Raw genomic sequence first — 115,343 nt, 5'->3', positions numbered from 1 at the left:
GCCGGTTCTCAACTCGCCGTTCGTGGTCAATACGGACAACATCAGTCAGGCCGAGATGGACAAGCTTATTGAAGCTTTTACTTCTGACAAGGTCACGAACAATGAGAAGATCTTCGTGCCAAAAAATTCTGAATTTTCCGGAATTTTCACTAAGAGCGGCGACGAAAAGCTGCTTAAAGTGGAGGACGAGTGGTTTAACCCTATTAGAGAATTATCCAAGTAAAGGAGCAAACCTATGAAAACTTTACTGGAATTAAGACAGGTATCGAAGCATTACGGTCAAGAGACTGCAGCCTTGTCCGACGTCAGCTTTAACGTCAAGGAAGGCGAATTTGTTTCGATTATCGGTCCATCGGGGGCGGGGAAATCCACCCTCCTCCGGTGCATCAACCGGATCGTCGACGCCAGCGGCGGGGAAATCTTCTTTAACGATGAGAATGTCCTTAAGCTGGATAAGGCTCAATTGAAGAGGGTCAGAAGAACAATCGGCATGATCTTCCAGCACTACAACCTGGTCAACAGGCTGAGCGTCATCGAGAATGTGCTCCACGGCAGACTCGGCTACAAATCGACTCTTGCCGGGATGCTGGGGCTTTATAGCGAAGAAGAGAAGCAGCAAGCTGTCAAAATGTTGAACATTCTCGGTTTGCAGGAGCATACGTACAGAAGGGCCGATCAGCTCAGCGGCGGGCAGAAGCAGCGCGTAGGCATCGCCCGGGCGCTCGTGCAAAAACCGAAAATGCTGCTTTGCGACGAACCGATTGCCTCTCTCGACCCCAATGCGGCGAAAACCATCATGGATTATCTTAAAACGATCTCGGCCACGATGGGGATCACCGTACTCGTTAATCTGCATCAGGTGGATGTCGCTTTGAGATATTCCGACAGAATCATTGGCGTGAACAAGGGAAAGGTGGTCTATGACGGGTCGCCGAAGGAAATGTCTTCGAGCATGATTCATAAGATTTACGGCTCCGAAGCGGGAGAACTTATTTTCGACCATGGAGGCCAAAATGCGGGGTGATATCTTTGCAAGAAAAAAGATGAATGCCTTTGTATTCCTGGGAGTATTGATTCTTGTTACGCTCGTGGCCATCGTCATGACGGAATATAATGTGGCAAAGGGATTCACCTCGATTCCAAAGGCGGTACACTGGGGTTTTTCCAACTTTTATCCGAATGGGGAATCGTTCAGGAAGCTGCCCGATATTATGATGAAATTGAAGGAAACCGTGCTCGTTTCGATTGCGGCGACGTCGGCCGGGGCTGTCTTTGCGTTGGTGTTCGCTATATTCGGAGCCCATACCACCCGGTTTAACGCGGTTCTCGGCGGCATCAGCAGAGGGATTGCCACTGTCTTCCGGAACATTGATGTCGCGGCATGGGCGTTAATATTGTTGTTCTCGTTCGGCCAGAACGTGATGACCGGCTATTTTGCCTTGTTTTTCGGATCGTTCGGCTATTTGACAAGAGCTTTCATTGAGACGATCGATGAAGTGAGCGGAGGCTCCGTCGAAGCGTTGAGGGCGACGGGCGCCGGATATTTTCATATCGTGTTCCAATCCGTCATTCCCTCCAGCATCCCTCAGATGATTAGCTGGATTTTGTTTATGATTGAAACCAACATCCGCCAAGCTACGCTAGTCGGTATTTTGACCGGAACGGGTATCGGTTTTGCATTTAATCTTTATTACAAAAGCATGAACTATCATACGGCCAGTCTCGTGGTTGTCGCCATCGTCATCGCGATCTTGTTCATCGAGTATATTTCCAACTATGTCAGGAGGGCGATTCTATAATGACTGCGCAGACCGGTACGAAAATTAAAGTGAAAACGTTGAATAAGGCGTCAGTGATCATTCGGGCAACGCTCCTTACGCTGACAATCATAACGATATATAGTTTTATAACTTTCGATTATAAAGGACTAAATCTGTTAGACTCTGTCATCAAGACGGCAAAGATGCTTCCGACGATGCTGTTCGAGCCGCACTTTAAACATTTTACATTCCTTGAGGCGTTATATAAGGTGCTTGTAACGATGGGGCTGGCCTTTTTAACCACTTTATTCGGGGCTGTCATCGCTCTATTCATGGGCTTGTTTGCTGCCCGGAACTTGACGAATAACACAACTTCCAATGTGATCAGAGGTTTCGTCGCGGTGATAAGAGCCGTTCCTACGGTATTATGGGTATTGATTTTCGCTGTGGGGGCCGGGCTCGGAAGCGTTGCGGCAGTGGTTGGCATGAGCTTTCACTCGATCGGATATTTGGTCAAAGCGTATTCCGAGTCATTCGAAGAGATGGATAACGGCGTCATTGAAGCGTTGAAGGCAAGCGGCGCCAATTGGTGGCAGATTGTGTTCCAAGCAGTCATTCCCTCCACGATCACCTTCCTTCTTTCCTGGACGTTCCTGCGGTTTGAAATAAACTTTGCGGTAGCGGTAGCTATGGGCGCCGCCGCCGGAGCGGGCGGTATCGGATTCGACATGTTTATGGCAAGCATGTTTTATTCCGATCTGAGAGAAATCGGCGTCATTACCTATTTCATTCTTGCGTTTGCTATCATGCTGGAGGTCTTCGCTTCCCGCTTGAAGCGAAGACTCAAGTTAAATGCGTAACGAAGCGCTTTGGCAAGACGATTATGGATGTGCCCGCGAATTCTGTTTTCTTGTTCGACCGTTGGCAACAATGGAGGAATAAGAAAAAGGCCGCCAACCACAGGATAACGGAGGGAAGCGAAAAGTGGAAACGCGCGCACAACCTGATAGGATTTTAGAAGACAACGATATAAGTTTTTATTACAAAATCCCCAAAATCCAGGGCTTTGCCAATAACCTGACACCGGCACGCTCTTGCCGGTGTTCTTTTGTTTCCAGAAAAAAGTAATGATGAAAATAGAAATGATTGACATCCTTAATAGACACTATTACTATTTAGCGCAGTAAATCGTATTTAGGGGTCCCGCCACATGCCCATCAAGCTAAGAACAAAGAAAAAGGAACGGATGCTACTGTCCGTCACTTGATCCGAGCAATTAGCTAGAACTGGATTTTGTACAGACTTAAATTAGCCTTGGTGGCTTAGTTTTTATAATTTTCATATTTCTAGGCAGCAGATCGATATTTCTGTCTACACTCATAGACTACACTTAGAATGTCAAATACGGTTTTCTTCTCATACCGATGTGACTTACGTCCATTCTTTTCAATTATCCGAAAAAATTGGAGTAGCACTCGCTGGACATCATCCGCTTGTCTTTTAATGGCATCATGTAGAGAAAGAAAATATTCTTTTAAGATACAGATTACTTTGAATTCACTGGCTTCTTTCTTTTTCTTCATTAGCAAAAGTCTGCGCATCTGAAACATGAGAGAAGAACTAAGCAAAATGGCGATTAACTGCCCGTACACATGACATTCAAAGCGTTCAGTTTTGATCGACTTGCACCGGTCGATATGGAAGATGGATTTCCACGTCTTAAATAAAATCTCGATTTTCCAGCGTAGGGAATACAGGTCATGGACATGCTCTTTTTTTAAATTGATGTCAGGGGCATTGGTCATGTAGATATTGATGGCACTTAAACGTTTTGTTCGTTCTTTAAATGAGAAGCCGTGTGCGAAATTTATTATAGAGACCCAGATACACTTCGGGAAGTTCTACCATTTCTCCGGATTGAAGACGATCCATAATGGCTTCCAAATCGATTTCTTTGTACAACGATTGCTTTTTTACCTTGCCATCTTTGAATTGTTCAACTTCCTTATTTTGTTCATATACGCGGACATTCAATTTTAACCGCGAAACATAAAAAGCTCCACGCTGCTCCATTTCTTCGAAGTCTTCTAAACAAAAGTAGCCCAAATCTCGAATACAAAGATCGTTCATTCCTACCGTTTTCGCTCGTTTTAAACCATATAAACCGTCGTTGTTTCTTCCGGGGCCAACATCCACTTGTAAGAATTCTCCGGTTTTTAGCTCGTATTCAAGTTGAATTTTCATACCAGCAGTATGAGAACTTCCTCCGGAACCCTGGTAACGGTCGGCATAGGGATCTGGAAGTTGAAAAACAGTCGAATCCAGAATACGGATTCGATGAAAATAGGAGTTACATTCACAAGGCAGCGAGAAGGAAGTCGAGATTTTTTCTTGGAGAAGCATTGAAAATAGGGATTGAAGGAAGGCAACTGCAGAAGGATTGAACCGCTGGTTCAATCCTTCTGCGCTCATCGAAAGATGATTGGAGGCATCAAGTTGGCTATCGTGCGAGGGGAGTCATCGATACAAAAGACACATAAGGAAACCAAATCCTGCGCAGTATATTTGCTTTTTCGTTGGACGAATCCAGCTTTTCTTGCGAGCTCCTCAAGTTGGGTAGGAGAAAAATGATGTTGAAGCCGTTGAGCTAGTAAATGCATTTCTTCACTGATAGAAAGTGGAATAGAATTCATGGAAAACCATCCTTTCTATGGAATTATGCTTGATATAGAAGGTATGGATTATTTTTCCATTTCGGGGTATAGATTCATCTTAGCTTGATGGGCATGGGGTTCAGCCAACATTTGAACGAAAATATACGCTAAGACAGAATATCATAAATAAAGCCGGTTTCCTTTACTCTGGAAAACTCTGCTCATTTGAAATTCATTTGATGGTTCAACGTAAATTTGTCTGTATTACACCGATTCGCGACATCGACACAATCTTATCATCATGATTAGCCCTATTGAGTCATACTCAAAGCCCGAATCTTGTAGTAGAGTTTAAAAAGTATCATTACCCTATCCCCTTGGGTTCGGGGATTTAGGAATATATTTATTTGGAATAAGTATTGTTAAAATAGCAACTTCGGAATATAATCGTAATTATTACGATTTACTTGTAATTTGAAGGCAGATTTAGCTTGGTGATGTGATGATACAATGTGAGGCGAACGAAGGAAGAGAACGAGTCAGCATTCATAACAGACGAGGGTAACAAAGAAGCGTCGAAACAACTGGAACAACAAACATCCAGCGAGCTTCCCCAACTTGCGGCGGAATTAAGGAAAACGTCTACGTTTTGTGTTGCGATTATGGAAAAATACCGTGCATTGAAGCTGCTGAATGTTGTATTGAAAAAGAATTTGGAAGATTTCAAGTCACTTCTGATTCAAAAGTACTATGGGTTGGCTCGGGTTCATTCTCAATGACACCATTGTACATAGCAAAGAGAACAGGCGCAGAAGTAGTTGGCATCGATATTGATGAGGAGGCGATAGAGCTTGGACGAAAGGGAAGGGTATTGGGATATCCCGTGAATGCCTAAGGAGGATTACTACCGGCTAAAAATCATACAAGGCATTGCGAAATATTTGGATTCGAGCTGTCCAACGATCGATAATTTCATTGCAACCTACGAGCTTAAATTGGAGGAAGCTGATCAAGCGCTTCATGGCGAATTATTGTCGAATGCCTTCGTTGTACAAAGTTTTGAAGAAGATTTGAAGATGATATGCAGTGAAATAGGAATAAGTAGACAGTCGAAGTCGAAAAACTAATTCGTTCCATATAGAGGAGAATACTACATGTCAAGAAAAATGGTTGTTATATTATTCGCTTTTATCGTTTCCATTGTACTGCTGGCAGGCTGCAGCGGCGGCAATGCTGCGAAAACGGGGGCCACGGATCAAGGTAAAGAGCTGGTATACGCCACAGCAAAAGATATTAACGATATGAACCCCCATTTGTATCCAGGTTCCCTGCCGGCGCAAGGGATGATTTACGAATCATTAGTTGAGAATACGGAAGACGGCATCAAGCCGCTGCTGGCTGAATCTTGGAACATCTCGGATGATGGCAAAGTATACACCTTCCAACTAAGAAAAGATGTGAACTTCCATGATGGGGAACCATTTAACGCAGAAGCAGTAAAGAAAAATATTGAAGCCGTGCAAAGCAATGCAAGCAAGCATTCCTGGATCAAGCTGTCAACGAAAATCATGAGCTGCACGGTACGCGATGAGTTTACGATTGAATTGGTTCTCTCGGAGCCGTACTACCCGACTTTGCTTGAATTGTCGATGACCAGACCCTATGTATTCATCTCGCCCAAAAGTTTCATTAACGGGGAAACAAAAGATGGCGTAAGTGGTTACAACGGCACAGGCCCCTATAAGCTCACGGAACATAAGACCGATCAGTATGCCACTTTTGAAGCAAATGAAAACTACTGGGGCGGCGCTCCAAATGTAAAGAAAATTACGGCGAAGGTGCTTCCGGCAGGGGAAACGACTTTTTTGGCGCTGCAAAAAGGAGAAGTTAACTTCGTCTTTACGGATGACCGGGGCGCAGACAGCATTGATGTGGAAGCTATGAATCAGCTGGCTGATTCGGGAGATTACCAGATTATTAGAAGTGAGCCGATGAATACGAAAATGATCGTGGCCAATAGCAGCAAAACGGGTCACCCTGTACATGATACGGCTGTTCGTGAAGCGATCTGGTATTCGATTGATAGAGAAACAATCAGCAAGAAAATTTTTAACGGCACGGAAACAGCAGCGGACGCCTTATTCTCATCTAACGTCAATTATGCCAATGTAGAGTTGAAGAAACGAGGCTATGATTTAGAAACAGCGAAAAAGATCTTGGAAGAAGCGGGCTGGATTTTGGAGAGCGGCAGCGAAGTCAGAACGAAAGCCGGAAACAAATTAGCCATGAAGCTTTACTATGACGCCAATTCTTCCACTCAAAAAACGCAGGCTGAATTCATTCAAAACACATTAAAAAAGATAGGGGCTCAGCTTGAGCTTACCGGTGAAGAATCTTCATCCATCGCGAACAGAAGATCAACGGGAGACTATGATTTGCTGTTCAATCAAACGTGGGGACTCGCATATGACCCGCAAAGCACAATCTCTGCATTTACTTCCGAATCTTCTTATTACCATACGACTAGCGGCATAGCGAAAGCAACTGAGCTGTACAAGAAAATTGATGAAGTGTTGGTGTCCGCGGATGAGAAGACACGGAAGTCGTTATATGCGGATATATTAACCATTGTCCATGACGAAGCCGTCTTTATTCCGATTACGAACGGCAGCGTGACGGTCGTGGCTCCCAAAAGCTTGCAAGGCATCTCATTCAAGCAAACGCAATATGAGCTGCCGTTTGAGCGGATGCACTTTGAATAGATAAATAAATAAAAAGGGGATAACCCCTTTTTATTTATTTAGACCAATAAAGGAGATTGCTATGGGCAGTTATATCATCAAAAGATCATTGATATCGATTCCTTTGCTGTTGATCATATCCTTTTTAACGTTTGTTCTAAACAATCTGTCTCCTTTAGATCCGGCTGAAGTGGTATTGTATGCGCAAGGCGTACCGAAAATTACGGATGAATTAATAACAGAAACGAAAGCGGCGTTAGGGATGGACCAACCATTTCTAATCCGTTACCTTAAATGGTTCGTTTCATGTTTGCAGCTGGATTTCGGGAATTCGTACGTCACGGGAAAACCGGTGTGGTCTTTGCTGGGCCCGGCTTTTCTCAATACGCTAAAACTAACGTTGCTTTCAGTTATTGCCATTATTGCGTTTTCTATTGGATTAGGCGTAATCTGCGCATTGAGAGAAGGGAAATGGATGGACAAATCGGTCAGAGGCGTCTCCTTTTTTCTGACATCCATGCCGTCCTACTGGCTTGCGGCGCTAATGGTCTGGTATTTTTCTGTGAAGCTGGATCTGTTGCCGACTAGCGGGATGGACTCGTACAAAAGTTACGTTTTACCTGTTATTGTGATCACGATCAGTTTTGCAGGCGTGTACTTTAGGATCATTCGAAGTGCAATGATAAGCAATTTAAATGAAGACTATGTTCTGTACGGCAGGGCGTGCGGCTTGCCGGAGAAGAAAATAACGATGCATATTTTAAGAAATTCATTGCAGGTAGCCATTTCTGTGTTTTGCATGGCCATCCCCATTATTTTGGGAAGCACGGTCGTCGTGGAAAACATATTTGCGTGGCCCGGTTTAGGAACTCTTAGCGTTAATTCTATTCTTAGCAGGGATTTCCCGATCATCCAGGCGTATGTCCTTGTACTGGCAGCGGCCTTTGTTCTGTTCAATACCGTTTCTGATATTATCAATGCGGCGATGAACCCTAAATTAAGGAAGGATCTCTAAATGAAACTATTCAAGCTTATATGGAAAGATAAGTTAGCCGCTATCTCTTTATCCATTATCGCTGTAACTATAATTGCAGGGATTTTTGCCCCTTTATTTGCTCCGCATGACCCCGCAGAAGTAAACATGGAGCTTCGATTTGCCCCGTCGTCGTGGGAATACCTGCTAGGCAACGATCATCTGGGGCGATGCATTTTATCCAGATTAATATATGGAATCCGTCCCAGCGTGCTTTGGGTGTTTGTTGCGTTGGCCATATCGGTAGGAATCGGGGCGATTCTCGGCTTTGTTGCGGGCTACTTTAGAGGGAAAACGGATGCCTTTGTGATGAGGGTTTGCGATGTGATGCTCTCTTTCCCGGGATATGTCATGATATTGGCTGTAATTGGCATCTTGGGGGTGGGTCTTGAAAATATTTTGATTGCGTTTGTAATCATGAAATGGGCATGGTTTGCTCGAATCATCAGAACGTCAGTCATGCAATATGCCGAAGCTGACTATGTGAAGTTCTCCAAAGCGCTCGGTGTCAGCAACATCAAAATTATAATGAAGCATATTGTTCCAGTTGCGCTTCCGGACGTAGCGGTCATTTCAAGCAGTTCTTTCGGTTCGATGATTTTGCAATTATCAGGCTTTTCATTCCTCGGTTTAGGCATTCAAGCTCCGAATGCGGAGTGGGGCATGATGTTAAATGAGGCAAGGGAAGTCATGTTCTCGAGGCCGGAAATCATGTTGGCGCCAGGTTTAACCATCATTATTGTCGTATCGGCCATCAACTTTTTGTCTGATTCGCTTCAAGTGGCTTTAGATCCTAAATTAATGACCTCCAAACATAAGCTTCAAGGGCAGACAGTCGCTTCTAGCGCAAAGCTTCAAGGAAAAGAGGTGGCGTAATCCATTTATGAATATTCTAGAAGCGGCAAATTTGAAAATTTGGGATAACCGAACGGGTAAAGTGATCGTTCCGAATAGTTCATTTCATGTCAAGCAGGGAAGCTGTCTAGCCATCGTTGGGGAAAGCGGAAGCGGCAAGTCTCTGACCTGCAGGGCTATTATGAGATTGAATAAAGCCGGTATCAGCCAATCCGGAGACATTTTGTTCAACGGAATGAACCTAACCGAGCTTTCTGAAAAAGAAATGAGAAGAAAAAGAGGGAAGCAGCTCTGCATGATATTGCAAAACGGTATGCGTGCCTTCGATCCCTCTTGTGTGATTGGGGTTCACTTAAAGGAAACGCTTGCCTGGCATTTCGGCTGGAGCCGTGAAGAAATAACAGCCAAGATGAAACATGCCATGGCTAGTGTCATGCTGAAAGACCCGGTCTCGGTGATGAATATGTATCCGCACCAGTTGTCGGGCGGTATGCTGCAGCGGGTTATGATTGCGCTGGCCATCGTGTTGGAACCCGACATTGTAATCGCCGACGAGCCGACGACAGCGCTCGATACGATCTCGCAATTCGAGGTCGTTGAACAGTTCATACGGTTGCGGGAGAAAATGGGCTGCTCGATGATTTTTGTTTCGCATGATTTGGGCATTGTTCAAAAAATGGCGGATGAGGTTCAGGTTATGAAAGACGGAGAAATTGTGGAAAGAGGGACAACCCGGGCCATTTTCTCTGATGCTCAGCACGAGTACACCCGGTATTTAGTTTCTACAAAGCTGGCGCTCAATCATCATTTTAAGAAAATCATGGGGGGCGTTAGCGTTGCTGAGCGTTAATCAGGTTGAGAAATCCTATAAAAAAGGCGGATTGTTTTCCGGGGAAAGACAGAAGGTTTTGTCAAACATTAGCTTCGAATGCAAGCAAGGGGAATGTTTGGGTATTATCGGAGAAAGCGGAAGCGGCAAATCTACATTAGGGCGATTGCTATTAGGGATTGAGAAACCTGATCACGGAACCATTTTGTTTGAGGGAAAGAGCGTAGATGACCGAAAAGCGAGATTGGGAAATATCAGCGCCGTATTTCAAGACTATACCTCCTCCATCAATCCGTTTTATACCGTGGAACAGGCCATGATGGAACCCTTAAAGCTGCAAGGAATGGTTCGACAGGAGGCTCAAATCAAGATTGATCTGCTATTGTATCAAGTGGGGTTGAACCCGTCCTATCGAACAAAATATCCTCATGAGTTATCGGGCGGGGAGGCTCAGAGGGTGTGCATTGCAAGAGCCGTTTCTACAGAACCGAAATGTATTGTATTAGATGAAGCCATCAGCTCTTTGGATGGATCTGTTCAAATCCAGGTGCTTGAATTGTTAAAAAGCTTGAGGGAAATTTACAATATAGGATATATCTTCATCACCCATGATATTCAAGCCGCGTCCTATATTTGCGACAGAGTCATGATCATTAGAAATGGCCAAATCGAGGAAATGGTCAAAATTGAGCAATTAAAAGACGTTCAGTCCGCGTATGCAAGGAAATTGCTGCAAATGATCATTACGTAATGATAGATGGCAATGCGAGCTATCAAAAAGATTAGGGAGAGGAGTAAAGGTTTGTGAGAGGAGCACTGTCTTGGCCTTTTCTGCGGTTATATATGTTGACGCTTTTCTATTTCAGCGCTAACTCTATATTGAATGTCATTATTCCTTTGAAGGGCGAGTCGTTGGGGGCCACTAATACGACGATCGGGATCATCATGGGGGCTTATTTGTTTACGACCATGCTTTTCCGGCCGTGGGCAGGCCAAATAATTCACAAGCATGGACCAATTAAAGTGTTACGCACGATTCTTGTTATCAATGGCTTGGCTCTCATCCTATACTCGATTACCGGATTGGGGGGGTATTTCGTTGCCCGCATGCTGCAAGGGGTATGCACCGCTTTTTTCTCCATGGCCTTACAGATGGGCATTATCGATGCGCTGCCGGACAAGGATCGTTCGCAAGGAATCTCGATGTATTCCTTATGCGCTTACATGCCCGGTATTATCGGTCCTCTGCTAGCTTTAGGCATGTGGCAAGCTGGTAATATGAATTATTTTACAGCGGCTATGATCGCCATTGCCATCCTTACAGGGGTGGTGGGTTATAGTGCTAAAATGGATAAAATAGAGGCCGATCCTGTTTCGGGGCAGACGGGGCAGGGCGCCACGATGCTTCAGTCCTTCGGCCAGCTCGTCAAAAACCCGCATTTATTTAAATGCAGCGTCCTTATGCTGACCGCTTCCCTTGTATCTGGAGCGGTGACAACCTTTATTCCGCTATACGCTGCGCAAATCGAAGGCGGCAATGCGGCCGTTTATCTCATGCTGCAGGCAGGGGCCGTGGTCGTGGCCCGGTTCGTCTTGAGGAAGAAAATCCCATCGGACGGGAAATGGCATACGTCTTTTATGATGGGAACTATGCTCATTCTCGCAATAGCGGCGCAAAGCGTAAGCTTCTCTATAGCAGGTGGAGCCGCCTATTTCTATGCGGGTGCTCTATTAATGGGAGTTGCTCAGGCACTTCTGTATCCAACGTTAACGACATATTTGTCTTTTGTATTGCCGCAGGTAAACCGCAATGTGTTAATTGGGTTATTTATTGCTATGGCTGATTTGGGTGTTTCGCTTGGCGGTGTCGTTATGGGCCCGATTGCAGACCTTTCCTCTTATTCCATTATGTATATGATTTGCGCGATATTAGGCGTGTCGATGATCTTTTTTGCCTATGAACGACGTAAGATTTTTGTGGGGTCAAGATAAAGAAGTGCAGCAATTCCCCCGTCAGGGAATCGGGTACCTGTGAGGTTTACTTGCATTTGTAAACCGAAGATATTAAATGATAGGAGCAGAAGCAGGTTGCGTGTTATTATTAATGTATGAATATGCCTATTTTAGCGACAAAACTATATATCCCCGTGCCACGGACAAAGGCTGTCATTCGACCGCGGCTGATGGATCGGCTGAACGAGGGTTTGGACCGCAAGCTGACCCTCATCTCCGCGTCCGCCGGCTTTGGCAAGACCACATTGGTCAGCGAATGGGTCGCTGGTTGCGATCGACCTGTCGCATGGTTGTCGCTGGACGCAGGAGATAACGACTTCACACGATTCCTGACTCACCTTGTTGCTGCTCTGCAGACAATTGCTGAGAATATTGGAGGAAGCGTGGTTAGTGCGCTCCAATCCCCGCAACCGCAGCCTATCGACTCGATGCTTACGATTCTGCTCAACGAAATTTCAGCTATCCCGAATAAATTCGTTCTCGTCCTTGACGACTACCATGTAGTCGACGCCAAAATGATCGACGATGCTCTCATCTTCTTTCTCGAGCATCTCCCGCCACAGATGCATCTGGTCATCGCCACCCGCGAGAATCCGCAGCTTCCCCTGGGCCGGTTACGCGCCCGGGGCCACTTGACCGAGCTGCGTGCCGCCGACCTGCGTTTTACTCCCGGCGAAACGGCAGCGTTCCTCAATCAAGTCATGGGCCTTAGTCTTGCCGTTGAAGACATTGCCGTGCTGGAGACCCGTACGGAAGGCTGGATTGCGGGGCTTCAGCTGGCGGCACTTTCGATACAGGGGCGCGAGGACATTCCTGCGTTCATTCGGGCATTCGCCGGACACAATCGGTACATCTTGGACTATCTGGTCGAAGAGGTCCTGCAGCGTCAGCCCGACCATGTCAGGAGCTTCTTGCTTCAAACCTCCATTCTTGATCGATTGCATGGCCCGCTCTGCGATGCGGTCACCGGCCAGAAGGAGGGGAACGCGCGGTTGGAGGCCCTTGAGCGAGGCAATTTCTTTCTCGTTCCATTGGATGACAGGCGTCGCTGGTATCGCTATCATCACCTCTTTGCCGAGGTTCTCTCTGCTCATTTGAGGGCGGATCAGCCCGATCAGGTAGCTGCGCTGCATCGGCGGGCGAGCATGTGGCACGATCAGCATGGCTCGCCCGCAGATGCGATCCGCCACGCATTGGCCGCCGAGGATTTCAAGCGAGCGGCGGACCTGGTCGAGTTGGCATTGCCGGCCATGCAGAGGAATAGACAGGAGGCTTCCGTGTTGGGCTGGCTGAAGGCGCTCCCGGACAAGGTGGTCTGCTGCAGGCCTGTGCTCAGCGCCGGTTATGCCTGGGCGTTGCTATCTTGCGACAAGACCGAGGCCGCTCTGGATCGATTGCGGGACGCAGAACGATGGCTCGAGACGACAGCAGACTCGCGCGAGCGACTGGAAGCTCCATCAGCCGGGATGGTCGTCGTGGATGAAGCGGCATTTCATGGGCTCCCGGGTACGATCGCTTTGTACCGTGCCGCACATGCTCAGGCGCTGGGCGATATCCCCGCCGCCATGAAATACGCTCGGCGGGTACTCGACCTCGTGCCTGAGGACGACCATCTCCGTCGCGGATCGGCAACAGCGCTCCTAGGGCTCGCATCCTGGACGAACGGGGATCTCGAGTCGGCGTATCGGACGTTTGCCGATGGCATGGCTAATGTTCAGGCGGCCGGGGGCATCTCTGACGTAATCGGGGGCTCAATCGCTCTGGCCGAAATTAGCATTGCGCAAGGTCGACTGCGCCAGGCCATGCGTGACTATGAGCGGGGATTGCAGCTTGCGATTGAGCAGGGCGATCCTTTACTGCGGGGGACGGCGGACATGTACGTGGGAATGAGTGAACTCTGCCGTGAGCGAGACGATCTGCACACGGCCGCGCAGCACCTGTTGAAAAGCAAGGATCAAGGCGAGCAAGCCGGGTTCCCGCAAAACCGGTATCGCTGGCGTGTCGCGATGGCCCGAATACGGGAAGCCCAAGGAGATCTGGACGGAGCGCTCAATCTGCTCCACGAGGCAGAGCTTCTGTACGTGAGTAACTTTTTTCCAAATGTGCGTCCTATTGCAGCGTTAAAGACCCGGGTGCGGGTCGCGCAGGGGAGGTTGGGCGAAGCTTTCGGCTGGGCACGCGAGCATGGCCTGTCCGTCCGGGACGATCTTAGTTACCTGCGCGAATTCGAGCACATCACTCTGGCTAGGGTGCTCCTAGCCCGGTATAAGAGCGACCGTGCACACCTCTCGGTGCTTGAGGTACTGGGACTCTTGGAGCGCCTCCTCCAAGCAGCGGAAGAAGGCGCGAGGACGGGAAGCGCGATTGAAATCCTGATCCTGCAGGCACTTGCTCAACAGATGCAAGGCGCCATCCCTGCTGCGCTAGTGCCGCTGGAACGCGGGCTGACTCTGGCCGAGCCAGAGGGCTACGTCCGTATCTTTGCGGATGAAGGCCAACCGATGGAGGCACTGCTGAAATCAGCCCTGAAACAAGGGATCGCCCGGAACTATGTCCGTCGCCTGCTTGCAGCCTTCAGCAAGATTGAGGGAAAAACGTCTGTCAATCAGGTTTTGAGCGAGCCGCTGAGCGAACGTGAACGCGATGTGCTTCGGCTACTGAGATCCGACTTGAGCGGCCCGGACATTGCCCGCGAACTCGGGGTGTCCGTAAACACCTTGAGGACTCACACCAAGAACATTTACGACAAGCTCGAGGTGAACAACCGGCGGTCGGCAGTCCGTCGGGCTGAGAAATTAGATTTATTATAACGAGCTCGCAAATCCTAACCCCGGCCTGAAGGTTTAACAAACCTCGGCCGGGGTTTCTCTCTCTCCGGCAAAAACCCCCGATTGACAAATCACCGGGTACAAATCGCCACATCAATCACCCAATATGGTGATGCCCTCTCACCACATGAACGTGTATCTTCTAATTAACCCAAACAAGCGAGCTAGCCGGATGTCAACGCGCTTACGCCCGCCACAATGTTTTACGAAGGAGAGGGTAATGACAAATCATCAAAGCTCCAAAACGGATGCAAGTGAAGCTTTCGTGTATCAAATCAGGATCAAAGGACATTTGGGTCCCTGGCGGAGCGACTGGTTCGAGGGCCTCACCATCCGGCTTGAAGAGAACGGCGATACGTTATTAGCAGGTCCGGTCGATCAGGCTGCGCTATATGGGTTCTTGAGAAAAATCCGGGATTTAGGAATGCCGTTACTCTCGCTCGAACGCGTTAAATCCGACTAAGAAAAATCTGGCGAAAGGAAGAGACAAACAAATGAATACACACAGGAATAGAGCAATAATTGCGGGGGTGCTGTTTATACTTGCGACGTCCACGGCAATAATAGGCGTTCTTTTATACAATCCTATTCTAAAAGGTCCCGATTACCTGATTAAAGGCGCTGAACATGCAAATCGGGTCATACTGGGAGCGGTTATGGAGTTAATTCTTGTCTGTTCGGCTATTGGCACTTCGATTACGCTGTTTCCAGTCTTAAAAAAACAAAATGAAAGCATAGCGATCGGGTATGTCACCTTCAGGCTTCTTGAAGCAGTTGCCATTAGTGTTGGCATCATCAGCGTCCTGTCCCTACTGACCTTAAGCCGGGAATTGGCAGCATCGGCAGATCCGATCGCAGCTTCTTATCAAATTTCAGGTACATTGTTAATAGCGATGCATGACTGGACATTTCGGCTGGGCCCCAATTTCTTGCTGGGCGTAAACACGATGCTGTACAGCTATTTGCTGTATAAATCAAAACTCGTTCCCCGCTTGATTTCAGGCTGGGGTCTTATAGGAGCAGCACTCATTCTGATTGCAGGATTGTTGCTCCTATTCGATATCATTCTTCCATTTTCAACATTGCTAGCCATTTTAGCGTTACCGATAGCCACTTATGAAATGATTCTGGCGGTTTGGCTCATCGTGAAAGGCTTTAACGTATCTGCGCTTGCTTCCCTGTCAGCTAAAACTCAGGCAACCGGATCATCGCAGCACACCTTATAAGAAGGCGGGGTTCATAAATGAAAGCGATTGTAGCAACCAAATACGGACCACCGGAGGTTCTTCGGCTCAAAGAGGTCGGGAAACCTGCCCCCCAAGACCATGAGATATTGGTAAAAGTACAGGCGACAACGGTAAACGTTGGGGACTGCAGAATGCGAGGTTTTACAGTTCCCCCCATGTTCTGGCTCCCCGGTCGAATCGCTTTAGGTTTCAGAAAACCAAGGAATCCGATATTCGGAATGGAGCTGGCCGGTGAAGTGGAAGCAGTCGGCACAAATGTAACGCGGTTCAAGGCGGGTGATCAGGTTTTTGCATCGACCTTCCAGGCGAACTTTGGCGCCCACGCCGAGTATAAATGCCTGCCCGAAGACGGGGCGGTGGTGACGAAGCCGAAGGATATGACCAATGAGGAAGCAGCAACTCTTTCTATCGGGGCCAATACCGCTCTATTTTTCCTCAAAAGAGGCAACATCCAGCCCGGACAAAAAGTTCTCATCATTGGCGCTTCGGGAAGTGTAGGCACTTTTGCGGTACAGCTTGCCAAGTACTTTGGGGCAGAAGTTACGGGGGTATGCAGCGGACCGAATGTTGAAATGATCAAATCCTTGGGAGCCGATAAGGCAATAGACTATACGCAAGAGGATTTTACGAAAAACGGAGAGACCTACGATATTATATTTGACGCGGTAGGCAAGACTTCGCTTTCACAATGCAAAAGCTCGCTGAAGGACAAGGGGTATTATCTTCATACGGGAATGGTAGGGTCAGAGCTCAAAGCGCTGTGGTTGTCGGTGACGACAGACAAGAATATTATCGGCGGGACAGCAGTCCCGAGTAAAGAAAATCTAGCTTTTCTCAAAGAGTTGACCGAGACGGGCCGTCTGAAACCAGTAATTGATCGCTGCTTTCCGCTCGAGCAGATGATCGAGGCGCACCGCTATGTCGAACAAGGCCGCAAGAAGGGAAATGTCATCATCACGATGTAACATCAGACCTGCCCGAATTAGAAGTTCATCGTTAAGTCTCCAGTTGGAAATCTGAACCGCTTATATTCGAGCGGTTTTTTTTATTGCAAATGAAGATTATTGTCGGGAATTATCACATCCTGTCGGAGTGTTTTATATTCGTAAAATCATCCTTGACTTGGAAATATTCCAATGATATATTCTCACTAATTCATTAATATTAAACAGTGTTTTATAATGTAAAACAAAAACAACCAATAGGCCATAGGCCTCATTCCAGAATGAAAGGAGATTGAATCGACGAATTGTAAGCGTTTACTTATATTTCGATGGTTTCTCCTTCATTGTATCTTCAGAAGTTGCAATTCTATAAAAGGAGGTTGCCCTGCTTGAAACCAAACACAAGTCCCTTAGGCGACGGCAGAAAGCTAAAACAGATGCGGCAGGACTATCAGTTGTATTTGATTATTTTGTTTCCTCTTGCTTGGGTAATTATCTTTCAGTACTTTCCGATGTACGGCCTTCAGCTGGCTTTCAAAGATTTTAGAATCATGGATGGAATCTGGAGCAGCCCGTGGGTCGGATTCGAGCATTTCGAGAAGTTCTTTAACTCTTATCAATTCAAGAGAGTCATTACCAACACCCTCATAATCAGCTTTTATGATTTAATCGCGGGTTTTCCGCTCCCCATCATTTTGGCTTTAGCCTTAAACGCAACGTTAAAAACCCGATTTAAGCAAGTTGTCCAGTTTGTTACGTATATGCCTTTCTTTATATCCACTGTTGTCATGGTCGGGATGATCCTGCAGTTTCTAAACCCTAGAATCGGAATTATTAATATGGGAATGGGGTTGTTCGGAGCCGATCCGATTAACTTCATGGGCGAGCCGGAATGGTTTAAGTCGGTGTATGTATGGTCGGGCATATGGCAGACAACCGGCTGGGGGACCATTATTTATTTAGCGGCTTTGTCTGCGATCAGCCCGGAAATCCATGAAGCGGCGACGATTGACGGGGCTACGCGTCTGCAGCGAATACGGCATGTCGATCTGCCCGGCATTATGCCCACCATCGTAACTCTACTCATATTGAATGCCGGTTCGATTATGGGAATTGGCTTCGAAAAAATATTTTTAATGCAAAATCCATTGAATCTTAGCTCTTCCGAAGTGATATCCACTTATGTTTATACGGTGAGTCTGGCTTCCAGCGCCCCGGATTACTCGTATGCGACGGCTATTGGGTTTTTCAATTCGATGGTGAATTTTATATTAATCATGCTTGTTAATCAATTTGCCAAAAAAGCGGGAGAGACCAGCCTGTGGTAAAGAGGGGAGCTGTTAGATGAAAAGCAAGATTGTGCTTACAAGATCCGATAAAACGTTTTATTTCTTTAATGATTTGTTGCTGCTGATCGCGCTGCTAATCGTCCTGTACCCGCTAATCTATATTTTCAGCGCCTCTTTTAGCGACAGGCTGTCCGTGATCTCGGGAGACGTGTTTTTGTGGCCGGTTCATTTTTCGCTGGAAGGCTATCAGGCCGTCTTTAAGGATCCAAGAGTGTTAACCGGTTATGGGAACACGATATTTTATACGATAGCGGGAACCATCCTCAATGTGATCTTGACGATCTTGGCCGCATACCCGCTTTCCAGAAGAACGATGGTAGGCCGGAATATCATTATGTACTTGTTTGCTTTTACGATGCTGTTTAACGGCGGACTAATCCCCAACTATTTACTGATAAAAGATCTTGGGATGATCGATACGAGATGGGCGATGCTCCTGCCTGGAGCGCTTTCCGTTTGGAATGTGATCATCGCGCGAACCTTCTATCAATCGACGATAAGCCAGGAGCTTTTTGAAGCCGCTTCCATTGACGGGTGCTCGCATTTGCGTTTTATGTGGAGCGTCGTCCTGCCCCTTTCGAAAGCCATTACGGCGGTCATGGTGCTGTTCTATGGGGTATTTCATTGGAATGCTTATTTTAATGCTTTTATCTACTTGAAGAGCGATGAGCTTTATCCGCTGCAGATTGTTCTAAGAGATATTCTTATTCAAAATCAGATCGACCCGGCTTCCATCACGGATACGGAAGATATGACCAGGAAACAAGGGCTGGCGGATCTGCTTAAATATTCGATTATTATCGTCGCAAGTCTGCCGATATGGCTGGTTTATCCGTTTGTGCAAAAATATTTCGTTAAAGGCGTCATGATCGGTTCGATAAAAGGCTGAGAAGGAAACAGGCAAGGGGCATCGAGCGGTTGGAGCGGTCCGCCATGACAACCGATTGATTATAAAAAATGAGGAGGAAAACAGAAATGAAAAAGTTGGGTGTCAGCCTGCTTATGCTGGTGTTAGCCGCTTCCATGCTGTTAAGCGCATGCAGTCAAAACTCTGGGGACGAAGGTAGTAACCAAAAAGCCGATCCTGCCGATACCGGCAGCGAATCCGGAATTTCCGAGCCTGGCGTGCTTCCGATTACAAAAGAAAAAACGACCATCACGATTACGATTCCGCGGGATCCGACGGTAACCTCGTATGAATACGGCGAGAACGAGCTGACGACATGGCTGGAGGATCAAACGAATGTCCATATCAAGTGGAACTTGTACCCTTCCGCCGATTCCATTGAGAAGCTGAATCTCGAGCTGTCTTCCGGCGGGGATTTGGGAGATCTCATTATGGGCTTTCCCGGCATCGACAATGCGATGCTGGCAACGTACGGCTCGCAAGGCGTGTTCCGCGACCTGCGGGATTTGATCGACAGGAACGGCGCTAATATCAAAAAGCTGTTTGAGGAAATCCCGGAAATGGAAACGGCCACCACTGCGCCTGACGGAAATATATATGCGCTCAATGCCGTCGGGGAATGCTATAACTGCGACAGGGCGATGCGTTTTTGGGTGAATAAAAAGTTTCTTGAAGCCTTGAACATGTCTGTCCCTGCGACGACGGACGAACTCTATCAATATTTGAAAGCGGTCAAAGAAACGGATCTCAACGGCAATGGCAAGAAAGACGAAATTCCGATGGTAGGCTCAACGCAAAGCTGGTTTGCGACGGTTGACGATTTTATTATGAATGCGTTCACTTACCAGGATTCGAATAACCTTTATGTCAAGGACGATAAAATTTCGGCAGCGTATACGACTCCCGAATGGCGGGAAGGGCTGCGGTTCCTGAACAAGCTCTATGCCGAAGGCTTGATTGATCCTTCTTCCTTCACGAATGACGAGAACCAGATGAGGCAGTTGGTTGAGCTGAACGACGGAAACACGGTTGGCGCGGTACCGGGCGGAGGCCAGCACGTATTTGCGGCGAACGATGCTACCAAAATGAATTATGAAATTGTTCTTCCGCTTAAGGGTCCTGACGGTTTTCAAAATGCTTATTTCAATCAGTACGGTAAAATCAGCAATCCGGTGTTCATGCTGCCTGCAAACGGAAAAAATGCAGATATCGTCATGAAGCTGGTCGATGTGATGTATTCGCATGAGTTTTTCCTGAGAAATCGTTACGGCGTGCAAGGCAAACATTGGGATAAACCGGCAGCCGGCACTGCTGCCGCAAACGGCGGCGAGGCTCAGTATAAGATCTTGGGGAAAGACTTGTGGCAGGAACCGCAGCAGGTTCATTGGCACGGCATTGGCGGCGCATGGCCTCCGTTTGGGTCCGACGCGAGAGAAGCGCTTCCGGAAGGGCAATTCGATTTGGAATCGGAACTGTACCGTGCGGCGGCAGAGTATGACAAGGTCGCCGCGCGTATCACGACTCCGAAGTTTTTCTTCGATAATGAAACGGCTAAAAGGTGGAATGAATTGAAAACCGAGATCAACAAGATTGTCAGCGAGTCAACGGCTGATTTTATCGTCGGAAACCGTGATATCGAGAAGGATTGGGATCAATTTCAGAAAGAGCTGAAGAGTATCGGAGTCGAAGAATTCATCACCATTATGCAAAAAGAATATGACGAGAAATGGAAGTCATAAAGGAGGGTCTATCATGCCGCAGGCTGAAACGCATACTCTAATCAATTCCATGAGAATTGGATTTACGGGCGGCTTTTATCCTGTTCCCGCTGACGTGGAAGAGGATGATGTTGCAGAGTGGCAGCTGCAGAGAGCCGGTGAGCTTGGCTGTACCGTTCTTCAGGTAAGAACGCTTCCGAAGGATCGCGTAAAGCTGGCAGAGTTTGGATACTTAGCGCAATCGAAGGCCATCGAGCTGGAGTTAAGCGCGCCGGGAGCGTTCAGTCTGGCGGGCCCCTTCGCCGATGAGGGAGGAGCGAACCGGTTTCGCCAAGCCGTAGAGCATGCAAGGCAGCTTAAAATGCCTGTCGTGCGAACGGCTTATGGCCGCTTGGATGTGGAAACGAGCCGGTTTAATCCATCCTTATCCATTCGCGAGCATCTAGAAGCGCTCGTTCCTGCCCTGCAGGCAGCTGCCGAAATTGCTGAAGATGCAGGCGTATGGCTTGCCGTAGAAAATCATTGCGACTTTACCGGGCGCGAGCTGGCGCATCTTCTGGATTCCGTTGGTTCGCCATATGTTGGAGCCGCGCTTGATACCGGCAACGGCTATACCGTTTTTAGCGATCCGAACGAGGACATTGAAGCGTTGGCAGCTTATGCCTTTACGACGCACATTAAAGATATGAAGGTCGTCAAAAGCGAGGCAAAGGGTTATATTCCGCTAACCGCATTCGGGTGCGTGCTCGGTGAAGGGCATGTCGACATCCCTAAAGCGTTAAGCTTGCTCGCGCAAAAAAGTCCGCGGGCTGACGGGCTGCATTTGATTGTCGAGCCGGGGTGGATGCTCTTCGATGCGGCGCGGGATACCGCTTCACAGAGCGAGGAATATTTTCGGGAAAGCATTCATTATTTACAAAGCCTGCAGAATAAACTGGGGAGGGCTTGAAGATGAACAAAAAAGTATTGGTCACCGGGGGAGCGGGCCGCTTGGCGCGTTATATGATCGATTATTTGATCGAACAAGATTATCAGGTAACGGCATTTGACCGCGTCGCCCCGGATGCCTCCCGTTTTCCGAGAAACATACTGTTTGTTAAGGGTGATCTTACGACGCTTGCGGATTGCATGCGTGCCGTTCAATTGTCGGAAGCGGAATCGATCATTCATCTTGCCGCGCTCCCCTATGATACGACGCTGCATCCCGGCAAACCGAGAATCCAAAACCTGCCTGAAGACGAGTGCATGAAGGTCAATACGATGGGTACGTATTATTTGATGGAAGCCTCCCGCAGATTCGGAGTTAAGACCGTAGCCATGGCATCTTCCTATTATACGCTTGGCTTGGGACAGCGGTTAAGCGGCACTCCGTTTCAAGTGGATTACTTGCCGATCGATGAAGAGCATCCGAACCGTCCGGAAGATGCCTATGCGTTGTCCAAAGTATTGGGAGAAGAAATTTTGCAAGCCTATACGAGAGCATATGGCATTCGGACCGTAGCGTTTCGCCTGCAAGGACTTGATTGGCCGGATCAAAGCGATCATTACAAATACGGGATTTCGGTTCCCGCCCGGGAGCACGCAGGCGGACCGGTGGTTACCACGCATCAGTACTTGGATCCAAGAGATGCCGCGCAAGCCTTTACGCTCGCAATCGAGTCGAATGAGCTGGATCCGTTCGAAGTATTTTATCTGCTGACCGACAGCCGGCACGTCGAGGATACAAAGGAGGTTGTCGCAAAGCATTGGCCAGACTTGATAGACAAAGCTGCCGGCTTGGCAGGGACGGAAGGATTAATTACTCAGAAAAAACTGCTGGGCAAGCTGAATTACAAGCCGCAATATTCTTGGCGCCAGCAGCAGGCAAATCATGAAGTCATAGATCGGGGGGTGATGGGATGAATCATTTGCGATTTGGACATACCGCGATTACGTGGCCCAATGAGGGGATCGAGGAAGCGGTATCCGAGATCGCGGCCTGCGGCTATTGGGGAACGGAGACATTCGGGTGGGTGCTGGAGGATTGGGAATCTCGGAATAGAAGCTTATTGGCCGTGTTTGAGCGGCACCAGCTGCAATTGACTTCCTTATACTGTCATCTCGAATTGACGGATTCACCAAAGCGTCGGGATGCGATCGACAAGGTGATGGAATGGGTTGATCTCTATTTGAAATTCCAAGGGCCGGTCGTCGTGATCGGCGGAACGATGCTGAATCGCTCTTCCTATGCTTTTTCAGACCATGCTTCGGACATTATCTTAACCTTAAATGAGCTTGCGAAGCGCATCGCGGATAAGGGGCTGTTATGCTGTTTTCATCCGCACACCGGAACCGCCGTTGAAACGGAAGAAGAAATCCGGCGAGTGCTGGAAGGAGTCGATTCCCGTTATGTCGCCTTTGCCCCGGATGTCGGTCAGATCGCCAAGGGAGGCACGGATCCCGCCCGGATTATTCAAGAGTACTATGAGCTGATCCGGATGCTGCATCTGAAAGATTATATTGGAGGCCCGATAGAGACGGATGCCGAAGGGCGTCAAATCGATGCTACCGGTTTTCTTGGTTATACGCCGCTCGGGATGGGCACTGTCGACTTAAGGAGCATCTTGCAATACCTGGAAGATAAAGGATATCCGTATTATGCTTTAGTTGAATTGGACGGCAACCAATGGAGTCCGACCCGGAGAGGCAATCCTCTTATGCCTGCGCCTGAAGCGATCCGTACGAGCAAGCAATATTTGGAACGCCTTGGATACCGGAATTTTAAAATAACGTAACTTGGCGGAGCAGGATGAATATTGGCTGGACGAATAAGAAACCCTTTGGTAAAATGACTCATATCGCTCATATCGTTCTATCATATAAAACAGAGGATGAATATACGCCCATGCCGATCATTCAATCATTAGACCGTGCTCTGCGCATTCTTAATTTGTTTGACGACCAAAATAAGGAATTGAAAATTACCGATATCAGCCAACTGATGAATCTACACAAAAGCACGGTTCACTCTTTGCTCAAAACGCTGCAAATGCACGGCTATATCGATCAAGAGGGACATACCGGAAAATATAGGCTGGGGATGACGCTTGTGGAGAAGGGCCAGCTGCTGCTGCAAGGTTTGGATATTCGCGGCGCAGCCAGGCCCCATCTTCAGGAGCTGTCTGACTTGACCGGTCAATCTGTTCACTTAGTTATTATGGACGGCAATGAAGGCGTATACATCGATAAGGTGGAAGGGGCGAAAGCGGCCATTCGCTACTCGCGAATCGGACGCCGGGTTCCGCTTCACAGCAGCGCAGTCGGGAAAGTGCTGGCTGCTTATCGTACTCCGGGCGAACTGACCCGGATTCTCGACAATTACGAATTCCATATCCATACCCCGCAGACCATTGACCGAAAGGATGCCTTCTTGGAGGAACTGAACGGGGTGAGACAGAACGGGGTGGCATTTGACCGTGAAGAAAACGAACCCGGCGTTCGCTGCGCCGCAGCACCCATTTTCGACCATACCGGCCATTGTGCCGCAGCTATGAGTATTTCTACCTTAGTTTCACATGTCGACGAAACGCAGCTGCAGCAATTTGTTAAGCTGCTGTTGAACGAAACAAGCCGGATTTCCGCCCATTTAGGATATCGGTCATAAAAGAGCTTCTGTTTCTTTTCGAAGGTTATGGACGGACAACAAGAAGCTCTTTTTTTGACTATATTATAGAATATAGTTTTATATTATAAAACAAAGGAGTGGTTTTATGCGCATAATTCGTTATCGAGAGGATGCTTCCATCAAATTAGCTGCGATTACGGATACCGAAGAAATTTTTCCGCTGGAGGATTCCGATTTTATATCATTGGTACAAAGGGCAGCGCGGGACGGCGTTAGCGTTTTAGAAAAGGTAAAGCGGAAAATCGACTCATCCCAAGTGTTGAACAAAGAGATTCACCAGCTTGATCTGATCGTTCCGCTGGAAGCCCCGGAGATATGGGCGGCAGGCGTAACCTATATGCGGAGCAAGGAAGCGCGAAATTATGAAGCGGCAGACGGAGACGGGAAGGGCCCTACCTATTACGATAAAGTGTATGATGCCGCCCGGCCGGAGCTGTTCATGAAATCGACTGCTGCGCGGACGGCCGAACCGGGCGGCGAAGTGTGCCTGCGAAGCGATTCAAGCTGGCAGGTTCCGGAGCCGGAGCTCGGGTTGGTGCTGGATCGGAACGGGAGTATCCTCGGCTATACGATCGGAAACGATATGAGCTGCCGAGACATCGAAGGCGAGAATCCGCTTTATTTGCCGCAGGCCAAAATTTGGCGTCAATCCTGCTCCATCGGCCCTGCTATTCGGCTGGCCGATACCGTTGCGGATCCTTATGATCTTCAAATAACCTGCCGCATTTACCGCGGAGGCAAGAAGGTCGTTGACGAATCGGCCAATACGGGCCAGCTCAAACGGAAATTTGGAGAATTGGTAGCTTATCTCGCCAAAGATAATGTCTTATTTGACGGCACTGTGCTTCTTACCGGAACTTGTATCGTGCCGCCGGAACAGTTCACGCTGGAGCTGAGTGACCGGATCGAGATTGATATAACGGGAATTGGCACATTAACGAATACAGTCGTATCGGCATAGAAAAGGAGATGACTTTTTATGAAGGAAGCCGTTGTTATCGACAATTATATCGGCGGGCAGTGGAAGCAGCCCGGCAATCGGGAACGCCTGGAAAGCATTAATCCGGCAAACAAACGGGAGATCGTCGGGTATGTTGCGGATTCTACCGGCGTTGAGCTTGATGAAGCGGTTTATGAAGCAGAAACGGCAAGACTGCTGTGGCGGAAGAAGACAGGCGCAGAGCGCGGGCAGCTGCTCGTCAGGGCGGCGGAGCTGCTGGAAAGCCGCTTGGATGACATTGGAGAAACGATGTGCAGGGAAATGGGGAAAACCTTTGCCGAGGCGAAGGGGGAGACTGCGCGGGGAGCTGCGATTTTGCGCTATTACGCCGGAGAAGGCTTGCGCAAAATCGGCGATGTCATTCCGTCCAGCGATGCGGAGGCGTTTCTATTTACGACACGTGTGCCGCTTGGCGTAGTGGGTGTAATCTCGCCTTGGAATTTCCCCGTGGCGATCCCGATCTGGAAGATGGCTCCGGCTTTGATATACGGCAATACGGTCGTTTGGAAGCCGGCAACGGAAACGGCGGTAACGGCGGCGGCTGTCATGCAGTGCTTTCATGAGGCAGGTTTTCCTCGGGGCGTCGTTAATATGATTACAGGCAGCGGTTCTGTGGTCGGGAATGGGATTGCCCATCATCCCGGTATCCAAGGCATCACCTTCACAGGCTCTAACGCTGTCGGAAAACAAGTCGGTCAGGCTGCCCTTTCCCGCGGAGCGAAATATCAATTGGAGATGGGCGGCAAAAACCCGATCATTATCGCGGGCGACGCCGATTTGGATTTAGCCGTTGACGCTGTAATTAGCGGCGGGCTGCGCTCGACGGGACAGAAGTGCACGGCGACCAGTCGAGTGATTGTCGAAAAGTCCATTTACGGGCTCTTCAAAACGAAGCTACTCGACAAGGTAACAACGCTAAAGGTCGGCAACGGCATGGACGCTTCTGTATGGCTCGGACCATGCGCGAACGAAAAACAGCTGGAAACCGTGCTTAGGTATATTCAAAAAGGAAAGGAAGAAGGAGCCGTTCTTCTGTATGGCGGTACACGGCCTGAGGATAGCGCGCTGTCAGACGGTTATTATATTACTCCCGCCGTGTTCGAGCGCGTTGAGAGCCGGATGTCCATCGCGCAGGAGGAAATCTTCGGGCCCGTGCTTGCATTAATCGAAGCAGAGGACTTCGAAGACGCAATCTCCTTGGCGAACGATACGGCGTACGGACTTAGCGCATCCATTTATACGAAAAATATCGGGAACGTTCTGTCGTTTGTTCAGAATATGGAAGCGGGACTCATCAGGGTCAACGCCGAGACCGCGGGTGTCGAGCTGCAAGCTCCGTTCGGCGGCATGAAGCAGTCCAGTTCTCATTCAAGAGAGCAGGGCCAGGCAGCTATTGAGTTTTTCACTTCTGTCAAAACGGTTTTTATTAAACCGTAACCTCAGCCTTGATAGGAGGAATGGAGATGGACATAGACTCGAGCTTCGAACAGATCATGGGGCGCGGCATGGATTCTGATTTCATCATACAAACGCAAGCATCGGGGCCCATAGGCTCGCTCCCGCTTACACATGAAAGGCTTCTGAATTCGCCAAGCGGCGATTTGTTCGGCTGGTCGCAAAATGTGGGAATGGGGTGGAGCCCCTCCCGACTGCTTGGCCGGGAGGTACTTATTTTGGGAACACAGGGCGGGATCCGCAATGAAGACGGCTCGGCGGCGGCTCTCGGCTATCATACCGGCCACTGGGAAATCGGCCTTCTGATGAAGGAAGCGGCGGATGAAATTACTCGGGCGGGAGGTATTCCGTTTGCCGGTTACGTAAGCGACCCCTGCGACGGCCGGTCGCAAGGCACGTCCGGCATGTTCGATTCGCTGCCCTATCGCAACGATGCGGCGATTGTTCTCCGGCGGCTCATTCGCTCGCTGCCCACAAGGTCCGCCGTTCTCGGAGTCGGAACATGCGACAAAGGTCTGCCTGCGATGATGATTGCTCTAGCCGCAATGAGAAACCTTCCTGTTGTTATCGTACCCGGAGGCGTAACGCTTCCGCCGATTAACGGAGAAGACGCAGGTAAGATTCAGTCGATTGGAGCGCGTTATGCGAACGGCGAGCTTACGCTCGAGGCAGCGGCAGATTTAGGCTGTCGGGCTTGCGCCACGCCCGGCGGCGGATGCCAGTTTCTTGGTACGGCCGGTACCGCGCAGGTTGTAGCGGAAGCGCTGGGTCTGACTGTCCCGCATGCGGCGCTCGCTCCGTCGGGCCAGCCGATCTGGTCAGAGATGGCCCGCCAATCGGCAAGAGCGGCTTTATATATGGCGGAGTCCGGCATAACCTCCGCCAGCATCATGACCGATGCCGCAGTTCGAAATGCCATGGTCGTTCACGCTGCTTTCGGGGGTTCAACGAATTTGCTTCTGCATATCCCGGCCATTGCCCATGCGGCAGGCTTAACCGTTCCAACGGCCCAGGACTGGACAGAAACGAACCGCAGCGTTCCTAGACTTGTAAGCGTTCTGCCAAACGGACCGCTCTATCATCCGACGATACGGGTTTTTCTCGCGGGAGGCGTCCCCGAGGTGATGCTGCATTTGAGAAAGCTCGGCCTATTAGATGAGAAAGCGCTTACGGTAACCGGACAGACGATCGGCGGCATGCTGGATTGGTGGGCGGCATCCGAGCGGCGCAGCCGGATGAGACGTTATTTAATGGAGGTTGACGGTGTCGATCCGGATACGGTTATTTACAGTCCGGAGAAAGCCAAAGCTGCAGGCATGACCTCGACCGTGACATTCCCGTCGGGGAACATTGCTCCGGAAGGGTCAGTCATCAAATCGGCAGCTATCGATCCTTCGATGATTGACGCAGCAGGCATTTATAAACATGTCGGCAGGGCAAAGGTGTTCACGACTGAGCGTGACGCGATTCGCGCGATAAAGAATGGAGGGATTGAATCAGGCGATGTTCTGGTTCTAATCGGGCGCGGCCCGATGGGAACCGGAATGGAGGAAACCTATCAATTAACCTCCGCTCTCAAGCATCTATCCTTCGGCAAGCATGTAGCGCTTCTTACCGATGCGCGGTTTTCCGGCGTGTCGACAGGCGCATGCATCGGTCATATCGGTCCTGAAGCTTTGGCTGGCGGACCTGTCGGAAAGCTTCGCGACGGAGATTGGATCGATGTGCGAATTGATCTTGCCAAGCTTGAAGGGCAAATCAATATGGTAGGGAGCAGCCTCTTGCCTGCTACGCCTGCAGTTGGCACTTGCGAATTGGCTGATCGCAGCCCTCATCCCGGTTTGGCCGAGGATCCGGAACTGCCAGACGACACAAGGCTCTGGGCCGCGCTGCAAGCTGTAAGCGGAGGCACCTGGAAGGGCTGCGTCTACGATGTCGAAAAAATAATACAGGTGCTGAATGCCGGTATGGATGCAATGGCAAGTGAAAAAAGGTAAGCGATGAAGGCTCGGTAATTGAGAGATTTTGCGGACAGAGGATCGATGATGGAAATATCCTCTGTCCTTTCCGATGTCCCCTCCCAATTGGATTGAATCGCCAATTCCACTAATCCAAGTCCCGCATTGTCTCCGCCGACATATTAAAAGGCAGCTTCCCTGGCCGCATTGTGAGCCAGTCTGTGCAAGTAGTTGTTTTTCTTATGTTTGCCAATATACTTGATTTGAACGTCAACCTCGGGGAACTGACGATTGAGATTGGCTAGAGCCGCTAATAGTTCATTTCTTCCTTGCTCGTCATGGGGTTGCGAAAAGCGGTCTTGCGCCAATATACGCGAAATGCGGCTGCAATCGGTAAAAATAAAGGCTTGTTTCGGTTGACGCTCCAATAATGCTGCCGTAAGAGTTTCCAGACTAAGCACGATCGCCTGAATTTCGCCGTAGTTTGAACCATGATCCCGCTCGATCGGCAGCTTCTTGGCGGTTACGCTTACCGTTCGATTGTAAGCCGTGCAGCAAGCTGCGCCGAATAAGTTGCGCGAAGCGAAGCCGGCGTAATCGCAGTAAAGGAACATCGTTCCTTTATTCACGATATTTTGTCTTAGGCTAGAGCTGGCGAAGGCTTTTTTGATTAGCTGGTCCTTGATTAAATCCATGAGCGCATCTCCTATAAATGGACGGTACCGATTGATGGATATTCGATCAGGATAAACCGAAGGGTCTAAATTTAAACCTGTGCCGTACATCGTCGTCTAAGAGTTAGTTGGCATCAGCGTGAAGATCGTGCAGCTGGTGAAACTGTCACGGCTGACCCCCGACGGATATAGTGGCAAAAAAACACCTTACTGACCGAAAAGTCGGTATGGTGTTTTTTTATCATATGAACTTAAGAAATTAGCGCCGAACGACAATCGGGTCGGCTTTGCAGATCTATATTTTGAAGATAGTTTATAAAAATGAGTGATTTTACAATAGATGAACCCTACATGGCATGCTATTCTATACCGTGAATTCCCAGTCATGATTGCGGAGGTGAGGAGGGATCGATAACGCGGGATGGAGAAAAAGGAGGAAGAAGGGTTATCGCAAAGAAAAAATGAAAACGCTTTAACTGGATTTATATTTTATTTTTAGGGAGGACAATTGACAAATGCATAGCCGCATCACAGACGCATTCGAACGAATAGGAAAAACGTCAAGACAAGCCGGGCGGGTCATGGTTGTTTCCCTGATTGCCGCACTTCTGCTTCAGACGATCGGACCGGTACAGGGCACGCCGGTGCATGCGGCGGAGGAGCCGTCCGCGAACGGTTACCTGGATAAAATGATTTTCGGCAACGCGGGCTCCGAAAGCGCACACCATTTCAAGGGCGATGCGACCAGCGCCATCACCGGCGCATTGGGCGAACCGGCGCGGGTATCGAATCCGAGAGTGCCGGCGGAGAAGCAAGGCGGAGATTTGACGTTTACGATGAAGGTCGATCCCGACCGGCAGAACTATTTCACCGTAAAGTTCTGGGGGAACGACGCCGGATATACGACCGTGGTCAATATAAGCGGCGGGCAAGTCGGTTATCTCCGATTCGGCGATTACCAGCCGATTAACAGAGGCTTCGGCAATCCGCTGCCGGAACGGTTTTACTATGGTACGACCATGCTTCCGCTGGAGTCGACCTTCGGCAAGGAAACGGTCGAGATCACCATTAAGACGTTGGATGTATGGGGCGTGATGAGCAGTCCGTCCAGAGGCTATTATAACGCCTACACGCATACGGACGCATGGCTTGATGTAGCCGGAGAAACGCAGGGCGCCAAACCGATCCCCGAAAATGCGCTGTCGCCCGGTCTGACGGATGCGGAAGAGCAAGAGATGGTCGATGGGTATACGCAGAGCCAAATCGATATGTTCAACAGATTCTCGAATGCGGTGGATGCCAGCGCAAACGCCAAATTATCAATCGTAAAGTATGTCGATGACCTGCGGTTTTATGCAAATGCGCTGCATTACGACTGGTCGCCGGCGAACACGCCGGAGCTGAAGAAAGCGGCGCTTCAGCGTATTTTCAAAGTCATCGACAACCATGTCAAAGATTATTACGGCAATACCAGATTGGTGACGCGGGGCGGCCATCAAGGCGACTGGGGCGGCTACTACGGCGCGCTTGGAGAAGCTTTGTACATCGCGGAGAAGCTGATTAACGACGACGGCATCTATGGCACGGCCGCATTCGAAGCTTTCTTGGACCAGCCCTTTGCCACCGGGACGATTGCGGGAGAGTTCTCCCTTGCGGGCACAGACTGGGACGGCGGGGAATTGACGCGCCGCGAAGCGTGGGAAAGAACGCTGAAGGCGAACTTCGACTTTGCCCGTTCGAGACTGTCCTATATTTATAATCAGGTTGTGTATACGTACGAAGGCGCCTGGGAAGCGCACGAAGGATTACGGATGATCGGCTCTTCCTTCTATGAAGGCAAAGAACGCAGCCGGCAAATCCTGCTTGAAACGCTGGGAGGCGCGCCGTTCCTCGGGGAAGAGGTGCTGGTCGGCCCAAGCGGCGAGGAATTGGATTTGTACCATTCCTTATTCTATCATGACGGCAGCGCAAGATTTACGGACGATTATTTGCAAATCGTCGCCAAGGGACTGGCGCAAAGCAAAAGGGATGCGGACGGAAACGTCGTCAGACGGTTGCCGTACGGCAAGCATTACACGGGCATGACGGAAGCCGGCTTGACCAGAGAAAACGGTTATGTCGCCAACTACGGGGAAGCGACGAACTATTTGCCGGAATATTATTTTAAAACGTTATTTAACGGCGGAGATGAAGCGTTGAATGACGAAATCCTGAAATTGGCGCTCAAAAACCTGCATGCCAGAGGCTATACCCGCATTTCGGGTACGGATGGGGACGGAAACCGGCTGATGAGAGCGGAGCAGGTGACGGACGAGCGAAATACGAACATGGTGGGATTTCCCGCATACGGCGTTCGAGCGGACGGCGTGGAAGGAAAAGGAATGCTGTATGCGTCGCTGGAAATGGCCATGGTTCAGAATGAACAAAAATACAGCGGTCCGGAATGGGATATTTACTGGCAATACGCCAAAGAAGCCGTCGGATTTATCCAACAGCAGCTGGCGGATAATCAATACTTCCCATTCTTCGGCACGACAAAATCAAAAAATAAAGTCGATTATTTATTGGCGGATACTTACAAATACGTGACGGAAATGCGCGCTGACTACGACAGGTTCGACAGCGTGGCGGCCGGCGTCGTTCTTCCTCTGACGGACTTTGATTACTACAAACCGGAAGAGCTGGGGAGTCTTGGCGTAAATCCGGAGGATTACGAGAGGTTTGCCTTTGCGGACGTCGACAATATGTTCTTCTCGATCCGGGACGGCGATCTCCGCATGTTCGCCAATCTGAACGAGCTGAATAAAGGCTACAGCGGCATCGGCAGGCTTCATGTGATGAACGGGACGCATAGCTTTATTACCGAAGTTGCGACTAACAGCCAATTCCAATATGAAGACTATTGGATTCGCATGCATAACGTGGACGCGATCTTTATGCAGGACCAGGCATCGAACGGTTCCGGGGCTCCGCAAGCGCTTGCGGGTGAAATGCTTCCGATCACATATCAGCCTGGCGTTGGCAAAGTGTCGCGCGATAATTTTGAGGCGGACACGCCTTATGCCGGGTATCCGGACCTGTTGACGGCAAGATACGGAAAGTATCTGATGGCTGTCAATTCAACGCGCGATGCCTATGGGAACGCCAAATCGTTTGACGTCGAGCTTCCGGCTGACTATAGCGGAAGCACGGTGCTGGATCTCGTCTCGGGGCGGCAAATCCCCGTTTCCGGCGGGAAGGTAACGGTTCCGGCGAAGACGGCAATGGCATTGAAATTGTCGTCCGATCTCGACTCCGCTCCGAAACCGTTCCATGTGGACTTTGTGAACGCGCTCGCGGGGAACGGCTATGCCGGTATTTCGTGGAAGACAACTTCGGGCGGGCTGTCTTATACAATAAAACGTTCGGCAGAGGCAGCCGGTCCTTACGAGATTATTGCAGCCGGCGTCACGGGCAATTTCTACAAAGATACGACCGTTCAGAACGGCAACGTCTATTACTATAAAGTAGCGGCCGTGAACGAGAGGGGAGCAGGTTGGGATTCCCACTACGCGAAGGTCGATTTATCGGCGCCGGCGTCGGGCGACAGCGGTGAAGCATGGCGTGACGACCGGATCGGCACGGCGACGGGCAGCGCTTCGGTTTCCGGCTCCGTTATCGCGGTACAGGGTGCAGACGGCCAAGGATTGGGCGAAGGCGACGATCTGATCATCTACAAGAGAGAGATTCACGATTCCTTGCATTTTGTCAGCCAGGCCGTCGCGGGCAGCAGCTCCATCAGCGCAAGGATCGACGAGCACAGCGGAAAGTCCAGCGGCATTATGATGCGCGATTTGCTGCAAGCAAGCGCCCGATACATTTATTTCGGCGCCGATCAGGAGGGCAACCTTGTCCTGCAGAACCGTACTAGGGATTCCCGCCATGATTTCTCGGATACGAGAAGAAGTCCTTTCAATGCGAACCTTCAAGGTTACACGGCAGCCGAGTATCCGTATGTGAAGCTGGTTCGCGATCACGATTCGCAATATGTGTATGCCTTTGTATCCAAGGATGGGGCAGATTGGGACTATGTGGCGCAATTATTCACCGTCCTCCCATACGCGTATTATACCGGTGCCGCGGCGTCGGAACAGGCGCGGTTCACCGAGGTATCGGTAACGGAAACGCCGCGTGGAAGCCTTTCTCCTTTTATTGATAAAGAGGAAGATCAGGTTACCCTGTACTGGAATAAACCGAAGCAGGCCTCCTGGTTCAATGTGTATCGCACGACGGATGAGGCGGCAAGAGAAACCGATCCGGTATTTAAACCGGGTACGATGGAGCCCGAAGAAGGTTCCCCATGGGAGCTCGTTCTTGCAGAGACGAGATCGACATCTTATAAGGAAACCAATTTGAGATACGGCAGTCTCCATTACAAGGTTTTGCCGATTCACGGAGACGGATCGTCGCAGCCGTTCTCGGCAGCCGTTTCCGTTTACGCGGATTCGTTCGAAGTTGCCATGCAGCGCATGGAAAGCTTGCCGGCAGCCGACTATACGAAGGCCAGCTACTATGTGTTCCGCCAAGAATTGGATCGTATCAAAGCGGAAATGACGAGCCCCGAAGCGGACGAAGAAGCGCTGATCAGCGCCGTCTACGATGCGCCTAGACTGCTCGTTTCGTACAGGACATTGCTGGCGAAAGCGAAGATGGATCCCGTGATGGTCAAGGCGTCGGAGAAATTCTGGAATAACGACAACATTTCCGAGGCGCAAAACGGATGGTATATGTTCGACGGCAATCCCGATACGATTGTCCACAACCGATCGGCCGTAAGCTGGGTGGACGTCGACTTTGGAGCGGGCAATGAAAAGGTGATCGATACTTTCCGCTACCTTCCCAGGAGGACACATGTCAGCCGCGTCAACGGTACCGTATTTAAAGGTTCCGACGATGGCGTGAATTGGGTTGACCTGTACAAGATTCCGGCGACATCGGAATACAAATGGCACTCCGCCATTAATCCGGACACGACGCCATACCGTTATATCCGTATCTACGATGACCATAACGGTTTCGTGAACTTTGAAGAAGTCGAGTTTCTGGAGAGAGGCATTGACAAAACGCTGCTCGCGCTCTTGTTGAATAAAGCTGCGTCTGCGCAAGATGCCGGCATCTATACGGAAGAAAGTTTGCAAGCCCTTGAGCAGCAGGTATCGGCGGCAACCGCGGTACGAGATAACCCGGATGCGACTCAGGATGAGGTTGACGCCGCAGACAACCAGATGTCGGCTGCGCTGGACGGACTGCAATATATGCCGGGCATGCCGGTTCTTGAATCCCTTGCCGACAAGACTCTCATTGCGGAAAACACGCTCGCCTTTAAGGTTCAAGCCGTCAATGCGGTTACGGATGTCACCTACGGGGTTAACGGTCTGCCCGAAGGAGCAGCCTTCGATGCGGCCGCTCAAACGTTCGCCTGGACGCCGGGCAAAGAACAGGGCGGCGTGCACGTCGTAACGTTCACCGCGACGGCGGGCGAGTTGTCTTCTTCCAAAACGATTAAAATCACGGTCAAAGGACAGCCGGTATTCGAGCCCGTTACGACCGTTGAGCTGACGGCCGAACAGGAATTCACCTATCCGGTTCCTGCTTCCGATCCGACCGGCGAACCGTTGGTGTACAGCGTCGGCGAATTACCGTCAGGCGCGGCATTCCATGCGGCAACCGGCGTATTCAGCTGGAAACCGGCCCAATCGGATTACGGCAGCCATCCGGTAACGTTCACGGTCAGCAACGGCCGGTTTTCGGTTAGCCAAACGATCGACTTCAACGTAAATCTCCATATTCTTCCGACGGAAGACTACACGAAAGGCAGTTACTACCTGTACCTGAAGGAAGTAAAGCGGATCGAAGTGGAAATCTTGAAACCGGATGCCGACAGAGCGCAGCTTCTGGCTGAACTTGACCAGGCAGAAGGTAAGCTTGATCAAGTACCGTTGTCGCTCTATTCTTTTGAAGGAAATGCCGGCAATTCAATCGGATCGTCTCACGGAACCATTGTAGGCGTGCCGGGTTACGAGGAAGGAAAGATCGGACAAGCCATCGATCTGAACGGCACGGATAGCTACGTCAAACTTCCGACGACGCATGCTCTAGCCGGTTACGACGAGATCACCTTGTCAACCTGGTTGTACTGGAAGGGCGGCAACCAGTGGCAGCGAATCTTCGACTTTGGCAACAACACGAATCAATACCTGTTCCTTACGCCGAGATCGGGCAACAATACGCTTCGTTTCGCGATCAAGAACGGCGGAACCGAGCAAATCGTGCAAACGTCGCAGCTGGCGGCCAATCGATGGGTTCATGTGGCGGTGACGCTGGGCGGCGGTTCGGCAAAGCTGTATGTCGACGGGGAACTGAAGGCGACGAATAGCAGCGCCACGATCAAGCCGAGCGATTTTAAACCGGGCGTCAATTATATTGGCAAAAGCCAGTGGCCCGATCCGCTGTACAACGGCATGATCGATGAATTCCGCGTCTACAATCATGTCTTAAGCGCGGACGAGATCAGAGCGGTCGTGAACAATACGGCGAAGAACTGGATAGACAACACGTTAATTCCGATTCTGCTCGATGAAGCGGCAGCAGTTAACGCCGAGCATTTTACGGCTGAAAGCGCGGAGGCGCTTCAAGCGGCAGCATCGGCGGCACAAGCGGTGCATAACAATGCCGATGCAACCCAGGCGGAGATCGATACGGCGGCCGCGACTCTTCTGCAAGCGCTGGAAAGCCTGGAGATCAAGATCACGGCAGCACTCGATCCTTCCGCGCCGAACGGCATGAATGGATGGTATACGGTACCCGTAACCGTAACCTTGTCGGCTTACGGGAACGTGCAGTACAGCCTGGACGGAGGAAGCAGCTGGAGCGTCTATGACGCGCCTGTCGCCCTTAGCCGGGAAGGTTCGAACCAAATGCTGTATCGTCCCGTAACCGTGACCGATTCGGTTTATCCGAAATCGGCGGAAGCGAAGATCGACCTGACTGCGCCTCAGGTGGATATCATCGGTGAACCATCCTACGCGATTGATCAGACGGTCAACATCACGTGCAATGCGGTTGACAGCGTATCCGGCGTGACCTACTCGCCGTGCGATGCACCGCTCGTGAGCGTAAAGGCGTACACGTTGGAGCCGGGCGTTCATAAGGTAACGGCGGAAGCGGAAGATGCCGCGGGGCATCGCGGGTCGGCCGAGCATTCGTACAGCGTATATGCGACATTCGACAGTCTTTCCGCGCTGACCGGTACGTTTGCGGCCGAAACCGGCGCTGCTGGCGGGGAGGAAGTTGCTGCATCGCTGCAGCGGCAGCTGGAGACGGCCGAAGCGAAAGCCGCCGAAAGGAAAGGCGCCGAAGCCCGCAAACTGCTGCAAGCGTACATCACGGAAGTGAAGAATCAAAGCGGCAAAGCGTTCACGGCCGAGCAGGCGGCGGTACTGGTCCGCTGGGCGCAGTGGCTGCACGATGTCACGCCGCTTGCCGGTGGGGCACCGGGGAAACCGGTTCTCGCTGACAACAACGACCACGACACGGGACTAAAGGATGGCAGCTATACCGTCACGATGAATCTGTGGTGGGGGAACAACGGCACCGCGTTCAAGCTGTATGAGAACGGCGAGCTGATCGGCGAGCAGTCGCTGACGGACAACTCGCCGCAGGCGCAAACCGTGAAGACCGACATTACGGGCAAAGCGAATGGCACGTACACGTACACATGCGAACTGACGAACGCCTTCGGAACGACGGCGTGCAGTCCGCTTGTCGTCACCGTCACCGACGCAGCGCCGGGTAAGCCGGTGCTGTCCCATAACAACTGGGACGGGGACGGGAACTTCGATGTTACGATGAACATGTGGTGGGGAACGAACGGTTCCGAATACCGCTTGTACGAGAACGGCGAATTGATCGATACGAAGACGCTGAGCGTAGCGACGCCGAACGCGCAAAAGGCGGTAACCAATATCTCCGGCAAAGCTCCGGGCTTATATGAGTACCGCGCTGTATTGCTGAGTGCGGCGGACGAGACGAGCAGCGAGACGATCACCATTACTGTGAAGCAGCAAGAGGATTGATGATCGCAGACAACCGGTAAAGAAGCATAGTCGGAAGCCCCCAATCGAATCCTGGTTTCGAGATTGGGGGCTTCTTATTTTCGTTATCAAATCGTAAAGGAGATGAATTTGAAATGAAGAGGATTTTAGCGGTTTCAATGATTTTATGTCTTCTGGCAAGCATGATCGGGTTTGTCGATAAAGGGCAAGCAGCTGCCACTGACTTCGTACATCCAGGCATCCTGCACACGCAAGCGGATTTCGATCGCATGAAGCAGATGGTTAACGCGGGCACGCAGCCGTATCTGGATGGTTATAATAAGCTGGTTAGCAGCCCGCTTTCATCGTCCAATTGGACCCCGCGCGCTACGGATACGATCATTCGCGGCGGCACTGGTGACAACGTAGCCTTGTTGAACGTCGATGTTGCCCGCGCTTACCAGAATGCCTTACTATGGAAGATCACCGGCAACACGGCCAACGGTGACACGGCGCGCAATATTCTGAACGCCTGGTCGTCTACGCTTACGACGATCTCCGGGGCTGCCGAACGCTATTTGGCTGCCGGACTTAACGGATATCAAATGGCTAACGCAGCGGAGATTATGCGGGACTATCCCGGTTTCAACGTGACCCAGATGCAAAACATGCTGCTGAATGTATTTTACAAGCCTCTTATCGAGCGCTTCCTTATAGGCAATGAATACGGCAAGGATCACAACGACGCATACATCCAAAATTACCGGGCGAACTGGGATCTGTGCAATATGGCGGCGACGGTTGCGATTGGCATTTTTACTGACCGCCGGGATATCTACAGCATTGGAATCGAATACTTTAAACACGGCGCCGGAAACGGTTCCATCTATAATGCGATTCCGTTCCTGCACCCGAACGGGCTTGCACAGTGGGAGGAGTCCGGGCGCGACCAGGCGCACACGCAAATGGGAATCGGATTAATGGCTGCAACGGCTGAAATGGCTTGGAATCAGGGCGACGATTTGTACGGGTGGGCAAATAACCGCTTCATGCGCGCTGCCGAATACGTCGCCAAATATAACAACGGAGATGATAACGTTCCGTATGCGACTTACGAAAGGGGGACCGGCACAACTGGCGCCGTCCACACAGAGACGGTAATATCCAGCGCCAGCCGTGATGAATACCGCCCGGTTTGGGAAATGATCTACAACCATTACGCAAAACGCAAGGGGCTGTTGGTGCCCAATATTGCCGCACGCGCCCAACTGGTGAGACCGGAAGGCGGTCCCGACACCAGATATCCTTCAACATTCGACCAATCCGGATTTGGTACGCTTCTCTATACCCGGCCGGCTGGCGGCGGTGGAACGGCAATGCTCCCCGGCGGAAATATTCCTGACGGCACCTATCGTTTCATTGTGCGTCATACCGGCAAGGCTATGGATGCGGCCGGAACAACTAGCGGTTCAAGTATACGGCAATGGACGTCTAGCGGGGGAACGAATCAGCAGTGGACCGTGACCCATCTTGGCGGAGGACAATATAGCGTCAAGAATGTGCAGAGCGGACTTTATTTGGATATAGCAAGCGCTTCTCTGGATCATGGCGCCAAATTTAAGTTGTGGAACAGTAACGGCGGCGACAACCAGAAATTTGCTTTTATCCCTGTCGGCAGCGGTTATCACCGCATCACCCCCGCGCATACCAACAAGCCGGCTGACGTGGAAGGGATCTCTACGGCTGATGGAGCCCTTATCCAGCAATGGCGATATCTTTCCGGCAATAATCAGCAGTGGAGGCTCGAACCGGTATCGGTAAACGTTCGCTTGCAATCGTATAATTATCCGGACCGCTTCGTGCGGCACTTTAACTATCGCGCACAGATCGCTGCCAACGTTTCTCCGGTTCAAGACTCCCAGTTCAAGATGGTTGCCGGATTGGCTGATCCGAGCGGCGTTTCGTTCGAGTCCGTTAATTTCCCCGGGCGCTACCTGCGTGTTCGTTCGAGCGGAGAGGTTTGGCTGGATCCGAGCGACAGCACGACGGCTTTCGCCAATGAGGCGACCTTCCGCCGCGTAGCGGGATTAGCGGATGCCCAGAAGTCGTCCTACCAGACGTGGACGGATTCGGCCAAATATTTGCGCCACTCCAATTATCTTTTGTATGCCCAGAGCGGATCGGGATCGACGTTTAACGCCGATGCGACTTTTACCGAAACCGCTCCGTAAAGCCAAAGTTTTGGGTAAACAAGCAATCCCCGCAACGGGATTGCTTGTTTTTTCTTGCTGTTTAGGGAATTGTGCGGCATGCAAGGCGGAGAACGCGCGAATGAACGGCAGAAATGCCGGTGGAATATCTTGGTCCTAGGTATTCTTATTAGAATTGGATTATGATGAACTTGTCTCTACTCATATCTGCTCATATTAAACAGTAAAACCCCCGGCCTCTCAATATGGTTTCTCCTCATGCATTGATGATAATAACTATTATGTTAATTTCAAAGCCGTACTTTTTGTATCATTTTTAAGAAAACGCTTAATTACCAAATCTCATATGCTTTAAAGCTTTTACCAGTCAAAAAAAGCCTAATTTCGACATTGAAAATAACATTGAAATTAATTATATTATGTGATATAAATAAAATTGTTAATATGAACTTTAATACCTTGAAAGGGGATAAAAAGGATACCGATACAATACCCGTGATAGTGATGAATGCAGGCATTTCCGGTTAATAACATTAAAAAGACGTGAGTAAAGCGTATGATTTTTAATGGAAAAGATCATACTAAAAAAGAAGTTGACAATAATAGTAGTTTGGATTATTGTTAATTAACAGGTTTAAAGTTAATAATTATGCTAATATCAACCTGTGAAATTAATACTTACTATTGTAGGGGGAGAGCAATGAAAAAATCTTTATTATTCCTTGTTGTAACCGTTTTCATCCTAAGCATGGTATTGTCCGCTTGCGGGTCCGGCAATACTAACGGCAGCAATGAAGGAAAAGCCAACGAAACTGCGACTAACCAGCCAAACGCCGATAAACCGAAGGACAAGGTGACAATCAACCTGGTGGCTTTCGCGCAACCGCACGAGCAGAAGATGTATACCCAGTTGATCAAGAAGTATCAGGAGAAATATCCTCACGTCAAGGTGAATTACATTACGACACCTCCTGCAGATTACGCTACAAAGTTGCAGGCGATGATCGCAGGCGGCCAGACGCCGGACGTATTCTACGCATCGCCGGAGAATGTCAGCTTCATGGTTGACACCGACCAGCTGCTTGATTTGACGCCGTATATTGAGAAATCGGACATTTTCAACGTCGACAATGTATGGCAGAAAGGCATCTCGAAGTATACGCGTGACGGCAAAACCTACGCGTTGCCGAAGGACGTTGGACCATTCGCATACGTTTACAACAAATCGCTGTTTGAAAAGGCCGGCATCCCGACTCCGGACCCGAAAAAACCGCTAACCTGGGACGAGTATATTTCGATCGCCAAAAAGCTGACGCTCGACGATAAGGGCAATAACCCGGAAAGCCCGGATTTCAACCCGAAGAAAATCAAACAATACGGCGCGGGCTTCTGGTGGCACGAACCGGCCGTATGGGGCAACGGCGCCGATTACATTAACGAAGATGGCACGAAAGTTACGATCGACGACCCGAAATTTATTGAATCGCTGCAATTTGTGGCCGACCTGCGCAACAAGCATCATGTCGTTCCGTCCTCAGAAGACGAGTCATCGATGGGGGGTTATACGCGCTGGTTGAACGGTACGGTAGCCATGTTTCCGATGGGTCCATGGGATACCGCCGCATTTTGGGATTTGAAGTTTGATTACGACCTGATGCCTTGGCCGTCCAATAACGGCACATGGGGTACGTGGCTCGGCTCCCAAGGCTTCGGCGTATCCGCGAAGACGAAAAACCCGCAGGAAGCGTTCGACCTTGCTGCATTCCTGAGCGTCGACCCGGACATTCAGCGTGAAGCGATGACCATGGGACTGCAGGTGCCGAACTTGATCGATATGGCGAAAAACGATTACTTGAACATGACCGACAAGAAGCCGGTCAGCAAACAAGTGTTCCTTGACGTGATCGAAACGAACGGCCATGACTGGGCGTTCGAGAAGACGTATGACCGTGAATGGTATGACCTCTTCAACTCCAGTGTAACCCAGGTGTGGGATGGCAAGAAGACGCCTGAAGCGTTCGTTAAGGAACTTCAGCCGAAAATGCAGGAGCTTGTCGACAAATCGATCGAGAAGAAGAAGAAAGCCCAAGCGCAAAAATAAACGAAGTAAAGGACGGACGGGTATGGGACACTTCCCATGCCCGGATATTCTTTAAAGGTGAAGGAACGGATACATCAAGGAGAGGTGAGAGCATGCAGCTGACTGAAAAGAAGAAGGAAATGTGGATAGCGTACCTATTTATCCTGCCATTGCTTCTTCAGTTTGCGCTTTTTACGGTTGGCCCTATGATTTTCTCGGGCATCATGAGCTTCACGGATTGGAATATCGTTCAGAAGGCCTCATTTGTAGGCTTCGACAATTATAAGAATCTATTCCAGGATGAAAAGTTCTGGAAATCTCTCTATAACACCGTCTACTATATGATCGGAATACCCGTTGGACTGATCTTAGCGATGCTTCTTGCGATTGGGCTGAACCGGCCGATCAAGGGTTCTAAGGCGTTTCGCGTCATATTCTATATGCCGGCCGTTTGCTCGCTGGCGGCAGTCGCCATCCTGTGGCAGTGGTTGCTTAACAAGGATTACGGTCTCATCAACTATGCATTGAGCTGGTTCGGTATTGAAGGGCCGTCGTGGCTAGGGAACGAGACGTGGATCAAGGCCGGCCTCATTATCATGATGGTCTGGAAAGGGGTCGGCGCTTCCTCGATCTTCTATCTGGCCGGTCTGCAGAACGTCCCGAAATCGCTGTATGAAGCGGCGGAAATCGACGGAGCAGGGAAGTTCGGCATGTTCCGCCATATTACCTTTCCTTTATTGACACCGATGACGTTCTTCCTGGTGATAACCGGGCTGATCGGCGGTTTCCAGCTGTTCGTCGAGGTCGTCATCATGGCAAGCAACGGCGGAGACGGACCGAACAACAGCGCGGTGACGCTTGTCGTGTATATGTTCCAGAAGGCATTCAACTACTATGAAATGGGCTACGCAAGCGCCATGGCATGGGTGCTCGGTATCATCATGTTCATCATCACGTTCATCCAGTTCAAATTCCAGGACAAATGGGTGCACGAATAAGCGAAGGAGGAGCTTAAGTGAGCGCCAATCCAAAGATAATGCAAGGCCTGAGTAAAAAGGCGAGCGAAAGGTGGACGGATTTCATCGTCTATTCTCTCCTGACCCTCGGTTCTCTCGTGATCCTTATTCCGTTCTGGTGGATATTCATCACAACGATGAAATCACCGATGGAAGCATTTGTCATGCCGCCCGACTGGTTCCCGAAACCGAATTTTGTGAAATATACGGAGATTTGGGAGAAGGCTCCTTTCCTTCAAGGTATTTTGAACAGCCTGAAGGTGGCGCTTCCGATCATCATCGTAGGCACCTTTACGTCCTCGCTGGCGGCCTTTGCTTTTGCGAAGCTTCGTTTTCCGGGCCGCAATTTCCTGTTCCTTATGCTGCTTGCTACGATCATGATTCCGTTTCCGGTCGTCATGATCCCGCAATTCGTCATGTTTTCGGAGCTGCAATGGATCGACAGCCTGAAACCGCTCATCATTCCGGCGATGCTCGGCAACGTATTCATGATGTTCTTCATCCGGCAATTTATGAACGGCATCTCGGATGAGTTCATCGAAGCTGCCAAAATCGATGGCGCCTCGCTGTTCGGCATATTCATCAAGATCATGCTGCCTATGGTCAAGCCGGCCGTCGCGGCGCAGCTTATTCTATGGTTTCTCGGCATCTGGAACGATTACCTGGGGCCTCGTATCTATCTGAGTACGCCGGAGAAGAAAACGATACAGCTGATGATGGCCGACTTCAACGCTTTCTATGTGATCCAGAGCGATTATCCGCTCATCATGGCGGCCGCGTTCATCGTCATGATTCCGATTCTGATCGTCTTTCTCGTGTTCCAGCGTTACTTCGTCGAGTCTCTTAATTTCACGGGGGTAAAGGGTTGATTAGGGGGAAGATCAGTCCCGACATGCCGGTGAGACCGCTTGGGCAAGCAGATCGACGCTCTTGGCTTTGACAAATCGAAGCCCGGCGAGAATTACTCCGCCGGGGCTTCATCTGCTTGCCGGTAATATAACTTAAATACGATGTCCTGGTTGTAGTTGCCAAAGCCGGAGCCGAACAGCGTGACTCCGCCGATGTGTTGGGCGTTCTCATCAATACCGGTCCTGAAATTCAGTTGTTTCTCCCGAATATTCAATTGGTCGAGCGAGACAACGGACACCTGATTTCCGTCGATAAACGTTCCTTGCTTGTTCACCTTGATCACCTTAAGAAGTCCGTACTGATTGATTTCGTCCCACCACCAATCCGGCGTATACTTCCCGCGTTTGCCGCCGAAATCGCCCGGACTTGTCCAGGTGCCGAGCTTGACGCCGTTGAGGTGGAAGGAAATGTCGGAAGGCCAGTTCCGGTTGGTGAACGGGGCTTCGGAAGAAATCTCCATTGAAATTTCAAGCTCTTCAGGGTTTTCATCGCTGAGCAGGTAGTTTGGCACTTTGTATTCAACGAAGCCTCGCCCGAACCATAGAATCTTGGCGTTGAAGCGTTCAGCATCGAGGAAGCAGCGCGGTTCGTCGAACTCGCCGATCACCTTCTCCGTCGAGGCCAACCCGCAGGTAGGCTCGATCTGGAAATCGGTGTAATGCCCAACGGATACGATAGTTTGGTGATAGTCTCGGGTAGGCGCCATATCGCCCTTGCGCGGAAAATCGATGGTGATCTGCTCGGCGACGAGCGTACATACCTTGTGATTGCCGCCCTTGCTTGGGATTTTCGTTGCTTGGATAATGCCGGCCTTCTCCAGTTTCTTGACGTGCATGGTCATAATGGAACTGCTTAAATTCAGGGCTTGGGCAAGTTCTTTGATGTTCATGTCCTGCATAGCCAGCAGATTGATGACTTGCAAACGTACGCTGCTCGACAGCGCTTCATAGATGGGCAGCGAGAGAGGGGTCGTATCGATTTTCATTCTTTATTCTCCAGACTAGTTTTGAAATTAATATTCTTATAAACAATATACGTACTTTATTAATGAATTACAAGGCAGATGAAATAATGACGGAGGGATTCCTGTGAACAATCGTTTGCGTGCCATAGTCGTTCTGCTGGCGGTCATGTTACTGGTCGTTGGTTGTGCGGACGGTCGCCCGGCGGAAGGTGGTGACGGGATAACCGAACCCCCAGTTTTTGAAGACGTTACGGTTCATGATCCTTCGGTCGTGAAGGTTGACGAAACTTATTATGTATTCGGGTCGCATTTGGCATCGGCGAAATCAACCGACTTGAAGGCCTGGACCCAGATATCGGCAGACGTCAGTTCCGGTAACGTACTAATCCCCGATCCGTTTCTCGAACTAAAAGAAACGTTCGAATGGGCGGAGACGGGGACGCTGTGGGCGGCAGATGTCATCCAGCTGAAGGACGGCAGGTTCTATATGTATTACAATGCGTGCCGGGGTGACTCCCCGAGATCGGCGCTTGGCGTAGCGGTCGCGGACAGGGTGGAAGGGCCTTACAAGGACCTCGGAATTCTGTTGAAGTCCGGTATGGACATGACCGAGCCGCTTGCGGACGGCAGCTACTATGATGCGACCATCCATCCGAACACGGTCGATCCGGACGTATTCTATGACAAGGACGACAATCTTTGGATGGTGTACGGCTCTTATTCGGGAGGTATATATATTCTGAAGATGGATCCCGAATCGGGAAAGCCGGAACCGGGACAAGGATACGGCAAGAAACTGCTCGGGGGCAACCATGCCCGGATCGAAGGGCCCTTCATGCTGTATAGTCCGGAAACGAAGTACTACTATTTATTCCTCTCCTACGGCGGGCTTGACGCAAACGGAGGATACAACATAAGGGTCGCACGTTCGAAAAATCCGGATGGTCCATTCGTCGATACGGAAGGAAACGATATGGCCCGCGCTATGGGAGCGCCCGGTACATTGTTCGACGACCGCTCCATTGAGACTTACGGCGCTAAATTGATGGGAAATTTTCAATGGATCGGCAGCGAAGGAGAGGAGGAAGGCGGTTACGTCTCCCCTGGTCACAATTCCGCTTATTATGACAGGGAAAGCGGCAAGTATTATCTCATTTTTCATACCCGGTATCCGAATAGGGGCGAAACGCACAATGTTCGTGTCCATCAAATGTTTTTGAACGAGGACGGGTGGCCGATCGCGGCACCGCACCGTTATGCGGGTGAAACGATCGGACAGTACGGCAAGAAGGACGTTGCCGGCGCATATAGACTGGTTAATCATGGAAAAGAAATATCTGCCGACATTAAACCGTCCGTTACGATTACATTGGAGAGCGACGGCAGGATTACGGGAGCGTTCGCGGGCACGTGGAAGCTGTCGGACGGTAACAAGGCGGAGGTTACTCTTGACGAAACCGCCTACTCAGGCGTCTTCGTCCGCCAGTGGGACGAGGCCGCGCAGACGGAGACTATGGCGTTTACCGTATTGTCGCAGGGAGGAGCAGCGGTCTGGGGCAGCCGTGGCTCTGACCGCAAGGAGCTGACAAACTAATATAGCTATGAGGAGAAGATTACAACCATGAACACGAAACTGAACCAAAGCGGATATCGCACAGCGGAATTGATCATTGAGCAACGGGCGGACCCATGGATATACCGCCATCATGACGGCTTTTATTATTTCACGGCGTCCGTGCCGGAATACGACCGCATCGAAGTCAGGAGGGCGGAGACCATACGGGGACTCGCGGAAGCGGAAGCCAAGGCGGTCTGGCGAAAATACGACACCGGTCTGCTCAGCGCTAACATTTGGGCACCGGAGATTCATTATATGGAGGGCAAATGGTACATCTATTTTGCCGCCGCCCACACGTCGGAGACAATGGACGGCCTGTTCGACCACCGCATGTACGTGCTGGAGAACGAGTCCGCAAACCCGCTCGAAGGCGAGTGGATTGAAAAGGGACAGATCCGTACGCAGTGGGAGTCGTTCTCGCTGGATGCCACCCGGTTCGAGCACAGGGGCACGCACTATCTCGTATGGGCCCAGCAAGACCCCGCGATTCCGGGCAATTCGAACCTGTACATCGCCCCGCTGGCCAACGGCTGGACGCTTGGGGGGAGACAGGTCATGCTGAGCAAGCCGGAGTACGAATGGGAGAAGATCGGCTTCCTGGTCAACGAAGGCGCCGCCGTTATCAAGAAGAACGGGAAAGTTTACATCAGCTACTCTGCAAGCGCGACCGATTACAATTACTGCATGGGGCTGCTGTGGGCGGATGAAGACGCCGACCTGATGGACCCCGCATCCTGGAGAAAATCGAGGACGCCGGTGCTGACGACCGATGAGGAAGCGGGGCAATACGGTCCGGGCCATAACAGCTTCACCGTGTCCGAGGACGGCACTGAAGACGTGATGGTTTACCATGCGCGTACGTACAAAGAGATTGTCGGTGATCCGCTTTACGATCCGAACCGCCATACCTGGATCAAGCCGATCCGTTGGCTTCCTGACGGTACGCCGGACTTTCGCGGTTAGATGGAGAGGCGCCCGTCTTGCCATAGATGGTGAACGTCCTGAGCGAGCGAGGCGTCGAACGTGATTATTCGAACTTAGCGTAAACAGACGTTCCCTCATGCGGAACGTCTGTTTTCCTTGGCGAAACAATAAAAACGATGGAGGATGACAATGGGGGATTGACGTGCAAAAAAGCGACTGCTATACTACCATAACGTAAACATTACGAATAATCCCCGTTTCTTTTACATGGGTTATTCTAGGTATATCACGATAAAGCAAAGGGGACATAACCGGACTTAACGTCCGGCATATGTTTGAGTGTTATCCGTAATGATTACATATTATACGATCTTATTATTTTATAGTGGAGGAATAAATGATGTCTAATCGATACAAATCTTTGTTGGTTTTACTTCTTTCGGCTATTTTTTTGGCAGCGTGCTCTTCAAACGCTGCTGATAAACAAGGCGTGGAGAAGAAAGAGGTAAACTTACTCTTTAATTTTGCAACAAGCTCGCTTGATCCGAATGTGGATACAAGTTATGTGCCGCTTCGCGCAGGAATAACGGAAACATTGGTACGTCTCAATGATACGAACTTGACAATCGAGCCGTGGCTTGCACAAAGCTGGGACAGTAAAGACGGCCAATTATGGACGATTGAGCTCAGAGAAGGGGTAACCTTTCACAACGGCAAACCTATGAATGCAGCAGCTGTGAAAGCCTCACTGGAGCGTGCGATGAAAGACAGTATAGCGATTAAGAACGCCCTGCGCATTGATTCAATAGAAGCAAATGCAAATACATTGAAGATTATGACAGAGGTTCCTTTTCCCGAATTCCCATCGGAATTGGTACATCCAAACACATCGATTATTGACGTGACGGAAACGGATTTTATTAAAAAACCGATAGGGACCGGCCCCTTTGCCGTATCGTCATTTACGCCGGGCACCGCAGTGGACCTGATCCGTTATGACGGTTACTGGAGGGGACCTGCTAAACTGGAAACAGCAAGATTTTCGTTTAATGAAGATGCGAATGCCCGATCACTGGCTCTTCAATCGGGAACCGCTGATATTGTTTTCCGTCCTGAAGTGGAAACCCTCGCTAATTTGGAAGCTTCAAAAGGTGTGACCGTCGAGTCGACTTCCACTTTCCGGGTGCATCAAATGACGATGAATCTGGAGAGGAAGCCGCTTCAAGACGTCAATGTTCGCAAGGCAGTAGATGCCTTGATTGATCGTAAAGCTATTGTGGAGACCATTTTAAAGGGACATGCGGAAGTTGCTGTAGGGCCATTCCCATCCAGCTTTTCATTTGCGCCGGACTATCCTGAGAAAAAGATCGGAATGGATGCTGCCAGAGCCTATCTAAAGGAAGCGGGATATACGGAATTGGATGGCGTCATGCAAAAAAATGGCGATCCGCTCACACTTAATCTTCTGACTTACAGTTCACGGGCCGACTTACCCTTAATCGCACAAGTGTTTCAATCGGATGCAGGTCAACTGGGAATTGACGTAAAAATTCAACAGATCGAAATTCCGGAAGAGTATATGGCTGCCAATCGGGATTGGGATTTGGCAACCTACAGTAATTTAACCGCGCCTCGCGGCGATGCCGGTTACTATTTAAACGCAACGTATCATCCAAACGGCGCTTTGAACTTTAGCGGTGCGGATGACGATCAATTAACGGCTCTTATCGACGAGTTAAACGCAACCGTCGGACAAGAAGAGCGTTCGGTATTGGCGGAACAAATCGCAATCTATGTAGATGAACAAGTCTACAATTCGTTTGTTTTGCATCCGAACACACTAGTCGCTTATAAGTCCGATAAAGTTATAAACTGGACGACATCCCGAAGCGAATACTATATGCTGACGAATGAACTGGATGTGAAGGAATAAATGCTTCAGATTCTAGGCCGGCGATTAATCGAGGTCATTATCTTTCTTCTTGTCATTACGTTCGTTAGCTTTCTCTTTGTGCGTCTCGCTCCGGGTGATCCGGTTCTGTCCATTCTTAGAGTCGATGATTTGTCGGTCACGAATGAACAAGTCGAGGCTTTGCGCGAACAATTAGGCTTTAATGATCCGCTTTTAGTCCAGTATAGCCGCTGGTTTGCCGACTTTGTCAAATTGGATTTCGGGAATTCCTATATTACGAATCAGCCTGTGATGGAGATGATCTTAAGCGGGCTGCCCGCAACAATTGAATTGACAATTGGTTCGCTATTAGTCATGCTTTGCGTGGCTATTCCGCTTGGCTCGCTTGGAGCTGTTTATCGCGGAAGCTGGATTGACCAGATAAGCCGGGGTGTGTCGCTGCTTGGCGCAGCTATACCGAGTTTTTGGCTGGCACTGATTTTCATAGACTTATTTGCGGTACGATGGGGGATTCTCCCTCCGATGGGAAGGGACGGACTTATCTCCGCCGTCCTTCCCTCCATTACGTTAGGACTTGCCATCACTAGCGTTTATGTTCGATTATTGCGTTCGAGCTTGCTCGATTCTCTCGGCAATGAATTTATACGGGCAGCACGTTCAAGAGGTTTGTCGGAAATGCGGATTTTTTTCGCCCATGCATTTCGCTATAGTCTTCCGCCTGTTATTACCGTATTCGGTGTCAGCCTGGGCAGCTTGATCGGCGGAGTTGTCGTTATTGAAGTTATTTTCGCCTATCCTGGTATCGGAAAGATGGTTGTGGATTCGATCAGATCGCGTGATTACCCCGTCATCCAAGGGTACATTTTGATCATGGCGATTATCGTTTTTCTTGTAAATAGCGCCGTCGATATCTCCTATCGATATTTAAATCCGGAGCTAAGACTAAGGGAAAGGAAGAACAGCCGATGGAGTTAGTGCTTACCGAGAAAAGCATAAATAGCAAGAAGCGCTGGAAAGCCGGCGCTCTGCTCTTCATGCTAACTTTGTCGCTGGTTGTTGCAGCATACACCTTCCTTGTCCTGAAGCATGATCCGTCTTTGGTCAATCTGGCTGAAAGATTATTGCCGATGAGCTTCGAGCATCCGCTCGGCACGGATCATCTGGGGCGTGACGTATTGACGCGTCTTCTGCTTGGCTCTCAGCTGACGGTTGGCTACGGTCTCTTGGCACTGCTGGTTGCAGTAGTGATCGGTGTGCCGTTTGGTGTATGGGCCGGATTTAAAGGAGGTTTTATCGATCGGATTTTTATGCGTATAGCAGACGGTTTCCTTTCGTTTCCGGATACAATCGTTGCGATCGTGTTAAGCGGTTTACTGGGTGCGGGTATTGAAAATCTGTTACTCGCCATAATCGTGGTGAAGTGGGTTAATTATGCCCGGCTTGTGCGCAGTACAGTGTTGAATGAACGCCAGAAAGACTATATTATGATTGCTAGAATCAATGGTCTTCGTACTGGCCGAATGATGACCAAACATCTGTTTCCCCATATTATCGGGAACGTACTCGTACTTGCCAGTCTTGATTTGGGAAAAATCATTCTGCTCATTTCATCTCTTTCATATATCGGACTCGGTGCGCAGCCTCCGGCACCGGAGTGGGGTGCGATGCTCAATGATGCCCGTCCTCATTTTCAATCCAATCCCTCATTAATGATTTATCCGGGTATAATGATTGTGTTTGTCGTTCTCTTGTCGAACTTACTCGGCGATTACTTGCGTGATAAATTTGATGTGAAAAAAGAGGTTGAAAAGTGAGCATCTTAACCGTGAATCATCTGTCCATTGCCGGAAGGCAAAATAGGATCGTACATGATATTTCGTTTGAAATACATGAGGGAGAGTGGTTTGCGCTTGTTGGCCAAAGCGGCAGCGGCAAGAGTATGACCGCATCGGCAATCGGACAGCTGCTGCCTCCCAACCTTCAAGCGACAGGCGAAATATGGTATGAAGACAAAAATGTAGTAACCCTCTCCTCCTCCGAAATGCGTCATATTCGCGGGAAACGTCTGTCTTATATCTTTCAGGATTACCAAGGGTCCTTTACTCCTTTTCTAACGATAGGGCGTCACTTCGAGGAATATCAACGGCGGCATCTAAAGCTGTCCAAAACAGAAAGAATACAGCAAGCCAAGTCAGCGCTTGTCTCCGTGGGCCTATCTGAAGAAATCTGCACCAGATATCCGTTTCAATTAAGCGGCGGACAACTGCAGCGTGTATCTATAGCGATTGCACTCCTGCTTAAACCGGATATATTGATCGCCGACGAGCCTACTACGGCCTTGGACAGCGTATCTTCTTTCAGAGTTCTGGAACTATTGTCCCGGATGCAAGAGGAAACCGGCTGTGCGATTTTGTTCATTACCCATGATCTGCGTCACGTAAAGAAATATGCGGACCGCATTGCGGTTATGAAAGACGGAACAATCATTGAAACAGGCGATAAAAACGAGGTGCTGAATCATCCGAAGCATGCATATACCGATTTGCTGATCAAATCATCGCCATCACTTAGAAGCCTGAACCCACTATCTATTGCAGGAGCGACACGATGAATCTGTTGGAAGTAAATCATGTCTACAAAACGTACGATCATGGAGCCGCCGTGCTCCAGGACGTGAATTTTACGATGGGGAAGAAGCAATGTCTCGGTCTTGTAGGCGAGAGCGGGTGCGGTAAAAGCACGCTTGCCCGCTGCCTTTTAAATATGGAGCCGATCGATAAGGGGAGTATTCTGTTCGAGGGCATACCGCTTCATAACAAAAATGAACGCAGTTTAAGACCCTATCGAAAAAATATCCAAGCGGTTTTGCAAAACCCTTCCGCAGCGTTGAATCCAAAGCTGAAAATAATAGATTCGTTGATGGATCCTTATTTGCAACTCGGCGATCAAGCTAAGATGAAACATTTTCATTATACGAATAGAAATGACTTTGCCGCACAGCTGTTGGAAGCTGTAGAACTTCCGGCAAGTCTGGCCTATCGTTATCCCCATGAACTGAGCGGCGGACAGAAGCAGCGAGCGACCATTGCTCGAGCTATCAGCATCGAACCCGCGATTATTATTCTGGACGAACCGACTTCGAGTCTTGATGTTCTGTCTCAAGCCGCCGTTCTCCGTTTACTGAATGGGCTGCGAGAGCAGTTAGGCATCTCTTATCTCTTCATTTCCCATGACCTCTCCGCAGTGTATGAGATGAGCCAAAACATAATGGTGATGCAGGACGGTATCATTGTGGACCGATTTGAAAAGGAAGAACTCTTTGCTGCGGAACGCAATCCGTATACACAAGAGCTGATTTCCATGTTTGAATGATGAATGCGAATATCTCCCTTCAATTACCCTCTCACCGGACATACCTGGCTTTGGCTTTGCCGTTAACGATCTCGACAATAACGACGCCTCTTCTCGGAGCGGCGGACACGGCAATTATCGGTCATTTGAACAACCCGGCCTACTTGGGAGGAGTTGCCGTCGGTACGCTTATTTTCAATACCTTGTATTGGCTGTTCGGATTTCTTAGAGTGAGCACCTCTGCATTTACGGCACAGGCCGTTGGCTCGGGAGACAAGGATGAGGGAATCGCAGCCCTGATTCGTCCGCTGATCATCGCTTTATTGATCGGTATGGTCTTCATCGCCCTCCAGAAACCGATTTTGAGTGCAGCGCTTTACTTTATTCAACCCGAACCGGATGTTTCGATTCAAGCGGCCCAGTATTTCAATATTCGGATATGGGGCGCACCGCTTACACTCATTAATTATGTTCTTATCGGATGGTTAATGGGCTTGTCCCGTCTGAAGGCGACTCTGTTCGTGCAGATTTTTATGAATGTATCGAATATTGCCCTCGATTTGGTTTTCGTCCAGGTGTTTCATTGGAATGTTGCCGGTGTAGCGGCAGCTACTTTGATAGCCGAAGGGACAGCATGTGTGCTCGGTATCCTTATTATTGTCCGATCACGGATGTGGAAGCAGTGGCGAAAAGATAAAACTTCCCGATGGAAGGAAAGGTTCCGGGTTTCGGAATGGAAAAAAATGTTGTCTGCCAATGGGGACCTCATGATCCGAACCGCTTGCCTTTTGGTAATGTTCAATCTGTTCACCTCGCAGAGCGCCGGTCTTGGAACGGATGTGCTGGCGGCCAATGCCATTTTGCTGCAAATTCACTATATGATGGCTTACTTCTTTGACGGATTCGGCAATGCCAGCAGCATATACGCAGGTCAAGCCCGCGGAGCCGGCAGCGTTCGGCTTCTGAGAAGGACGCTCAACCTTTCCTGGATATGGACGGTTGTCGCCGCCCTCTCCATCAGCTTCATATATGGGTGGATCAAGCAGCCGGCGATTGCCCTTTTTACGGAACATGTTGTTGTTCTAGACCTCGCAAATACCTATAGCCATTGGCTGATCTGGTTTCCGGTCAGCGCCGGTTTCGGACTCGTTTTCTACGGAGTGTTCACAGGAATGACGATTACGTATCCCATCCGAAATTCCATGTTGATTTCACTGGTTCTGTTTCTGCTGGCTGTGGCAAGCATCGTTCCTTCTTACGACAACAATGGACTTTGGTTTTCGTTTCTTATATTCGCTTTGGGAAGATCCGTTTTTCTTGTTCTGTACATTCCGCATTTGATCAGGAAGGTCAATTCGTAATTGCTCGCTTAGCCCCGCATATCACTTTAATTTATACGTGAAAAGTACCTCCATCACCGCTTTTACTGCGGAACTGGAGGTTTTTTGCTGATTTTCTCGTTCATACGGAATTATCTCCGATGTTGGATCGATCTTCCTTAATGAACCGGGCTTAGAATATATTCTTTTTACCTGAAGAATATACAAGTTTGTAATCTAGCCATAGTTATTGTAGTTTTGTCGAATACCTGTTTCAGTGCGGACAAGTTATGCTTAAGAAGACAACAAACACAGGAGGGTTAACATGAAAAAGAGAATCATGACATCGCTCGCCGCAATCATTGCAACCTGCGTACTCATAACCGGATGCGGAACGTCTTCGGGCAATGTCAACGAAGATCAGGGAGGCAACACTTCGAATGAGCCGCAAACAGGCGCAAGCACCGATGCGCAGGTTACGATTCGTGTAGCGCTGAATAAGGGCGAGGTTTCGGATGACGAAGTGACTGAATTCGAAACAAACAACCCCGGCATTAAAATTAAACTGGAAGAGCTCAATCCGCAGAAGCTGGCTGCCCAAATCGCCACAAACGATGCGCCGGACCTGATTCGGGCGCAGGGCGCAGTCGACCTGACCTCCTATGTCGTCAAGGGTCTGGCTATGGACCTTACTCCGTATCTGCAGAAGAGCGAGATGCTTAAAGAAGACGATTTCCTTCCCCCGGTGAATCTGTTCCGCTTCGACGGCAAGGTTCAAGGACAAGGACCTCTATACGGCATGCCGAAAGATTGGTCGCCGGACTTTACGATCTTCTACAACAAAACCTTGTTTGACGCTGCAGGCGTGCAGGTTCCGGATTCGAAAAGTCCGCTCACGTGGAACGAATTAATGGAATTGGGCAAAAAATTGACCCTAAAGGAAGACGGCAAGGTGAAGCAATACGGCCTCGCGCTGGGTTCGAAAACGCAAGCGGACCTTCCGTCCATCATGGATTATCTTGCGAGCAAGGACGTCAAGGTTTTCTCCGAAGATATGAAAACAGCCGATTTCACAAAACCGGAAGTGAAGGAAGCTGTTTCCATGTGGGTGGATGCCGTCAAGAATAACCTGGGTAAAAACGACGTGAATCAGGATCCCGCTACATGGGGCGGAGATTTGTTTATGAATAATAAAGCCGCCATGATCATGGCAGGCTACTGGTTCTCCGGCATGATTCGCGGCGACGAGAAAATGAAGACTCACCTCAACGATTTCGGCATGCTTCCTGCGCCTATTGCCGAGAATGGCAATCTAGTGTCGCCGACGGGCGCAGCTACCGGATTTATCATTAGCAAGAATACAAAGAATCCGGATCAGGCCTGGAAGGTGTTCGAATATATTATGGCGGGCACTCCGGCGAAAAACCGCGCATCCGGCGGCTGGGGAGTACCGGCGCTTAAATCGCTGATTCCGCTGATGCCGCAAGAAACCGATTTCGACAAAAGGGTGTACAACCAGCTTCAGGAAGAATTGAAGTACTCGAACGTTCCTTTGGAAAGCAATCCGTTCTTGCTTAACGGCCAAACCCTTCTGGACAAATACGTGACGCCGGTTTATTTCGGTAAAGCGGACCTGGACGACGCCTTGAATGAGCTGACGAAAAACATGAACCTGATTATTCAAGAGAATATGAATGCCATTCAGTAAAGTAAAAGAAGGGAGAGGGAGAAGGTTTTCTCCCTTTCCGTTTAAGCCTATGCTTACGATGTGCGTTTTCTTACGAAAACGCTGGAGGAGTGACGAATGATGCTGCAAACAAAAAAATGGAGACAATACGGGACTTTTTACGCCTTCGTTTCTCCCTGGCTTATTATTTTTATCACTCTTGGGGTATTCCCGCTGCTGTACGGCCTGTATCTGAGTTTTACGAATTACACGGGCTTTAACATGGACAAATTGAAATTTGTCGGGTTCAACAATTACAAAACGGTGTTCGAGGATTCCGAATCGATATATGCGCTCGGCCGTACGCTGCTTGTTACAGCGATTAACGTCCCGCTCAGTCTAGCCATCGGCCTTTTCCTGGCGATCCTGTTAAACCTGAAGATCAAAGGGCTTTCCTGGTACAGAACCGCTTTCTATATGCCTTCCGTTGTGCCGGTCGTTTCCACCGTATTGATGTGGAAGTTTATTTTTTCCGGCGAAGGGCTGCTTAATACGTTTTTCAACCGTCTTCATCTTCCGCAGGTGAGCTGGCTCGGCTACGAGTATGCGACAACCGCGCTGATCGTGATGCTGTTATGGGGAGCGGGCAGCAGTCTGCTCATTAATCTCGCAGGCTTGAAGGGCATTCCCGCCGATTTGTATGAGGCGGCCGAGATTGACGGAGCAAGTCCGATCCGCAAATTTTTTACGGTCACTTTGCCGCTGATGACCCATGTCCTTTTCTTAAATTTAATTATGGGCAGCATCGCGTCGCTTCAAATGTATATTCAACCCATCCTGTTGACAGGCAAAACGCTTCTGGATCCGCCGATTAAGCCCAATTATTTATATTTGGTACACGCTTTTCAGCAAATCTTTGCGTTTCAACGGTTCGGTTACGGTTTGGCGCTCATGTGGGTCTTGTTTATCGCGATCCTGCTGCTGACCATTTTAGTCTTTTATTCAAGCCGGTACTGGGTCTATTATGAGACCGAGCAGGAGGTGTAGGGATGGTTAACTCTGGTATTAACAAGCTGCCTCTTCGAATTGCAGTGTACGGCCTAATCGCTTTATTGACGGTCATTTTCGGTTATCCTTTCGTTCTGACGGTCGTCAATTCGCTCAATCCGCTGGGTTCCCTGCCGACCCTGCTGCCGGCTGGTTTCGATTGGAATAACTACGTATTGGCCGTGACCATGATCGAGTTTCCTGCCTTTCTGAAAAACTCGCTCATTATTTGCGCCATTTATGTGCCTTTGACGACAATGTCCAGCGCGCTGGCCGGGTTTGCGTTCGCGAGACTTCACGCGCCGGGGAAGAAACTGTTCTTCCTGGTGATTACTTCCACCATGATGCTGCCCCAGATTGTGACCCAAATTCCGACTTATATTCTCTTCAATAAGCTGGATTTTAATAATACGTTTTATCCATGGCTCCTGTGGGGCATTGGCGGGGCGCCGTTTTTTATTTTTCTGTACAAGCAGTTCTTTTCCTCGATCCCGAAGGAGCTTGAAGAAGCTGCCCGGATCGACGGCTGCTCAACGCTCAGAATTTACTGGACCATTTTTCTGCCTTTGGCCACGCCGGCAACCTGGACGGCGGCGATTACGTGTTTCCAGTGGACCTGGGGCGACTTCATTACGCCTTTCATGTTTTTGAAGGACGAGAATTATCCGCTTGCCACCGCTCTGGCTACGATCGGCTATCATCTGCCAGACAACCCGAATGTCGTGCTGCAGCAGCCGAGCTCGGCTGCTGCGATTCTGTTCATGATTCCGACGATTGCCGTCTTCTTCTTCGGGCAGAGGTATTTGGTGGATGGTATTGCCGCGGGCGCGGTCAAAGGTTAAAATAGAAATATGTCGAAAAATGTCGGAAAAAAGTCTATTCACTTCAACAAGAAGCGGGTGCAGCTATGTTCACCATTTTAATCGTGGACGATGAAGCGGAAATACGCGATGGTCTTGCGTCGCTGAATTGGCCGACGATCGGCTATGAAATTGCCGGAGTCGGCGCTCACGGATTGGAAGCTCTTGCTCTCATGGAGGAAAGGCCCGTCGATGTCATACTCACCGATATCCGTATGCCGTTTATGGACGGAATACAGCTCCTCGGGGCAATAAAAGAGAAGTATCCCTTCGTCAAAGTCATTATACTTTCCGGGTATGATGACTTTGAGTACGCCAAGCAAGCGCTTAAGTTAGGGGCGTCCGATTATTTGCTCAAGCCGACGATCATCGAAGACCTTTTCGCTATCTTTAAAGAGCTTCATCGGAAGATGATTAATGAAAAGCAAATCGAATATCGCCAGGCGACCCTTGAACGCAAAGAAAGACTTCTTTCCCGGATGCTCCGGGTAAATTTTCTGAAAGAACTGTTAGCCGGAATGATGAGCCAGGATGATATCGAACAATCGGCTGCGGAAGCCGAATTCATCCTTTCGCAGGAATCCGACTATCAGGTATCCATCTTATCTCTGGACCGGCTGCGGAACGGCGTTTCCGGGGTCGGCAAGAAGGAGTTCCGATTGATCGTCTTTTCCCTTGACAACATGCTGTCGGAGCTGTGGGAAGCCAAAGATCTCGGTTACCATTATGTCGATCCGGAAACCGCCCGATGCTACTTCATCGGACGGGATATCGACTCGCGGGATGAAATGCTCAAGTTGAAGAAGCAGCTCGGCGCCTGCATGGGGCTCTGGCAGTCGACATTCACCATCGGTATCGGCGTTTCCGTAACCAATATCGAGCAAGTACATGTTTCATACCGCTCGGCCGAGCTCGCTCTGGCTTCCTCCGGCGAAGGGAACCGCCTTTGCATAGGCGAATACGTAGACGTTGATAACCGTACCGGGATCTCGGAGCCGGTGATGGAGGATTCGCCGTCGCCCAAAGGCGCGCATTACATCATCGAGGAAGCGAAAAAATATGTCCGCCAAAACTATTCAAAGAACGTCACTTTGAAGAAAGTGGCTGAGCATGTCCATGTGACGCCGAATTATTTAAGCGCTTTATTCAAAGAAACAGGCGAAAATTACATCCAGTTTTTGACCGTCCTGCGGATTGAACAGGCGAAAACGCTGCTTAAAGACCCCGGGAACAAGATTTATGAAGTCGTAGAGATGGTAGGCTACTCGGATCCTGCCTATTTCTCGGCGACATTCAAGAAATTTGTCGGGAAAACGCCCTTGGAATACAGGTTGTCTATGGAACAATAATTCGGAGAGGCTTCGCATAAAAGACATTAAACGGGGACGAGCATCCATGAGAGAACTGCTGAGAACGAACAGGTTTGAACCTACGGTTAAACGCATCACCGTGCTTGCGCTTCTATTAAGCCTGATCGCGCAGCTGATTCTGGTATGGACCGGATTTTCCTATTTGAATAAAAACAGCCAAGTCATTCAAGCGAATGAAAAAGAAGGTTTTCAGACGTTTTACGGGCAAAACCTGACAACGATTATTGCTGAAATCAACAACACGATGGACCTGTTTGAGAAAAACGACCTGCGCAAATACTCGGCCAGTTTCCTGCCGTTAAGGGATAAAGATACGATTCGTCAGGCGACGGAGGAGCTTAACGAGAAGTTAAACGCGCTGAACCTGTCGCCTTCCCTATATAAATCCGTCTATTTGATCGGCGCCGACCGAAACCAGTACTCCTACAGGAAGGAGATCGGCGAACCGGATCTGCATGTGCTGCCTAGTTTGAATAAGGAAGCCTTCGATTCGCAGGGCTGGACAAATGCTCTGGTCGAAAACAACCGTAAAATTTTAAGATTCGATCAGGGTGGACTTCAGGCGAAAAATCAAGCGTTGATGAACGATGAATTGAAAGACTTTGTATCCCAAACCTCCGGCAGACTGGTGATCAATAACGGCAATATCGGGATTTTTGTCGTCTTTGTCTTGCAGGAAGACTTATTTAATGCCGCCGAAGAGGACCGTGACGAGGTACACATCCCTGTTGTAGTGAGCGACGAGAGCGGCCAGCCGATCTGGAGCAGCATAACCGATCCGGACCTGGTGATTCATGCGACGGCAGTCGGCACCGGAAGGCTCTCGCATGGAAATGAAACGTACGTCGCAGAAAGAAACAAGCTGGAGCTGTTCCCATACCAGGTTACTTATCTTTATTCTGCAGATGACCTCAATCCTCCGCTGCTCCGGGTCGTGGTCATCTTTATAGCGATTGCGGCAGCTGCCCTTCTGCTAACCTTCGGAGTCAGTTTTGTGCGCTCCAAGAAAATTTTCGTTCCCTTCCGCAAATTATCCATGGCGGTGCGCAGGCAGTCCTTGTCGGATGACCTGAACCTGAAGTCCGTCGCGGCCGATTTGTTCAAAAGCGGTTCCCGGGAATTGTCCTTGAAAAATAAAATCCTGATCACCTTTATTATATCCGTCCTTGTTCCTGCGCTTGCGAGCGGACTGCTGTATTCTTTCATGCTCACGCAAAGCATCAACAATACCGCCGGACAGTTTCTGAGCCGTATCGGCGAGCTGACGAAAACGTCCGCCCACCTGGGGGTCCAGCGGCTGGAAAATACAATCAACCGGCTGACGATCAGCCAGGAGCTGCAGGAATTTCTGACGAAGCAGAACAGTTTGCCCAATAATATCCCTTATTATAAAGACACGGAGGTTAATTACGCTTCTATTGCCGCTTATCCCGGCGTCAATAACTTTGCCTATCTTGTTCTGTACGACAATAAAGGATCGGCGCTTTACTCTTCCATCTTTTCGAACAATCTTAATTTGTTTACGGTCAATAAATCGCTCTTCAGAGATACCGATTCATCCTACTGGGTTTCGGACTATATGGACATTGCCAGCCGCTATAATGCGGCGATCGTGAAGAGAATTCCGCTGCTGAATAAAGCGCTCGACACAGGACAGTCTTACTATTTGCTGGCCGTTCCCAAAGACGACCTGTTCAAAAATATGGATTTCCAATCTTCCGGTTTCTTTGTGTCAAACGGGCAGAACAAGGAGCTTTTTCAATTTCACCGGTATTCGAGCGATTACGCAACGAAGTTGTTCAGCTATTCGTATCCGCTGGCAAATACGGGAATGACCGCAACCTTTCAGTACCCGAAAGAGGAGTTCGAGGCCCAGTACAGGGAATATTTTTATCGTTTTTTATTTGTATTGTTAGGGGTATCCTTGTTTTCCTTCCTGCTCGCGAGCCTGCTGAGCAATCTGCTGTCGAAACCGATCGAACGGCTGATGGGCTCGATTAACCATATTTCAAAGGTGCATTTTGACCATTTGGTTCAAGGGGGCTCGAAGAACGAAATCGGGATGCTGATTGAAAATTACAATGAGATGGTTCACAAAATGAATCACCTGATTCAGGAAAACATGAGGATTCTCGAAGAGAACGCCCAATCGAAGCTGAAGGAGAAGGAGATGAACACACTCAAGGTAAAGGCGGAGCTTGACATGCTGCAGTCGCAGATTAATCCGCATTTTCTTTACAATACCTTGGAGTCCATCAACATGAAAAGCATCCGCTACGGTATGCACGACGTCAGCATCATGATCCGTACCTTGTCCGATATGTTTCGTTACAGTGTGGGCAGAGGTTCCGTTATGATTCCGCTGCAGAAAGAAATCGATCATGTGAAGAATTTTATCGCCATCCACAATATGCGGCTCGGCCATATCGTCGATTTGATGATTGAAGTTCCGGAACCTTTAATGAACGCGTCCGTCCTGAGATTTTCCCTTCAACCGATCGTAGAGAACAGCATGAAACACGCCTTTGTCGGATACAAAGAAGGGGCCGGCATCCTCATTCGCGCCCAGAGCGACGAGAAGTTTCTATATATCGATATTCGCGATAACGGAATCGGCATGGACGAGGAACGATTGGCGGAGGTCACGGCCGTTCTGAACGGTACGGATGGAGAGTTAAGTCCGCAGGAAGGTTCAAGCGGTATCGGGCTGAAAAACGTGTGCGCCCGGCTGAAGCTTCATTTTCCCGATAATCCGGGGTTCCGTATCGAAAGCGAATTGATGGGCGGCACAACAGTCCGGCTTTGTTTGCCTCTTCTGGAGACCGGACAGGGTTTGCATAATTCCGCATAAAGAGACAAAACAAGCGGTTCTCGACTCAAACATTAGGCAGGAATTAGGTAGGAAGTCGGATGATAATTGAGAGGACGCGATGTAAAATCGAGGAAGCGGGATTCCGCATCGTGGGATTCCTCTTTTTTTAACGCATTTAGAAACCGGTTTCATGAAACCGGTTTCAATTGCGAAGATGCCGTAATCGATAAACGGAAATTCCTATTTCATGTCAAGGAGGCAGACTCGATTGAAAAGGTTCCTGTTAAAGAAAAGCACGGCCGCAGCGCTGCTTAGCGTTGCATGCTGCGTCGCTCCATTCGGAAATTCAGCGTTCGCTGCGGATGCTGGCAAGAAAGTTTCGTATGACGCCAACGTAACCGTCGATGCATCGAAAACGTTTCAGAAGATCGATAATTTTGGCGCATCCGATGCATGGTCGATGGAACCGCTTGGAAAGGACTGGACGGAGGACAATAAGTCGCGCGTTGCGGATCTTCTATTTTCCAGGGAGAAGGGAATCGGATTGTCCGCGTGGCGGTTCAATATCGGAGCCGGATCCACGGAAACGGACCAAGCGATTATTACGAATCCTTGGCGGCGCTCGGAAGCGTTCAAAATGGTGGAGAATGGCGAATACGATTGGAGCAAGCAGGCAGGGCAGCAATGGTTCCTGAACGCGGCCAAGGAACGGGGCGTGGATACGATCATCGGTTTCGTCAACAGCCCGCCGGTATGGATGACGAAGAACGGGCACGCACAGCCGGATTCAACCGTAGGCTCCACGAATTTAAAGGAAGGGTACGAAGACGAATTCGCCGCTTACTTGACCGACGTCTTGGCGCATTTTGAGGAGGAAGGCATCAGCTTCGATTATATTAGTCCGATTAACGAACCGACTTGGGATTGGAACAAGGCCGGTCAGGAAGGAAACCGCTATAATAACGACGATATAAAGCGGGTCATTCTCGAGCTGTACCGTCAGCTTCAAGCAAGCGGGCTAAATGCTCAGATCAGCGCGCCGGACGGCGTCGAGATCACGGCGCTTCTGGATGATGACGTCTATAAGACGTTCGCGAATAAAGAACGTTACACGGGCGGTGCGAACAATCTGGGCGTCGGCAAGTATCGTGAATATATTAAAGACCTGCTCGGCGATCCGGAGTTGAAGGAAGCCGTGGGCAATAAAATCGCATCGCATTCCTACTGGTCCGATTACAGCAATCCGGGCGATGACCGCCTCGGGTATCTGAGGGACCTGTTGAACGAAAATTTGAAGAAATACGATCCGAACGCCAAATATTGGATGAGCGAATACTGCATTCTCGGTAATTACGGGCCGGGCCGCGACCTGGGCATCGATCCGGCATTGTACATCGCCAGAACGATTCATTTCGATATGACGCACGCCAATGCATCGGCTTGGCAGTGGTGGACAGCCGTTTCCAAGGAAGATTATAAGGACGGCTTGATCTATACGGATTACAACAATCCGGGCGACGAGCAAAATATTTTGCTTTCGAAAATGCTGTGGGCGCTCGGCAACTACAGCAAATTCATACGTCCAGGCGCCGACCGCATCGCGTTAACGGGGCTGGACGAACAGGCGCGGAGCGGACTGTTCGGCTCCGCTTACCGGCATGACGGAGAGAAGACCGTCACGGCCGTCTTCGTCAATGACAGCGCGGAGGATAAACGCGTTAAGCTTGCCTTGAACGGAATCGATAAGCATGAAGCCGTCTTTGTCATGAAGCCGTATATCACGTCGACCGACCGGGATCTGGCCAGAGGCGAAGACGTTCCGGTTCAGGCGGACGGTACGTTCGAAACGGTCATTCCGGCCCGTTCCGTCGTGACGCTGAACGGAGATCTCGTCAAGGCGAACAAGAAGCCGGACGCTCCGGAGATCGTAAGCGTCAAGCCGCTGAATAAAGGGCTGCAAGTCGAATTCAACGCTCCGAAAGGCGCTTATGATTTTGAAGTGAGATACGGAGCGAAGAACGACATCCGGGAACGGACGATAACGCTGATGTCCGATGAAACTTTCGTCTTGCAGGGGTTGGAGAACGGTGAGCCATATTTTGTCACCGTACGGGCCGGCAATGCGATCGGTTATGGCCCGCCATCCGGGCGGGCATACGGTACTCCGCAGCTGCTTGCACCATCTGGCGTAACGGCCGAAGGCACCGACGGCGGCTTTGCGGTAACCTACGATGCAGAGATTGGCGTACCCGCCTATCGCGTTCGTTACGGCACGCTGCCGGGACAATACGATCAGCAATCGATAGACGAATCGCCAAGCGGCACGATGCAGGTCGACGGGCTCGTGAACGGTATGACCTATTACGGGGTTATCGAAGCGGTCGACGGCCAAGAAGCGAGTCTTTCTTCCGTCCAATTCCAAGTGAAACCCGATGTGCCTGCCCCGGGCAAGGTTATTGCCATACCGGGAAATCAAAAAGCGCTCATCGCGTTTGCCCCGGTAGAAGGCGCCGCAGGCTATACCGTACAAATCGTTTCCGGCTCGCCGAATAACGATTCCGTGCAGACCGGTAATAACGAAATTGAGCTGGAAGGGTTAACGAACGGATCGCCTGTCGTCGTTCGCGTGGCGACGATCGGCAAAGGCGGGAATGGGACCGGTTACTCGGAGACGGAGGTAACGCCGAAAGATGAAGAGGTCCGGTTCGAGGACGATTTTAACCAAGCGGATCTGTCTCGTTATCAGCAGGATTTAAGTCAGTGGACAATTGAAGACGGCTTGCTGAAGCATGTCGCAGGCGCAGACGGTCAAGGCGAACTCGGCGTCAAAAATGTACAGCTGATCGACGGAACCGTTACGGCGGTTGCCAAGCATGCATCGGCGGACGCGGATTGGGGAATCGCTTTCCGCGGCAGCAGCTATTCGAAAGGATATATGTTCGGCTATGAGAATGGAGTGCTGTTTATCCGGAGAGACGGGCAGAATTTGGCACCTCCGGTTGCTTTCACGGCAAAACCGGGCGGGTATTATAAACTGGAGATCCGGTTGAACGGGAAGCAAATTCAGGGCTATGTTGACGGAAATAAGATTTTCGATCTGACGGATACGGTTTACACAAGCGGGCGGGTTGGACTTCACAGCTGGTCCGGCGCTCAGTTCGCCTATTTGAAAGCGGCCAGGGAAGCGGATAATCTGACAGCGAAGCCTGAAATCTATCAGACGAAGGAGGGCGACGGGCAAGTCGCGCTGCAATATAGGGAAGTTGACGGAGCGGAGGCCTATGTCATTCGGTTCGAGGAAGCAGGAGGAACCGGCTCCGGTCCCGCCGAGACGACAGCGACTCCGGGATTTACGGTCGTGACGGGACTCCAAAACGACATGACGTATTCGTTTAAGGTGGTCGCAATCCGTGGCACGGAGGAAGCGGAGTCGGTTTCCGTGGAAGCGACGCCAAGCCGGAGCGCCGGCAATGTGCTCTATTACGTCGACGCAGGCGACGGGACGCCAAGCCAATTGGAGGACGGGGAAGTTCTCGGAGCGCTTCAGTCGCAAGAAGAGCAGCAATATGGAAGCGACCCCGTTACGGGCATGAAATGGGGGTACGAAGCCGATAACGGGCTGACCTGGGCACATACTTCTCCGACCGACCCCTATGAGTCGATTCGCCAATACGATGGGAATGAGAATGGCAAAGGACTTGCTTATCGATTCCAATTGCCAAGCGGTACGTATAAAGTGACGGTCGGCTTCTTCGATCCATGGAAGGCGAGCGACCGAGCGATGAATTTGACGATTAATGGAGAAACGAAGCTTGCCGATTATGTCATCGGTTCGAATCGGGAAGCGAAAGCGTTCGACAATATCGCGGTGGAGGACGGAGAGCTCGTCGTGAAAGTCGTCAAGGCGGGCGGTTCCAAGCCGATGGTCAGCTGGATCAAGATCGAAAAGTGAAGTCCCGTCTGCCAAGGTAGTACCGTAACGGACACGATTTAGAAGGCGTGTGGGAATTTAAGGGAGTGGCAACTGTGCCATCTCCCTTTTTTTCGCGAAATTTCGGGGAGGATTTAAAGAAATCTGATGAAATCGAATAACATCGCAATAGATAAAGCGTTTTCATTTTGATAGAGTTGATTCTGTAATTGCTGGAGTGATTGATGCAAGGAAAGGGGCTGTGGCGGAGAGTGTATGAGTTGAGGGGGGGATAGGCTGAGTCATCCAGGATCAATTGTTCACATGAATGGGGGATTATGACGAATGAAGTTTCTGAAACGGTTAAATTTTAAAAGTAGGTTTATATCTGTCGCAGTTTCCATTAGTTTGATGGCAACTATTCTGCCTTTGACGCAGGAAGCATCTGCAACGGAAGCAACGGCGCAAACGCTCAGTACGGAAGATCAACCAACGATTAATGAGGTCATCGATGCGAGCGGATTCAAGCATCCGGGTATCGGGCTTACCAAGGATATTCTTGAAAATATGAGGACGCAGGTACTGGCACAGAAAGAACCTTGGTTTACTTATTATAATGAAATGCTCAAATCGCCAACTGCATCAAAGACCGTTACGTCAAGCAATCAGAGCGGCACGGATCCGGCGAAACCAGCGGTTGACGCTTTTAACAGCCAAAGCTTTAATTCGAGATTTATAGCAGACGGTTTGAAGGCTTATACCCAGGCCATATTGTATGTTATTACCGGTGATGAGGCTTATCGGGCCAATGCGATGCATATCATCCGAATTTGGTCGCAGATGGACCCTTCGAAATACGTGTATTTTACCGATTCGCATATTCACACGGGAATACCGCTCAACCGTATGGTTACCGCTGCGGAAATAGTAAGATATACGAGCACGCAAACCGAAGAACTGAAGTGGACGGATAAAGATACGGAGGATTTCACGACAAATCTGATTACTCCGGTAATCGAAACCTTTCAGCATACGAATGACCGTTTTATGAACCAGCATCTTTATCCGTTGATAGGAGCGATGTCGGGTTATATCTTTACCGGCAACAGTGATAGGTATAACGAGGGAGTCGAGTGGTTCACCGTTAACAAAACGGCTGTTGACCAGGGTCAAAACGGCGCGATTAAACCGTTATTTAGGCTGGTAGACACCAATATAGTGACAGGGGAGACGGTAGATCCCCCTAGGGTTCAGCATGTCGAAATGGGCAGGGACCAAGCGCATGGCGCCGGAGACATTACCAACGCGGAGATTTTATCGCGGTTATTGCTTGCCCAGGGAACAAAAGTAGATCCGGTGGAGGGCACGGTTTCCACAGCGGAGAATGCCGTGAATCCATTCGAATTTCTGGATAAACGAATTTTAAAAGCTGCCGACTATTTCGCCCGGTTCATGTTGGGTTACGATACGCCGTGGACACCGGTAGCGGCTCATACCGATGCGAATGGAAATCCGACAATCATTTATAAACAATTGGCAGAAGGGTATAGAGGGCGAATTGGCGGCAACGTTTATGACCTTTACTATTACTATAAATATGCGGCAGGCGTAAATATGGAGGAAGAGGCTCCGTACTTTACCGAGATGTTTGCCAAGCGACTGCCCTTCTATTGGGAGTCGCCGGATGGAGGAGCGGATTATTGGCTTTATATTCCTAGAGAAGCCGAGGCCGAGGGTACGCAGAATCTTCCGAAGGCTGTAACAAATCCGGATTTAAGAGAAATCGAAGATCGTTACACCAAGTTAGACAGTCATTCGACGACAAAGCAAGAGGGAGATATTTCTTTCGTCCAGATAACGGCAACGGAAGAGGGTAGCAAAATTGCGCTTGTCGCTTCCGGCACCGGGGCGAAAACGATTGGATTCAAGATTCGGACCAACGGCACCGCCAAAATGGAAATGCTTCGCGGGATTGACGATACATTGACGCTGCCGGATACGAAGGGACAGTGGAAGTACGTAACCTATACGATGAATAATTTCCAGGGTATGGGCGACCTCGTTTATTTCAAGGTAAAAGGAGCCGGCACTACGGTTGACATTGACCACATTCATGTAAACGCAGGAGCACAGCTGACGCCTCCGGTGTTCAAAGCAGGAAACGCAGAATTACATTTGTTTACCTACGTTGGGTCCGAGGCAGCGGTCGGTTTCGACTTTTCGGCAACGGACGCAGGCGCAACCGACGTCGTTACCTATCAGATCGATCATAAGCCTGAGGGTGCCGTGATCGATGAGAATACCGGCGCATTTTCCTGGAAGCCGACTGTGGCCGGAACCTATTCCTTTGTGGTAGGGGCGTCGGATGGAACCACGGTTTCAACCAAAGACGTCGAAATTGTAGTAACGAATGACCGGGAGTCGGCAGTTGCCGCAGTAATTGCTCCATATCAAGAAACTACAAGCTATGTGACGTCAACGCTTGATCAATATAAAAAAGTGCATGCCGACGTCATGAATCAGATTTCAACCGCATCAGATAACGTTTTCTATCAGAAATTGTTTGACTTGAACCATGCCGTTCAAAGTCTTCAAGAATTGACGCCGTTGTTAACTGACGGAAGCGTGAATTATCGGGATATGCTGGTTAGTTCCACCTTTGGGAATGCGGTCCCCAACCTTTTGGATCGTACGGCCGATAGTTTTGTAGGCTTCTTTACGGCGCAGGACAGAACCCATTACATGGATTTTGGGCCCAATTATAAAATTTCGGCAAATGCTTTCGAGCTGCAGGTAAGGGCCAGTTTTCCCGAACGCATAGGCGGCGTTGCCATGTTCGGATCCAATGATAAACAAAATTGGACCAGGTTAACTCCAGGCCTGACAACGGTTACGGAAGACATGCAAAGACTTGAGGTGCAAGACAGTCTCGAGAATGAGCAATTCCGCTTCCTAAAGATGCAAATGATTGAGCCCTCGAGCACCATGCTTGAGGCGGCTGAATTTAGAATCTACGGAGAGCGCCATGAGACGTTAAACAAACTGGAGACGGTTTCCATCAGCTCGGATCAAAGCTTGAAAAATAGGATCGTTTCAGGCAACACGATCAAATTGTCCTTCAAGTCGACCGAAGCCATTAATGATGTAAATGTCATTATTCAAGGTCAAGCTGCAGCTGTTACCACAGTCGACAATATAAACTGGACGGCAACTTTGGTTGTAGATCAAATTGTTGAAGCAGGCACCGTTAAATTCAGCGTCAATTACAAAACGGCAGCCGGAATGGACGGAGCAGAAACCATTTTTACGACCGATGGCTCTACTCTGTTCATTGCCGATCAGACCGGATGGATTGGCGATATACTGAATATGACCTCCCTAAGCGATTCCAGCGGGAGAAATCAAGCCGATCTTTTGGCAACGGCAGGAAATTTATTTGATGGCAATCCGGGTACAATTACCGATTTTCGCGTAAATGGAAGCGGGTATGGAGGCTACATTACGTTCGACTTTAAAGAAGGCGGACAAGCATTGCTTTCTAAAGTAGAGCTGCTTGCAAGGCAAGATAGCAATTATACCAGAATTAGCGGTGCAGTGGTTCAAGGTTCCAATGATAATACGACATGGACGAACATTTCCCCGGCAGCAGCAAAGACAGCTGAATGGCAGACCTTAACGATTAACAGCACGGTGCCTTACCGTTACATCCGTATTTTCAATGGAAACAACTGGTATGGGAATATGGCTGAGCTGAGATTGTATGGCGATGTCCGTTCCATAAACAAAATCGAGTCGGCTTCGATTAGCTCGGATCAGAGCTTGAGAAATCGAGTCGTTCCGGGCAACACGGTGAAATTGTCGTTCAAAGCAAAGGAAGCGATCAATAACGTAAACGTCACGATTCATGGCCAGAATGCGTCGGTTAGTACGACAGACAACATCAACTGGACGGCAGCGGCGACTTTAAATCAAGGTGCAGCAGCCGGTACAGTGAAATTTGCTGTTCATTACAAGCAGCAAGATGGAACGGACGGATTTTCGGCCACCGCTACCACGGATAACTCATCGTTGTTCCTTGTTGATGAGTCAGATGCGATTCATGCAGCCAGCATAGCGGATTTAATCGATTCAACGTCAGGAAGAACGGCAGCCGGAACCTTACAAACGGTGAATAATCTGTTTGACGGCAATTTAGGATCAATATCCGACTTCCGTTTAAACGGCAGCGGAACGGGAAGTTATGTGACCTTTGACTTTAAAGAAGGCAATCAAGCCGCGCTTTCGGGTGCCGAGTTGATCGCGAGACAAGATGGCTACTATACCCGAATTAAGGGTACCGTGGTTCAAGGCTCCAACGATAATGCGACATGGACCACTCTCACGTCGGCGGCTGCATCGACAGCCGAATGGCAAGCCTTCGCCATTAGCAATAATGTGCCGTACCGTTATATCCGGATTTACAATCCGGGCACTTGGTTTGGCAATATAGCCGAACTGAGGTTGCATGGGATAGTGAAGGCCGCAGACTTGACGCCTCCGGTTACGACGGATGATGCGCCGCAGGGATGGGTCAACCGGGATACGAAGGTAAGCTTCAATGCGGTTGATACTGATTCCGTCGTAACGTCAACCTACTTCACGGTAGACGGCGGAGCGCAGCAGAGCGGCAACGAAGTTACTTTGACCGCAGAAGGAACGCATGCCTTAGTCTATTGGAGCGTCGATCAGGCAGGCAATACGGAACAGCCGCACTCGGTTACGGTAAACGTGGACAAGTCGGCGCCAGAGCTATCCGTTCAATTGGATCAATCGATTATCTGGCCGGCGAATCATAAAATGGGCACCGTGAATGTATCGCTGGATGCAATCGACGCCGGGTCTGGCATTGAATCGGTTATCCTAACCTCAATCGTCTGCAATCAACCGGACACCGGCCTAGGCGACATTGAGGCTGCAATTGGAACGGAGACTGCGATGTTCAGCTTGCGCGCCGAGAAGGACCGCATCTATACCATTACGTATACGGCAACCGATAAAGCGGGCAATCAAACCGTAGTAACGGTAACGGTCACCGTGCCACATGATTTATCGGAACAATAACGTTCGTATTCCTCCCCGGCACAAAAAGAATTGAAAACCGACTTTTCTTATGCTAATATGAAAAAAATTACAGAGCGTTGAAATCAGGGTTGATACCGCGAAAAATAACCCCTTTTGTCCCTTTAGGCTAGACAGCTGCGCGGCTGCGGCCTTGGGATGAGAGGGGTTTTGTTGTTTGCATAAACGTGAGAATGTTTATCCAATAGTACTGGTAGATCGATTCTGAAAAAGTATGCGACCAAATTGTAACGGACATGAGAGACGCTAATTCAAAGAAAACCACGGATATCGAAATCTAACGGACGTGAGGGACGTTATTTCCAATAAATCAAAGGGAATATGGCAAACATCGGCCCCATAAGGCTTCTCATGTCCGTTAGATTTTTCAAATGCCTCATTTTGGGAGGATAACGCCTCTGACGTCCGTTAACCGTTAGCCCCGAGACCTACGGAGCAAAACGCGGGCTAGCCGATCGTCCTGTAAGAACACGATTTCCGGAACATTCTACTAGACGGTATTTCAGAAGATATTGCTAGATTTCGAGTGAAGGGATGACAATCCGTTTCGATCCCGGAGGCGGAATCCAAATTTTACAATGGAGGTTGAAACCGAATGAAAATTATAGTCGCGGGCGCGAGCGGCGTTATCGGAAGAGCGCTCATCCCCTTATTGGTCAAGGAAGGACATGAGGTGGCGGGAATAACCCGAACCGGGCAGTATGCCGATCAGCTAAGCCGTCAGGGCGTACGGCCCGTTATTTTGGACGTCTTCAATCGCGAAGGCGTATTTCAGGTTCTTCAAGAGATCCGGCCGGATGCCGTCATCCATCAGCTCACCTCGCTCGGCGCCAGAGACTTCGAGGAACATGCGAGGCTTCGTATAGAAGGAACGCGCAACCTTGTCGATGCGTCGCTTGAAGCCGGCGTGCGCAGGATGGTTGCGCAAAGCATCTCATGGGCATACGCTCCCGGCGAAGGACCTGCAAGCGAAGATCAAACTCTTCATCTGGAAGCGGCTCCGCCCAGAAAAACAACGGTCGACAGCGTCCAAGCGCTGGAAAGCGCCGTTGCCGAAATGCCGGAGCACGTGATCCTTCGTTACGGTCTGTTCTATGGACCGGGGACCTGGTATGCGCCGGATGGCTATATAGGCGAACAGGTGAAGCAGGGGCAGCTGCCGGCGACTGACGGCATCAGCTCGTTTATTCATGTAAATGACGCCGCTCTCGCCGCCGTGCAGGCAATGAGCTGGCCTTCCGGCTGCTATAATATTACGGACAGCGAGCCGGCAGCCGGAAGGGAGTGGCTTACGGCATTTGCCGATGCCCTGCATGCTCCGGCACCGGATATGAAACCCGGCTGCGAAAGCTGGGAGAGAGGCGCGCTGAACGGCAAGGCTACACGGCTTGGCTGGAAGCCGCGCTATGATTCATGGCGGAGCGGGTTCCGACACGGTCTGGAAGTTACGCATTTGAATCGGCTATGATGAACGGGGAGTTGCTGAATAATCATGACGAACGTGACTTTTTACCGCGATAACGCGCTGCCTTTCTTGGAAGCAAAGCGATGTCTGAAAGGCGATCTGGCCTATCAAAAGCATTTCCACGAGGAATATTCGATCGGAGTCGTTGATGAAGGCGAAACGAACGCCTGGTGTGACGGAACCATGCATCGCGTTGAAGCGGGGAGGTTGATCAGTTTTCCGCCGATGATGCCTCATGCCTGTCATCCCGATACGGGGAGAGAATGGAAATACAAGATGCTGTTCATTGATCCGGTATGGTTCCAGGGTCTTAAGCAGCGGGAGATTGACCGGCTTCATATCCCGTTTCTATTGGGAGAAGGCAAGAATAAAGCCTGTCGCACGCTAATCAACCGCACGATGGAGGCGCTTGCCGGAGCCTGTTCTCCGCTTGAGACCGAAACGGCTTTAATCGATCTGGTGCTTGCGCTCGTCAGCCGGAATAGCTCCGATCTCGAACATGAATCACGCCATGGCAAGCAGGACCAGAAATACGTCAATCTTATAAAGGAATATCTGCATGCGTATTTTACCGAGCGGATAACGTTGGAGAAGCTGGAGAACGTTGCGGGAATCAGCAGATTCCATCTCATTCGATTATTTAAGAGCAGGAGTCATCTGCCTCCGCATGCTTATCAAAACTTATTGCGGATCAATTATGCAAAGGCGGAATTGATGAAACAGCGGCCGATCGCCGAAATTGCGGCGGAAGCGGGCTTCTATGATCAGAGTCACTTCGCGAGGGCATTCGGCAAGATCGTAGGGGCTACGCCGCAACAATATGCGTTATCGCATAGATGAAAAAGAGCAATTTTATACAATACCGCTGCGCTTCTCCCTTGTACACTGGATATAACTTGAAAGAGGGAGAGATCGTATCATGCACCAAGCATCGGATTTGGAAAAACAATTCACGGCCGCGCTTAAATCAATCGCCCGTCGCGCGGATCTAAAGTCTTATTTGGAGCGGACGCCCCAGCTCAATCGGCTTTTGCGTCTTGCCGCCGCTCAGTACGTAACGGGTGACGTTCGGCAGGACGGCCTTGAAGCAGGACGCAAGCTAGCGGCAAAAGGGTACGCGGTATCCATCGAATATATCGGCGAAAATACGACGGATGCCGCGGAATGCGAAGCTGCCGCTTTAGAGATGAAGGGCTTGATCCATGATCTGGGCCAAGAGGGGATCCCGGCCCGCGTGTCATTCGATCTATCGCATATCGGGCTTTCATTGGATAAAGGGCTTGCTTTTTCGTATCTGATGAAACTTGCGGAACAAGCCAAGGCAGCCGGCATCGAACTATTCATCAGCATGGAAGAGTCCGGCAAGACAGAGAGCATCCTCTCCGTATATGAACGGGCCGTATCGGTTTTTCCGAATATCGGCATTACTTTGCAGGCGCAATTGACGAGAACGCCGCAGGATCTGGCGTCCAGGCTTGCTTCGCCTGGCCGTATTCGCATCGTCAAAGGCGCTTATCAAGAACCGGATGACTGCTCGATCCCCCGATCTCCCGAGCTGAATCGCCGTTATTTGGAACTTGTGGAAAGCGCGATCCGCCAAGGGCACCGCGTGTCTATTGCTACCTATGACGAGGGGATTATCGAAGAAGCGCTGGAGCGCGGATGGTTGTCCGGCGCAGGTGCGGAATTCGAAATGTTGTACGGCATTCGTCCGGAATTGAGCAGCAAGCTAAAAAAAGCCGGGTATCCGGTACGGATTTATCTTACCTACGGACATGATTGGTATTTGTACTTGTGTCATCGGATCGCGGAATACCCGCCGAATCTTTATCGAGCCGTGATCGCTATGGTAAGCAATGAGGAAATCGATCACACGCAAGCGTATGACTAAATAAGCGAAGCGTTAGAAGAAGAATGGAAACAGGCAAATCCTTCGCGAGAGGATTGCCTGTTTTTTTAGTGGCCTGCTAATCTGGCTTAAGGACCGGCATCGAGCGGTATCGCCAGCATGGCCTTGACTCCACCCTTTTCGTTCGAGCTAAGATCTCCATACAAGAAATAATTTCATTTAAAATGTAGGATTCGATAAGATTATGTAGGTTGTCCGTAGTATTTATGTAAGATTATCTAACTTATATCTGACAAATGTTGCTTTATGAACTTGGGAAGGAGGGGGCCAATGATTTTATTTCAACAGGTTGAAAAGCATTACGGTGATTTCCATGTGCTCAAGGCTATCAATCTTCAGGTGGAGCAAGGGGAAGTCGTCGTCGTCGTGGGACCGTCCGGTTCCGGCAAAAGCACGCTGCTTCGCTGCATTAACCGCCTGGAAACCATCTCGAGCGGCGATCTGACCGTTAACAGTCAGAAAGTCAATGACAAGAAGACGAATATTAACAAGCTAAGGCGGGATATTGGAATGGTGTTTCAACATTTCAATTTGTATCCTCATAAGAAAGTAATCGACAACATTACGTTAGCGCCTATGAAAGTGCTTGGCCAGACGAAGCAGGAAGCCGAAAAAACCGCCATGTATTACTTGGATAAGGTCGGGATTGCGGACAAAGCCGGCCAATATCCTTCCCAACTGTCCGGTGGACAACAGCAGCGCGTGGCCATTGCCAGGGGACTGGCCATGAAACCGCAAGTCATGCTGTTCGATGAACCGACGTCGGCCCTCGATCCCGAAATGGTCGGCGAGGTATTGGATGTAATGAAGGCGCTTGCGAACGAGGGGATGACGATGGTCGTCGTTACGCATGAGATGGGTTTTGCGCGGGAAGTTGCCGACCGGGTCGTGTTCATGGATAAGGGACAAATCATCGAGGAAGCGGCGCCGGTCGAATTTTTTTCCAATCCGCGCGAGGAGCGGGCACGCTTATTTTTAAATCGTGTACTTAATCATTAGGATAAAAGGGGAGATTCGAAATGATGGCAAAGAAATGGTTGGCCGTTGCCTTAATGACGATGGTTATGTCGGTATTTGTATTGGCGGGTTGCGGAGGCGGGAAGGTCGACAACAGTTCGGGATCGACGGGGGAGAACCCGGGAGCGGATGCCTCGCTGCTGGATACGATCAAAAGCAGAGGCAAGCTGATCGTCGGGGTGAAATACGATACGAAGCTGTTCGGCCTCAAAAATCCCGCGAACAACGAAGTCGAAGGCTTCGATGTGGATATCGCGAAAGCGCTGGCGAAGTCCATTCTGGGAGACGAGACGAAAATCGAGCTGAAGGAAGTAACCTCGAAGACCCGGATTCCGATGCTGGATAACAATGAGATTGATATGATTGTTGCGACCATGACCGTTACGGAGGAGCGGAAGGAACAGGTCGATTTCTCGGAGGTGTATTTTAAAGCGGGACAGTCCTTGCTAGTGAAAAAGGGAAGCGCGATTAAAGGCATCGACGACATTGCAAAAGGAACCAAAGTGCTCGCCGTTAAAGGCTCCACCTCCGTAGACAACATTATAGAAAAGGCGCCGGATGCAACCGTGCTTGAATTCGATAACTACCAGGATGCCTTCGGCGCGCTAAAAGCGGGTCAAGGAGACGTATTGACAACGGATAATGCCATTCTGTACGGCATGGTGGCGCAAGATCCCGGTTACGAAGTGGTCGGAGAGCCGTTCACCGACGAGCCGTACGGCATCGCGATCAAGAAAGGCGAGACGGAGCTTGCGGATGCCGTCAATAATGAGCTGGCAGCGATGAAGGAAAGCGGCGAATACAATACCATCTACGAGCGCTGGATCGGGGAAGCGCCTTCCGAGTAACGGATCAACGCAGCACCGGAAGGGCGGCCAAGGCCGTCCTTCTTCCATTGGTCATATTTGCAAGGAGGATAAACCATGCCGGATTTCTCAATCTTAATCGAATACTTCGACTTCTATATAGAAGGCTTTGTGAACACGATCTATGCCAGCATCCTTGCTCTGCTCGGCAGTTTCTTACTTGGGACGGTCATCGCGGTATTCCGGATTACTACCGTCAAGCCGCTGCGCTGGCTCGGGACCGTATATGTCGAATTCATCCGTAACATACCGCTTTTACTCATCGTATATCTGTTTTACCTGGTATTGCCTATGCTCGGAATAACGCTAAACGGATTTATTAGTGGAACAATTGGGCTAACGGTGTACACCGCTGCCTTTATAGCGGAAACGATTCGGGCGGGAATCATGTCCGTGCCGAAGGGACAGTCGGAGGCGGCGCTTTCTTCCGGATTGACGTATGTGCAAACGATGAGATACGTTATTCTCCCGCAAGCGATCAAAATCGTCATTCCCCCGCTTAGCAACCAGTTTATTAATTTAGTTAAGAACTCGTCGGTGCTCAGCGTTATCGCCGGATTGGATCTCATGTATTTCGGCGATCGCGTCGCCGGCAAAACGTACGCCACCTTTGATACTTATATTTTTGTTGCCGTTTTTTATTTGGTGCTGACCCTTCCTTTAAGTTACGCAGCGCTTATCCTGGAACGCAGACTGGCTAAACACAGTTAGGAAGGAGGGGGCCCTGATGGATTTCGCCAATGCTTTTTCAAGCGACAATTTAAGGTTTATATTCGAAGGCTTCTTTATGACGCTCAAAGTGGCGTTTCTATCCATTGTTTACAGCTTTTTACTCGGCTCTGTCGTCGGGATCATTCGTTATATGAAGGTGCCTGTTCTTTCGCCGATTCTTGGCGTGCTCGTAGAGGTGCTTCGCAATTTGCCGCTGCTCCTCATTATGTTTTTCGCACGGTTCGCTTTGCCGGATATCGGCATTCAGCTCGGTCCGGTGTATGCGGCGATCGTTGCTTTGACGTTATTCGAAGGGGCCATGATTTCCGAAATCGTCCGCAGCGGCCTGCAATCGATCGATAAGGGGCAGATTGAAGCGGCACGATCATCGGGGCTCGGCTACATGCGAACCCTCTGGCATATCGTTCTGCCGCAGGGGCTTCGCCGCATGGTGCCGCCGCTTGTCAGCCAATTTATATCCTTATTGAAAGATACGTCGTTGGCCGTTGTCATTTCATTGCCGGAGCTTATGAACCAATCAAAAATCGTCAGCGGGCAAAATCAGAATTATGTCATTCCGATTCTCCTGTTAGCAGCCATTCTGTACTTTACGGTTAATTACGCCTTATCGTTAGTTGCGAAAAGACTGGAGACGAAAATCGTTTAACGGCAGAGGATTCGAAAGGCCGACTTCATGAGAAGTCGGCTTTTTTGCAAACCTTACATATACCTATCAAAATATTAACGCGTTGTTCGGCGGCCGAAGCGGCGAGCGTATATTTCGAAGTCTAAATTTTAGTAAACTGCTTTCGAAAGGCGCTTGGCCTGACGCCGGTTTTGCTATGGAACAGGTTCGAAAAATAATGCGGATCGACGTAACCAAGCTTATAACCGATATCGCTTACGGTGAGTTGGGTATTAAGCAGCATCAGTTTTGCGGACTCTATCTTTTTGGAGATGACGTAGTTATAGACGGTAGTCCCAACTTCTCTTTTAAATAAGCGATTCATCTGCTTCTTGGAGATGCCGATTTGCGCGGAGAGCTGGCCCGAATCGAAAGGATGAAGGATCGCGTTGTCCAAACACTGCTTTATCGCATAAACCGTTGAAGTTAACGATTCTCCTCTCTTGCGCAACGTTTCAAAGAGGCTGACGATGATTCGCATAACGATAATCTGCAGCTCGCTATTCATTTCTTCTACTGATTTTTCCTTAGCGCCTTTAATGGCTTCATTAAACAAGAATTCCAATTCTCTACTCGATATGACGGTATGGGGGAGCAAATGATAGGCTTCCAACAGCTTGAGAATCCAGTTTCCGCTAATGTTTAGCCATATATAACTCCATTGCTCCTTGTGATCAGGGTCCGAGGCAACTTCATGATAGCAGCCGGCCGGAAGGATGAATACGTCTCCCTGCCGAGCCGTGTATACCGGGGTGCCAACCTGAACGCGTCCTTGTCCCGATAGTACAAATCCGAAAACGGTAATTTTCGAAAGCGTGCGAATATTGCGGTAATCCGAATCACAGTAATTAATCCCCAAGAACTGTACGCTCACAGGAGGGGGATCTCCTAACGGAGGCAGGTGATAAATGGGCCCATGTTTGCCGGGTTTATTCAACATCGTCGTCGGACCTTCCTTAATAACGTTGTTTATTCGTTTATTCTGTGCCTATATTCTAGCACGATTTTTTGCGGCGGGACATGGAGCAAAGGGCTCGAGAGGAGATGTTATGTCCCTTTTCCTCATTTTACGCACCGCTTTCTCTATTAAGAAGTTGTACCATCCGCGATATAATTAACGCAAACGGTTTGGGAACGCTTTCAAAAACGGCGTAAGCTGGGCTGCGGCGGTCCGGCCGCTCCGGAAGAAGCGTTTCTTGAACGTGGATGGCACTCTATCGTAGGAGCTGATATGGAATGAAAAAATGGTTGACGGGATTGCTTGCTTTTGTTTTCATGATGTCCTTTTCGGCATCGGCATTCTCTTACAGCAATCCGCAGATCGTACCGGAATCATGGCGGTGGAATAATGGGGATTTTTATGGGGAAGGCGATCCCTTTATCTTGAAATTTAACGGAATCTACTATCTGTACGCAAGTACGGTAGACGATAAGCCGGGCGTGAAGGTATGGTCGTCGGAAGACCTGGTAAATTGGGAATACCGCGGCCTATGCGCCGCCGAGCCGGTTACGAAGGGCGCCTATGCGCCGGAGGTTGTATACTGGAACGGCGATTTTTACATGTATACCGCGCTGCTCCGCGATGATCCCGGCACAACGCAGCGCGGTCATCGCGTGCTGAAAAGCTCCAGCCCTACAGGTCCTTTCGTTGCTCAAACGGGCAACAAGGTCAATGGCATTGACGGACACGTATTCATTGACGATGACGGACAATGGTACTTTTACAGCACCGGCAGCGGCAATATCGACGTTCGTCCGATGTCCGATCCTTATACGTTCGGTGAGAAATCGAATACCGGAGCCGCGATGAAGGGCTGGACCGAGGGGCCGACGGTCATCAAACGAAACGGAAAATATTATATGACCTATACCGGGAACCACATATGGAGCAAGGCTTACAGGGTAGATTACGCGAGCAGTTCGAACCCGGTTGCGGGCTTCGCGCCGGCCGCATCCCAGAACCCGATTCTTCTTGACGCGGAAGGAGAACATGTCGGGCTTGGGCATAACTCCATCGTTCGCGGTCCCGATCTGGATTCCGATTATATGGTCTATCACAGCCATGCCAATCCGGGGCGCAATCTGAACCTGGACCGGATCGTTTGGAACGGGGACAAGATGCTCGTGCTGGGCCCTACGACATCCGAGCAGCCCGATCCGGAAATGCCCGAGTTCAGCGACCGTTTCCGCAGGGACGGATTAGGCGATGATTGGATCGTTGCGGACGGAGGAAATTGGAGGATACGGGACGGCGGCACCTTGTATCAGGATGCAATTGGCGAACCGGAACGACCCCGAATGCTTCTGTCCCGGAAAGCGACGGGTGACGACTTCACGGCGGAGTTCAACTTGAGGCAAGTGGAGCAGGGGAACAGCGAGAACCCGCTGATAGGCGCCGTATTTTCCTATAAGAATGAGAACAATTATGGCATTGCCGCGCTTAACCGCAACCAGAATCGTCTGGAGACCGTGTTCCGCGTAGACGGTAAAAATACGGAACGGGTATCGACCGCTCTTCCTCAAGGCTATGATTATACGAAGTGGCATCAGATCCGCATCGAGAAGGAGGGCTCCGACTATCGCATCTATGTAGACGGCATGTTAAAGCAAACCCGTTCCGTCGAGCGGCTCGGCAAAGGCAAGATCGGCTACGCGACAATGGACGCGCATGCGGAGTTCGAATATGTCGCGTTCAGCGACAAGGTAGGCGGCAACGGCGCCAATGCCGCTTACAAGCCGATCCCCGGCGAGATCCAGGCCGTCCACTTCAACCTGAAAGGCAATGGCCTTTCCGATGGCAATGCCGATCAGATCCATATCTCCGAAGCCGCAGATGGCGGCTACTATGTCGATTCGTTCGATAAAGGGAATTTACAGTATAACGTAAACGTATCCGAAGCCGGAACCTATGACGTCGCGATCAGGTATGCTGCGGCAGCCGATGCGGAAGTGAAGCTAGAGCTCGATGAATCGACCGGGCTGACGGATACGGTACGGCTGCCTTCGACAGGCGGCGCGGATTCATGGGACAATGCGGTGATCCGGGATGTCAATCTTCCGCAAGGGCTGCATAAGCTTAAGGTGATTCCGGCCGGCGGAAATTTCGATTTGGATTCCCTAAAGTTTAACCGTTCCGCCGCGACGATGCCTCTATCGGATGATTTCAATGACGGAAACGATTTTGACTGGATGAGATTTGAACAGGGCTGGCGGGTAGACACGGGGGAAGCCGCTCCGTTCGACAATCCCAAGCCGGTCCCGGGTATCGTTGAAGCGCCCTTCTACAATACGGGCGGCGAAGGCATAGCCTACCACGATAGAACATCCGACAACATCGGGGGCGCCTATCGAAGCGATGCCGTCGATATCCGGACGAACAGCAATTTCAACGGGCTCAATGTCGGATGGAACCAGGCCGGCGAATGGCTGAAATACAACATCGAAGTGAAGAGCGCCGGCATGTACAGGGTTGAAATAACGGCAGCCACCACTTTCACGGATAATCAAGCGAGAATATGGCTGGACGATCATACGGATCTGACCGGTCCGGTCCATATACCGAGTACGGGGGACTGGAATACTTGGCAGTCAACGCTATCTCCAAGCTTCTATCTGCCGGAAGGCAGGCATACGATTACGTTCGATACGGTGAAAGGTGAATTCGATTTCGCGAGGCTGAAGTTCGTGTCGTTCGACGTTCCCAAATCTCTTCCGGGTATTGTAGAAGCCGTTCACTATAACTCAGGCGGCGAGGGTGTCGGTTACCGCGACAACACGGCCTCGAATATCGGCGGGCAATATCGCAATGACGGAGTTGACATTCGCGTCAATCCGCAAGGAGGCTGGAACGTCGGCTGGAACCAGTCCGGCGAATGGTTGAAGTATAACGTGAGCACGGCCAAGTCAGCCGCCTATGACACCAGTGTCCGGATCGCAACGGCGCTGGATGGAGGGAAAATCCGTTTATGGCTTGACGAAACGACCGATTTAACAGGCATCGTAGATATTCCGAATACCGGCGGATGGAATAAATGGAGAAATGTCAAGCTTGGAGATATAACGCTGCCCGAAGGCAATCATACCGTAAAAGTTGAAATCGTCCAGGGTGAATTTGAGCTCGCAAACCTCTCGTTTCATACGGTAAACGAATCCAAGACGCTTCCCGGAACCGTTCTTGCCGTAGATTACATGACCGGAGGGGAAGGGGTCGCGTACCATGACAATACGCCGGACAACGTACGCGGTCTGTATCGTACCGATGACGTCGATATCCGTATGCTCCCGGAAGGGGCTACGACGGGGTGGAACCAGACCGGCGAATGGCTGAAATATAAGGTGAATGTCGCCGAAGCCGGCGCGTACAAGCTCGATTTGAGAGTCGCAACGGCCATGAACGGCAGTCAAGTCAGACTTTGGCTTGATGATCATACCGACCTTACAGGTATCGTCGATGTTCCGAATACAGGCGGTTTTCACGAATGGATGACGATAACGAAAGAAGGGGTTGCCCTTCCCGCGGGCGATCACACCGTCAAGGTGGAAATCGTAACCGGCGAATTCGACTTCTACAGCTTCCGATTCCACAACGACCCGATCGTCGCCAAACAAGGCGTATATAAATCCGGGCCGAAAGGGTATCCGAAAGCCGTCATCGGCGACAGCCGCTGGTCGGACTATTTCGTTGAGACGGATATCCAATTGGGCTCACATACGCAAGCGGGAGGCAATGCAGGTATCATTTTCCGCGTAAACAATCCGGCCGACGGTACGGATAGGGGACAGAACAGGGACGATTTCCTTCAAGGTTACGTCGCCTACCTGACCGCAGACGGCGTGCATCTGGGCAAATTCGATTATAACTTCCAGTACTTGACCGGCACGGCGCTAACGGACACGGTTGGGAATTGGCAGCATATGAAGGTAGTTGCGAGCGGCACCAGGATCAAGGTTTATGTCGGGGACATGGAAAATCCGCTTATCGATTACACGGACCGGAGCGAGACTGCTTTCACGCATGGCAAAATAGGGGTTAGAAGCTTCAACAGCGAAAGCTCAATCGATAACTTCACGGTGACGCCGAATCCGGCGTAATCATTGACGATATCACCTTCTTCCGTGCCCGATCCGGCATAGGGGAAGGTGATATCGCTTTTAAAGGAACCGAACCATAAGCGGCTTCCGGCAAGCTCCCGTTCATTACGACTCTTTGCCATGCAGCATCCGCTTGTACTCCGACGGACTGCAGCCCGCGTACTCTTTGAATACCTTGGAGAAGTAATGCTGGTCGTAGAAGCAGAGCGCATCCGATAATTCTTTGATTTTCAAGGAGGGGTTCGACTCCATGGCTTTGCGGGCTTCCCCGATTTTCAAGTTCAGATAATACTGCATTAAGGTGCGCTGCGAATGTTTTTTCACGACCCGGCTTATATACGACGGGCTTACGTGGAAGGAGGCGGCCAAATCGTTCATGGATACCTGCGAGTAGAGATTGGATTGCAGATGGACATCGATTAGACGGAACAGCTCATATCCGCTTTTCTTATTCAGCGATTGCACCAGCGAGAATCGGCTCTCGAACAAAGTGAGCAGGCCGGAACAGAATTCGCCGTAGCTTGTCCTCTCGAACAAGTGCTGCGCTTCGGCTTGAATCTCCCAGTCGTTTTTCTCGTCACGGACGGGCAGATGCAGCGCGAAGGCGTTCACCAGCATGGCGACGAAGCGCCGCAGCTGCACGATGCGCAGGTTTGACCGGCCCCATTTGCTAAGCTGTTCCCCTAATTGACGGAGAAACGGCTCCTTCTGCAGCTTAAGAATCATGTCGCAATAGCGCGAGCCGATCCTTTCCATGTCCTCCCCTGCCTCGATGATTTGGGAGGCAGGGTGATCCGTATCTGCTAGAACAGGCTCCAAGATCGAAATCCGGCTGCTTATAAACTCGGATAACGTTTGGCAGCAGTCTGCAATGTCCTTCGGCATGAGGGGCCGGAAACAGCCGGCGATCGAGACCGACAGCCCCGCTTCAATCAAACAGGCGCGAACATCCGCAAGCCGTTCCATGGTCGAGCCGGAGCCGCCGATGAAGGACGGTTCCGTTAATACCAGCATCTGTCGCCGTTTGTTTGTCGCGAACACCCGGAAAGGATACGGGGCGAATGAACGGCTCAATCCATTCTGAATCGATTCGGTCCGCCATCCGGGCGCTTCGGGGTGAAAATACTGCAGCTGCAGCAGGATGACCAGCTTCCTATTCCGAAAAAATTCCGGATGCAGCGTTAAAGCCCGGCTTGCGGCAGGCTCGAGAATGACGTCCAAACCCGCGAGCTCCTCGCGGCATTCCTCGCCGATCTGTCCGATTACCCGCTCCATGACCTCCACAAGCGCCCCGCGCTCCACAGGCTTTAGCAAGTAATCGACGACCTGCAGATTGATCGCCTTGCGGGTATACTCGAAATCGTTGTAGCCGCTGATGAGGATGACTTTAAGCTTGGGATTCGTTTTCTTCGCTTCCTCGATAAGAGCCAGTCCGTCCAGCTTCGGCATGCGGATGTCCGTAATCAGAATATCGATGAAATGGCTGCGAAACCCTTCCAGCGCGTCCTCGCCGTTTGAAGCCGTATGGACAACCTGAACGGGCAGTTCCGACGTCAGCAGCAATTCCTTGATGTTGCGCAGAATCGGTTTGCTGTCTTCCGCGATGAGTATCCGGTACATTTCCGTTGCCTCCCCATAGTCCGTTAATAAAAATCCTTTGTAAGCGACGCAATGATCTGTATCGTGGCGCCGCCGTTCTCCGCCTTATTGAACATGTTGAAAAATAGCCGGTTCCGGTACATCAGCTCCAATCGGCCCACGGTGTTCACGATACCCATGCTGCCGATCTTCGTCTCTTGGCTCGCGGAGCCGCCGGCCCGGATTCGGTTCAGCGTGCTTTTGATGCCCTCTTCGGTGAAGCCTTTGCCGTTATCGCTGATCTCGATGGCCCACAGTCCGCGATATAACTTAACGGTAATGTCGATTCGCCAAGGAGGATCCGTATGATCGAAGGCGTGTTCGATGCAATTCTCCACGAAGGGCTGAATGACGAGACGCGGCAGCAGGATCGATTCCGCCTCGGAATCCATATGGATCTCCCACTCCAGATCCTCTTCGTACTTATGCTTGATGAGTGACAAATAATGCTTCGTATGCTCGATTTCATCCCGCAGCGCGACGTGCTGGTAGGGAGAAGACACGATATACCGCAGACTATCCGACAGATGTTTGCACATTTGGGTAACCGCCGCCATTTGATTTTCCTGCGCGGCAATGCTGATCAGATAGAGCACGTTGTGTATGAAATGCGGAGCGATCTGTGCCTGAAGCGCCGAATTCCGGGCCGTGATTTCCTCGTGAATCGCGAGCTTCTCCCTCTCGATGGAGGATTGAAGCCGTTCGAGCAGCTCGAGGAATGCTTCATTGAACAGGTGAAACTCATTGCTATACAACCGGCTGTCCATTTTGAGGCTCAAGTTGCTGTAGCTCATATTCAGAATTTGACTTCGAAGCTTGCGGATAGGGAGCACGAGACTCTTGGACGTGTAGTGAATATACAGGTAGCTGAAAATGGTGAGCGAGACAATCAGAATGATCGCAATATTGGTGACCGAATTGATCGAGCCCAGAACGGAGGCTCGCGGTATTACCGTATATACGGTCCAGCCGGTATACGCGGATGTATGGTAGGCGATATAATAATTACCATGGTCTATGAAAATCCCTTGAGAAGCGGAGACCTTCCGAAGGCTCGCCGCGTGCTCGGAATAATCGGCATTCCGGGATTGAATCACCAAGCTGCCGCGGTTATCCGTCACATATACGGATCCAAGATTTCCCGCGTCGGCCAGCTTGCTCAGATCGTTGTCATCCATCTGGATGGAGAGATACCCGTAGATTTTGCCGTTGATGTCGATTATGGAGCGGATAAAGGATACGAACGGCTGCTCTCCGGCATGGAGGATATAGGCGCTGTCCCGAAGCTTGCGGATCGCGTCGGAATCGCGAAGCAGCGGTTCGAGCGACGGCGGATCGAAAAAACCGATATAGGAGTTGACGTCGGTGCCCTGCAGATCGTAAATGACGATATCGCGGATGTTAAGGCTTGGGCCGACGGCTTGGAACATAATGTCGCTGATTACCCGATTCTGGTTCAACGCCTCGACGCTTTGAGCCGACGGCTTCGAGAGCTCGCCGAAAGAGAAGATCGCGCGGTTCGAAAGAATGCGCTGCGACAATTGGTTCTGAACCTTGATATAGTCATCCAGCCGATCGGAAATGTTGGACGATGCCAGCATGGTTTCATGAATGGTTCGCTCCTTAAGGGGCTTAATGACGTACAGATTCGTGAAAACCAGGAAGCTGCCCAAGACCATGACGAGCAGCAGGGAGAACGTCACGATCAGCCTGCTTCGGAGGCTGTTTTGAAAGCGCATTCTAAATAAACGATTGAGCATGGCAATCCAGTTCCTTCCCCGTCAAGTCCGAGATTATCACCCAATATAGCATTGCCAGACCGGTTCGGCAACTTTTTATATCGGTTCAGAATATTACACAACAATTGTAAACCACGAACATGTACTCGTTTAGAAGATCGAACTATAATTCAAATAGGTTGTTGCGGAGGGATGGGTTGTGAGAATCCGATGGATCAGGGCTCTGGGCGGGCTGCTTCTCGCCGCGGCACTGCTTGCGGCGACAGCTTGCGGCAGCGCGGAAACCGTAAATTTGAATGCGCTATCACATGAGGCGGAAAAGGCAACGGATGAGGCGGAAACGCTCGAGCTGGCCACTATGAAGAGTTCGCTAAAATCCCTTTTCGTCGACGAAGCTTTGTTTGCCGAGTTCGAGCGGCAGACCGGCATCCGCATCAATCTTCAGATTCTGCCTTCGGAACAGGTGACGGCGGTTCTTCAGACCAAGCTTGCCGTCGGAGAACCTCCCGATTTGATTTTGTACAATTTGAAGACCGCCGCATACGAGTTGAATCTGGAGAAAAACTTTGAAATCTTGGACGAGGAGCCCTGGGCCCCACGGGTTCGGAACAGAGCAGCGCTATCGTATAACGGGCACATCTATGGGTTCCACGTTAGTCAGGACACCGGCCTGCAGGGGGTCGTTTACAACAAAAAGATTTTCCGGGATTTGGGACTGGAGGTGCCTCGCGACTACCATGAGCTTCTTGCGGTTTGCGAGAAGATCAAGGCTGCCGGAATCGAGCCGTTCTTCATGCCCTTCAAGGATGCTTGGGCGGCCCATTTCTGGATATCGTCCGCATTCGCGGATTATGCGAAGAAGAACGATCCGACGTTATGGGACGACTTGAACGCGGGGAAGAGAGGGTTCGCGGACATTGCGGCCTTTGTCGATATCACGCAGCAGCAGTATGATCTATTCCGTAAGGGCTACACGAACCGCAACGTTCTGGGCGATAGTTACGATATGGCGGTTGACAAATTCATCGGTCATGAAGCGGCCATGATGACGATGGGGGATTGGTTCATCGCGAATGTGGTGAAGGAGGACCCTTCGATGGAACTGGGGCTATTCCCCGTACCGTATGCGAAGAACGCGGATCTCGCAATCAGCCCGCTCGGCGGTCAGCTGTTCATCCCCAAGAAGTCGAAGCATATCGGCGTAGCGAAGCGCTTCCTTGAATTCCTTGCGACACAAGAGCAGGCGCAGCGCCTCGTGAACCAAGGTCTGTATATCTCGAATTTGACCGACATTTCCACGCCTCGGCTGCCTCTCTACAAGCAGGAAATCGTCGACGGTTTCATGGAGCCGGGAAGAACGGTCATGTCAGCCGAAACCAATTTCCTCGTAGATACCGGAGACATATGGAAGTATTTGCAGGAGCTGTTTGCAGGCGGCCTCACGGCCAATGAATTGTGGAAAAAATGGGACAAGCGATTCGCGCATCTGATGAGGGAGAGGCAAATGCCCGGATTCTAGCGAACCTGACAAGTCCCGGTCCCGGGTCTAACCGCCGGCAAGCGTATCCGTCAGCAGCCGTTCGGCGTGGAAATTCTATCATACGCATTCAGTTAAATAAGGAGGAGGTTCGCATTGCATAATTCCATTCAAGCGCAGAACGGCATCAAATCTGTTCCCGGCAAGAGGCGTCTAACGGATATCCGTCCGAAGTACAGGCTGTTCTTCATGGCGGTTCCGTTCTTGGCGCTGGTCTTCCTGTTCTCGTATTTGCCCCTCTACGGCTGGATGTACGCCTTCTATAATTTCCGGCCGGGCATTCCGCTGGCTCAGACCGATTTCGTCGGCCTGCAATGGTTCAAGTCGATCTTCAGCAATCCGACGCAGACCGGGGAAGTCTTGCGCGTCATGCGGAATACGGTTGCCATGAGCTCGCTCAATATCGCGGCTTCCGTGCTTCCCGTCATCTTCGCCATCTTCCTGAGCGAGATGCGGTCGGCGCGCTTCAAGAAGAGCGTACAGATTCTGACCACGCTGCCGAATTTCATCAGCTGGGTACTCGTCTATTCTTTCGCGTTCATGCTGTTCTCGGTAGATAACGGTCTGGTGAACCAAATCTTGATGAACCTGGGCTTCATTGACCGGGGCATTAACTTTCTTGCTTCCGACAGCCACACATGGCTGAGGATGGCGTCATGGGATCTATGGAAGGGCCTTGGATGGGGCGCCATTCTATACATGGCCGCCATTGCGGGGATCGACCAGGAGCTGTACGAAGCCGCGAGAGTAGACGGCGCAGGCAGGTTCCGCTCCATCTGGCACATTACCGTTCCCGGCATTATGCCTACTTATTTCGTGCTTCTGCTGCTGACCATCGCCAACTTCATTAATAACGGCATAGAGCAGTACTTCGTCTTCCAGAACGCGATCAACAAAAGCAACATTGAGGTGCTCGATCTGTATGTCTATAATACCGGGCTGATCGGCAGCAATTTCTCGTTCGCGACGGCAGTCAGCATGTTGAAATCGGTCATCAGCGTCGCATTGCTGTTTTTCGCCAACAGTCTTTCCAAAATCGTGCGCGGCGAGAGCATCATCTAGCCGGGCGGCAAGGAGGAGATCCGTATGCTCAAAAAACAAAGCGCGGGAGACGCCGTGTTCCACACGGTCAATTATTTCGTATTCGCCGTTATCGCGCTGCTCTGCATTTTTCCTTTCTATTATTTGTTCATCAACACGATCAGCAACAACGACCTGAGCAGCAGAGGGTTTATCACCTTCTTCCCCAAAGAGATTCATTTCAGCAATTATGCCCAGGTGCTGCATATCCCCGGCTTTGGTCAAGCCGGTCTCGTTTCGCTCGGCCGCACCGTTATAGGCACTGCGTTTGCCGTGTGCGGGGCCGCCTTCCTGGGTTTCCTGTTCACGAAACAGGAAATGTGGGGACGGAAGTTTTGGTACCGCTACATCATCGTGACCATGTATTTTAATGCAGGCATTATCCCGTGGTACATTACGATGCGCAATCTTCATCTGACGAACAACTTTCTCGCCTATATTTTGCCGGCCATCGTATCGCCTTTCTTTGTCATCCTGGTCAAAACGTTCGTGGAATCGCTGCCGGCGGCGCTTCAAGAATCCGCGCAGATCGACGGCGCCGGGTACTGGGTCATTTTCACCCGCATCGTGTTCCCGCTGATTACGCCGATTGTAGCGACAATCGCCATTTTCTCGGCCGTCGGCCAGTGGAACTCGTTCACCGATACCTTGTTCCTGATGACGGACCAGAAGCTGTACACGCTGCAGTTCGTGCTCTACAAATATATGAACGAGGCTTCTTCGCTTGCGGCCATCGTGCGGAACTCCTCCGGAGGGCAGGGGCTGGACCTTGCGAATCTGCAGACGCCCACCTCGATCCGGACAACCGTATCCATGATCGTCGTGCTCCCCATTCTGCTGATCTATCCCTACTTCCAGCGTTTCTTCGTGAAAGGAATTATGATCGGAGCCGTGAAAGGATAGTCATCAACCGGCAGAGGCGGTTGAAAGGGGTGAGGCCTGGGTCGAAAATTCCATATTCTTTAAAATTTGGGTTTATAAGATGAAACGGAGGTCGAAATACATGACGGCTTTACTCAAAAAAGTGAAGATTGTTGCGGCTGTATCCATTCTGATGATGGGCGTTGCAGCATGCTCGGGCGCTAACAATACGGGCAGCAACGAAAGCAATACCGGCAATAACACGTCGAGCACGAATACGGCTTCGGACAACGCGGAAGGCGCGAAAGAGCCGTACAAGATCGAAGTATTGTCGCAGCTGGCGAACTTCGCCGGTGAGCAAGGCGGCTGGTACGGCAAGATTTTGAAGGATAAATTCGGACTCGAGATGAATATTACGGCGCCTAATCTTGCGGGGGGGGCGGCCAAGTTCGCGACGCTTATGGCATCCGGCGATCTCGGGGATCTGGTCGTCTTCGGCAACGACGGTCAGGATTACAGGGACGCCATCAAGGCCGGACTGCTTCTGGACTGGACGAAGGCCGGCCTGCTGGAGAACCACGGCAAGGATATTCTCGCAAACGTCCCGGAAGCGATCGAGAAGAACAAGAAAAACTTCGGCGGCGGCACGGCGGTATACGGCGTTGGGCATGACGCGTCGAACATGCCTGCGGGACCTTCCGAAGGCAATACGATGACGTATCAGCTTGACATGCGCTGGGACCTGTACCAGAAGCTGGGCAGCCCGAAGCTGACGAAGATGGAAGACATTCTGCCCCTTCTCAAGCAGATGCAGGAGCTGGAGCCGAAGAGCGACAGCGGCAGACCGACGTACGGAATCTCGATGTGGGCGGATTGGGACGGCAATTACATGACGCTGGGGAAGCAGTTCGCCACCATGCACGGCTATGATATCGGCGACGGCTTCAACCAGGGCAGTCTGCTTGAGATCGCGGCCCACGAAGACAAATATCAGGGCATCCTGGACGAGAACAGCTATTATTTGCGCACCTTGAAGCTCTATTACGACGCCAATCAAATGGGGCTCATGGACCCTGACTCGCTGACCCAGAAATTTGACGACGTGGTCAATAAGTTCAAGGACGGCCAGGTGCTCTTCTCCTGGTTCCCGTGGCTCGACAGTTCCTACAACACGCCTGCCCATACGGATGCAGGCAAGGGCTTCCAAATGGTCGGTTTCGAAGAACAGAAAATTTATTCCTACGGCTTCTCGCCATACGGAAGCAACCGGATCTGGGCGATCGGCGCCAAGGCGAAGCATCCGGAACGGATTATGGAATTCATTAACTGGCTGTACACGCCGGAAGGCGTGATGACGACGGTTAACGGACCTGAAGGCTTGACATGGGAGTTGAAGGACGGCAAACCCGTGCTGACCGATTTCGGCAAGCTGGCGCTGAAAGACAACTCGCAGCAGGTAGCTTCGGAGTTCGGCGGCGGGACGTATAAAGACGGAGCGCCGCAGATCAACAATACGACGCTGAAGGTTTCAACGATTAACCCGAATACGAACGAGCCGTACGATTGGAACATGTGGACATCCGTTCTGGAGGACAATCCGAACCCTGTCGAGAAATCGTGGCGCGAAACGACGGGCGCCTTGACGCCGAAAGAGCTGCTGACGAAGAACAACCAGCTCGCCGTCAATAACCCGATATCGACGACGGAAGCGCCGGCTGTTATGGATACGATGCTGGAGCAGAAGCTGAGCCAGGTCGGAGCTGTCATTAAGGAGCATTCGTGGAAAATGGTATTCGCCAAGAACGAGGCCGAATACAACAAGCTGAAGGATGAGATGATCAAGAAATCCAAGGGACTCGGGTACGACGAGATCATCGACTGGCAGATCGAGCAGACGGAGAAAGTGTTCGCGCTACGCTAATCATGTAATAGGAGCGCCGGCAATTTATTGCCGGCGCTTTGGCGTTTTCCGGCATACATCTGTTGGGAACCTAGTGTTCAATGGGTTATAATGAGCGCAGGCTGTTGCTAAATTCCAGGAACTCGATATCGAGACGGTCATCACGTATCACGGCGGCGTATGCACAGGCAATATCCAGGATCGAATTAGCGAAATTCTGGAAACGACACTTGTTACAAGAGGTTAGCTGACAAATTGTAAATTGTTATTCGAATACTGGAAGGAGATTGGATAACGGTGTATGAACAGAAAACCAAAGAAACCGATCGCAGCGTAATCGAATTTATCGAGAATGTCGATCATCCGAAGAAGCGTGAAGACGCGTACAAGCTGTTGGATTTATTTACGGAAACGACAGGTTACCAAGCAAAGCTGTGGGGACCGAGCATCATCGGATTTGGATCCTATCACTACAAATACAACTCCGGACATGAAGGAGACGCGCCGCTGGTAGGATTTTCACCCCGCAAGGCAAAGATCAGCTTGTATTTTGCGACCGGCGACCCGGAGCGGGATGCGCTGCTGCGACATTTCGGAAAACATACGTCGGGCAAAGGCTGCGTCTATATTAATAAAGTAGAAGACATTGATGTTGAGGTTTTGAAAGTATTAATCAATCAATCCGTCAAGTTTCTGAACGAAACGTATCCGGATCAATAGGAACGATAAAAACGATGATATGGACATGACCCGGCTCCAGTCGATTCGTTTCAAAATTGGATATTAAGCCGACTTTCATAAGCATCACTTCAACAATCCGTATGCTGAGAGACGGCATTATTCATGTTTTAGTGTAGATTCATCTCAGCTGTTTTCCGTTATCATTATAAAAAAAGGCTTCATTTATTTTATTTCTTAGAAAAAATGTTTCTGGAATGTAGAAATCGTTATCATTAAATCGACTTTATCATGTGAGAGAAAATCACAAACCCAAAATCCAGTAAAGGAGTCAACAAACATGCATTTCACCCTTATGTTTTACGAAAGCCCAGAGGACTTCGCCGCACGAAAGGATCCGGCCAAGCAACAGGAAAATACCTTGCAGGCTGGTCCCATTATGTACATGCACTTCTCGAATCCGGAGTAGTTGTCAGCGGTTTTGGCCTTCACGCTCCTGAAACGGCTGCGACCGTACTACGTCGTAATGGCGAAATGGTTGTGGAAGATGGCCCGTTTTCCGAGACTAAGGAACAGATCGGCGGTTTATTCGTTATCGATGTACCCGACGTTGAAACAGCTCTTGAGTGGGCTGCACGAGGCCCTGTTAATGCGGTTGAAGTCCGGGAAAATCTTCCGCCTATGAAATGATCATATGATATGATGAACGCCCGCAACATTATCGAAGAGACGGCGCGTGATGCTTACGGAAGGTTAATTTCATATCTGACCCTAAACTGGCGGGATATTGAAGCGGTAGAGGATGCGTTGGCTGACGCGATTGTAGCCGCATTAGAATCGTGGCCGAGTGCCGGCATTCCAGATAAACCGGAATCCTGGCTGCTTGCCGTAGCCAGACGGAAGCTTATCGACCGCGCCCGCCGTGAACGTGTTTCCGAACGAGCAATGCCAGCGTTGATCGCCCTGTCAGAAGAGTCCCAACAAATGTCGTCAACTGACACTGCATTTCCCGATGAACGATTAAACATGCTATTTCTTTGTACACATCCAGCCATCGATCCGTCGATACGAACACCGCTAATGCTTCAGACCGTGCTCGGAATGGATGCCTCTCGCATTGCGTCCGCATTCGTTGTAAAACCCTCTACGATGGGGCAACGACTTACTCGTGCTAAAGCAAAAATCCGCACCGAACGCCTTACGTTCGCAATGCCCGATGCCGAGGAATTGCCCCATCGCTTAGATGCCGTTCTTGAAGCCATTTATGCAGTATACGGCAGCGGATGGGACGATTTGACAGGTGTAGATCCTCGTAGGAAGGGATTGGTCGACGAGGCCATTTATCTGGGCAAGCTTCTTGCGAACTATTTGCCTGACGAACCTGAAGTTCAAGGGCTTCTAGCTCTAATGCTGCATTGCGAGGCCCGGCGAGAAGCCCGGATTGATGCATCGGGAAGCTATATTCCCCTGTCCGAACAGGATACTGCTCGTTGGTCAACTCTAATGATCATGGAAGCGGAACATTGTCTTCAAATAGCATGGCAATCTAAAAGGATCGGGCGATTCCAGCTGTTGGCAGCCATACAATCGGTGCATGCCCAGCGAGCGCGCACAGGGTTCATCGAATGGAAAGAAATCGCCTTGCTATATGAGGGGCTCGCCCAACTTAGTCCTACAATTGGAGTACTGGTCGGACGAGCAGCGGCGATTGCAGAGGGATATGGAATGGAACGTGGCTTTGCGCTGCTTGAATCTATGCCTCGCGATAAAATCGTGAGTTATCAGCCTTATTGGGCTCTCACAGCCCATTTGCACATGCAATTGGGGAGACATGAGGAAGCCCGATCGGCTTATAGCCGTGCCATTGGACTCTGCGATGATCCGTCCATTCGGCAATTTTTATATCAACAAGCTAATCAGATTTGAATTCAAATAAGCGGCAGTCTAGTAGAGTTGAAGATTTGACGAAGCATAGCGCCGCTGCAGCAGGACGAAAAACCAGTCTGATCGTCAGGATCAGACTGGTTTTTAATTTGGAACGCGCAGCTTGGGCGTCATCTCATGCATACCTATACGCGATTTCCCGGCATCGTTTGAGAATATGCGGCGGAAGAGCAACCGTTGACTAACAGGTAATTCAACGTCAGGCAAATGTGTACTTATTTTCGAATTCATCTTATTTTAAGGTTAGATTAAGGTAACGTTCAGGGAAGCTCTTTATACTAGCGGAAAGCGGAAAGCAAAAGACTTCCCGCCTCGTTACACTACTTATTGTAGTGAAAGGTGAGTCGGAATGAAAAAGAAGCTTAACTTTAATCAACGCGGCCTGGAGCTGTTTTTTGGACCGCTGGAAGCCCGCATCATGGATATTCTTTGGCTCTCTCCCGATCTTTCTATTAAAGACGTGCAGGCAAGGCTTGGGAAAGACAAAGATTTGAATTTCAACACCGTAATGACCGTGATGAACCGGTTGGTCGACAAAGGCGTACTGGCGAAATCACTCATCGGGAGAACATCGATTTTCAAGCCCGTGGAAACAAAGGAACGGTTTCTGGAAAGCCAGTCGAAAGAAATTTCGCACAACCTCGTGGAAGACTTCGGACCGCTCGTCGTCACCCACATGCTGGACGGGCTGGACGAAGCCGATCCGGAGCTGCTCGAGAAGCTGGAGCAAAAAATAAAAGCGCTCAAAGAAGGACGATAGAAGATGTGGAAACGACGATCGAAATATCTTTTTTTCTCGAGTGCGGTTATTTCGCTGTTTATTATGATTCAAATGGGCATGTACGTATCTGAAAAGCTATCCGGCGTGGCCCTCCGGAACGTGTTTGACCACTGTACCAGCATTTTGCAGAAGTTCGGAATGGGCTGGATGGCCTTTATGCTCGATCTCCTGGTCGTGTCCACGCCGCTGCTGGCCGTTTGTCTCATTTGCAAACAGCTGTATTTATCCCGCCGCCTCTATAAGAAGCTGTCCAAACTCCAAGACGCGGCGCTTACGGCCGAATTGAACGAGACCTATAACGGCGGGATAGAGAGCATTCTCGTCGTTTCCCATCAGGACCCGATCGCCCTTACGATGCGTTTCGTCCGCCCCCGGATCGTGTTGTCCACCGGGCTAATTCAGCTGCTGGATGCCGGAGAGCTGGAGGCGCTGATCCGTCATGAAATCTTCCATATGAAACATAAGGATCCGCTCAAAACGTTTATCCTGGTCCTCTGTTCGACGGTTTTCTGGTATGTTCCCATCTTGAAGTGGTGCCGCAAGCAATATACGGCTGCGAGGGAAATTCAGGCCGATTCCTACGCGATCGGAGCGACGGGCTCGGCGGAAAATCTCGGAAGCGCCTTGCTGAAGCTGCTGCGCAAAAATCGGACCATGCGATTTCCGTTCACTTATGCGTCTTTCGCGGAATCGTCGATCAACTATAGAATCAAATACCTGATCGATCCGCAGGCCGAGCTCGCTTTCCGGCTGCCCGTCAAAAGCATAATGCTATCCTTGCAGGTGGTCGCCGTTTTGTCGGTTTTGTTTATCGGCGAGCTTCTGTAATTTTTTTTATATATCAACACTACATGGTGTAGTGTAATTGTAGAAGGAGGCTGAGGCTGATACAACCATTCTCTATGAAAGAAAGTTGTATGTTGACAGGATTTATAAAACATTAGGAGGACGATAACATGCCAATCAAAAAAACGGTCATTTCATTAGGAGCACTCGTTGTATTAGCAGGCGGCGGCTATTTCGCCTACGATTACTATGCCGGCAATCACGTAACGATTCAGGAGGTGATTCCCGCCGACGCGCCGGTACAGGCCGGAACAGCAGCCGTAGATCCGACCGAGCTGAACGGCGAGTGGACGATTCAACCCGACTCGAAAGTATATTTTTCCGTGACGACTTCCAAAGAAACCGTTAATTTCGAAGGGGCGGCCGTTAACGGCAGCTGGACGATCGATACGGTCGACCCGGCAAAAATGAGCGCGCAAGGCGTCGTTGACATAAACGCGCTGCAATCGGGCAACTCCCAGCGGGATGGACATGTCAAAGGGGAGGGTTACTTGGACGCCGCGGCCAACCCGGAAGCAACCTTTACGGTCAACTCCTTCGAAAACTTCCCGCAGGAATGGACGGAAGGAGCCGCGGCCGCCTTTGCCATGAACGGCACGCTTACCGTAAAGGGCGTTTCGAAGGACGTAACCTTCGATGCCGAAGCGCTTTACAGTCAAGGCTCGTTCAAAATGGAAGGCAGCACGGTCGTAACCTTTAATGATTTTGGCATGAAAAATCCCCATACGGTCATGCTGGACACCCAAAACGACGTAACCGTACAGCTCCAGCTTAATTTAAATAAGGAGCAAGCATAAATAACGTCCTTATCCGAATCCATAGATTGGATCCCGGTACTGAGCGATTGGATTGGACAATTAACGGAAACAGGTAATCTCCAGCGGAGGTTTGCCTGTTTTTTTACTATTTAGAAGTTAAGCAACTCCAAAAATTGTGGATAAGTGCGCCGAACGCGCGAATGAGCGGCAGAAATGCCGTTGAATCGGCATACATGGCGGAGAACGCGCGAATGAACGGCAGAAATGCCGTTGAATCGGCATACATGGCGGAGAACGCACGAATGAGAGGCAGAAATGCCGTTGGATCGGCATACATGGCGGAGAACGCGCGAATGAGCGGCAGAAATGCCGTTGAATAAAAGACATGAGCCGCAGCCCCAGCGGTTCATGTCTTTTTTATGTTTATCGCATAAGCTTAATACTTGTAAAATGGCCTATATTTCACCGTGAAACGTGCTTGTGCCGGCGTCAGACGGTTACGCATGCGCAGGTGCAAATGGTACAATCGTTTTGCATCCATTATGCGGTGAGGGAGACAGGAGATAATGAATGAGCAACAGCCGTCGGATTGGCCGGTCGTGCATAACGTCGGCGATATCATCATCCAGGCCGGGTTCGTTCTCGGTCCGCGTACGATAGACGATTACGAATTGGTGTACTTCCCTGACGGCTCCGGTACGATCTATGAGATCGAAGGTCAGCCGTACTTGTTGGATGAGCCTTGCTTCATCTTCACTCGTCCCGGCGAACGGCATTCGTACCGTTTCGCCCCGGAGAAGAATGTGAGGCATTTGTTCGTTCACTTTGATTATGCCTCACTCAGGGAAGCGAGCGAGAGATTCGGGCAGCTGCTGCGGGAAGGCAACCGGTTTATCGCGGACGATCATACTCTGGTGGCCGGTATGATGCAGAAGCTGCTTTGGATCGCCAATCAACAGCCTCCCCATTGGAAGAGAAGGCTGGCCGCGCTGGTCTCCGCTTCGCTTGAAGAGCTGTCGTCCTTCCCCGAACATTCGGATGAAGGGGATGTACAGACTTTGCCCATCCAGATTCAACGGGCGATGGCCTACATGGAGGAGCATCTGGCAGGACCGGTTACGATCGAAGAAATTGCCGCGCGGTCTGGATGGACCCACGAGCATTTCACCCGCGTGTTCGTCAATTCCCTCGGCATGACTCCGAAACGCATGCTGCTGGAGAGAAGGCTCCGCCGCGCCGAGCAGCTCATGATGAGAGGCGCCGGTTCGGTTAAGCAGATTGCTTATTCCGTAGGCTTCGGAGACGAGCACCATTTTTCCAAAGTGTATAAACGAATTCGAGGGATAACGGCCTCCGACTATATCAAACGGTGCAACGATCCCTTATTCCGCCATACGGCAGCCGTTCTGGATTCCTTTACGCCTTATCCGGTTAACCGGTATATTCCCGTCAAGTCCGAAATCAAATAAATACACCGTTTTCCGGGTTGGGGCCATGGAGGGTGCGGTTGCGGCGCGGTTACAATGGGGGTGCAGGTATTCGAATGACGGAGGGGATTCAACGATGGGGAAGTTTTATGTTCCGAAATCGCGCGCGAGGGACAACCGTTATTTAGTTCATGTGAAGGAATATACCCATTATCATAAGGAAGGCTATCTGATTGTAAGAGGCTTGCTGTCCAGGGAAGACATCGCCGGATTGTACGAGCTCGCCGAGCAGTCCAGACTTAATCGTCCAAAGCCCGACAAGACGGCGGACGAGGACAATGCCGACCCTCTCAAGGAGGAATTCGCGAAGGCGACAAGGATTCATATGCTTTCCCGGCTGCATCCGGCAGCCGAGCGGGGCATGCTTCATCCGAGAATCGTCGATGTCGCGGAGGCATTGATCGGCCCGGATATATACGCCCTTCAATCCATGCTGTTCCTGAACCCGCCCGGCAAGGGAGGACAGGGTTGGCACCAGGATTCCTGTTACATCAGGACCCATCCGGATACGCTGATCGGGGCATGGATCGCACTTGAGGAAGCGGACGAAGAGAATGGCTGCTTGTGGGTCGTTCCGGGTTCGAACCATGAGCCTGTCTATCCGCCTGACGGCATGGGGGGAGGCAATGTTCATGCTCTGGATGCTTTCGGGGACTTGAACGGCGTCCGGAACGTCAGCCATTTGGACGATGACGTAAATACCCTGTCGAAGGTAGTCGCCAATTATCCGCCGCCCATTCCGGTACCGCTTAGCCCGGGCGACGTATTGTTTTTTCATTCGCATCTGTTCCATCGTTCCTACCCGAACCGGACGACGGACCGTTATCGCCGTTCGTATGTGTGCCATTATTGCAACGCCCGGTCTTGGGTTCCGTGGGACCATGACGGCTTTGAAGGAGATTCGGGAAACTACCGCCAGATTTTGGCGCGCGGAGCAACGCATCACCCTTATGCCGAGCCCGTATTCGGCACCGAGGTTTTTTTGGCGGACGAGGAAGAGGAGTCGAACAGCGTGACGATGATGGGTATGGACAATGGCATGATGATGCCGATGGGGATGGAGAAAGACGAATAAGTGTGCAGGCAAGCCTCATCATGGCGCGTTGCTTGCCTCATTTTGCGAGTAGGGCCTGCTGATGGGATGCCCTGGAGGGCGGGTCGATGAATCATGAATCATGGATAGCAGGATTGCTCGGGTTATTAACCGTTTCGGTCATTCCTCTCCATGCGATTTACAATTAAACGCAGTTGCCATTTCAAAGGAGGACCGGAATATGAAGGTTATGACGATGAATATGCGGGTGAACGTCTTATCGGACGGGTACAACGCGTGGCCTTTTCGTTCGGACCGCGTAGCCCAGTATATCGCAAGCTCGGGTGCATCCGTGATCGGTACGCAGGAGCTGCTCCCCAGCATGCTGAAGGATTTGGAAGCGGGTCTCTCTGACTATGAATGGATCGGCGAAGAGCGCCGCAGGGATAGGGAAGACGAAATGTGCGCGATATTTTACCGGAAATCGGAGTTTGAAGTCTTAGGCCAAGGAACCTTCTGGTTGTCTGAAACCCCTTACCTTGCAGAGAGCGTCAGCTGGGAATCCAGTCTTCCGCGAATTTGCACTTGGGCTGATCTGCGGCTTAGACGCGAACCGAATCAACGCCTGCTCGTATACAACACGCATTTGGACCACATTAGCGAGGAGGCGCGTGTTCAGGGGATGCTTCTCATTCAGCGTATGATCGGGGGGCGGCTGAAGAGTGAAGCGGCGCCTTTCATGATTATGGGGGATCTGAATGCCCACCCCGGCAGCCAGACGATTCGTTCGTTGAGAGAGCAGCCGGGACAGAGCGGCGGGCTCCCAATTCAGAATGTGTATCAGGTCGCCTACGGGGGCCAAAACGCAGGATGCACTTTCCATAATTTTGAAGGCGGCTCAATGGGCGAACCTATCGACTATATCTTCACATCAACGGATATCCGGGTACGGAATGTCGTCATTGACCGCTGCCAAATACGCGGGAAATATCCTTCCGATCATTATCCTGTTGTTGCTGAACTGGAAATATAAGCTGGTATACTTGCTTCAATGCCGATCATTCCTGGACGGAGTCCATCCGTTACCATCATTGTTATTGATTTCGGCGGGGAAGTGCTGTTCAATCTGCCCGAAGGACGACCGAACGGCCCAGTCGTTATCGTTGAAGGGGACAGGCTGGAGCTCGATTTATCTGATCCGGCTTTTGAGTAAACCAAAAGGGAATGATCCGGCAAACCTATCCGGATCATTCTTTTTTGCTCCCTGCTCAACCGCTCGCCTATTCTATATCAGCTTGTGGTATGTTAGATGCGAGAACCATAGAGCTCGTAATAGGAGGCAAATCCATGCAACTGCAGAGGGCACAACGGAATTCGCTATATTTACCGCTTCGGTCGAAGTTTATTATATTATTTTGCCTGCTCATTACGATTCCATTTCTTGTCATCGGGGCGATTACGTATGAGAAGTATTCGGCGGACGTCGAGCGAAGCACCGTCAAGCTTTCCTATCAGATCGTGAATCAAATCCATATTAATTTAGAGCGCTACGTGAAAGAGATAGAGCGGCTGACGCTCATGCCCCTATATGATGAAGGCGTCATGCATATTTTGAAGCAGCATAGTGATTTTAATCGAGTAAACACCTATTTAACGACGGATGAGACAAACAAGATGAATCTGTTTATTTCCTCTTTGTCGTTCGATCGCTCGGAGATTGAGAGCATATTGATCTTTACGAATGACGGCAGCGTGTTCAGCAACCGGGATCAAAGCGTAAGGAAGCAGTGGGATCAAAGCATGTCGGACTGGATGGCTCCGGTGAAGGAGAAGGACGGCGGGCTTACGATTATCCCGCCTCATGATGCCCGTTATTACGTGGAGACCAAGAATGGAATCGTATCGATCTCGCGAGTCATTCGCGAGCCCTACACGAACAATATGCTCGGAATTGTAAAGGTCGACCTTACCTCGCGAGGATTCGAGACGATGCTGTCGTCGGTCAGCTTCGGCGGCAGCAGCCAGCTGCGCATTACGAACAGCGAAGGCGACCTCATCTACGCGGCTTCCGACAATGTTCCGTATATCAATGAATCATATTTAAGCGCTTCCGAGCAATCGGACTACACGGGGCTGAGGGTAACCGCATTCATTCCTCGCGATGAGTTTCGCCAGGATGCCCGGGCGTTGACGAGGTATACGCTTATCGTTTCCTTGCTTGCCTTGATGGCCGCTTATGCGGCGGCCGTCATCTTGTCGAATCGCTTGGTTAAACCGATCGCTCATCTGCAATCCAAGATGAGACAGGTGCGGCGGGGCTTGTTTCAAGAAAGAGCCGTCGTCACGACTAATGATGAGATCGGTCAGTTAACCGAAGGCTTTAACTCCATGATCGGCGAGATTGACCGCTTGGTGAAAGAGGTGTACGAGACCAGGCTGAGAGAAAAGGAAGCGGAGCTGTCAGCGCTGCAAAGCCAGATTCATCCGCATTTTTTATACAATACGCTCGAGACGATGAATATGCTGGCTCTTCAGGGCAATGGCCCCGTGCTATCGAATATCGTAACGAGTCTTGGAAAGCTGCTGCGGTATACGGTTGATAAGCAGGAGAGACTTGTGCACGTGCTCGATGAAGTTAAGTTCGCTCAGGCCTATTTGCAAATTCAGGCTATTCGCCTCGGCGACAAGCTGCAAGCGGCTATTCATATCGATTCTTCTTATGATTACTGCCTAGTGCCGAAGCTGATCTTACAGCCTCTTATCGAGAATGTCATCGAACATGCGATGGGATCTGGGACGGTTCAAATGACCTTGACTGCCAGCGTCGAAGACGACGACCTGATCCTGACGGTTAAGGATAACGGAATCGGAATATCCGGCGAGAGGTTGAAGCGGCTGGAGGAACAACTGCAAGCGGGCAGCGAGAGCCGGTCGCTGATTGAAGCGCAGCAAGGCGGCTTCGGTACGATCAAGAAAGGATTTGCGCTGCGGAACGTACATCAGCGTGTTCGGCTGCATTATGGCGAACCGTACGGCTTATTCGTTGACCATAAGGCAAATTGCGGCGCAGCCTTTCATATTCGACTGCCTATTCAATGGGGGGAATAACATGTATAAAGTGTTTCTGGTAGAGGACGAAGCGATTATCCGTAACGGCTTAAGGCAATTGGTTGAGGAAGTCATTGGAGGATACCGGGTCATCGGGGAAGCGGAGAACGGAAGAGCAGCGCTGGAAGCGCTGAAGTGCGCCATGCCTGACTTGCTCATAACGGATATTCGCATGAACGAGATGAACGGAATCGAAATGATCAAGCGCATAAGGGACGGTTATCCGGATTTATATATTTTGATCGTAAGCGGATTTGCGGACTTTGAATATGCGAGGCAAGCGATGAAGTACGGCATAAGCGATTATTTGCTAAAGCCGATTGATCGGATCGAGCTTGCCCAGGTACTGGACAATTTCAGGCGCAAGCGCAAGCACCCCGGCACGGTGCAGGGCCTCGGGGCAGAAGAAGAGGACGTCCGTCATGGCAGGCAGCTGATTCGCAAGGTGAAGGAGCTTGTCCTGGAGCGTCTGGACCAGGAAATCTCTTTGCAGTATATGGCCGATCAGGTTCATTTGAATCACCAGTATTTATCCGTGCTCTTCAAGTCGGAAACCGGGCGGACCTTTACGGATTACGTTACCCATTCCCGGATGAATAAAGCGAAACAGCTGCTCAAGGATACGAATCTCAAAATATACGAGGTGGCCAAGCTGTCCGGTTATTTAAGCTCAAAGCACTTTATGGCCGTATTCAAGGACGTTGTCGGCAGGACGCCGTCGCAGTTTCGGGAGCAGCCGGAATAATTCACTCGAATAATCGTACCTTTTCTCGATTTCAGGTGATTTTTTTCGAGGAAAGGCTTCTTTATACTTAAACGTGTAAGCGCTTTACGACAGTAATGAAAGGGGCAAAAAAATGAAAAAGATAACGACCCTATTATTGATCATGCTCTTAATCGCAACGGTGCTCGCGGGCTGTGCTTCAAACACAGGCAATCACCCGGCGAAAGACGGCACTCAGGGTAACAAGGGAGGGACCCATTCGGATGAGGGCTCTGGCGGAGCCGCGAAAAAGCAGGTAAAGCTGCAGTTCAGCATTTGGGGCAATGACGCGCAGAAAGCGATGTATGAAGAGCTTGTCGCCGAATTTAAGAAAACGAATCCCCATATCGATGTAGAAATCATGACCATCCCATTTGCCGATTATCAGCAGAAGCTCTCCATCATGCTGGCATCGAAGACTGCGCCCGATATCGGATGGCTGGCGGAAAGGATGATTCCCCAGTTTCTTGAATCCGGCCAGTTGGTCGATATCGCCGCAAGCGTGAAGGAGGACAACGAATACGATTTCGCGGATATTTACCCGTCGACACTCGATATTTTCTCGAAAGGCGACAGCTTGTACGGCATCCCGTTCTCCACACCGCCGATGCTGGTTTATTACAACAAAAGCTTGTTCGCGGAAAAAGGCTTAAAGACGCCAACGGAGCTGTACAAGGAAGATAAATGGACATACGACGAATTTCTGAACGCTGCCCAAACGATTGCGGATCCGAACAGCGGCGTTTATGGCGTTAAGCTGGTTGGCGACTGGAAAAACTGGTCTGACGCGTTATTGCCCCTCGTCTGGTCGCACGGCGCGGATCTCTTCGATGCGGACGGAACGGCTTTCGCGATGAACACCGCTGAGGGACAGGCAGCTCTCCAGCTGTATAACGATCTGATGTTTAAGGATAAAACGCATCCGAAGCCGGGCGACGAGATTACGTTTGATACCGGCAAGATCGGCATGTATACGGGCCGATACAGCTATGTGTCAAAGGCTCGGGCGATCACGGATTTCGAATGGGATATCGCGCCGATGCCGGAAGGCACGCACGGCAAGGGCACTTCGCTCGGTTACGCCGGATATTCCGTATTCGAGACGGAACACCCGGAGGAAGCGTCGGCATTCCTGAAATTTATTACGAATGCAACTTCCATGGGCGTCACTTCGCAATATTTCGTACCGTCCAGAAAATCGGTGCTGGAGTCCGACGTATTCCTGAAGGCGGCTCCGCAGCCATCCGCGGAAAGTATCCAGCTTGCCGTGCTGGATCAAATGAACGACGCAAGAATCGCGCCCGGCCACAAAAACTGGCAGCAAATAGACGTTAAAATTCAAACGCTGCTTGATTATATCTATACGCAAAGCGAATCCGTGGAAGAGGTTCTGAGCAAAATGGAAGCCGAAGTCAATTCACTAATGAAATAATCGAATGGAAGCTGCAGCAAGATTATGTTTGCGGAATCGTCCGGCAGGAGGGCCGGACGATTCCGCAAAAGGAGTGGAAAGAAAGATGCTACGAAACGAAAAGTGGTACGGCTACCTGTTTATTAGCCCGATGGTGCTTGGCTTCGCCGCGTTTCTGCTTGGCCCGATTCTGACCGCTTTCTTCATGAGCTTTACCGACTGGTCCTTATTGAGAGACATCTCCTTCGTCGGTTTCGACAATTATAAGAAAGCATTTGCGGATGATCCGGTTTTCTGGGAAACGGTAGGCAATACCTTGTATTTCTCCGCGGGGCTTGTTCCCCTGAATCTCAGCCTGGCGCTTGGACTCGCATTGCTGCTGAAGAAGAAGCTTCCCGGCATTGATTTTTTCCGAACGGCTTTGTTTACTCCAGTGGTGACCTCGCTCGTCGTGTGGTCGATCGTGTTCAAATATATTTTTGCGACGGATGCGGGCTTGATCAATCAGGCGCTTCGCATTCTTGGCCTCGAGGGTCCGGCTTGGCTCTACCATTTGGAGCTGACGATGCCGGTCGTCATTGTCGTCAGCGTACTGAAAAACGTCGGGTTGAATATGGTCATTTTCCTGGCGGCGCTGCATGACGTACCCAAAATGTATTACGAGGCAGCCAGTCTGGACGGCGCTTCAAGATGGAAGACATTGACGAACGTCACGCTCCCGCTCATCTCGCCTTCCGTGTTTCTGGCCTTGATTCTGACGCTGATCGGCTCGCTGAAAGTATTCGGCCAAATCTATATCATGACCGGCGGCGGCCCGGGGACAAGCACCTATGTGCTGGTCTACTATATTTACCAGCAAGCGTTCAAGCTGTACGAGTTTGGATATGCTTCCGCTATCGCATTTATATTATTTTTTATCGTATTTCTGCTGACATTGCTGCAGTGGAGCGTTCGAAAGAGGTGGGTGCATCATGAGGAGTAATCGCCGGGGAAGCCTGCTTTCCAATACAATCGCGTATGTGCTGTTAACGTTAGTGACGTTGATCATACTCGTTCCGTTCTTTTGGATGGTGACGACGTCCCTGAAGCATCAGACGAAAATCTTTTTGTTCCCGCCGCAGTGGATTCCGAGTCCGATTGTATGGGGAAATTACATCGAGGTGTTTTCGAGACAGCCGTTCCATCTCTATTTTTTCAACAGTACCTACATTGCCGTTCTGGTGACGGCAGGTACCTGTCTTTTTGCCTCATTGGCAGGCTACGCATTCGCCAAGATCAAATTTCCGTTTAAAAACACTATTTTTCTTATTCTGCTCAGCAGCATGATGATCCCAACGGAAGTCACAGCCATTCCCTTGTTCGAGTGGATGTCCGCACTGCATTTGGTGAACACGCATTTTCCGCTTATCGTTCCGCCGATGCTGGGCGCTTACGGAATGTTCGGCGTCTTTCTGCTAAGGCAATTCTTTATCACCGTTCCGTCCGATTTGGATGAAGCGGCGAAAATCGACGGCTGTACGCCGTGGACGACGTTCTGCCGGATTATGTTTCCGTTATGCGTCCCTGCTCTTGCTACGCTGTGCATTTTCGTATTCTTGCATAGCTGGAATGAGTTCTTCGACCCGTTAATTTACTTAAGCTCGAGCAAGCTGTATACGCTGCCTTTAGCGCTGTCGCTCTTCACGGATCAGAGCGGAACGGAATGGCATCTTCTGATGGCGGCATCCGTTCTGGCTACGCTTCCGCTCCTGATCGTGTTCTTCTTTGCCCAGAAGAAATTTATTGAAGGCGTTGCCATGACAGGCATCAAATAAACGAAACGACGTTAGGATGGTGAGCAAATGAGTACATGGATGGATGTGGATGTTGTTGTAATAGGAGGAGGCCCTGCCGGCGTCAATGCGGCCATTGCCGCGGGAAGGCAAGGGGCGCGTACGGTGCTTATCGAGCGCTACGGCTTTATTGGCGGAATGACGACGGCGGCATTGGTATATCCATGGATGACCTTCCATACCTTGGAGGGAAAACAAGTGATCAAAGGGATCGCGCAAGAGATTGTCGACCGGTTAATGGCACGAGGCGCTTCGCCGGGTCATTTGCGGGATACGGTCGGGTTCGTCCGGACGATTACTCCGTTCCATCCCGAAGCCTACAAGGTTCTGGTGCTGGATATGTTCAAGGAAGCGGGAGTGAAGCTTATCCTCCACAGCTTCGTCGATGAGGTCAGAACGAAGGACGAACGGATTGAATCCGTCATTCTAACAGGGAAATCGGGCAGGATCGAAGTAAAAGGGAAAATATTTGTCGATACGAGCGGAGACGCGGATGTTGCCAATCTTGCCGGCGCTCCTTGCCTGCAGGGCAGAGACCGGGATCAACTGACGCAGCCGATGACCATGAAGTTTCGCATGCGGGGCGTCAATCTGGCGAAGGTGAAGCAATATATGCTTGAGCATCCGAATGAATTTTATGAAAAAACGCCGTTTGACGAATTGGCTGATTTGCCGTTGACCGGCATACTAGGCTTCTATAAGCATTGGCAGGAGGCGAATCTTCCGATAAACAGGGATCAGGTGCTGTGCTTTACGGGGCCGGAGGACGATGAAGTTCTCGTTAACACAACGAGAGTGCAGGGACTGGACGGAACGAATGTGGAGGACTTGACCGAAGCGGAGGAGCAAGGACGCAAGCAGGTGATGATGGTAGCCGATTTTATGAGAAAAAGCTTGCCTGGCTTCGAGAACGCAACCATTTCGCAGGTTGGAGCGCAAATCGGCGTAAGGGAGACGAGACGGATAGACGGGCAATATACGCTGCAGGTCGACGATGTGCTGTCGGGGAGAAGATTTCACGATTGTGTCGCCCGCAGCGGATACCCGATCGACATCCATGATCCATCCGGCAAGGGTGTCAAAGCCGCCTGGGTGCGGGGGGACGGTGCTTATGACATTCCGTACCGTTGTCTGCTGCCGAAGAACCTGTCTAACCTGCTCGTCGCGGGGCGATGCATCTCGACCTCGCATGAAGCGCTCGCTACGACAAGGCTGAGCCCCAGCTGCATGGCTACGGGGCAAGCGGCCGGAACGGCGGCCGGCTTATCGGTTCAGCACGGCGCGCCGCCGGGCGACCTTGATATTCATTTGCTAAAGCAGAGGCTGCGGGAGCAAGGCGCATTATTGGAATAAATGATTCAGGCTCATATTCGTGAAGAACAATTGACAGCAAGCAATCGGACTGTTATGAAAAGTATAAAAGCTGACGTTAGTGTCTAATCTAACGTTGGTTTTTTTTGTTTGCTTGCCAATATTGTCATTTACTCAAATTTGAGTATAATGTAGTATTGTACTCAAATTTGAGCAAGTGATTTCAAAGGGGTGTTACATATGGACGCTGCAAAAAGCAATGTTAAGCTCGTCGTAGCCGGGCTGCTTCTCGGATTATTCATGTCGGCGCTTGACCAGACCATAGTGTCAACGGCAATGACCACCATTATTAAGAAGCTTGGAGGCATGGAAAGCTTTATATGGGTGTATTCGGCTTATATGATCGCTATGGTCGTATCAACGCCTATTTTAGGCAAGCTGTCGGATATGTACGGGCGCAAGCGGTTTTTCCTGATGGGGCTTGTCTTATTTATTGCAGGCTCCGTCATGTGCGGCATGGCGCAAAATATGGATCAGCTGATTATTTTCCGCGCCATTCAAGGAATCGGCGGCGGCGCTTTGCTGCCGATCGCGTTTACGATTATTTTTGATTTGTACCCAGCCGAGAAACGCGGAAAAATGATGGGATTATTCGGAGCCGTATTCGGAATATCGAGCGTGTTCGGACCGATATTAGGCGGTGCGATTACGGATAACATCAGCTGGCGCTGGATTTTCTACATCAACGTGCCTATTGGAATCGTTGCGATCCTATTTATTATGCGGGCGTATCACGAGACGCTGATCAAGAAGAAGCAGCATATCGACTGGACCGGTGCTATCCTGCTGACCGCAGCCATTCTTTGTCTTATGTTTGGCCTGGAGCTGGGGGGCTCGGAAGGTTGGGCGTGGAGCTCGCTCCAAACCGTCTCCTTGTTCATCGGCTCAGGCGTATTTCTGATCGGATTCCTGCTGGCGGAGAGGAAAGCGAAGGATCCGATTATTAAGCTAAGCCTCTTCAAGGAACGTTTATTCACAAGCAGCATGATGATCAGCGTTCTGTACGGCGCAATTATGATCGCATGCGCGACTTATATTCCGATCTTCATCCAAGGCGTCTTTCGGATTAGCGCGACGCAGACGAGTACGGTACTTATTCCGATGATGCTGGGCGTCGTCGTCAGCGCGCAGCTGGGCGGGCGGGTCGCGATCAAATTCGCCTACCGCAATGTGATGATGATCTCGGCGCTCATGCTTGTGATGGGCACGATCCTTCTCGGTTTCGCGATGGACAGCTCTACGAGCCGCGGACTGATTACGCTGTATATGGTCATTGTCGGCTTAGGGATCGGCGTATCGTTCTCGCTGCTGAACATCTCTACGCTGAGCTCGGTACCTCCGCAGTACAAGGGCTCAGCTTCATCGCTTATTACCTTCTTCCGCACCATCGGATCCGCGCTCGGCGTTACCGTATTCGGAGCGCTTCAGAAGCATGCGTTCCAAGCTGACATTATGGAGGAGTCCAATCTTCCGCCGCAGGCGCTGGAGCAAATCAAGGGAGGCCAGGCTCTGCTGGACCCGGCTGTGCAAGCGCAAATGGGCTTGTCCGAGGAATTGGTAAGCGGTTTGATCGGCAAGCTGGCGGACTCCATCGTATTTATATACCAGTGGTCCGTTCTGCTGCCCATTGTTGCGATCGTATTCGTTATTCTAATGGGACGCGCCCGTCTGGAAACGGAAGAGGGCAGCCAGAGAGAGAATCAAAGCGAGAGTACGGTTAAGCCGGATCCGTCAGTGAACAGGGGGTGATTTCCCATGTCTATGAAACTGCTCATTCTCGGATTGTTGATGGAAAGCGACCGGCATCCGTACGAGATCCGGCAGACGATCAAAGAGCGGAATTGGCATACGGCCTTCAAAATACGGGACGGCTCGCTCTATTACGCTGTAGACCAGCTGCGTGAGAAAGGTCTGATCGAAGCTGCGGAAATCATCCATGCGCAAGGGGATAACCGGCCCGATAAAACGATCTACCGGATTACGGAAAAGGGGAACTCGGCCTTTCTGGATTTGCTGTATAAGCAGTTTGAGCAAACGGCATATCCTTATCATCCGTTATTTCCGGGGCTTCCTTTCGTTCGAAGGGGAGAGACGGAGAAGGTGTGCGAGCTGCTGGAGAAGCAGCTTGCCGATTCCGAAACGCGTATTACGAAGCTTGGCGCGGTACTGCAGCTGAAACAATCCTTTCTTCCGCTTGGCGCTATCCATCTGATCAAAGGGATCATCCGGTTCAGCGAAGCGGAGCGGGATTGGATTAAAGATGTGTTAATCGACGCTCGTTCAGGCAATCTGGCGGATTCACAGGATTGCAACTAGGCTATAGAAGTTGAATAAATGATTTACATAAGCTGCTATCGCTGCGAGAGTAAATCATTCTTACGATCGCTGTTGCAGCCAAATGGTTTGAATAGGTAACCCCTGTTAGGGTAACCATTTGGACTGCAAAAAGCGACCACTTCGTTTCTCCAGAACGATTTGCTCTCTCCGCTCCGCGCTAGCATTTCTTTCGTTCACTAATATAAATTCTTTTTTTTCAGTCCGTTTAAGATGATAAACAACCGTTCGGCCGCATTCGGCAGAACGGTTGTTTTTTCGTTATGCGATAAAAAACATTGTCATCCGTTCATGCTCCCATGCTGGATAGTTGAGATGTTTATAGGCACTAACCGCGAAATAGGGCTATAATTGTACTGTAAAGTCTCACTCAGATAGATCAACAGCTTTGAAGGAGCCAGCGCATGAACCAGTCATTGTCACAGCCGAAGCAGCAAGAGGTTAGCATGAAGAAATTATGGTCTTTTTTTCTGCCGTTAGGGATTTCGGCAAGTTTAGTTACGATTTCGCACGTTATTATTAACAGTACGCTAAGCAAGGCCGAAGACCCCGAACGCATCATCGCCAGCTACGCGATTGCGATGAGTCTGCTCGCGATTACGGAGCGGCCTGCCGTTTTGCTGCGGCAGACCTCCTCCACGCTCGTTCGGGACAAGCGATCCTTTAAATCGACACTGACGGTTGCGCAGCTTGTGTTCGCCAGCATTATGGCGATGGGCTTAATGATCAGCTATACGCCGCTTGGGACCCTCATTTTTAAAGGGGTGTTCGGAGTCGGCGAAGAGAACGTCGGCGATGTCCTTCTTGTCTATAAAGTGCTGATGTTCGTCAGCCTTTTTTCCGGTATACGTTGCTTTTACCAAGGCGTTATTATCTACAATTTACGCACGAAATGGTTAACTATAGGTATGGGAATCCGGCTTGCCGGCATGTATTTGCTATCTCTTTATTTTGTGCATACAGGAGTTACCAGCGGGGTTGTCGGTGCGATCATTTTCCTGTTCGGGATGATAATCGAAGCGGCCGTCAGCTTCGCAGAGGGACGTTTGCTGGTTCGGAAGATGCCGGATAAGGCGGAGAATCATGCGATCGAGAACAAAAGGCATGTTTTTTCCTTTTATCGGCCGCTGCTGTTCTCCTCGTTTATTTCGGTATGGATCGGTCCGGGCATAAATGCCATGCTGGGCAAGACATGGGATGCGCAGCTGGCCATCTCTTCCTATGCGATCGGGGCTAGTCTCGTCATGCTGCTTAGCAGCTTTTTTAGTTATTTTCATCAGATCGTTATCAATTTCTATCGGATCGATCCGGCTGCCGTCCGTAAATTCACACTGATGCTTGGATTCGTTCCCGCGCTGTTAATGGGGCTCATTGCCTTCACGGACATAGGTGTTTTCCTGCTGGAGCATGTCATAGGCGTTCATGGCCGCCTGCAGGCGGAGAGCATCAGGGTTCTGCAGGGCTTTATGCTCTTTGCGCTTGTGATGCCTTGGCTCGATGTGATGAACGGGCTTGTGTTTGTACGTGGGCAGACGAAGCTCATTATCGGCTCCCAAATCGCTAATTTAAGCTTTACTCTCGCCACATTGATTATTTGCATCGGACTCTCGCCGGGATGGAACGGAACGATCGGGGCCTGGGCGCAATCGGTCGGGATGGCCGCAGAGCTTCTATTTATCGCGTTGGCGCTGCGGTTTATTAAACCGGCAGATCCCGTATCTATACGTCATGAAGGCTGATTTAATCGTTTACCAATTATAGAAGTAATCAGAAAGCCACGCGGCATTGGAAGCGTGGCTTTCTGATTTTTGAGTGGTCCATGCAATGGCGCATGGGCCTATTTTGCAGTAAAAAACGACAACCCAACCAAAGTTTTGCCATACCGGAGATTATAGCAGCTATTTATAATGGGGTGAAATCATTGGAACAAGGAGGAAGGGCATGAAATACACGAACTTGCGCGAATTCCGGGAGGGTGAAGCGTCATGATCCGCATCCGATTATGTGAGCTGCCATTGCGTGTAGACCAGAAGAACCATGTGCTCGGTGACCTGCTTCCCGGCGCTTTTCTCTCTTCCGGCGGACTCGCGTTTGCCGGACGTGGCGACCGGAGCCATACGAACGACGGGCCGGACGGCAAAGATTATCATGTTCATCGCGATCGGGAAGCGTTCATTATCCTGCAAGGAAACGGGACGATGGAGATCAACGGGAAGCATCATCCTGTAGAGGCAGGCGATATCGTGATCGTCGAGCCGGAAGAGGATCATCATCTTTGTTCAAGCGAGCAGGATCCGATTATTACGCTCTGGTTACATGCCGGTCCGAACCGCCATCATAATCAAACTTAGGGGGAATGCGGCTTGATCACCTTATCAACGAATAAGCATTGTTTTACGTTGGAGAGTGAACGCTGCGAAGAGGAGAAGCAAGGGTTCCAAATCTATCTTACCGCAGAGCGCAAAGAGGAAGGCATCGATCTCATCCGTCTCGTCCTGATGTCGGAACAGGAACGGATGCCGCCCGTTCTGACGCTGCGCTGGGTTCATCCGGCCGATGACATTCAGGCGAGCTGGCATCCCGCTCAAGACCGGAACAAAAGCTTCAAGGCCGATTGGATGCGCGGCCTTCGCGCCAATGCCGCGACGTCCGCGCCGGTCTATTCGCTATTCAATACGAACGGACGTAACAAGATGACGTTCGCCTTCTCGGACGCGCTGCATACGAGTCACTACTCGGGGGGAATTCGCGAGGAGACGGCCGAGTTCGGGTGCAGCGTTCAGCTGTTCAAGGAAGCGTCGGCGCCGCTCCGGTCCTATGAGGCGACCCTGCTCGTGGACACAAGGGATGTTCCGTATCATGAGAGTTTGCGGAACGTGCAGCGCTGGTGGAGCGGGATGCCGGCTTACGAGCCGGCCAACGTGCCGGATGCGGCGAAACGCCCTATGTACTCCACCTGGTACAGCATGCATCAGAACGTAACGGCGGAGAGCGTAGAAGCGGAATGCGAGCTTGCCCGTTCCCTCGGAATGGGCGCCGTCATCGTCGACGACGGCTGGCAGACCGAAGATAACCGCCGAGGGTATGCGTATACGGGCGACTGGGAACCTTGCGAGAGCAAGTTTCCCGATATGGCGCGCCATGTCCGCGCGGTTCATACGCTCGGCATGAAGTTCGTGCTCTGGTACGCTGTCCCTTATGTCGGCATTCAAAGCAAGGCATGGGACCGCTTCAAGAGTAAGCTCGTCCGCTTTAACGAGAACAGCAAGGCAGGCGTGCTCGATCCCCGGTATCCTGACGTGCGGGAGTATATCATTAACACCTATGAGAAGGCCTTGAAGGCATGGGATCTTGACGGCTTCAAGCTCGACTTCATCGATGCCTTTTATTCACCCGAAATGCAGCTTCCTCCGGAAGCGGACGGCCGTGACCGCGAGTCGATTCCCGCTGCCGTAGATCAGCTGTTAACCGACTCGATCAGCAGGTTGAGGGCACTGAAGCCCGATATTATGATCGAGTTCCGCCAGCCTTATATTGGGCCAGCAATGCGCAAATACGGGAATATGTTCCGGGCATCCGACTGTCCGTACGACGGCATCCAGAACCGTGTCCGCACACTGGACATCCGGCAGTTGTGCGGCGATACCGCCGCGCATGCCGATATGGTCATGTGGCACCCGGAAGAGCCCGTTGAGAGCGCAGCGCTGCAGCTGATTAACCTGCTGTTCGCAGTGCCGCAGATCTCAATGCCTCTTCAATCGCTGCCTGGCGAGCATCTGCGGATGCTGCGCTTTTGGCTCGGATTTTGCAACGAGCACCATGATGTGCTGCAAGACGGCAGACTCGAGCCGTGCAGTCCGGAGCTGCTCTATCCGTTCGTTCGCGCATCCAAGGGACATAAGGCGATTATCGCCACCTACCACGACGCGATCGTACCGTTAGCCGCGGAATCAGGGACAGGAACGGTCCGTGAGATAATGATTGTAAACGGCCGGTTGAAGGAAGGGATTTACGCAGAGACGATAGACGCGCTCGGCGAGGCAGGCGTCACGATTAAGAATTGCTCCGGCGACGTCGTTAGCGAACAGCGGATCTTTGTCGCGCCAGGCCTGCATAAGCTGCAGATTCCTCCGTCAGGGATCGCCATAATCCAAATCGAGCAATCATAAAAAAACACAGCTCCCTCTAAAATACGCCATGTCCTCCTGCTTATTCCCTGGTTAAGATGATAAGGACAAGACAACAATCAAACGAAGAAAGGGGAAGAGAGCATGGCTAAGGTCGAGACTTCCGACCGGATGATGTACCAATTTACGACGCCGGGCCACAAAATAAAATTCATGCGCAAGCATTGGCCGCTATACGTGCTGTCGATTCCGGGCATCATCTTTTTCCTAATATTCCGGTATATTCCGATGTTCGGATCGGTCATAGCGTTCCAAGACTACAACATTTTCAAAGGCATCCGAGGCAGTTCGTGGGTCGGGCTCGATCAATTCAAGCGAATGTTGGAGTATGCGGAATTTCTTCCGATATTGAAAAACACGATTCTAATCGGCCTTTACGATCTCTGCTTTGCGTTCCCGGTGCCAATCATTCTGGCGCTCTTGCTCAATGAGCTGAGGATCATGGCCTATAAACGAATCGTTCAGACGGTCGTCTATATGCCGCACTTCCTCTCTTGGGTTATCGTCGGCGGGGTCGTAGTCGGCGTGCTGTCTCCATCTACGGGAATCGTCAACCACTTGCTGTCGATGTTCGGTATCGAACCGATCTACTTTCTCGGGGAAAATTCCTATATCCGCTCCATCCTGATCGGTTCGGGCATCTGGAAGGATAGCGGCTGGGGAACGATCATCTATCTGGCCGCGATCGCGGGAATCAATCCCGACTTGTACGAGGCGGCGCAGATGGACGGCGCAAGCCGGTTCCGGCAGGTAGCCTCCATTACCGTTCCCTGCATTTTGCCGACTATCGTCATCCTGTTCCTTCTGCAGATAGGCAACTTCCTGGATTTCGGCTTTGAGCGCGTGTTCGTGTTCCTCAATCCGCTTAACAGCGAGAACGGGGAGATCATCGATACGTACGTGTACCGTGCGGGTCTCGTCGACCGTCAATACAGCTACACGACCGCCATCGGCTTGTTCAAATCGATCGTAGGCCTTGCGCTTATCATGATCGGCAATAAATTCAGCAAGAAGGTAACCGGTGACGGGTTGTACTAAGGCTATTGGTGAAACGGGGTGGAAATCGTTATGATTATGACAAGAGGCCAGAAAATATTCAACATATGCAACATCGTCTTTCTCGGCGCCATTGGCCTGAGCATGGTGCTGCCGCTGATTCACATCATTGCACAATCGCTCAGCAACTCGGTCGCCATTAACGCGGGGCAGGTCAGCTTCTGGCCGGTCGGTTTTACGCTCGGCAGCTATAAGCTGATTCTTCAGGATCCTTCGATCTGGGTCGGTTTCCGCAACAGCGCAACGATTACCGTATTTGGTACGCTCATCAACCTGCTCATGACGGCGATGCTCGCATATCCGCTTTCCCGGCCGGAATATGTATACCGCAAAACCGTGTTACTATTTGTTTTGTTCACCTTGGTCTTCAGCGCGCCGCTTATTCCGAACTATCTATTGGTGAAGCAATTAGCCTTGCTCGATACGTTGTGGGCATTAATGCTGCCGATGGCGATCAGCGCGTTCAAT

Annotated in this window: 85 protein-coding genes and 3 pseudogenes (2 of these 88 running past the window's edge); 82 read left to right on the top strand and 6 right to left on the bottom strand. The window is 50.5% G+C overall.

The genetic code is table 11. From position 1 onward, the window contains the following. The 4 genes in view from H581_RS0119610 to H581_RS0119595 are tightly spaced (at most 12 nt apart) and all read left to right on the top strand, a layout consistent with a single transcriptional unit that may run on beyond the window. Positions 1-223, top strand: partial view of a phosphate/phosphite/phosphonate ABC transporter substrate-binding protein gene (locus H581_RS0119610; RefSeq protein ID WP_028611510.1) — the 3' portion only. 803 nt of this gene lie to the left of the window's left edge; the window shows 223 of its 1,026 coding nt (coding positions 804-1,026); the start codon falls outside the window, past its left edge; its stop codon occupies positions 221-223. A gap of 12 nt (positions 224-235) precedes the next feature. Then, entirely contained in the window at positions 236-1,024 is a 789-nt protein-coding gene (gene phnC, locus H581_RS0119605) for a phosphonate ABC transporter ATP-binding protein (protein WP_028611509.1), read from the top strand. After that, the gene (locus H581_RS0119600) at positions 1,014-1,799 is read left to right on the top strand and encodes a PhnE/PtxC family ABC transporter permease (RefSeq protein ID WP_028611508.1); all 786 of its coding nucleotides are present in this window, start codon (positions 1,014-1,016) and stop codon (positions 1,797-1,799) included. The genes phnC and H581_RS0119600 overlap by 11 nt, the downstream gene beginning before the upstream one ends. Beyond that, positions 1,799-2,620, top strand: a complete 822-nt coding sequence (locus H581_RS0119595; protein WP_036718870.1) for a PhnE/PtxC family ABC transporter permease — start codon at positions 1,799-1,801, stop codon at positions 2,618-2,620. Before H581_RS0119600 ends, H581_RS0119595 begins: the two co-directional genes overlap by 1 nt. Positions 2,621-3,106: 486 nt before the next feature. Here the strand turns inward: H581_RS0119595 and H581_RS34585 are convergent. Beyond that, positions 3,107-4,444: pseudogene (locus tag H581_RS34585) on the bottom strand (IS4 family transposase). A gap of 509 nt (positions 4,445-4,953) precedes the next feature. Here H581_RS34585 and H581_RS38955 point away from each other — a divergent pair. The 22 genes and pseudogenes from H581_RS38955 to H581_RS0119475 form a co-directional block, all read left to right on the top strand. Continuing rightward, positions 4,954-5,276 (top strand): annotated as a pseudogene (locus H581_RS38955) (class I SAM-dependent methyltransferase); the annotation flags it as partial. After that, positions 5,275-5,541, top strand: a pseudogene (locus tag H581_RS37975) (opine metallophore biosynthesis dehydrogenase); the annotation flags it as partial. The pseudogenes H581_RS38955 and H581_RS37975, both read left to right, overlap by 2 nt. A gap of 27 nt (positions 5,542-5,568) precedes the next feature. After that, on the top strand, positions 5,569-7,176 hold the full coding sequence (gene cntA / locus H581_RS0119570) for a staphylopine-dependent metal ABC transporter substrate-binding lipoprotein (RefSeq protein ID WP_028611502.1): 1,608 nt from the start codon (positions 5,569-5,571) through the stop codon (positions 7,174-7,176). A 61-nt stretch (positions 7,177-7,237) separates the two neighbouring features. Further along, entirely contained in the window at positions 7,238-8,170 is a 933-nt protein-coding gene (gene opp1B, locus H581_RS0119565) for a nickel/cobalt ABC transporter permease (protein ID WP_028611501.1), read from the top strand. After that, positions 8,171-9,064, top strand: coding sequence for a staphylopine uptake ABC transporter permease subunit CntC (gene cntC / locus H581_RS0119560; RefSeq protein WP_028611500.1), 894 nt, complete (start codon positions 8,171-8,173; stop codon positions 9,062-9,064). Between the two features lie 7 nt (positions 9,065-9,071). Beyond that, complete coding sequence (cntD, locus tag H581_RS0119555; protein WP_028611499.1) at positions 9,072-9,893, top strand: staphylopine uptake ABC transporter ATP-binding protein CntD; 822 nt, start codon at positions 9,072-9,074, stop codon at positions 9,891-9,893. After that, a complete protein-coding gene (locus H581_RS0119550; protein WP_028611498.1) occupies positions 9,880-10,623 on the top strand; it encodes an ABC transporter ATP-binding protein in 744 nt (247 codons plus the stop codon). Before cntD ends, H581_RS0119550 begins: the two co-directional genes overlap by 14 nt. Positions 10,624-10,676: 53 nt before the next feature. Then, positions 10,677-11,864, top strand: a complete 1,188-nt coding sequence (gene cntE, locus H581_RS0119545) for a staphylopine family metallophore export MFS transporter CntE (protein WP_028611497.1) — start codon at positions 10,677-10,679, stop codon at positions 11,862-11,864. A gap of 212 nt (positions 11,865-12,076) precedes the next feature. Continuing rightward, positions 12,077-14,695 (top strand): winged helix-turn-helix domain-containing protein, encoded by a 2,619-nt coding sequence (locus H581_RS0119540; protein WP_211231477.1) that lies wholly within the window; start codon positions 12,077-12,079, stop codon positions 14,693-14,695. A gap of 238 nt (positions 14,696-14,933) precedes the next feature. Further along, the gene (locus H581_RS0119535) at positions 14,934-15,176 is read left to right on the top strand and encodes a hypothetical protein (protein WP_051250991.1); all 243 of its coding nucleotides are present in this window, start codon (positions 14,934-14,936) and stop codon (positions 15,174-15,176) included. A gap of 31 nt (positions 15,177-15,207) precedes the next feature. Continuing rightward, positions 15,208-15,939 carry a DUF4386 domain-containing protein gene (locus tag H581_RS0119530; protein ID WP_028611494.1) on the top strand — a complete coding sequence of 244 codons (732 nt, stop codon included), beginning with the start codon at positions 15,208-15,210 and terminating at the stop codon, positions 15,937-15,939. A 17-nt stretch (positions 15,940-15,956) separates the two neighbouring features. Further along, entirely contained in the window at positions 15,957-16,925 is a 969-nt protein-coding gene (locus H581_RS0119525) for an NAD(P)-dependent alcohol dehydrogenase (protein WP_028611493.1), read from the top strand. Positions 16,926-17,293: 368 nt separating this feature from the next. After that, complete coding sequence (locus H581_RS0119520) at positions 17,294-18,232, top strand: ABC transporter permease (RefSeq protein ID WP_028611492.1); 939 nt, start codon at positions 17,294-17,296, stop codon at positions 18,230-18,232. A 16-nt stretch (positions 18,233-18,248) separates the two neighbouring features. Then, positions 18,249-19,142 (top strand): carbohydrate ABC transporter permease, encoded by an 894-nt coding sequence (locus tag H581_RS0119515; protein WP_028611491.1) that lies wholly within the window; start codon positions 18,249-18,251, stop codon positions 19,140-19,142. A gap of 86 nt (positions 19,143-19,228) precedes the next feature. Continuing rightward, entirely contained in the window at positions 19,229-20,899 is a 1,671-nt protein-coding gene (locus H581_RS0119510; protein WP_028611490.1) for an extracellular solute-binding protein, read from the top strand. Positions 20,900-20,912: 13 nt separating this feature from the next. Beyond that, entirely contained in the window at positions 20,913-21,827 is a 915-nt protein-coding gene (locus H581_RS0119505; protein WP_028611489.1) for a sugar phosphate isomerase/epimerase family protein, read from the top strand. Positions 21,828-21,829: 2 nt separating this feature from the next. Continuing rightward, complete coding sequence (locus tag H581_RS0119500; protein WP_028611488.1) at positions 21,830-22,780, top strand: NAD-dependent epimerase/dehydratase family protein; 951 nt, start codon at positions 21,830-21,832, stop codon at positions 22,778-22,780. Beyond that, on the top strand, positions 22,777-23,652 hold the full coding sequence (locus tag H581_RS0119495; protein WP_028611487.1) for a sugar phosphate isomerase/epimerase family protein: 876 nt from the start codon (positions 22,777-22,779) through the stop codon (positions 23,650-23,652). Before H581_RS0119500 ends, H581_RS0119495 begins: the two co-directional genes overlap by 4 nt. A 110-nt stretch (positions 23,653-23,762) precedes the next feature. Continuing rightward, positions 23,763-24,521 carry an IclR family transcriptional regulator gene (locus H581_RS0119490; RefSeq protein WP_028611486.1) on the top strand — a complete coding sequence of 253 codons (759 nt, stop codon included), beginning with the start codon at positions 23,763-23,765 and terminating at the stop codon, positions 24,519-24,521. Positions 24,522-24,627: 106 nt separating this feature from the next. Next, positions 24,628-25,503 (top strand): fumarylacetoacetate hydrolase family protein, encoded by an 876-nt coding sequence (locus H581_RS0119485; RefSeq protein WP_028611485.1) that lies wholly within the window; start codon positions 24,628-24,630, stop codon positions 25,501-25,503. Between the two features lie 18 nt (positions 25,504-25,521). Continuing rightward, a complete protein-coding gene (gucD, locus tag H581_RS0119480) occupies positions 25,522-26,979 on the top strand; it encodes an alpha-ketoglutaric semialdehyde dehydrogenase GucD (RefSeq protein ID WP_028611484.1) in 1,458 nt (485 codons plus the stop codon). A gap of 26 nt (positions 26,980-27,005) precedes the next feature. Next, positions 27,006-28,994, top strand: coding sequence for a YjhG/YagF family D-xylonate dehydratase (locus H581_RS0119475; RefSeq protein ID WP_051250987.1), 1,989 nt, complete (start codon positions 27,006-27,008; stop codon positions 28,992-28,994). Positions 28,995-29,137: 143 nt separating this feature from the next. Here the strand turns inward: H581_RS0119475 and H581_RS0119470 are convergent, their stop codons facing one another. Continuing rightward, positions 29,138-29,650: an RNase H family protein gene (locus H581_RS0119470; protein WP_028611482.1), complete on the bottom strand. Its 513-nt coding sequence runs from the start codon at positions 29,648-29,650 to the stop codon at positions 29,138-29,140. A gap of 494 nt (positions 29,651-30,144) precedes the next feature. On the opposite strand from H581_RS0119470, the gene H581_RS36555 reads away from it, so the two are divergent. The 5 genes from H581_RS36555 (at position 30,145) to H581_RS0119445 (ending at position 43,876) form a co-directional block, all read left to right on the top strand. Beyond that, entirely contained in the window at positions 30,145-37,743 is a 7,599-nt protein-coding gene (locus H581_RS36555) for a LamG-like jellyroll fold domain-containing protein (RefSeq protein WP_051250985.1), read from the top strand. Positions 37,744-37,856: 113 nt separating this feature from the next. Then, a complete protein-coding gene (locus H581_RS34560) occupies positions 37,857-39,932 on the top strand; it encodes an RICIN domain-containing protein (protein WP_084134630.1) in 2,076 nt (691 codons plus the stop codon). 679 nt (positions 39,933-40,611) lie between these two features. Next, on the top strand, positions 40,612-42,012 hold the full coding sequence (locus H581_RS0119455; RefSeq protein WP_028611481.1) for an ABC transporter substrate-binding protein: 1,401 nt from the start codon (positions 40,612-40,614) through the stop codon (positions 42,010-42,012). 92 nt (positions 42,013-42,104) lie between these two features. Next, entirely contained in the window at positions 42,105-42,989 is an 885-nt protein-coding gene (locus H581_RS0119450; RefSeq protein ID WP_028611480.1) for a carbohydrate ABC transporter permease, read from the top strand. A gap of 47 nt (positions 42,990-43,036) precedes the next feature. After that, the gene (locus H581_RS0119445; protein WP_425414623.1) at positions 43,037-43,876 is read left to right on the top strand and encodes a carbohydrate ABC transporter permease; all 840 of its coding nucleotides are present in this window, start codon (positions 43,037-43,039) and stop codon (positions 43,874-43,876) included. Positions 43,877-43,968: 92 nt separating this feature from the next. On the opposite strand, the gene H581_RS0119440 is transcribed toward H581_RS0119445, so the two are convergent. After that, complete coding sequence (locus H581_RS0119440; protein WP_028611478.1) at positions 43,969-44,901, bottom strand: ArsR/SmtB family transcription factor; 933 nt, start codon at positions 44,899-44,901, stop codon at positions 43,969-43,971. Positions 44,902-45,046: 145 nt separating this feature from the next. On the opposite strand from H581_RS0119440, the gene abnB reads away from it, so the two are divergent. The 22 genes from abnB (at position 45,047) to H581_RS0119325 (ending at position 77,422) form a co-directional block, all read left to right on the top strand. After that, complete coding sequence (gene abnB / locus H581_RS0119435; RefSeq protein ID WP_051251079.1) at positions 45,047-46,474, top strand: arabinan endo-1,5-alpha-L-arabinosidase AbnB; 1,428 nt, start codon at positions 45,047-45,049, stop codon at positions 46,472-46,474. 27 nt (positions 46,475-46,501) lie between these two features. Then, positions 46,502-47,461, top strand: coding sequence for a glycoside hydrolase family 43 protein (locus H581_RS0119430; RefSeq protein WP_051250983.1), 960 nt, complete (start codon positions 46,502-46,504; stop codon positions 47,459-47,461). Positions 47,462-47,822: 361 nt separating this feature from the next. Continuing rightward, positions 47,823-49,355: a nickel ABC transporter substrate-binding protein gene (nikA, locus tag H581_RS0119425; protein WP_028611475.1), complete on the top strand. Its 1,533-nt coding sequence runs from the start codon at positions 47,823-47,825 to the stop codon at positions 49,353-49,355. After that, positions 49,356-50,309 carry a nickel ABC transporter permease gene (nikB, locus tag H581_RS0119420; RefSeq protein ID WP_028611474.1) on the top strand — a complete coding sequence of 318 codons (954 nt, stop codon included), beginning with the start codon at positions 49,356-49,358 and terminating at the stop codon, positions 50,307-50,309. Beyond that, positions 50,300-51,148, top strand: a complete 849-nt coding sequence (gene nikC / locus H581_RS0119415) for a nickel transporter permease (protein WP_028611473.1) — start codon at positions 50,300-50,302, stop codon at positions 51,146-51,148. Before nikB ends, nikC begins: the two co-directional genes overlap by 10 nt. Continuing rightward, a complete protein-coding gene (locus tag H581_RS0119410; RefSeq protein WP_036718865.1) occupies positions 51,145-51,945 on the top strand; it encodes an ATP-binding cassette domain-containing protein in 801 nt (266 codons plus the stop codon). Before nikC ends, H581_RS0119410 begins: the two co-directional genes overlap by 4 nt. After that, positions 51,942-52,706 (top strand): ABC transporter ATP-binding protein, encoded by a 765-nt coding sequence (locus tag H581_RS0119405; protein ID WP_028611471.1) that lies wholly within the window; start codon positions 51,942-51,944, stop codon positions 52,704-52,706. The genes H581_RS0119410 and H581_RS0119405 overlap by 4 nt, the downstream gene beginning before the upstream one ends. Beyond that, a complete protein-coding gene (locus H581_RS0119400; protein ID WP_036719346.1) occupies positions 52,706-54,046 on the top strand; it encodes an MATE family efflux transporter in 1,341 nt (446 codons plus the stop codon). The genes H581_RS0119405 and H581_RS0119400 overlap by 1 nt, the downstream gene beginning before the upstream one ends. A gap of 283 nt (positions 54,047-54,329) precedes the next feature. Further along, complete coding sequence (locus tag H581_RS0119395) at positions 54,330-55,712, top strand: ABC transporter substrate-binding protein (RefSeq protein ID WP_028611469.1); 1,383 nt, start codon at positions 54,330-54,332, stop codon at positions 55,710-55,712. Positions 55,713-55,808: 96 nt separating this feature from the next. Further along, positions 55,809-56,717, top strand: a complete 909-nt coding sequence (locus tag H581_RS0119390) for a carbohydrate ABC transporter permease (protein WP_036718863.1) — start codon at positions 55,809-55,811, stop codon at positions 56,715-56,717. A 2-nt stretch (positions 56,718-56,719) separates the two neighbouring features. After that, positions 56,720-57,559, top strand: a complete 840-nt coding sequence (locus tag H581_RS34555; protein WP_036718861.1) for a carbohydrate ABC transporter permease — start codon at positions 56,720-56,722, stop codon at positions 57,557-57,559. 65 nt (positions 57,560-57,624) lie between these two features. Next, the gene (locus H581_RS0119380) at positions 57,625-58,926 is read left to right on the top strand and encodes a response regulator (RefSeq protein ID WP_028611467.1); all 1,302 of its coding nucleotides are present in this window, start codon (positions 57,625-57,627) and stop codon (positions 58,924-58,926) included. A 46-nt stretch (positions 58,927-58,972) separates the two neighbouring features. Further along, the gene (locus tag H581_RS0119375) at positions 58,973-61,798 is read left to right on the top strand and encodes a sensor histidine kinase (RefSeq protein ID WP_028611466.1); all 2,826 of its coding nucleotides are present in this window, start codon (positions 58,973-58,975) and stop codon (positions 61,796-61,798) included. A 229-nt stretch (positions 61,799-62,027) separates the two neighbouring features. Then, positions 62,028-65,711 carry a glycoside hydrolase gene (locus H581_RS0119365; protein ID WP_028611464.1) on the top strand — a complete coding sequence of 1,228 codons (3,684 nt, stop codon included), beginning with the start codon at positions 62,028-62,030 and terminating at the stop codon, positions 65,709-65,711. 369 nt (positions 65,712-66,080) lie between these two features. After that, entirely contained in the window at positions 66,081-70,769 is a 4,689-nt protein-coding gene (locus H581_RS37280) for a discoidin domain-containing protein (protein WP_245600090.1), read from the top strand. 613 nt (positions 70,770-71,382) lie between these two features. Then, positions 71,383-72,255, top strand: a complete 873-nt coding sequence (locus H581_RS0119355; protein WP_028611463.1) for an NAD-dependent epimerase/dehydratase family protein — start codon at positions 71,383-71,385, stop codon at positions 72,253-72,255. Positions 72,256-72,279: 24 nt separating this feature from the next. Next, the gene (locus H581_RS0119350; RefSeq protein WP_051250979.1) at positions 72,280-73,092 is read left to right on the top strand and encodes a helix-turn-helix transcriptional regulator; all 813 of its coding nucleotides are present in this window, start codon (positions 72,280-72,282) and stop codon (positions 73,090-73,092) included. Positions 73,093-73,171: 79 nt separating this feature from the next. Further along, on the top strand, positions 73,172-74,143 hold the full coding sequence (locus H581_RS0119345) for a proline dehydrogenase family protein (RefSeq protein ID WP_051250977.1): 972 nt from the start codon (positions 73,172-73,174) through the stop codon (positions 74,141-74,143). Between the two features lie 288 nt (positions 74,144-74,431). Continuing rightward, positions 74,432-75,160: an amino acid ABC transporter ATP-binding protein gene (locus tag H581_RS0119340; protein ID WP_028611460.1), complete on the top strand. Its 729-nt coding sequence runs from the start codon at positions 74,432-74,434 to the stop codon at positions 75,158-75,160. Positions 75,161-75,180: 20 nt separating this feature from the next. Beyond that, entirely contained in the window at positions 75,181-76,026 is an 846-nt protein-coding gene (locus tag H581_RS0119335) for a transporter substrate-binding domain-containing protein (RefSeq protein ID WP_028611459.1), read from the top strand. A 75-nt stretch (positions 76,027-76,101) separates the two neighbouring features. After that, positions 76,102-76,755 carry an amino acid ABC transporter permease gene (locus tag H581_RS0119330; RefSeq protein WP_028611458.1) on the top strand — a complete coding sequence of 218 codons (654 nt, stop codon included), beginning with the start codon at positions 76,102-76,104 and terminating at the stop codon, positions 76,753-76,755. A gap of 16 nt (positions 76,756-76,771) precedes the next feature. After that, complete coding sequence (locus tag H581_RS0119325; RefSeq protein WP_028611457.1) at positions 76,772-77,422, top strand: amino acid ABC transporter permease; 651 nt, start codon at positions 76,772-76,774, stop codon at positions 77,420-77,422. Positions 77,423-77,543: 121 nt separating this feature from the next. Here H581_RS0119325 and H581_RS0119320 read toward each other — a convergent pair whose 3' ends face one another. Then, on the bottom strand, positions 77,544-78,314 hold the full coding sequence (locus H581_RS0119320) for a helix-turn-helix domain-containing protein (RefSeq protein ID WP_028611456.1): 771 nt from the start codon (positions 78,312-78,314) through the stop codon (positions 77,544-77,546). Between the two features lie 362 nt (positions 78,315-78,676). Here H581_RS0119320 and H581_RS34545 point away from each other — a divergent pair, with 362 nt between their 5' ends. Then, positions 78,677-82,531 carry a carbohydrate-binding protein gene (locus H581_RS34545; protein WP_036718859.1) on the top strand — a complete coding sequence of 1,285 codons (3,855 nt, stop codon included), beginning with the start codon at positions 78,677-78,679 and terminating at the stop codon, positions 82,529-82,531. A 105-nt stretch (positions 82,532-82,636) separates the two neighbouring features. On the opposite strand, the gene H581_RS0119310 is transcribed toward H581_RS34545, so the two are convergent. Together H581_RS0119310 and H581_RS0119305 are read right to left on the bottom strand one after the other, a co-directional pair. Then, a complete protein-coding gene (locus H581_RS0119310; protein WP_028611455.1) occupies positions 82,637-84,151 on the bottom strand; it encodes a response regulator transcription factor in 1,515 nt (504 codons plus the stop codon). A gap of 23 nt (positions 84,152-84,174) precedes the next feature. Continuing rightward, positions 84,175-85,929, bottom strand: coding sequence for a sensor histidine kinase (locus tag H581_RS0119305; RefSeq protein ID WP_028611454.1), 1,755 nt, complete (start codon positions 85,927-85,929; stop codon positions 84,175-84,177). A gap of 178 nt (positions 85,930-86,107) precedes the next feature. On the opposite strand from H581_RS0119305, the gene H581_RS0119300 reads away from it, so the two are divergent. The 28 genes from H581_RS0119300 to H581_RS0119160 all read left to right on the top strand — a co-directional run. After that, the gene (locus H581_RS0119300) at positions 86,108-87,427 is read left to right on the top strand and encodes an ABC transporter substrate-binding protein (protein WP_028611453.1); all 1,320 of its coding nucleotides are present in this window, start codon (positions 86,108-86,110) and stop codon (positions 87,425-87,427) included. Positions 87,428-87,541: 114 nt separating this feature from the next. Then, complete coding sequence (locus H581_RS0119295; protein WP_342663422.1) at positions 87,542-88,507, top strand: ABC transporter permease; 966 nt, start codon at positions 87,542-87,544, stop codon at positions 88,505-88,507. A gap of 24 nt (positions 88,508-88,531) precedes the next feature. Then, the gene (locus tag H581_RS0119290; RefSeq protein ID WP_028611451.1) at positions 88,532-89,428 is read left to right on the top strand and encodes a carbohydrate ABC transporter permease; all 897 of its coding nucleotides are present in this window, start codon (positions 88,532-88,534) and stop codon (positions 89,426-89,428) included. A gap of 100 nt (positions 89,429-89,528) precedes the next feature. Then, positions 89,529-91,307, top strand: a complete 1,779-nt coding sequence (locus H581_RS0119285; protein ID WP_051250975.1) for an extracellular solute-binding protein — start codon at positions 89,529-89,531, stop codon at positions 91,305-91,307. 276 nt (positions 91,308-91,583) lie between these two features. Continuing rightward, positions 91,584-92,006 (top strand): DUF1801 domain-containing protein, encoded by a 423-nt coding sequence (locus tag H581_RS0119280; protein ID WP_028611449.1) that lies wholly within the window; start codon positions 91,584-91,586, stop codon positions 92,004-92,006. Positions 92,007-92,267: 261 nt separating this feature from the next. Next, a complete protein-coding gene (locus H581_RS37275) occupies positions 92,268-92,654 on the top strand; it encodes a YciI family protein (RefSeq protein ID WP_245600089.1) in 387 nt (128 codons plus the stop codon). Between the two features lie 9 nt (positions 92,655-92,663). Beyond that, positions 92,664-93,890: an RNA polymerase sigma factor gene (locus H581_RS0119270; RefSeq protein ID WP_245600065.1), complete on the top strand. Its 1,227-nt coding sequence runs from the start codon at positions 92,664-92,666 to the stop codon at positions 93,888-93,890. Positions 93,891-94,257: 367 nt separating this feature from the next. Further along, positions 94,258-94,668 carry a BlaI/MecI/CopY family transcriptional regulator gene (locus H581_RS0119265; protein ID WP_028611447.1) on the top strand — a complete coding sequence of 137 codons (411 nt, stop codon included), beginning with the start codon at positions 94,258-94,260 and terminating at the stop codon, positions 94,666-94,668. A 3-nt stretch (positions 94,669-94,671) separates the two neighbouring features. Beyond that, positions 94,672-95,517 carry a M56 family metallopeptidase gene (locus tag H581_RS0119260; protein WP_028611446.1) on the top strand — a complete coding sequence of 282 codons (846 nt, stop codon included), beginning with the start codon at positions 94,672-94,674 and terminating at the stop codon, positions 95,515-95,517. Positions 95,518-95,645: 128 nt separating this feature from the next. Continuing rightward, the gene (locus H581_RS0119255; protein WP_028611445.1) at positions 95,646-96,332 is read left to right on the top strand and encodes a YceI family protein; all 687 of its coding nucleotides are present in this window, start codon (positions 95,646-95,648) and stop codon (positions 96,330-96,332) included. Between the two features lie 212 nt (positions 96,333-96,544). Then, positions 96,545-96,673, top strand: a complete 129-nt coding sequence (locus tag H581_RS39340; protein WP_281169550.1) for a hypothetical protein — start codon at positions 96,545-96,547, stop codon at positions 96,671-96,673. Positions 96,674-96,859: 186 nt separating this feature from the next. Beyond that, on the top strand, positions 96,860-97,762 hold the full coding sequence (locus H581_RS0119245; RefSeq protein WP_036718854.1) for a helix-turn-helix domain-containing protein: 903 nt from the start codon (positions 96,860-96,862) through the stop codon (positions 97,760-97,762). A 94-nt stretch (positions 97,763-97,856) separates the two neighbouring features. After that, the gene (locus H581_RS0119240; RefSeq protein WP_028611442.1) at positions 97,857-98,855 is read left to right on the top strand and encodes a phytanoyl-CoA dioxygenase family protein; all 999 of its coding nucleotides are present in this window, start codon (positions 97,857-97,859) and stop codon (positions 98,853-98,855) included. A gap of 199 nt (positions 98,856-99,054) precedes the next feature. Then, positions 99,055-99,846 (top strand): endonuclease/exonuclease/phosphatase family protein, encoded by a 792-nt coding sequence (locus H581_RS0119235; protein WP_036718851.1) that lies wholly within the window; start codon positions 99,055-99,057, stop codon positions 99,844-99,846. 18 nt (positions 99,847-99,864) lie between these two features. Then, positions 99,865-100,026: a hypothetical protein gene (locus tag H581_RS37970; RefSeq protein WP_156889615.1), complete on the top strand. Its 162-nt coding sequence runs from the start codon at positions 99,865-99,867 to the stop codon at positions 100,024-100,026. A gap of 134 nt (positions 100,027-100,160) precedes the next feature. Beyond that, positions 100,161-101,921, top strand: a complete 1,761-nt coding sequence (locus tag H581_RS0119225; protein ID WP_051250973.1) for a sensor histidine kinase — start codon at positions 100,161-100,163, stop codon at positions 101,919-101,921. 1 nt (position 101,922) lies between these two features. Next, positions 101,923-102,666 (top strand): response regulator transcription factor, encoded by a 744-nt coding sequence (locus H581_RS34540; RefSeq protein ID WP_036718848.1) that lies wholly within the window; start codon positions 101,923-101,925, stop codon positions 102,664-102,666. A gap of 112 nt (positions 102,667-102,778) precedes the next feature. Then, the gene (locus H581_RS0119210; RefSeq protein ID WP_028611438.1) at positions 102,779-104,116 is read left to right on the top strand and encodes an ABC transporter substrate-binding protein; all 1,338 of its coding nucleotides are present in this window, start codon (positions 102,779-102,781) and stop codon (positions 104,114-104,116) included. A gap of 85 nt (positions 104,117-104,201) precedes the next feature. Beyond that, a complete protein-coding gene (locus H581_RS0119205; RefSeq protein ID WP_028611437.1) occupies positions 104,202-105,077 on the top strand; it encodes a carbohydrate ABC transporter permease in 876 nt (291 codons plus the stop codon). Beyond that, positions 105,067-105,909, top strand: coding sequence for a carbohydrate ABC transporter permease (locus tag H581_RS0119200; protein WP_028611436.1), 843 nt, complete (start codon positions 105,067-105,069; stop codon positions 105,907-105,909). The genes H581_RS0119205 and H581_RS0119200 overlap by 11 nt, the downstream gene beginning before the upstream one ends. Before the next feature lie 27 nt (positions 105,910-105,936). Beyond that, entirely contained in the window at positions 105,937-107,280 is a 1,344-nt protein-coding gene (locus tag H581_RS0119195) for an FAD-dependent oxidoreductase (RefSeq protein WP_036718845.1), read from the top strand. Between the two features lie 198 nt (positions 107,281-107,478). Beyond that, entirely contained in the window at positions 107,479-109,047 is a 1,569-nt protein-coding gene (locus tag H581_RS0119190; RefSeq protein ID WP_028611434.1) for an MDR family MFS transporter, read from the top strand. 6 nt (positions 109,048-109,053) lie between these two features. Next, positions 109,054-109,614 carry a PadR family transcriptional regulator gene (locus H581_RS0119185; protein ID WP_028611433.1) on the top strand — a complete coding sequence of 187 codons (561 nt, stop codon included), beginning with the start codon at positions 109,054-109,056 and terminating at the stop codon, positions 109,612-109,614. A gap of 422 nt (positions 109,615-110,036) precedes the next feature. Further along, positions 110,037-111,371, top strand: coding sequence for a multi antimicrobial extrusion protein MatE (locus tag H581_RS0119180; RefSeq protein WP_051250971.1), 1,335 nt, complete (start codon positions 110,037-110,039; stop codon positions 111,369-111,371). Between the two features lie 246 nt (positions 111,372-111,617). Beyond that, the gene (locus H581_RS0119175; RefSeq protein WP_028611431.1) at positions 111,618-111,983 is read left to right on the top strand and encodes a cupin domain-containing protein; all 366 of its coding nucleotides are present in this window, start codon (positions 111,618-111,620) and stop codon (positions 111,981-111,983) included. 12 nt (positions 111,984-111,995) lie between these two features. After that, entirely contained in the window at positions 111,996-113,801 is a 1,806-nt protein-coding gene (locus H581_RS0119170) for a glycoside hydrolase family 36 protein (protein WP_028611430.1), read from the top strand. 132 nt (positions 113,802-113,933) lie between these two features. Then, on the top strand, positions 113,934-114,857 hold the full coding sequence (locus tag H581_RS0119165; RefSeq protein WP_425414622.1) for an ABC transporter permease: 924 nt from the start codon (positions 113,934-113,936) through the stop codon (positions 114,855-114,857). Between the two features lie 30 nt (positions 114,858-114,887). Next, positions 114,888-115,343, top strand: partial view of a carbohydrate ABC transporter permease gene (locus H581_RS0119160; protein WP_028611428.1) — the 5' portion only. Its footprint extends 414 nt past the window's final position; 456 of the gene's 870 nt are visible here — the first part of the coding sequence; its start codon is at positions 114,888-114,890; its stop codon lies off the right edge, out of view.

This window comes from Paenibacillus harenae DSM 16969, from assembly GCF_000422465.1.
Taxonomy (GTDB): Bacteria; Bacillota; Bacilli; order Paenibacillales; family Paenibacillaceae; genus Pristimantibacillus; species Pristimantibacillus harenae.
This window is presented reverse-complemented; position numbering and strand designations above follow the sequence as displayed.

Coding starts and splice junctions, on each gene's coding strand:
- phnC (WP_028611509.1), top strand. CDS start 236: ATGAAAACTTTACTGGAATTAAGACAGGTATCGAAGCATTACGGTCAA.
- H581_RS0119600 (WP_028611508.1), top strand. CDS start 1,014: ATGCGGGGTGATATCTTTGCAAGAAAAAAGATGAATGCCTTTGTATTC.
- H581_RS0119595 (WP_036718870.1), top strand. CDS start 1,799: ATGACTGCGCAGACCGGTACGAAAATTAAAGTGAAAACGTTGAATAAG.
- cntA (WP_028611502.1), top strand. CDS start 5,569: ATGTCAAGAAAAATGGTTGTTATATTATTCGCTTTTATCGTTTCCATT.
- opp1B (WP_028611501.1), top strand. CDS start 7,238: ATGGGCAGTTATATCATCAAAAGATCATTGATATCGATTCCTTTGCTG.
- cntC (WP_028611500.1), top strand. CDS start 8,171: ATGAAACTATTCAAGCTTATATGGAAAGATAAGTTAGCCGCTATCTCT.
- cntD (WP_028611499.1), top strand. CDS start 9,072: ATGAATATTCTAGAAGCGGCAAATTTGAAAATTTGGGATAACCGAACG.
- H581_RS0119535 (WP_051250991.1), top strand. CDS start 14,934: ATGACAAATCATCAAAGCTCCAAAACGGATGCAAGTGAAGCTTTCGTG.
- H581_RS0119530 (WP_028611494.1), top strand. CDS start 15,208: ATGAATACACACAGGAATAGAGCAATAATTGCGGGGGTGCTGTTTATA.
- H581_RS0119525 (WP_028611493.1), top strand. CDS start 15,957: ATGAAAGCGATTGTAGCAACCAAATACGGACCACCGGAGGTTCTTCGG.
- H581_RS0119515 (WP_028611491.1), top strand. CDS start 18,249: ATGAAAAGCAAGATTGTGCTTACAAGATCCGATAAAACGTTTTATTTC.
- H581_RS0119510 (WP_028611490.1), top strand. CDS start 19,229: ATGAAAAAGTTGGGTGTCAGCCTGCTTATGCTGGTGTTAGCCGCTTCC.
- H581_RS0119505 (WP_028611489.1), top strand. CDS start 20,913: ATGCCGCAGGCTGAAACGCATACTCTAATCAATTCCATGAGAATTGGA.
- H581_RS0119500 (WP_028611488.1), top strand. CDS start 21,830: ATGAACAAAAAAGTATTGGTCACCGGGGGAGCGGGCCGCTTGGCGCGT.
- H581_RS0119495 (WP_028611487.1), top strand. CDS start 22,777: ATGAATCATTTGCGATTTGGACATACCGCGATTACGTGGCCCAATGAG.
- H581_RS0119490 (WP_028611486.1), top strand. CDS start 23,763: ATGCCGATCATTCAATCATTAGACCGTGCTCTGCGCATTCTTAATTTG.
- H581_RS0119485 (WP_028611485.1), top strand. CDS start 24,628: ATGCGCATAATTCGTTATCGAGAGGATGCTTCCATCAAATTAGCTGCG.
- gucD (WP_028611484.1), top strand. CDS start 25,522: ATGAAGGAAGCCGTTGTTATCGACAATTATATCGGCGGGCAGTGGAAG.
- H581_RS0119475 (WP_051250987.1), top strand. CDS start 27,006: ATGGACATAGACTCGAGCTTCGAACAGATCATGGGGCGCGGCATGGAT.
- H581_RS0119470 (WP_028611482.1), bottom strand. CDS start 29,650: ATGGATTTAATCAAGGACCAGCTAATCAAAAAAGCCTTCGCCAGCTCT.
- H581_RS36555 (WP_051250985.1), top strand. CDS start 30,145: ATGCATAGCCGCATCACAGACGCATTCGAACGAATAGGAAAAACGTCA.
- H581_RS34560 (WP_084134630.1), top strand. CDS start 37,857: ATGAAGAGGATTTTAGCGGTTTCAATGATTTTATGTCTTCTGGCAAGC.
- H581_RS0119455 (WP_028611481.1), top strand. CDS start 40,612: ATGAAAAAATCTTTATTATTCCTTGTTGTAACCGTTTTCATCCTAAGC.
- H581_RS0119450 (WP_028611480.1), top strand. CDS start 42,105: ATGCAGCTGACTGAAAAGAAGAAGGAAATGTGGATAGCGTACCTATTT.
- H581_RS0119440 (WP_028611478.1), bottom strand. CDS start 44,901: ATGAAAATCGATACGACCCCTCTCTCGCTGCCCATCTATGAAGCGCTG.
- abnB (WP_051251079.1), top strand. CDS start 45,047: ATGTTACTGGTCGTTGGTTGTGCGGACGGTCGCCCGGCGGAAGGTGGT.
- H581_RS0119430 (WP_051250983.1), top strand. CDS start 46,502: ATGAACACGAAACTGAACCAAAGCGGATATCGCACAGCGGAATTGATC.
- nikA (WP_028611475.1), top strand. CDS start 47,823: ATGTCTAATCGATACAAATCTTTGTTGGTTTTACTTCTTTCGGCTATT.
- nikB (WP_028611474.1), top strand. CDS start 49,356: ATGCTTCAGATTCTAGGCCGGCGATTAATCGAGGTCATTATCTTTCTT.
- nikC (WP_028611473.1), top strand. CDS start 50,300: ATGGAGTTAGTGCTTACCGAGAAAAGCATAAATAGCAAGAAGCGCTGG.
- H581_RS0119405 (WP_028611471.1), top strand. CDS start 51,942: ATGAATCTGTTGGAAGTAAATCATGTCTACAAAACGTACGATCATGGA.
- H581_RS0119400 (WP_036719346.1), top strand. CDS start 52,706: ATGAATGCGAATATCTCCCTTCAATTACCCTCTCACCGGACATACCTG.
- H581_RS0119395 (WP_028611469.1), top strand. CDS start 54,330: ATGAAAAAGAGAATCATGACATCGCTCGCCGCAATCATTGCAACCTGC.
- H581_RS0119390 (WP_036718863.1), top strand. CDS start 55,809: ATGATGCTGCAAACAAAAAAATGGAGACAATACGGGACTTTTTACGCC.
- H581_RS34555 (WP_036718861.1), top strand. CDS start 56,720: ATGGTTAACTCTGGTATTAACAAGCTGCCTCTTCGAATTGCAGTGTAC.
- H581_RS0119380 (WP_028611467.1), top strand. CDS start 57,625: ATGTTCACCATTTTAATCGTGGACGATGAAGCGGAAATACGCGATGGT.
- H581_RS0119375 (WP_028611466.1), top strand. CDS start 58,973: ATGAGAGAACTGCTGAGAACGAACAGGTTTGAACCTACGGTTAAACGC.
- H581_RS37280 (WP_245600090.1), top strand. CDS start 66,081: ATGGCAACTATTCTGCCTTTGACGCAGGAAGCATCTGCAACGGAAGCA.
- H581_RS0119355 (WP_028611463.1), top strand. CDS start 71,383: ATGAAAATTATAGTCGCGGGCGCGAGCGGCGTTATCGGAAGAGCGCTC.
- H581_RS0119350 (WP_051250979.1), top strand. CDS start 72,280: ATGACGAACGTGACTTTTTACCGCGATAACGCGCTGCCTTTCTTGGAA.
- H581_RS0119345 (WP_051250977.1), top strand. CDS start 73,172: ATGCACCAAGCATCGGATTTGGAAAAACAATTCACGGCCGCGCTTAAA.
- H581_RS0119340 (WP_028611460.1), top strand. CDS start 74,432: ATGATTTTATTTCAACAGGTTGAAAAGCATTACGGTGATTTCCATGTG.
- H581_RS0119335 (WP_028611459.1), top strand. CDS start 75,181: ATGATGGCAAAGAAATGGTTGGCCGTTGCCTTAATGACGATGGTTATG.
- H581_RS0119330 (WP_028611458.1), top strand. CDS start 76,102: ATGCCGGATTTCTCAATCTTAATCGAATACTTCGACTTCTATATAGAA.
- H581_RS0119325 (WP_028611457.1), top strand. CDS start 76,772: ATGGATTTCGCCAATGCTTTTTCAAGCGACAATTTAAGGTTTATATTC.
- H581_RS34545 (WP_036718859.1), top strand. CDS start 78,677: ATGAAAAAATGGTTGACGGGATTGCTTGCTTTTGTTTTCATGATGTCC.
- H581_RS0119310 (WP_028611455.1), bottom strand. CDS start 84,151: ATGTACCGGATACTCATCGCGGAAGACAGCAAACCGATTCTGCGCAAC.
- H581_RS0119305 (WP_028611454.1), bottom strand. CDS start 85,929: ATGCTCAATCGTTTATTTAGAATGCGCTTTCAAAACAGCCTCCGAAGC.
- H581_RS0119290 (WP_028611451.1), top strand. CDS start 88,532: ATGCTCAAAAAACAAAGCGCGGGAGACGCCGTGTTCCACACGGTCAAT.
- H581_RS0119285 (WP_051250975.1), top strand. CDS start 89,529: ATGACGGCTTTACTCAAAAAAGTGAAGATTGTTGCGGCTGTATCCATT.
- H581_RS0119270 (WP_245600065.1), top strand. CDS start 92,664: ATGATGAACGCCCGCAACATTATCGAAGAGACGGCGCGTGATGCTTAC.
- H581_RS0119265 (WP_028611447.1), top strand. CDS start 94,258: ATGAAAAAGAAGCTTAACTTTAATCAACGCGGCCTGGAGCTGTTTTTT.
- H581_RS0119260 (WP_028611446.1), top strand. CDS start 94,672: ATGTGGAAACGACGATCGAAATATCTTTTTTTCTCGAGTGCGGTTATT.
- H581_RS0119255 (WP_028611445.1), top strand. CDS start 95,646: ATGCCAATCAAAAAAACGGTCATTTCATTAGGAGCACTCGTTGTATTA.
- H581_RS39340 (WP_281169550.1), top strand. CDS start 96,545: ATGAACGGCAGAAATGCCGTTGAATCGGCATACATGGCGGAGAACGCA.
- H581_RS0119245 (WP_036718854.1), top strand. CDS start 96,860: ATGAATGAGCAACAGCCGTCGGATTGGCCGGTCGTGCATAACGTCGGC.
- H581_RS0119240 (WP_028611442.1), top strand. CDS start 97,857: ATGGGGAAGTTTTATGTTCCGAAATCGCGCGCGAGGGACAACCGTTAT.
- H581_RS0119235 (WP_036718851.1), top strand. CDS start 99,055: ATGAAGGTTATGACGATGAATATGCGGGTGAACGTCTTATCGGACGGG.
- H581_RS37970 (WP_156889615.1), top strand. CDS start 99,865: ATGCCGATCATTCCTGGACGGAGTCCATCCGTTACCATCATTGTTATT.
- H581_RS0119225 (WP_051250973.1), top strand. CDS start 100,161: ATGCAACTGCAGAGGGCACAACGGAATTCGCTATATTTACCGCTTCGG.
- H581_RS34540 (WP_036718848.1), top strand. CDS start 101,923: ATGTATAAAGTGTTTCTGGTAGAGGACGAAGCGATTATCCGTAACGGC.
- H581_RS0119210 (WP_028611438.1), top strand. CDS start 102,779: ATGAAAAAGATAACGACCCTATTATTGATCATGCTCTTAATCGCAACG.
- H581_RS0119205 (WP_028611437.1), top strand. CDS start 104,202: ATGCTACGAAACGAAAAGTGGTACGGCTACCTGTTTATTAGCCCGATG.
- H581_RS0119200 (WP_028611436.1), top strand. CDS start 105,067: ATGAGGAGTAATCGCCGGGGAAGCCTGCTTTCCAATACAATCGCGTAT.
- H581_RS0119195 (WP_036718845.1), top strand. CDS start 105,937: ATGAGTACATGGATGGATGTGGATGTTGTTGTAATAGGAGGAGGCCCT.
- H581_RS0119190 (WP_028611434.1), top strand. CDS start 107,479: ATGGACGCTGCAAAAAGCAATGTTAAGCTCGTCGTAGCCGGGCTGCTT.
- H581_RS0119185 (WP_028611433.1), top strand. CDS start 109,054: ATGTCTATGAAACTGCTCATTCTCGGATTGTTGATGGAAAGCGACCGG.
- H581_RS0119180 (WP_051250971.1), top strand. CDS start 110,037: ATGAACCAGTCATTGTCACAGCCGAAGCAGCAAGAGGTTAGCATGAAG.
- H581_RS0119175 (WP_028611431.1), top strand. CDS start 111,618: ATGATCCGCATCCGATTATGTGAGCTGCCATTGCGTGTAGACCAGAAG.
- H581_RS0119165 (WP_425414622.1), top strand. CDS start 113,934: ATGTACCAATTTACGACGCCGGGCCACAAAATAAAATTCATGCGCAAG.